Here is a 109,011-nt window from a genome sequence, read left to right on the forward strand (position 1 = left end):
CGCCGATCGTTGCGGCTCCAGCATCGCACTCCGCCACCCCATTACGGGTAACCCCCGAGCCCTCGAAACACCCTGCCGGCCGGGGCGGCCACCCGCGAGAGGCTCACGTGCGCCAGGGGAGCTCCGCCGTGATCGTCGTCGGGCCGCCCGCCGGCGAGTCCACCGCGAGGATGCCGTCGACCGCGTCGAGCCGCTCCGTGAGCCCGGCCAGCCCCCGGCCCGCCGCGGCCTCCGCGCCGCCCCGCCCGTCGTCCCGTACCTGCAGCAGCAGCCGGTCGCCCACCCGCCAGACGTCCACCCACGCGCGCCGCGCCTCCGCGTGCTTGGACACGTTCTGGAGCAGCTCGGACACGGTGAAGTACGCGATGCCCTCGATCGCCGGCACCGGCCGGGACGGGAGGTCCACGTCCACCGACACCGGCACCGCGCAGCGCGAGGCGACCGCCGACAGGGCCGCGTCCAGCCCCCGGTCGGTCAGGACCGCCGGGTGGATGCCCCGGGCCAGGTCGCGCAGCTCCTGCAGCGCGGTCTTCACCTCGCCGTGCGCCTCGTCGACCATCCGGGCCGCCGCCTTCGGGTCCTGCGCGAGCTTCTCCTTCGCGAGCCCCAGATCCATGGCGAGGGCGACCAGCCGGGCCTGCGCGCCGTCGTGCAGGTCGCGCTCGATACGGCGCAGATCGGCGGCGGCGGTGTCCACGACCACGCCACGGTCCGACTCCAGCTCGGTGACGCGCGTCGCCAGCCGCGACGGGCCCAGCAGCCCGGAGACCATCAGCCGGTCCACCGAGGCCAGCGCGCGGATGACCCAGGGCCCGGCGAGCACGAAGAGCAGCCCGACGACACTGGTGACGGCGATCTCGAAGGGGGAGTCCAGGTAGAAGGCGTGCGTCCGGTCGCCGTACAGCTGGATGCCGTCCTGACCCGCGTACATCGGGAAGACCCACTGCCACAGCGGGTACGTGAACAGGGCCCAGCCCCATACCCAGAGCGCCACCGAGACCGTGAAGGCGAAGATCGCCCACGGCATGTGCAGCAGCGCGTACAGCAGGTGCCGCCAGGACGCGCCGCTCTTGAGCGTCGCCCCCATCCACGACATCGCCCCGCCGGTACGGCCCCGGGCAGGCTCCGGCGGCGCCACGTCGATCCCGAGCAGCCCGCGCGCCCGGGCCCGCTCCATGGCGCCGAAGCCCCGGCAGAGCGCGAGGGCGCCGGCCAGGACCGGAATGCCGAGGAAGGTGACGAGGAGACCGGCGCCCGTCGCGACGAGGGCGACGGAGAGGGAGAAGTAGACGCAGCTGAGCGGCAGCCCGATCACCAGGTGGCCGAACTCGCGCCAGGTGCGGCCCTCGAACGGCGCGCGGATCGCGGCGGGGAGGCGGGAGGAGGCGGCCATCTCGGTGGTCCGTTTCTGCTCGGGATCAGGGGTCCAGGAATCGCTACGACAAGGTTTCCGCGCGGCCGCGCCCGAGACCATGAGGGAGGTCGGCCTCTCGTTCCGGGGGTTTTCCCTACCGCGGGCGGGCGGGTGACGCGGCACCGCGGTCGGGTGACGGCGCGGCACCGCGGCCCTGCGGCAAGGGACTACCGCAGGCCGGCGAGAGCGCGGCACGGCAGCCTGGCGGCAGCGCGGCACGGCAGGCCACCGACAGCGCGGCGGCCCGGGTGGCGACGGAACACCGTCGCCGCCCGGGCCGCATCACGTCTCCGCCGCGCTACGCCACCACGGGCCGCCCCCGCCACGGCAGTTCCGCCGTGATCGTCGTCGGGCCGCCCTCCGGCGAGTCGAGGACGAAGAGCCCGTCCACCGCGCCCAGCCGCTCCGCGAGCCCCGACATTCCCGTGCCGCCGTCGAGGCGGGCGCCACCGCGCCCGTCGTCCTGCACCTGGAGCAGCAGCCGGTCGTCGCGCCGCCAGACGTCCACGGAGGCGGACCGGGCCCGGGCGTGCTTGGACACGTTCTGGAGCAGCTCGGAGACGGTGAAGTAGGCGATGCCCTCGATCGCCTCGGCGGGCCGCTCGGTCAGGTCGACCGTCACCTTCACCGGGACGGTGCAGCGCGCCGCGATCGACGAGAGCGCGGCGTCCAGGCCCCGGTCCGTCAGGACCGCCGGGTGGATGCCCCGCGCGAGGTCCCGCAGCTCCTGGAGCGCGAGCTTCACCTCCCCATGGGCCTCGTCGACCATCGCGGCCGCCGCCTCCGGGTCCTCCAGCAGCTTCTCCTTCGCCAGGCCGAGGCCCATCGCGAGGGCGACGAGCCGCGCCTGCGCGCCGTCGTGCAGATCGCGCTCGATACGGCGCAGATCGGCGGCCGCGGTGTCCACGACCACCCCCCGGTCCGACTCCAGCTCGGCGATCCGCCGCTCCAGCTCGTCCGAGGGCGACAGCAGACCGCGCACCATGGCCCGGTCGGCCGTGGACAGACCGCGCGCCACGAACGGCAGCAGCGGCCACAGCACGATCAGCGAGACGAGGGTGACGGTGAACGTCACGATGCCCCAGGGCAGCCGGATGAAGCCGTACAGCATCGTCCGCCACCCCACCGGGTCCTTCAGCGCCGTCCACAGCCAGTTGAAGAAACCGTGCCGACGGGGGAGCGGGCTGGGCTCCTCCACCCGTACGCCGAGCAGTGCCCGCGCCCTCGCCCGCTCGGACCGGCCGATCCCGCGCGCCCCGGCGAGGCCGAGGGCGAGCAGCGGCAGGCCGATCACCGTGACGGCAAGGCCCACGCCGACCGCGACCGCCACCACCGTGTACACGAAACCGGCCAGGGCGGTCAGCAGATTGGTGAGCAGGAAGGAGATCTCCTTCCAGGTGTGCCGGCCGTAGGCGAGGCGGACGGGCGGCAGCGGGGTCTCGGTGTCGACGCTCATGACCCAAGCGTGCCGGTCGGGCGGCTCGGGACGCCATGGGGTTCGTAGGTGAAGGGGAGTAGGGATATCCCCACCGTTCAGTCCGTGACACACCGCTTACGGGATCTTTAGCAGGGCCTAGACTCCCGTGCGTACAGAACGTCGAAACGGGCAGGAAGCGAGGGGTGGACGTGCCGGATCCGACCGTGCGGGCGGGCATCGGACTCGCGGCGGACTACTTCGAGTCGTACTCCGTCGTCGGACTGCTCGCCGTCATCGGCGTGCTCTTCGTCGCCGTGGCGTTCGGCGCGGGCCGGCTGCTGCGGCCGGTCGTCCCGACGCCGGAGAAGCTTCTGACGTACGAGTGCGGTGTCGACCCCGTGGGCGAGGGCTGGGCCCACACCCAGGTCCGCTACTACGTGTACGCCTTCCTGTACGTGATCTTCGCCGTCGACTCGATCTTCCTCTTCCCCTGGGCGACCGTGTTCGCCGCGCCCGGGTACGGCGCGACGACGCTGGTCGAGATGTTCATCTTCCTCGGCTTCCTGGCCGTGGGCCTGCTCTACGCGTACAAGAAGGGCGTCCTGACATGGACGTGACCCCGACCCCGCTGCCCACCCCGACCCTCGGGCCGCTGGCGCGCCTGGCACCCGAGCCGATGAAGGTGGTCCTGAACTGGGGCCGCCGCTACAGCCTCTGGGTCTTCAACTTCGGCCTCGCCTGCTGTGCGATCGAGTTCATCGCCGCGTCGATGGCCCGCCACGACTTCATCCGGCTCGGCGTGATCCCGTTCGCGCCGGGGCCGCGCCAGGCCGACCTGATGATCGTCTCCGGCACGGTGACGGACAAGATGGCGCCGGCCGTGAAGCGGCTGTACGAGCAGATGCCCGAGCCCAAGTACGTCATCTCCTTCGGCGCCTGCTCGAACTGCGGCGGGCCGTACTGGGACTCGTACTCGGTCACCAAGGGCGTCGACCAGATCATCCCCGTCGACGTGTACGTCCCGGGCTGCCCCCCGCGCCCGGAGGCGCTGCTCCAGGGCATCCTCAAGCTCCAGGAGAAGATCGCGCGGGAGTCGCTGGCGGCACGCTACTCGGGCCCGTCGGTCGGCCAGCTGACCAGCGGACTCGTGGAGGCGCCGAAGCCGGGCGGTGAGGGCGAGTGAACGCGTACGACGGTCTTCCCGACGCCGTGACCGAGGTCTTCGGCGAGGAGGCGACGGCGGAGCGGGCGTACGACCTGCTGACGGTGGACGTCCCGGTCGGCTCGTGGATCGCCGCGCTGGAGATCGCGCGGGACAAGCTGGGCTGCACGTACTTCGACTGGCTGAGCGCAGTGGACGAGCCGGGTGTCGGCTTCCGGGTGTGCGCGCACGTCGTCGCGCTCGAGGGCGGCGCGGTCCGCCGCCTGCTGCTGCGCACGACCGTGCCCCACGAGTCCCCGGTGCTCGCGACGGCGGTGCCGGTCTACGCGGGCGCGGAGTGGCACGAGCGGGAGACGCACGAGATGTTCGGCGTCGCGTTCACGGACCATCCGAACCTCGTGCCCCTGCTCCTGCCGGAGAACTTCGAGGGCCACCCGCTGCGCAAGGACTTCGTCCTCGCGGCGCGCGTCGCGAAGGCGTGGCCGGGCGCGAAGGAGCCGGGGGAGTCGGACCACGGCGGCCCGAAGCGCCGCCAGATGCTGCCCCCGGGCGTCCCCGACCCCAACGACTGGGGCCCGATGAAGGGCCAACTCCCCCCGGCCCCCACCCGCCCGGCCCGCACGCCCCGCGCGGGCGCGGCGGGCGCGGGTGCCGCAGGCGCGGCCGGTGCCGCCGCGGACCGGCCGCCCCGCCGTGCCCGCACGGCCGCGGAGGCCACCCCCGAACCGGGCACCCCGCCCCCGACCACGCCCCGCCGTGCCCGCACGGCCGCGGCGGGCTCGGCGAGCCAGACAAGCGAGACCCCCTCCCCGGCGGACGCCGACACCCCGCCGACCGAACCGCCCCGCCCGCCGCGGCGCAGCCGCTCGGCGGCGGACGGCTCTGCCAGCCAGGCGGACACGCCCGCCGACGCGGGCGATGCCACCGCGAACCAGGGCCCGGGGGCTACTGGCTCCGCCACTCAGACGCCCGGGGCCGAAACCGACAGCGGTCCGGATGCCTCTGCCCCGGCCCGCCCGCCGCGGCGCAGCCGCTCGGCGGCGGACGGCTCCGCCAGCCAGGCGGGCACGCCCGTCGCGCCCGCGGCGCCGCCGCGGACCCGGAGCTCGGACGCCCCCTGGCACCACGCCAAGCCGGCGTTCGACGAGGGGGCCGCGCCGGCTCCCGAGGCCGAACCCACGCCGCAGGCGGCTCCGGCCCCGGAGACGACTCCGGCCCCCGAGGCCGAACCCACGCCGCAGGCGGCCCCCGCTCCCGAGGCGGATGCCGAGAGGCGAACCGGCGCCGGTCCCGCTGTCCCGGAAGCCACCGAGCCCGCCGCACCCACCGAACCCGCCGCACCCACCGACACCGACCCCACCCACCCCGCCGGAGGCGATCCCGCGTGAACGACGTACTTGACGTCGCCCTCCGGCTGCTCGTCGTCTTCGCCGTGTTCCTCGTGCTGCCCCTCGTCGTCGGGCAGACCGAGCACAAGGTCATGGCGCACATGCAGGGCCGCCTCGGGCCCATGTACGCCGGTGGGTTCCACGGGTGGGCCCAGCTCGTCGCCGACGGGGTCAAGTTCGCGCAGAAGGAGGACGTGGTCCCGGCCAACGCCGACCGCCGCGTCTTCCAGCTCGCCCCCGCCGTCGCCCTCCTCCCGTACCTCCTCGTCCTCGTCGCCATCCCCATCGGCCCGAGCGAAGGCGCCGTCGGCCAGGTCCTGGACGCCGGCATCTTCTTCGTGCTCGCCGTCATGGGCGTCGGCGTCCTCGGCAGCCTGATGGCCGGCTGGGCCTCGGCCAACAAGTTCTCCCTGCTCGGCGGCCTGCGCACCGCCGCCCAGCTGCTCGCCTACGAGCTCCCGATGCTCCTCACCGCCGCCTCCGTCGCGATGGCGGCCGGCACCGTCTCCCTCCCCGGCATCCTGAACGCCTTCGAGTGGTGGTGGCTGCCCTGGCAGATCGTCGGCGCCCTCGTTTTCTTCGTGGCGGGACTCGCGGAGCTCCAGCGGCCCCCGTTCGACATGCCCGTCGCCGACTCCGAGATCATCTTCGGCGCGTACACCGAGTACACCGGCCTGCGCTTCGCGCTCTTCCTGCTCGCCGAGTACGCCGGCATCGTCGTCCTCTGCGGCCTCACCACCGTCCTCTTCCTCGGCGGCTGGCACGGCCCCTTCGGCGCCGACGGCCTCGGCTGGGTCTGGACCCTCCTCAAGACCGCGATCCTCGCCTTCGTCGTCATCTGGCTGCGCGTCAGCTACCCCCGGCTCCGCGAGGACCAGCTGCAGAAGCTCGCCTGGACGACCCTCGTCCCGCTCGCCCTCGCGCAGATCGCGCTCACCGGCATCGTGAAGGTGGCGATCAACTAATGGCTCCGATCCCCGGCACCGGCCTCGCCAAGGGCCTCGCCGTCACGCTCCGCACGATGACGAAGCGCGCGCACACCGCGCAGTACCCCGACAAGCAGCCCGAACTGCCGCCCCGTACCCGCGGTGTCATCGGGCTCTTCGAGGAGAACTGCACCGTCTGCATGCTCTGCGCCCGCGAGTGCCCCGACTGGTGCATCTACATCGACTCCCACAAGGAGACCGTCCCGGCCGCCACCCCCGGTGGCCGCGAGCGCAGCCGGAACGTCCTCGACCGCTTCGCCATCGACTTCTCCCTCTGCATGTACTGCGGCATCTGCATCGAGGTCTGCCCCTTCGACGCGCTGTTCTGGTCGCCCGAGTTCGAGTACGCCGAGACCGACATCCACGAACTCACCCACGAGCGCGACAAGCTCCGCGAGTGGATGTGGACGGTCCCCGAACCGCCCGCGCTCGACCCGCGTGCCGAGGAGCCCAAGGAGATCGCCGCTGCCCGCAAGGCGGCGGAGAAGGCCGCGGCCCAGGCGGCCGCCGAAGCCCAGGCCGCCGCCGAGGCTGCCGCCGGCGAGTCCGCCCCCGAGGCTCAGGAGGGCGACGCGTGAACCTCGCCGCAGCCGCCACCCCCGGCTTCCTCTCGCCCTCCGGCGTCGAGATCGCCTTCCTCCTCGTCGGCCTCGTCACCCTCGGCGCCGCCGTCGTCACCGTCACCACCCGCCAGCTCGTGCACGCCGCGCTCTGGCTCGTCGTGGCGCTCGGCGGGCTCGCCGTGGAGTACCTGCTCCTGACCGCCGAGTTCATCGCCTGGGTCCAGGTGCTGATCTACGTCGGTTCCGTCGTCGTCCTCCTCCTCTTCGGGCTGATGCTCACCAGGGCCCCCATCGGCCGCTCCCCGGACGCCGACTCGGGCAACCGCCCCGTCGCCCTCGCGGTCGCCCTCGCCGCGGCCGCCGCCCTCGTCTGGGTGGTCGTCGACGCCTTCCGTACGACCTGGATCGACCTGGACGGACCGGCCCAGGGCTCCACCCAGGTGACCGGCGAGATGCTCTTCCGGCACTGGGTGCTGCCCTTCGAGGCGCTCTCGGTCCTGCTGCTGGCCGCGCTGGTCGGCGCGATCGTCCTGTCCCGCAAGAACGCCAAGGAGGCCCGGGACTGATGCATCTCGCCTACCCCGCCGTCCTCGCCGCCCTGCTCTTCTGCGTCGGCCTCTACGGCGTCCTCGCCCGCCGCAACGCGATCCTGGTCCTGATGTCCGTCGAGCTGATGCTCAACGCCGTCAACCTCAACCTCGTCGCGTTCGACGTCTGGCTCCGCGACACCGTGCACGCCGGCCAGGCGCTCACCCTCTTCACCATCGCCATCGCCGCGGCCGAGATCGGCATCGGTCTCGCGATCGTCCTGATGGTCTACCGCAACCGCGGCACCTCGGACGTCGACCGCCTCCGCGACACCGCCGAGACCGCGACCGAGACCGTGGCCACCGCGCCCGACGAGAAGGCCGAGGCCACCGCGTGACCACGACGACCCTCGCCGTCCTCGTCCCCCTCCTTCCCTTCCTCGGCGCCGCCGCCGGCCTGCTCCTCGGCCGGACCGCCCCCGGCTTCGTGCGCCCCCTCGCGGTCCTGCCGACGCTCGCCGCCGCCGTCCTGGCCGCGCTCGTCGCCGCCCGGCAGGGCGGCGGGAAGACCATCGAGGCCGCCACCCAGCTCACCCCCACCGGCTCGGTCCCCATCGACCTCGCCCTGCACATCGACGGCTTCGCCGCCCTCGTCGCCGTCCTCGTCGGCGTGGTCGCCACCTGCGTGCAGGTCTACTCGACCGGCTACCTGCGCGACGACCCGCGCTACCCCTCGTACGCCGCCCTCGTCTCCCTCTTCACCTCCGCGATGCTGCTCGTCGTCTACTCCGGCGACCTGATGGTGCTCCTGGTCGGCTGGGAGATCATGGGCATCTGCTCGTACTTCCTCGTCGGCCACTACTGGGAGACCCCCGAGGCGCGGGCCGCCTCCCTCAAGGCCTTCCTGGTCACCAAGCTCGGCGACGTCCCCTTCCTGTTCGGTCTGTTCGCGCTCGCCGCCGACGCGGGCACGTTCCGGATCGACGGCATCCTCGGCGCCGTCGCCACGGGCGGCCTGGACCACCCCACGCTCATCGCGCTGCTGCTCCTCGCCGGCGTGGCGGGCAAGTCCGCGCAGTTCCCGCTGCACACCTGGCTCCCCGACGCGATGGCCGGCCCCACCCCCGTCTCCGCGCTCATCCACGCGGCGACGATGGTCGCCGCCGGTATCTACTTCGTCGCCCGCCTCCTGCCCGTCTTCGCCTCGTCCGCCGCCGCGATGACCGTGCTCGCCGTGATGGCCGCCCTGACGATGGTCGGCTCGGCGCTCGCCGCGCTGGCCCAGGACGACATCAAGCGCGTCCTCGCCTACTCGACCATCGGCCAGCTCGGCTACATGGCCGGTGCCCTGGCCGTCGGCGACCGGGGCGCCGCCGTCTTCCACCTCCTCGCGCACGGCGCCTTCAAGGCCCTCCTCTTCCTCGCCGCCGGCGCCGTCATCCACGCCGCCGGTACGAACTCGCTCTCGGCCATGTCCCGGATGAGCGGCCTGACGAAGCGGATCCCCGACGCGTACTGGACGATGACCGTCGCCCTCCTCGCGCTCGCCGCCCTGCCCCCGTTCGCCGGCTTCTTCTCCAAGGAAGCCGTCCTCGTGGCCGCCGAACACACCGCCCTCGGCGACCGGACCGTCGCCCCCGCCGGGGCCGGCTGGACCGTCCTCGTCGCGGGCCTGCTCACCGCCCTCCTCACCGCCGCCTACGCGACGCGCCTCTGGCTCCTCGCCTTCCACGGCCGCGGCGCCGAGGCCCCGGACCACGGTCGCCAGCCGCTCGCCATGACCACGGTCCTCTGGGTGCTGGCCGTCCCCTCCCTCGGCTTCGGTCTGACCGTCACGTACCTGGACGACTGGTTCGACGGCCACGCCCTTACCCCGACCGTCACCACTGCCGTCCTCGGCACCGGCATCGCCGTGATCGGCGCGGCCGTCACGTACGCCGTCCGGCGCACCCTCGCCGCCAAGGTCCCCGCCCGGGAGGCCGTACCGGCGCAGGTCGCCCACCCCGACGCCGAAGCGGGCCAGGTCGAGGCCGAGGCCCTGCACCTGCCGCACCCCGCCGAGGACCCGACCGATCCCGGTCGCGCACTGCTCGGCCCCCTGCACCGCCCCGCGGCCGCCGGCTTCCACCTGGACGCCCTCTACGCCGCCGTGTTCGTCCGCCCCGTCCTGGCCGCCGCCACGCTGGTCCGCTTCCTGGACCGCGAGGTCGTCGACACCTACGTACGCGGCGCGGGCACCGGCACCCAATGGCTCGGCTGGCTCGTCCGCCGCGCCCAGACCGGCAACGTGCAGACCTATCTGAGCGCCCTGCTCGCCGGCTCCGTCGTCCTGGCGATCGCCGCCGTACTCGTCGCCGCCGGAGCGTGAGACGTGATCGATATCAGCGAATCCGTGATGCAGTTCCTTCTTGCGTTGATCGTCGCCGGCCCGCTCCTCGGTGCCGTCGCCGCTCTCCTGCCCGCCCCGCCCGGGCTGAAGGGGAAGTCGCCCGACCAGGCCGTGCTCCGCCACGGCGTGATCGTCACCGGCGCCGTCCTCCTCGCCGCGATCGTGCTCACCCTCGGCTTCGACCACGACCAGCCGTCGAGGATCCAGGCGAGCACGGACATCAAGTGGATCCCCGCACTCGACGTGCGCCTCCACCTCGGTGTCGACGGCATCTCCCTCCCCCTCCTGGTCATGACCGCGCTGCTGACCTTCCTCTGCGCGCTTCACAGCTACTTCAAGATGCCGAGCGGCCCTTCCCCCAAGGGCTTCGTGGCACTCCTCCTCGTCCTCGAGTCCGGCACCCTCGCCACCTTCGCCGTCCTCGACCTGGTCCTGTTCTTCCTGGCCTTCGAGATGGTCCTCATCCCGATGTACTTCCTGATCGCCCGCTGGGGCGGTGCGGGCAGGCAGGCCGCCGCCTGGAAGTTCATCCTCTTCACGCTGCTCGGCTCGGTCGTCATGCTGCTCGGCCTGCTCCTCGTGGGACTGAAGGCAGGCACGTTCGACATGGTGGCACTCGGCACTGACAACGGCCGTGGACTCTCCACGTCCATGCAGGTCATGGTCGTTCTCGCGATCGGCGTCGGGCTCGCGGTGAAGACCCCGATGTGGCCGCTGCACAGCTGGCTCCCCGACGCCCACACCGCCGCCCCCACGGTCGGCTCGGTCCTCCTCGCGGGCGTCCTGCTGAAGATGGGTACGTACGGGTTCGTCCGCATCCTCCTGCCGATCACCCCCGACGGCATGCGGATCCTCGCCCCCTACCTCGCGGCCTTCGCCGCCGTCGGCATCATCTACGGCTCCCTCGCCTGCCTCGCCCTGACCCGCCCCGGCATCAACGGCGACCTCAAGCGGCTCATCGCGTACTCCTCCGTCGGCCACATGGGCTTCGTGCTCCTCGGCATCGCGACCATGACCCCCACCGGTGTCAACGGCGCGCTCTTCGCCAACATCGCCCACGGCCTCATCACCGGCCTGCTGTTCTTCCTGGTCGGCGCGGTCAAGGACCGGTACGGCACCGCCGACCTCGACACCCTCGCCGGCGCCACCGGCGCCGCCCTCTACGGCCGCGCCCCGCGCCTGGGCGGGCTGCTCGCCTTCGCCGCCGTCGCCTCCCTCGGCCTGCCCGGCCTGGCCGGTTTCTGGGGCGAGATGCTCGCCCTGTTCGGCGCCTTCGAACCGGCCGAGGGCCTCAGCCGCCCCGCCTTCCTCACGTTCATGGTGATGGGCGGCATCGGCACCCTCCTCACCGCCGCGTACCTCCTGCTCGTCGTCCGCCGCGTCTGCATGGGCGGCCCCCGGCCGAGCGGGGAGAGCACGATCGCCGACGTCCAGGGGTACGAGTTCGCCGCCTGGACCCCGCTCGTCGCCCTCACCGTCCTCGCCGGACTGTGGCCCGCGGTTCTCCTCGGCCTCACCGACCCGGCCGTGCAAGCGCTCCTCGCGGGAGGAAACTCGTGATCCCCACGACCCTCGTCCAGTCCGTCGACTGGCTCGCGATCGCGCCGCCCACCCTCGCCGCGGTGGTCGCCCTCGCCGTCCTCGTCGCGGACCTCTTCCTCCCCGAGCGCCACAAGCAGCTCCTGGGCTGGACCGCGATCGCCGGACTCGTCGCCTCGATCGCCCTGCTCGTCCCGCTGCGCGCGGGCGACCGTTCGACCTTCTGCCTCACCACCGAACCCGCCGCGACCGCCGCCTGCAGCTACACCGTCGACCAGTTCACCCTGGTGATCCAGTTCCTGGTGTTCGGCGGCGCCCTGCTCACGGCCCTGCTGTCGCTCTCGGACACCCGCGACAAGCTGCCGGCGGGGGAGTACTGGTTCCTGCTCCTCTCCTCGGCCGCCGGCGCGGCCCTGCTGCCCGCCTCCCGCGACCTCGCCACCCTCGTCGTCGCCCTCGAAGTGGCCTCCCTGCCCGCCTTCGCCCTGGTCGGCATGCGCCGGGGCGACCGGCAGTCCAGCGAGGCGGCGCTGAAGTTCTTCCTCTCCTCCGTCACGGCGACCGCCGTGACGCTGCTCGGCGTGAGCTTCGTGTACGCCGCGACCGGCACCCTCCACCTCACCGAGGTCGCCCAGGGACTCGACGACGTCCCCGCGCAGCTGGAGACCCTCGCCCAGGTGGGCGTGGCGCTCACGCTCGTCGGCTTCGCCTTCAAGACGGCCGCCGTCCCCTTCCACTTCTGGGTTCCCGACACCTACATCGGCGCCCCGCTGCCCGTCGCCGGCTACCTCTCGGTGGTCGGCAAGGCCGTCGGCTTCACCGGCCTCATCCTGGTGACGGTCGTCGCGTTCCCCGCGTACGCCGACATCTGGGGGCCGGCGCTCGCCGTGCTCGCCGCGCTCACCATGACCGTCGGCAACGTGGCCGCGCTGCGCCAGGTCTCCACGCGCGCGTGGAGCGCGGTCCGGCTGCTCGCCTGGTCCTCCGTCGCCCAGGCCGGCTACCTCCTGGTCCCGATCGCCGCCGCCGCGTACTCCAGCGACGACCAGGTGGGCGCCACCCTCGCGTACGCCCTGATGTACGCCGTCGTGAACCTCGGCGCCTTCGCCGTCGCCGCCCTGGTCGCCCGTACGCACCCCGAGAACCGGATCGCCGACTACCGCGGTCTCTACGCGGCCAGCCCGCTCCTGGCGCTCACCATGGGCTTCTTCCTGCTCAACCTGGCGGGTCTGCCCCCCGGTGTCATCGGCCTCTTCGCCAAGGTCACCGTCTTCTCGGCGGCCGTCGACGCCGGCCTCGGCTGGCTGGCCGTGATCATGGGCGTGAACGTCGTGATCGGCCTCTACTACTACCTGCGGTGGACAGCACTGCTGTTCCGCGAGCCGGTGGGGGAGCGGGCTCACGCGCGCGTGCCCGCCCCGATCACCCTGGCGATCGGGCTGGCGGCCGTCGTCGGCGTCGTGCTGTCGGGCTACCCGCAGCTCGCCCTCCGCTTCGCGGCGCTCAGCCTGTTCTGACCCCCCAGGAGAGCCGCCGAACCCCGAGCTGACGCGCCGTACGGAGCGTACGGATCCTCGGGCCTCACCCGTACGGCTCACACCGGCCCCCGTGGGGGCAAGGGAACCGGAGCCTTCCGCCTGGCGTTGACCAGTACGGAAGGGTCCACTGGACGAGGTGGGCCACCACCGAGCAAAGGGTTCCCCTGCCGCACCACTTGGAGGGCGTACCGTGCACCGCCGGCACAACGGGCTGAGGACCGCCGTCCTCCTCGGAGGGCTCTCGGCCCTCATCATCGTCATCGGCAGCTTCTTCGGACGTACGGGGCTGATCGTCGCGCTCGTCGTGGCGCTCGGCACCAATGCGTACGCCTACTGGAACAGCGACAAGCTGGCCCTGCGGGCCATGCGCGCGCGCCCGGTGAGCGAGTTCGAGGCCCCCGCCCTGTACAGGATGGTGCGCGACCTCTCCACCCAGGCCCGCCAGCCGATGCCCCGGCTCTACATCTCGCCCACCCAGGCGCCCAACGCCTTCGCGACCGGCCGGAACCCGCGCAACGCGGCCGTGTGCTGCACGGAGGGGATCCTCGCGATCCTGGACGAGCGCGAGCTGCGCGGGGTCATCGGCCATGAGCTCAGCCATGTCTACAACCGGGACATCCTGATCTCCTCGGTCGCCGGGGCGCTCGCCTCCGTGATCATGTTCCTGGTCAACTTCGCCTGGCTGATCCCGGTCGGCCGCTCCAGCGACGACGACGGCCCGGGGCTGCTCGGTATGCTTCTGATCATGATCCTTGGCCCGGTCGCCGCCTCGGTCATCCAGCTCGCGATCAGCCGGTCCCGGGAGTACGAGGCGGATGCCTCGGGCGCCCAGCTCACCGGCGACCCGCTGGCCCTGGCCAGCGCCTTGCGCAAGCTCGACGCGGGTACGAAGCAGCTCCCGCTGCCGCCGGAGCCGAAGATCGAGACCGCGAGCCACATGATGATTGCGAACCCCTTCGGCGCGGGCAAAGGCGTCTCGAAGATGTTCTCGACGCACCCGCCGATGGCGGAGCGCATCGCCCGACTCGAGCAGATGGCAGGTCACCGCCCGTGAAGACAATTCTGAACATCATCTGGCTGATCCTGTGCGGCTTCTGGATGTTCCTCGGCTACATGCTGGCGGGCGTCCTGCTGTGCATCACGATCATCGGAATCCCCTTCGGGCTCGCCGCCTTCCGGATCGGCGTCTACGCCCTCTGGCCCTTCGGCCACACGGTCGTGGACCGCCGCGACGCGGGCGCGCCGTCCTGCGTGGGCAACGTGCTCTGGCTCATCCTCGCCGGCTGGTGGCTCGCGCTGGGCCACATCACGACGGGCATCGTCCTCTGCGTCACGATCATCGGCATCCCGCTGGGCATCGCGAACTTCAAGCTGATCCCAGTCTCCCTGCTCCCCCTGGGCAAGGAGATCGTCCGCACGGACGAGGCCGCCTTCCCGTACGCGACCTCCTGAGGGGCTCCCTCAGGGCCGGTGGTGTTCGCGTCGTCCCCGGCTGACCGCGTAGGCGACCGTGCCGGCCGCGAGGACGCCGAGTCCCGCCAGGACCGCGCCCGGGGGCAGCGCGAACGCCAGCGCCCCGCACCCGGCCAGGCCGAGCGCGGCGAGCGGGCGGTGCGAGCGTCCCAGCGTCCAGGCGGAGGCGTTCGCGATGGCGTAGTAGACGAGGACGCCGAAGGACGAGAAGCCGATCGCGCCCCGCACGTCCGCCGTCGCGGCGACCACGGCCACCACCGCGCCCACCGCGAGTTCCGCCCGGTGCGGCACCTGGAAGCGGGGGTGCACAGCGGCGAGCGCCGTCGGCAGGTGGCCGTCCCGGGCCATCGCCAGCGTCGTACGGGACACCCCGAGGATCAGTGAGAGCAGCGCGCCCAGCGCGGCGACCGTCGCGCCCACGGCGACGACGGGAACCAGCCACCCCGCGCCCGCCGCCCGGGCCGCGTCGGCCAGCGGCGCGGGGGAGGCCGCGAGGGCCTGGGGCCCGAGGACGGCCAGGACGCCCACCGCCACCGCCACGTACACGGCCAGGGCGATGCCGAGGGCGAGCGGCACGGCCCGCGGGATCGTCCGGGCCGGGTCGCGTACCTCCTCGCCGAGCGTGGCGATCCGCGCGTACCCCGCGAACGCGAAGAAGAGCAGCCCCGCCGCCTGCAGCACCCCGCCCGCCGTCACCTCGGCGTCGAACGCGAGCCGCCCGAAGTCGGCCTCCCCGGAACCGAACACGGCCACTACCACCGCCGCCAGGACGGCGAGCACCAGCGCCACGACCACCCGCGTCAGCAGGGCGGACTTCTGCACCCCGCCGTAGTTCACGGCCGTCAGGGCCACCACGGTCGCGACCGCCACCGCGTGTGCCTGCTCCGGCCACACGTACGCCCCGACCGTGAGCGCCATCGCCGCGCACGAGGCCGTCTTGCCGACGACGAACGCCCAGCCCGCGAGGTAGCCGAAGAACGGCCCGAGGCGTTCGCGACCGTACACATACGTGCCGCCCGAGGCCGGGTAGCGCGCGGCCAGCCGGGCCGAGGCCATCGCGTTGCAGTACGCGACGAACCCGGCGAGCCCGAGCGCCGGCAGCAACCCCGCCCCCGCCGCCCCGGCCGCCGGGCCGAGCGCGACGAAGATCCCGGCGCCCACCATCGAGCCAAGGCCGATGACGACGGCGTCGAAGACGCCGAGGGAGCGACGCAATTCGTGTGTCATGCACGGCACACTACGGGTGCGCCGACGGACCCGCCGCAACCGCTCCCGGCACCCGCGGCCCCCCGGACCTGAACGTCATGTCCGGGACCATTCGCGCTCGCGCTCGATACCCGTCTCGCGCAGCGTGATGTTCAGCCGTCCGACGAGCCCCAGCGCCGGATCGGCCGTCCCGGCAAGAACCTTGGGCACGCCGTGGTACGCGAAGCGCGACGGCCCGCCGAAGACGAAGAGATCGCCGGACGCCAACTCGACGTCCGTATACGGCTTCCCCCGGCTCTCGGTGTTCCCGAACCGGAACACGCAACGGTCCCCGAGGCTCAGCGACACCACCGGCGCCCCGGCCCGCTCGTCCTTGTCCTGGTGCAGGCCCATCGTGGCGCCGGCGTCGTAGAAGTTCACGAGGGCGGTGTCGGGGGAGAAGGGAAGCTCCTCCCCGTAGGCCTCACGCACCCCGGCCCGGCCCAACTCGCCGAGCCACTTCGGCAACGCGACGTCGACGGTGTCGAGATACCGGTACGGAACCCAGCGCCGCCCCAGGCAGAGCGTCCGCACCGACATCACCCCGCCGCCCGGCAGCACGGTGTGACGGTACGTCACGGGCCCGCGCCCCCACTCCCGGCAGGCGTCCACCAACTCCCGCTGCCGGTCGAGGGAGAGCCATCCGGGCACGTGCACGGCGCCGGGGGCGACAACGGTCCGCTCGCGCGGAAACAGCCCGTCCATCAGGCCACCTTGGCTCCTTCGAGCCCGAGCAGCCGCTCCTTGCGCTCCACGCCGGCGGCGTACCCGCGCAGACTCCCGTCCGCGCCGATCACCCGATGGCAGGGGCGCACGACGAGCAGCGGATTGCGCCCGATCGCGGTACCGACGGCGCGCACACCGGCGCCGACGGAGCCGACCTTCCGGGCGATGTCCCCGTACGAGACGGTGGCCCCGTAGGGGATCTCCTCCAGGGCCCGCCACACGCGCCGCTGGAACTCCGTACCGCCGTCCGCGAACGGGATGTCGAACCGCTCGCGCCGCCCGGCGAAGTACTCGCCCAGCTGGCCCGCGATCTGCTCGAAGGCCTCGGGCACGTGCCGCCACCCGTCCTCGACGGCGGCACCGCCCTTCTGCCCGGGCAGCGACAGCGAGACGAGCTCGACCGGACCGGCCTCCTCGCCGCCGCCCTGCCGCCCGACGAGCAGCATCCGTCCCAGGGGCCCTTCGACGTACGCGTACACCGTCATGGCGGTTCCTCTCCTCGCGCTCACTTCTCGTCCAGTGTGCGAGGCCCGCCGGCTCCAGGCTGGCGGTTTTCGGACGTGGTGATCAGCGGTAGTTCACGAACTGGATCGCGAAGTCGAAGTCCTTGCCCTTGAGCAGCGCCTGCACGGCCTGCAGGTCGTCCCGGCTCTTCGAGCTGACCCGCAGCTCGTCACCCTGGACCTGCGCCTTGACGCCCTTGGGGCCCTCGTCGCGGATGACCTTGGAGACCTTCTTGGCGTTCTCCTGGGAGATGCCCTCCTCGATCGTCGCGAAGATCTTGTACTCCTTGCCGGACAGCTGCGGCTCGCCGGCGTCCAGCGACTTCAGCGAGATCCCGCGCTTGATCAGCTTGGTCTCGAAGATGTCGAGGATCGCCTTCACGCGCTCCTCGCCGTTCGCCTGCATCAGGATCTTCTCGCCCGACCAGGAGATCGAGGCGTCGGTGCCCTTGAAGTCGTAGCGCTGCGAGATCTCCTTCGCGGCCTGGTTGAGGGCGTTGTCGACCTCCTGCCGCTCGACCTTGGAGACGATGTCGAAACTGGAGTCGGCCATGACGTGTGGCTCCTTGCGTCGAATGCGTTGCGGTTGCGTTGGCGTACGGGGCAAGCCTAGTCATCCGATCACCCCCGATCCGCTGATCAATCCGGTGGCGAAGCACCCCTGGGGATCAGGTATCGTTTACGTCGTTGCCCCGGAGCACCGCCGAAAAGCGGCTCCGAGCAGCGACATCCCATGGCGGTGTGCCCGAGTGGCCAATGGGAGCGGACTGTAAATCCGTCGGCTTAGCCTACCCAGGTTCGAATCCTGGCGCCGCCACGCGATAGAGAAGGTCCCCGGTGTTCGCACCGGGGACCTTCTTCGTTGTGCGGGGGCCTTTTCCCGTGGGTCAGTTGCCCGCCACGTCCTTGACCGCGACCGTCACCGGGACGGAGCCCGCGATCAGTTCCAGAGTCAGGCCCGCTGTCGCCGGCGTGTCCAGGAGTTCGGCCAGGACCGCCGCCACGTCGTCGCGGGGAATGGGGCCACGGCCCGTCGAGGCCTCCAGGCGGACCAGGCCCGTGCCCGCGTCGTTCGTCAGCATGCCGGGGCGCAGGATCGTCCAGTCCAGGCCCTTGCGCGCCCGTACGTCGTCGTCCGCCGCGCCCTTCGCGCGCAGGTAGGCGTCGAAGACCTCGTCGCCCTGGTGGGCGGAGTCGGCGCCCATGGAGGAGACGACGAGGTAGCGCCGTACGCCCGCCCGTTCCGCCGCCTCGGCGAAGAGGACCGCCGCCGCACGGTCCACCGTGTCCTTGCGGTCCACGCCGCTGCCCGGGCCCGCGCCCGCCGCGAAGACCGCCGCGTCCGCGCCCTGCAGGACCGCCGCGACCATCTCCGTCGTGGCCGTCTCCAGGTCCAGGACGATCGGTTCCGCGCCGGCCGCCCTCAGGTCGTCGGCCTGGCCCGGGTCTCTGATGAGCCCCGCGGGCTCGTGCCCCGCCGCCGAGAGCAGCCGCTCCAGACGCAGGGCGATCTGACCGTGTCCACCAGCGATGACAATGCGCATACTCACGACCGTACGACGGGACCAGCCGGAGGGCTTCCCGGATCCGGACGTTCCGGCCGTGCCTGGCGCGGCAGATCGAGCGCCGCCGCCGAGTCGCAGTACTCACGCACCGCGCTCGTCCGGGCCACCACCCGCCCCCGGTGCACGACGATCCGGCTGTACGCGAGGGACAGCACGCCCGCGAGGCGCTCCCCGCGCACCGCGAGCAGCTCGGCGGGGAACCCGGCCTCGACCCGTACCTCCGCGAGACCCAGCGCCGTACGCGCCGCCGCGCTCACCGCTCCGTACGCGTCCTCGACCGGCATCCCGCCCAGCGACGCCAGCAGGTACGCCGCCTCCAGCGGATCCCCGCGCCCCACAGGGTTGGAGACGTCCCGCAGCGCCCCTCCGCCGGCCGCGACCCGCACGCCCGCCGACCGCAGCAGCCGCACCGGCGCCGCACCGCGCCGCTCGGTCGCCTCGCAGCCGCCCTGCGGCAGGCAGACCACCGTCACGCCGGCCGCCGCCAGCTGGTCCGCCGCCCGGCGCGCCGCGTCCGAGGGCAGCCGGGAGAGCCCCGCGCACGGGCCGATCGTCACCCCGGGCCGCAGCCCGCCCGCCATGGCCGCGAACCGGGCGAGCCGCGCCGGGTCGTCGGAGTCGGTGTGGAGGTCGACCGGGCAGCCCTGCTCCGCCGCCACCTCCAGGACCGCCTCCACGTACCCCGCCGGGTCCGGATCGAGGTCGGGGCAGCCGCCCACCACGCTCGCGCCCATCTTCACGGCGTCCCGCAGCATCGCGAGCCCGTCCGCGCCCGCCGTGCCGGTCAGCAGCCGGGGCACCGCGACCGTCGTCAGGTCCACCAGGCCGCGCAGCGAACGCCGGGCCTGGAGCACGGCCTCCAGCGGGCCGAGGCCATGGACGTCGCCGATCCGCACGTGCGCGCGCTGCGCGGTCGCGCCGTGCCCGAGCTGGAGCAGCGCGGCCTCGGTGGCCCGCCGCTGCACCTCGTCGGGGGCGTACGAGACGGGGCCCGGGAAGTCGGCGCTGAGCGCGGTGTCGGCGTGGGCGTGCGCCTCCGCGGGGGCGGGCAGCAGCAGATAGCCGGCGAGGTCGACGCGGGCGCCGACGGCCGTGAGGCTGCCCGCCGTGCCGACGGCCTCGATCCGCCCGCCGACGAGCCGGACGTCGACGGTCCGCCCGTCGGTGAGGCGGGCGTTGGAGAGCAGGAGCGAGGTGGAGTCGGCGGTGGCAGCGGACCGGTCGTCGGGCGGCTGGGGCTGCTTGCTGTCGGCTGACATCGGCCTCCTCAAGGCTCCTCGAGCTCACGGTCAGGTTCAGCTCAAGATCAAGATCACGCAGCGTGGGGCCGAGCCTAGGGGCGGTCCGGCCGCCCTTCGAGGAGGTGGGCAATAGTCGTACTGATGAGGCCACGTGTGGCGTACGGGACGGGCGTGGCGGACGCGCGCGCGTGGCCGTCGGCGAGGGCTCCGAAACGGATTTGGGCGATCGGCGGAGGACCGTGTAATGTCTTCATCGCTCGCCCCAATAGCTCAGTCGGTAGAGCGTCTCCATGGTAAGGAGAAGGTCTACGGTTCGATTCCGTATTGGGGCTCTGGTGAGAAGGAACCCGCCTTCGGGCGGGAACCGGATCATCAAAGCGGTGTAGCTCAGTCGGTAGAGCAAGCGGCTCATAATCGCTGTGTCACCGGTTCAAGTCCGGTCACCGCTACACACGGTAGCCGATTGTGGGGTCGGTCCTTCGATCGGCTACTCTTTTATGCGTTCATCCGTCCATCCGTCCGTCAAGGAGCACTCACGTGGCTGCCACCGACGTCCGCCCGAAGATCACGCTGGCCTGCGTGGAGTGCAAGGAGCGGAACTACATCACCAAGAAGAACCGGCGTAACAACCCGGATCGCATGGAGATGAAGAAGCACTGCCCTCGCTGCAACTCGCACACGGCGCACCGCGAGACGCGCTAATCAGGCTCGTTCACGAGGCCGTCCCCGCCAGGGGGCGGCCTCGTGTCGTTTGTCGGCAACAAATCCAGGAGGTATCGAGTCCATGGCGCTCGACCAGTCCTTCGTGGGTCGGACGTATCCGCCCACCGCGCCCTACGAGGTCGGCCGCGAAAAGATCCGCGAGTTCGCCGAGGCGATCGGCGACGCGAATCCGGCCTACGTCGACCAGGAAGCGGCGAAGGCCCTCGGCCACCCCGATGTGATCGCCCCGCCGACCTTCGTGTTCGCGATCACGTTCAAGGCGGCCGGCCAGGTCGTCGAGGACCCGCAGCTGGGCCTGGACTACAGCCGGGTCGTGCACGGCGACCAGAAGTTCGTCTACACCCGGCCGGTGCGGGCGGGCGACCGGCTCTCGGTCACCACGACCATCGAGGCGATCAAGTCGATGGCGGGCAACGACATCCTGGACATCCGCGGCGAGGTGCACGACGCGACCGGCGAGCACGTCGTGACCGCCTGGACCAAGCTCGTGTCCCGCGCGCCCGAGGAGGCCTGAGCCATGACCGCGAAGATCGCTTACGACGAGGTCGAGGTCGGCACCGAGCTGCCCGCCGCCACCTTCCCGGTGACGCGCGCCACGCTGGTGCGGTACGCCGGCGCCTCCGGGGACTTCAACCCGATCCACTGGAACGAGAAGTTCGCCCGCGAGGTGGGCCTGCCGGACGTCATCGCGCACGGCATGTTCACCATGGCCGAGGCCGCCCGCGTCGTCACCGACTGGGCCGGCGACCCGGCCGCCGTCGTCGAGTACGGCGTCCGCTTCACCAAGCCCGTGGTCGTCCCGAACGACGACGAGGGCGCCCTGATCGAGGTCAGCGCCAAGGTCGCGGCGAAGCTGGACGACGGTCTGGTCCGGGTGGACCTCACCGCGATGTCGGCCGGCCAGAAGGTCCTGGGCATGTCCCGGGCCGTGGTCAGGCTCGCGTAGCGGATCGAGGGCGGCCGCCGCTTCCGGTGGCGGCCGTCCTCGCCCCGTCGCGCCGCCGGCAGGCGCGGGAGGCGGCGAAGGCGGACGCCTCGGACGCAGAGGTGTCCGGGGCCACGACGCCCGAGCGGCGGGACGCGGTCCCGGCGTGATCCCACCCTTCGTGGACGGCCCCGTCACAGCGGCGGGGCCTTCCGCGTTTCCCCTGCGGAAGCGCGCGGCCCGTACTCTTGTGCCCGTGCAGGAACTCCACGACGCCCCCCTCGCCCCCCTGACCACCTTCCGACTCGGTGGCCCCGCCGCGCGGCTCGTCACGGCCGTCACCGACGACGAGGTGATCGCCGCCGTCCGGGAGGCCGACCGCGCGGGTACCCCGCTGCTGGTCATCGGCGGCGGATCCAACCTGGTCATCGGCGACAAGGGCTTCGACGGAACCGCCCTGCGCATCGCCACCACCGGCTTCACGCTCGATGGTACGGAGCTGGAGCTGGCCGCCGGCGAGGTCTGGACGGACGCCGTCGCGCGCACCGTCGAGGCCGGGCTCGCCGGGATCGAGTGCCTGGCCGGGATCCCCGGATCGGCGGGCGCGACCCCCATCCAGAACGTGGGCGCGTACGGGCAGGACGTCTCGGCGACGATCACCGAGGTCGTCGCGTACGACCGCCGGGCCGAAGAGACCGTCAGCCTCACCAACGCCGAGTGCGCCTTCTCGTACCGCCACAGCCGCTTCAAGGCCGACCCGGAGCGCTACATCGTGCTGCGCGTGCGCTTCGAGCTGGAGGACGCGGACGGGCTCTCCGCGCCGATCAGGTACGCGGAGACCGCCCGCGCCCTCGGGGTCGAGGCGGGGGACCGGGTGCCGCTCGCGCGGGCGCGCGAGACGGTCCTGAACCTGCGTGCCGGGAAGGGCATGGTCCTGGACCCGGCCGACCACGACACCTGGTCCGCCGGCTCCTTCTTCACCAACCCGATCCTGAGCGCTGAGGAGTACGAGACCTTCCTCACGCGCGTCGCCGAGCGGCTCGGCGCGGACGTGGCCGCGCCCGCCTACCCGACGGGCGAGGACGGCCAGGTCAAGACCTCGGCCGCCTGGCTGATCGACAAGGCCGGCTTCACCAAGGGATACGGCTCCGGCCCCGCCCGTATCTCCACCAAGCACACCCTCGCGCTCACCAACCGGGGCGAGGCCACCACCGAGGACCTCCTCGCGCTCGCCCGCGAGGTCGTCGCCGGTGTGCGGGACGCCTTCGGGGTCACGCTCGTCAACGAGCCGGTGACGGTCGGCGTCAGCCTCTGACCCGCGCCTTCCGCGGGTCTCCCGGCGTCAGTACGCCACTCCGACGCCCTGCCGGACCGTCGCCCGGTCGTCGATCATCGCCAGCATGGCGTGGGCGACGTCGGCGCGGGCGAGGGAGCGGCCCCGCGGCGGGGTGCCGCCGACGACCGTGCGGTAGCGGCCGGTGACGGGCTTGTTCGTCAGCTTGGGCGGGCGTACGGACGTCCACTCCGTGGCGCTCGCCGCCACCTCGGCCTCCATCACGCGCAGGTCGTCGTACACGTCCTTCAGGACCGAGTTGATGATCGCGAGCACGGCCTTGTCCACGACGGCCTGACCGTCCGGGACGGGACCGAGCGGGGCGGCGCTGACCACGAGGAGCCGCCGGACGCCCTCCGCGTCCATCGCGGCCAGGACCGAGCGCGTGAGCTTCGCGGCGATCCCGGCGTCCGCGCGGCTGCGGGCGCCGAGGCCCGAGAGCACGGCGTCCTTGCCGACGACCGCTCCGCGCAGCGCGCCGGGGTCGGAGAGGTCGGCGCGGAAGACCTCCAGGCGGTCGCCGGTGACGGTGAGCCGAGCCGGGTCACGGACGACGGCCGTGACGTCGTGGCCGGCGTCGAGGGCCTGCCGGACGATCTCCTGGCCGACTCCGCCGGTCGCGCCGAAAACGGTGAGCTTCATGGTCCACCTCGCAGGGGGGTGAAAGGGTGGGTGAGTGTTCACTTACCCTTAGAGTGGGTGAGTACTCACTCACCCGTCAAGTGTCGTTGGAGCCTGCATGGACCCGAAGCCGACCCGCGTCCGGATCATCGACGCCGCCCACAGCCTCATGCGCACCGCAGGCCTGGCCCGCACCACGACGAAGGAGATCGCCAAGGAGGCGGGCTGCTCCGAAGCGGCGCTCTACAAGTACTTCCCGAGCAAGGAAGACCTGTTCGTGACCGTCCTCAACGAGCGGCTGCCCCAGCTCGGCGGACTCCTCGGCACCCTCGTCACCGACCCCGGAGGCCGGGGCGTCGAGGAGAACCTCACCGAGATCGCCCGCCAGGCCGCGCTCTTCTACGAGCAGACCTTCCCGATCGCCGCCTCGCTCTACGCCGAACCCAGCCTCAAGCGCCGCCACGACGACGTCATGCGCCAACTCGGCGTAGGCCCCCACCGCCCGATCGAGGGCCTCGCCGCCTACCTCCGCGCCGAACAGCAGCACGGCCGCGTCGGCCCCACCGCCGACCCGCTGACCGCCGCCTCCCTGCTCCTGGGCGCCTGCGTCCAGCGCGCCTTCGCCTGGGAGATGACCGGCGACGGCCGCCCCCCGCAGGACCTCGACACCTTCGCGCGCTCCCTCGCCCGCACGCTGATGGCAGGGATCGCCCCCTAAGAGCTACGGGGCCACCGCGCCGACCGGAGCCGTCAGCCAGTCGTCGACACCCGAGAGCAGCTTCCGCCTGACGTCCTCGGGGGCCGCCGAGGCACGGATCGACTGACGGGCCAGGTCGGCCAGCTCCGCGTCCGTGAAGGCATGGTGGCGGCGGGCGATCTCGTACTGGGCCGCCAGCCGCGAGCCGAACAGGAGCGGGTCGTCCGCGCCGAGCGCCATCGGCACGCCGGCCTCGAAGAGCGTCCGCAGCGGCACGTCCTCGTGCTTCTCGTAGACCCCCAGCGCCACGTTCGACGCCGGGCAGACCTCGCAGGTCACGCCCTTCTCCGCGAGCTTGCGCAGCACCCGGGGGTCCTCCGCCGCCCGCACCCCGTGGCCGATCCGCGCCGCCCGGAGGTCGTCCAGGCAGTCCCGTACGGAGGAGGGACCCGTCAACTCGCCGCCGTGCGGGGCCGCGAGCAGGCCACCCTCGCGCGCGATCGCGAAGGCCCGGTCGAAGTCCCGGGCCATGCCCCGGCGCTCGTCGTTGGAGAGCCCGAAGCCGACCACGCCCCGGTCCGCGTACCGCACGGCGAGCCGGGCGAGCGTACGGGCCTCCAGCGGGTGCTTCATCCGGTTCGCCGCCACCACGACCCGCATCCCGAGCCCGGTCTCCCGCGCGGCCGAGTCGACCGCGTCCAGGATGACCTCCATGGCCGGGATCAGACCGCCCAGCAGCGGGGCGTACGAGGTGGGGTCGACCTGGATCTCCAGCCAACCCGAGCCGTCCCGCACGTCCTCCTGGGCCGCCTCCCGCACCAGCCGCTGGATGTCCTCCGGCTCCCGCAGGCAGGACCGGGCGATGTCGTACAGCCGCTGGAAACGGAACCAGCCGCGCTCGTCGGTGGCCCGCAGCTTCGGCGGGGTGCCGCTGCTCAACGCCTCCGGGAGATGGACGCCGTACTTGTCGGCCAGCTCGATGAGCGTCGTCGGCCGCATCGACCCCGTGAAGTGCAGATGCAGATGGGCCTTGGGCAGCAGGTTGATGTCGCGGGAAACGTTCGGGGGGTTCGGGGGGTGTCCCCCTGAAGAGGCCAGCATTGAAGGATCTTGCCGCACCCGAATGGACGAGCACAGCCCCTTTCCCCGATCGGGACCTGGCTAGAACGTAAAAACGGACCCCCGGTTCCGGAGAACCAGGGGTCCGTGGCAACCCACTCACGGTGAGTACGTCCGGTCAGTCGCGGGCCTCGGCCAGCAGCTTCTGGATCCGGGACACGCCCTCCACCAGGTCCTCGTCACCGAGCGCGTACGAGAGCCGCAGGTAGCCGGGGGTACCGAAGGCCTCGCCCGGGACGACCGCGACCTCGGCCTCGTCCAGGATCAGCGCGGCCAGCTCGACCGAGTTCTGCGGGCGCTTGCCGCGGATCTCCTTGCCGAGCAGCGCCTTCACCGACGGGTACACGTAGAACGCGCCCTCGGGGGTCGGGCACAGGACGCCCTCGATCTCGTTGAGCATCCGCACGATGGTCTGGCGGCGCCGGTCGAAGGCGCGGCCCATCTCCTCCACCGCCTCCAGGTCGCCCGTGACGGCGGCGAGGGCGGCGGCCTGCGCGACGTTGCTCACGTTCGACGTGGCGTGCGACTGCAGGTTCGTCGCGGCCTTCACGACGTCCTTCGGGCCGATGATCCACCCCACGCGCCAGCCGGTCATCGCGTACGTCTTGGCGACGCCGTTGACCACGATGCACTTGTCGCGCAGCTCCGGCATGACCGACGGCAGGGAGACGGCCGAGGCGTTGCCGTACACCAGGTGCTCGTAGATCTCGTCCGTCAGCACCCACAGACCGTGCTCGACGGCCCAGCGGCCGATCGCCTCGGTCTCGGCCTCGGTGTACACCGCGCCGGTCGGGTTCGACGGGGAGACGAAGAGGACGACCTTGGTCCGCTCCGTGCGCGCCGCCTCCAGCTGCTCCACCGAGACGCGGTAGCCGGTGGTCTCGTCGGCGACGACCTCGACCGGGACACCGCCCGCGAGCCGGATCGACTCGGGGTACGTCGTCCAGTACGGGGCCGGGACGATGACCTCGTCGCCCGGGTCGAGGATCGCGGCGAAGGCCTCGTAGATCGCCTGCTTGCCGCCGTTGGTCACCAGGATCTGCGACGGGTCGACCTCGTAGCCGGAGTCGCGGAGCGTCTTCGCGGCGATCGCGGCCTTCAGCTCGGGCAGGCCGCCGGCCGGGGTGTAGCGGTGGTACTTCGGGTTCTTGCACGCCTCGACGGCGGCTTCGACGATGTAGTCGGGCGTCGGGAAGTCGGGCTCACCCGCGCCGAAACCGATCACCGGGCGCCCGGCGGCCTTGAGGGCCTTGGCCTTGGCGTCGACGGCGAGGGTCGCGGACTCGGAGATCGCACCGATGCGGGCGGAGACCCGGCGCTCGGTCGGAGGGGTAGCAGCGCTCATACGGCCCATGCTCCCAGACCCGCTTCCCGCCCGGCACACAGGTTTCAGGGAGCGGACAGGAACGGTCATTCCTGGTCGTAGGTGGGGTGGCCGGGACTCCTGGCTGCTTTCTGTTCGACGCAGGGCTCATGAACACGTACACTCACTGCTCGTTGGCCCTCACCGACCACGTCTCACGATGCGGTAGGTTGGGGGAGCCACAAAGGGTCGTAGCTCAATTGGTAGAGCACCGGTCTCCAAAACCGGCGGTTGGGGGTTCAAGTCCCTCCGGCCCTGCTACACACACCGCCAGGATGTGTGCGCATGTACGTACTTCTATGCACCGCCGTGCGGATCCACCCGGCACGGCACTGCCATGACCCGGGATCAGGTGAGAAGCGTGACGGACGCCGTGGGCTCCATCGACATGCCTGATGCCGAGGACGAGGCGCCGGACTCGAAGAAGAAGGCCCGCAAGGGCGGCAAGCGCGGCAAGAAGGGCCCCCTGGGCCGTCTCGCGCTCTTCTACCGCCAGATCGTCGCGGAGCTTCGCAAGGTCGTCTGGCCCACTCGCAGCCAGCTGACGACGTACACCACGGTAGTGATTGTCTTCGTTGTCATCATGATCGGCCTTGTGACCGTGATTGACTATGGCTTCCAGGAAGCAGTCAAGTACGTCTTCGGCTGACTTCTTGTTCCACCCCATCTGTAGCCAGGAAGAAGCAGCCACCGTGTCTGACCCGAACCTGAACGAGTCTGTTTCCGAGGACGAGCTCGACATCCTCGAGGCGGCCGACGAGGACCAGGCTGAGGCTGCTGACGCCGCTGCGGGCGAGGCTGCCGAAGAGGCCGCCCTGAACATCGAGGACGACGAGATCGAGGAGTCCGAGGACTCCGACGAGGACGTCGCCGATGTCGAAGGCGCCGAGGACTCCGACGACGCCGATGACTCCGAGGACGAGTCCGACGAGGACACCGACGTCGAGGCCGAGGTCGAAGAGGCCGAGGAGGAGCCCGCCGCTCCCGTCGACCCGATCCAGGCGCTGCGTGACGAACTCCGTGGCCTGCCCGGCGAGTGGTACGTGATCCACACCTACGCGGGCTACGAGAAGCGCGTGAAGGCCAACCTCGAGCAGCGTGCCGTCTCGCTGAACGTCGAGGAGTTCATCTACCAGGCCGAGGTGCCCGAGGAAGAGATCGTCCAGATCAAGAACGGCGAGCGCAAGAACGTCCGGCAGAACAAGCTGCCCGGCTATGTGCTCGTCCGCATGGATCTGACGAACGAGTCGTGGGGCGTCGTCCGCAACACTCCCGGCGTCACCGGCTTCGTGGGCAACGCCTACGACCCGTACCCGCTGACCCTGGACGAGATCGTCAAGATGCTCGCCCCCGAGGCCGAGGAGAAGGCCGCCCGTGAGGCCGCCGAGGCCGAGGGCAAGCCGGCTCCGGCCCGCAAGGTCGAGGTCCAGGTCCTCGACTTCGAGGTCGGCGACTCGGTCACCGTCACCGACGGCCCCTTCGCCACCCTCCAGGCCACGATCAACGAGATCAACGCCGACTCGAAGAAGGTCAAGGGCCTCGTCGAGATCTTCGGTCGCGAGACCCCGGTCGAGCTCAGCTTCGACCAGATCCAGAAGAACTGACCCTCACAGGTCACAGGTTTCCGACCAGGTCAGAGTGGCTCTCGTAGCCGCTCTGACCTGCTCGGTTTTTAGCCGCACGCCTATACCCGTTATCGTTGTGCGGTATGCCTCCATCCGGATGACCGGATGGCGGGCTGAACACTCTCACTAGGACCCGGAGAGAGCAATGCCTCCCAAGAAGAAGAAGGTCACGGGGCTTATCAAGCTCCAGATCAACGCCGGTGCGGCCAACCCGGCCCCGCCGGTCGGCCCCGCACTGGGCCAGCACGGCGTCAACATCATGGAGTTCTGCAAGGCCTACAACGCCGCGACCGAGTCGCAGCGTGGCATGGTCGTGCCGGTGGAGATCACGGTCTACGAGGACCGTTCCTTCACCTTCATCACCAAGACTCCGCCGGCCGCCAAGCTGATCCTCAAGGCCGCGGGTGTGGACAAGGGCTCCGGCGAGCCGCACAAGACCAAGGTCGCCAAGCTGACGGCCGCCCAGGTCCGCGAGATCGCCACGGTCAAGCTCCCCGACCTGAACGCCAACGACCTGGACGCCGCGTCGAAGATCATCGCCGGCACCGCCCGTTCCATGGGCATCACGGTCGAGGGCTGATCACCCCCTTCGTGACCACGCGGCGGTAGCCGCAAATTGTCACTGTGTGGTAGGGCCGGCGCGGCCCGCACCACGACTCCATACCTGCCACGCGGCGTAAGCCGCATGGTGTTACTGCACAGGAGCAGAAGTGAAGCGCAGCAAGGCTCTCCGCAGCGCGGACGCCAAGATCGACCGGGAGCGCAACTACGCCCCCCTCGAGGCCGTCCGTCTCGCCAAGGACACCGCCGCCACCAAGTTCGACGGCACCGTCGAGGTCGCCTTCCGCCTGGGCGTCGACCCGCGCAAGGCCGACCAGATGGTCCGTGGCACCGTGAACCTCCCGCACGGCACCGGTAAGACCGCCCGGGTCCTGGTCTTCGCGACCGGTGACCGTGCCGAGGCCGCAGTTGCCGCTGGCGCCGACATCGTCGGTTCCGACGAGCTCATCGACGAGATCTCCAAGGGCCAGCGCCTGAACGAGTTCGACGCCGTCGTCGCCACCCCGGACCTCATGGGCAAGGTCGGCCGCCTCGGCCGCGTCCTCGGCCCGCGTGGTCTCATGCCGAACCCCAAGACCGGCACCGTCACCCCCGATGTCGCCAAGGCTGTCAACGACATCAAGGGCGGCAAGATCGAGTTCCGCGTCGACAAGCACTCGAACCTGCACTTCATCATCGGCAAGGTCTCCTTCGACGAGACGAAGCTGGTCGAGAACTACGCCGCGGCTCTGGAGGAGATCCTCCGTCTGAAGCCGTCCGCCGCCAAGGGCCGCTACATCAAGAAGGCGACCCTGACGACGACGATGGGCCCCGGCATCCCGCTGGACTCCAACCGCACCCGCAACCTCCTCGTCGAGGAGGACCCGGCCGCGGTCTGAGCCCTCACGGCTCACTGAGTGGTCACCGGCCCCTCAGCCCCTCTCCGGAGGGGCTGAGGGGCCGGTTTTTTCGGTACGGAACCGTCAGTGCCGTCGGATACCGTGCAAGTGACCGTCGAACTGAAGATCAAGGGGTGGGGCTCATGGGCAGGACCGCGTGGAAGCGCGCAGGCGTCTCGCTGGTCGCCGTGGCCGTCGTGGCCGGCGTCGCGGGCTGTGAGGGCGGCGGGGGCGGCGGCGGGGGCAAGAGGGCCGCCGACGCGCCCGCGAAGCCGCAGCTCCAGACGCGCGCGGCGGTCACGAAGGTCATCCAGGCCGCGTACGAGAAGACCTCGGCCGCCAAGTCCGCGAAGATCAGGATGACCATGAAGGTGCCGGCCGGCCTGCAGACGGGCGGCGACACCGTGGAGATGACCGGCGTGCAGGGCTGGGACCCTGCCGCGATGGACATCACCATGAAGGGCTTCGCGGCCGGGGACACCGCGGGCGCCGACACGATGCGCGTGATCATGCTCGACGGCGTGATGTACATGGACGGCGGCACGAAGGCGGCCGCCGAGATGGACGGCAAGCGCTGGATGAAGTTCGACTTCATGGCCGCCGCGGAGATGTCCGGGGACAAGGAGCTCCAGAAGTCGATGACCGGCGGCCTGGAGAACATGAACCAGGACCCGGCCAAGCAGATCGCCCTGATGCTGGACTCGCCGAACCTGAAGCACCTGGGCCCGGAGAAGGTCGACGGCGTGGAGGCGCAGCACTACAAGGGCTCGCTGACCCTGGAGCAGATGCTCGCCACGAACAAGTCCCTCGACGTGCTCTCCGAGCAGGAGCGCAAGGACCTGATCGCCAACATCAAGAAGTCCGGCATCACGGGGTACGACACCGAGCTGTGGGTGAACGGCGACGGCTACCCGGTGAAGATGGACATCGGCATGAAGACGCCCCAGGGTGCGGTCGAGATCGAGGCCCACTACTCGGACTACGGCGCCAAGGCCGCCGTCCAGGCCCCGCCCGCCAAGGACACCGTCGATCTCTTCAAGATGCTGAAGGAGATCGGCGAGGCCGGTGAAGGCGGCGGTCAGGCCTGAGCCGACTGGGCCGTACGGGCGGATTTGCTCCCCGCCCGATCCGTCGCGTACTCTTCCACAGAAGCCAAAGACCGCTGGTCGTTGCCGTGCTCTCGTCAGAGGGTCCGGTGGCCGAAGGTTCGCTGAGATGCGAACGGCCCGCGTAGGTGATCGTGGAAGAGTTCCCGGATCTTTGATCCGGTCGAGCTGAGCCCCGTGCGCCTGCGCCGGGGCGTTTTCTTTTGTCAGCCCCTTCTGAGCGGTCCTCATCACCCGGAAGGAGGCCGACGCTCTATGGCAAGGCCCGACAAGGCTGCCGCGGTAGCCGAGCTCAAGGACAAGTTCCAGAGCTCGAGCGCCGTCGTGCTGACCGAGTACCGGGGTCTCACCGTGGCCCAGCTCAAGACGCTGCGCCGTTCGCTCGGTGAGAACGCCCAGTACGCCGTGGTGAAGAACACGCTGACCAAGATTGCGGCCAACGAGGCCGGGATCACCTCGCTCGACGACCAGTTCACCGGTCCGACGGGCGCTGCCTTCATCACCGGTGACCCGGTGGAGTCGGCCAAGGGTCTTCGTGACTTCGCCAAGGAAAACCCGAACCTCGTCATCAAGGGCGGTGTCCTTGACGGCAAGGCGCTGTCCGCCGACGAGATCAAGAAGCTTGCGGACCTCGAGTCCCGCGAGGTTCTGCTCAGCAAGCTGGCCGGCGCGTTCAAGGGCAAGCAGTCCCAGACTGCCTCGCTCTTCCAGGCGCTGCCGTCGAAGTTCGTCCGCACCGCGGAGGCGCTTCGCGTCAAGCTCGCCGAGCAGGGCGGTGCCGAGTAATTCGGCTCGCGCAATGATCGCCGCCCGCTAGGGCGACGGTCGCAGCGGGCCGAACGTACGCCCGCCTACATGTACATCCGGCACCTGCCGAATTAGTGGAAGGACGCCATCATGGCGAAGCTGTCCCAGGACGACCTGCTCGCGCAGTTCGAGGAGATGACCCTCATCGAGCTCTCCGAGTTCGTGAAGGCCTTCGAGGAGAAGTTCGACGTCACCGCCGCCGCGGCCGTCGCCGTTGCCGGTCCCGCCCAGGGTGGTGGCGAGGGCGCCGCCGCCGCTGAGGAGCAGGACGAGTTCGACGTCATCCTCGAGGGTGCGGGCGACAAGAAGATCCAGGTCATCAAGGTCGTGCGTGAGCTCACCTCCCTGGGCCTGAAGGAGGCCAAGGACCTCGTCGACGGCACCCCGAAGCCGGTCCTCGAGAAGGTCGCCAAGGAGGCCGCGGAGAAGGCTGCCGAGTCCCTCAAGGCCGCCGGCGCCTCCGTCACGGTCAAGTAAGACCCTGCGAGTCTCCTGACTCGCTCAGGCGCCTCTCAGGGCGCCTCGCCAAGGGCGATCACCCATCCGGGTGGTCGCCCTTCGGCGTACCCGGGGACGGGCGTGGCGAGGGTCGTGCGAGCCGCCCGGGGCGGAGTATGGTGATCTTCGCCGTGCGCCCCCGCTGACCGGGGGGCCTTGACGAACCGCACGCAGCGCGCAATTCTCAGGACGCGTCGTCACAACGATCCGTATCCGAGGCATGGATCGACGGCGGAACGGGCAGTATCGAGGTGCGCCGCACGGCGCGAGGTACCGCGGAGTTGAGAACAACGAGGGTCGCGAATTACTCGCCCTGGACATCAGTGGGCCAAGTGGCTACACTGACCCTTTGCGCTGCCTGTTAGCTGCCCCCTGCCCGTCACTAGGGGCATACTCTCACGAGAGCATTGTCGGCAGACCTGACCTGACCTGGGCTTTTGGCCATATCGGGAATCGTCTGTCCCTCTGCTTCGCTGGGGACCGGTACGCGCGTAGTGAGTCCGAGCCCTCGGAAGGACCCCCTCTTGGCCGCCTCGCGCAACGCCTCGACCAATACGAACAACGGCGCCAGCACCGCCCCGCTGCGCATCTCCTTTGCAAAGATCAAGGAGCCCCTCGAGGTTCCGAACCTCCTCGCGCTGCAGACCGAGAGCTTTGACTGGCTGCTCGGCAACGCCGCCTGGAAGGCTCGCGTCGAGGCAGCTCTCGAGTCGGGACAGGACGTCCCCAGGAAGTCGGGTCTGGAGGAGATCTTCGAGGAGATCTCCCCGATCGAGGACTTCTCCGGGTCGATGTCGCTGACCTTCCGCGACCACCGCTTCGAGCCCCCGAAGAACTCGATCGACGAGTGCAAGGACCGTGACTTCACGTACGGCGCCCCGCTCTTCGTCACCGCCGAGTTCACCAACAACGAGACCGGCGAGATCAAGTCGCAGACGGTCTTCATGGGCGACTTCCCGCTCATGACGAACAAGGGCACCTTCGTCATCAACGGCACCGAGCGTGTCGTGGTCTCGCAGCTGGTCCGTTCGCCGGGTGTCTACTTCGACTCCTCGATCGACAAGACGTCCGACAAGGACATCTTCTCCGCCAAGATCATCCCGTCCCGGGGTGCCTGGCTGGAGATGGAGATCGACAAGCGCGACATGGTCGGTGTCCGCATCGATCGCAAGCGCAAGCAGTCCGTCACCGTCCTCCTCAAGGCTCTCGGCTGGACCACCGAGCAGATCCTGCAGGAGTTCGGCGAGTACGAGTCCATGCGCGCCACCCTGGAGAAGGACCACACCCAGGGCCAGGACGACGCGCTGCTCGACATCTACCGCAAGCTCCGTCCGGGCGAGCCGCCGACCCGCGAGGCCGCTCAGACGCTGCTCGAGAACCTCTACTTCAACCCGAAGCGCTACGACCTCGCGAAGGTCGGCCGCTACAAGGTGAACAAGAAGCTCGGCGCGGACGAGCCGTTGGACGCCGGTGTCCTGACCACCGACGACATCATCGCCACGATCAAGTACCTGGTGAAGCTCCACGCGGGCGAGCAGGAGACGATCGGCGAGTCGGGCCGGGAGATCGTCGTCGAGACCGACGACATCGACCACTTCGGCAACCGTCGTCTGCGTAACGTCGGCGAGCTCATCCAGAACCAGGTCCGTACGGGTCTGGCTCGTATGGAGCGCGTCGTGCGTGAGCGCATGACCACCCAGGACGTCGAGGCGATCACGCCGCAGACCCTGATCAACATCCGGCCGGTCGTCGCCTCCATCAAGGAGTTCTTCGGCACCAGCCAGCTGTCGCAGTTCATGGACCAGAACAACCCGCTGTCGGGTCTGACGCACAAGCGTCGTCTCTCGGCGCTGGGTCCCGGTGGTCTGTCCCGTGAGCGGGCCGGCTTCGAGGTCCGAGACGTGCACCCGTCCCACTACGGACGCATGTGCCCGATCGAGACCCCCGAAGGCCCGAACATCGGTCTGATCGGTTCGCTCGCCTCGTACGGCCGCGTCAACGCGTTCGGCTTCATCGAGACGCCGTACCGCAAGGTCGTCGACGGTCAGGTCACCGACGAGGTCGACTACATCACCGCCGACGAGGAGGACCGCTTCGTCATCGCCCAGGCGAACGCGACCCTGAACGACGAGCTCCGCTTCACCGAGCCGCGCGTTCTGGTCCGCCGCCGTGGTGGCGAGGTCGACTACGTCCCGCCGACCGAGGTCGACTACATGGACGTCTCGCCGCGCCAGATGGTGTCGGTCGCGACGGCCATGATCCCCTTCCTCGAGCACGACGACGCCAACCGTGCCCTCATGGGCGCGAACATGATGCGTCAGGCGGTGCCGCTGATTAAGTCCGAGGCCCCGCTCGTCGGTACCGGCATGGAGTACCGCTGTGCCACCGACGCCGGTGACGTGCCGAAGGCCGACAAGGACGGTGTCGTCCAGGAGGTCTCGGCCGACTACATCACCGTCGCCAACGACGACGGCACGTACACCACGTACCGGATGGCCAAGTTCTCCCGCTCGAACCAGGGCACCTCGGTCAACCAGAAGGTCGTCGTCTCCGAGGGCGACCGCGTGATCGAGGGCCAGGTCCTCGCCGACGGCCCGGCCACCGAGAACGGTGAGATGGCGCTCGGCAAGAACCTGCTCGTGGCGTTCATGCCGTGGGAGGGTCACAACTACGAGGACGCGATCATCCTGTCGCAGCGCCTCGTGCAGGACGACGTCCTCTCCTCGATCCACATCGAGGAGCACGAGGTCGACGCCCGTGACACCAAGCTCGGCCCGGAGGAGATCACCCGGGACATCCCGAACGTCTCCGAGGAGGTCCTCGCCGACCTCGACGAGCGCGGCATCATCCGTATCGGTGCCGAGGTCGTCGCCGGCGACATCCTCGTCGGCAAGGTCACGCCCAAGGGTGAGACCGAGCTGACCCCGGAGGAGCGTCTGCTCCGCGCGATCTTCGGTGAGAAGGCGCGTGAGGTCCGTGACACCTCGCTGAAGGTGCCGCACGGCGAGACCGGCAAGGTCATCGGCGTCCGCGTCTTCGACCGCGAGGAGGGCGACGAGCTTCCCCCGGGCGTGAACCAGCTGGTCCGCGTCTACGTCGCCCAGAAGCGCAAGATCACCGACGGTGACAAGCTGGCCGGCCGTCACGGCAACAAGGGTGTCATCTCCAAGATCCTGCCCATCGAGGACATGCCGTTCCTCGAGGACGGAACTCCGGTCGACATCATCCTGAACCCGCTGGGTGTCCCGTCCCGAATGAACCCGGGACAGGTCCTGGAGATCCACCTCGGCTGGCTCGCCAGCCGCGGCTGGGACGTCTCCGGTCTCGCGGACGACTGGGCGCAGCGCCTGCAGGCCATCGGCGCCGACCAGGTCGCCCCGGGCACCAACGTCGCCACCCCCGTCTTCGACGGTGCGCGTGAGGACGAGCTCGCGGGCCTGCTCCAGCACACGATCCCGAACCGCGACGGCGAGCGCATGGTGCTCCCCTCCGGCAAGGCGCGTCTGTTCGACGGCCGCTCCGGCGAGCCGTTCCCGGACCCGATCTCGGTCGGGTACATGTACATCCTCAAGCTTCACCACCTGGTCGACGACAAGCTGCACGCCCGGTCGACCGGTCCGTACTCGATGATCACCCAGCAGCCGCTGGGTGGTAAGGCCCAGTTCGGTGGCCAGCGCTTCGGTGAGATGGAGGTGTGGGCGCTGGAGGCATACGGCGCTGCGTACGCCCTCCAGGAGCTGCTGACGATCAAGTCCGACGACGTGACCGGCCGCGTGAAGGTCTACGAGGCCATCGTCAAGGGCGAGAACATCCCTGAGCCCGGCATCCCCGAGTCCTTCAAGGTGCTCATCAAGGAGATGCAGTCCCTGTGCCTCAACGTGGAGGTGCTGTCCTCGGACGGCATGTCCATCGAGATGCGCGACACCGACGAGGACGTCTTCCGCGCAGCGGAGGAGCTCGGTATCGACCTGTCCCGGCGCGAGCCGAGCAGCGTCGAAGAGGTCTGACGGGAGTCCGGTACGGGGGCTCAGCGATGAGCCCCCGGCCGGCCCCAGGACCCCCGTTTCAGACCCCAAGACTTACAACCCTGAGAGGGATTGACGCATAGTGCTCGACGTCAACTTCTTCGATGAGCTCCGGATCGGTCTGGCCACCGCTGACGACATCCGTCAGTGGAGCCACGGCGAGGTCAAGAAGCCCGAGACCATCAACTACCGCACGCTCAAGCCCGAGAAGGACGGACTCTTCTGCGAGAAGATCTTCGGTCCGACCCGGGACTGGGAGTGCTACTGCGGCAAGTACAAGCGTGTCCGCTTCAAGGGCATCATCTGTGAGCGGTGTGGCGTCGAGGTCACCCGCGCCAAGGTGCGCCGTGAGCGGATGGGCCACATCGAGCTCGCCGCTCCCGTCACCCACATCTGGTACTTCAAGGGCGTCCCGTCGCGCCTGGGATACCTGCTCGACCTCGCGCCGAAGGACCTCGAGAAGGTCATCTACTTCGCCGCGTACATGATCACGTTCGTGGACGAGGAGCGCCGTACGCGCGACCTGCCGTCGCTGGAGGCCCACGTCTCCGTCGAGCGCCAGCAGATCGAGAACCGCCGCGACGCCGACCTCGAGGCCCGCGCCAAGAAGCTCGAGACCGACCTGGCCGAGCTGGAGGCCGAGGGCGCCAAGGCCGACGTGCGCCGCAAGGTGCGCGAGGGTGCCGAGCGTGAGATGAAGCAGCTGCGTGACCGTGCGCAGCGCGAGATCGACCGTCTCGACGAGGTCTGGAACCGCTTCAAGAACCTCAAGGTCCAGGACCTGGAGGGCGACGAGCTCCTCTACCGCGAGCTGCGTGACCGCTTCGGCACGTACTTCGACGGTTCGATGGGTGCCGCGGCGCTGCAGAAGCGCCTGGAGTCCTTCGACCTGGAGGAGGAGGCCGAGCGCCTCCGCGAGATCATCCGTACCGGCAAGGGCCAGAAGAAGACCCGTGCGCTCAAGCGCCTCAAGGTCGTCTCCGCGTTCCTGCAGACCGCGAACAGCCCCAAGGGCATGGTTCTCGACTGCGTGCCGGTGATCCCGCCGGACCTGCGTCCGATGGTGCAGCTGGACGGTGGCCGCTTCGCGACCTCCGACCTGAACGACCTGTACCGCCGTGTGATCAACCGCAACAACCGTCTGAAGCGTCTGCTCGACCTCGGTGCCCCCGAGATCATCGTGAACAACGAGAAGCGGATGCTCCAGGAGGCGGTCGACGCCCTCTTCGACAACGGCCGTCGTGGTCGCCCGGTCACGGGCCCCGGCAACCGTCCGCTGAAGTCCCTCAGCGACATGCTGAAGGGTAAGCAGGGTCGATTCCGTCAGAACCTGCTCGGTAAGCGTGTGGACTACTCCGCGCGTTCCGTCATCGTCGTGGGTCCGCAGCTGAAGCTGCACCAGTGTGGTCTGCCGAAGGCCATGGCGCTGGAGCTCTTCAAGCCGTTCGTGATGAAGCGCCTGGTCGACCTGAACCACGCGCAGAACATCAAGAGCGCCAAGCGGATGGTCGAGCGCGGCCGCACGGTCGTGTACGACGTCCTCGAAGAGGTCATCGCCGAGCACCCGGTTCTGCTTAACCGTGCGCCCACGCTGCACCGCCTCGGCATCCAGGCCTTCGAGCCGCAGCTGGTCGAGGGCAAGGCCATCCAGATCCACCCGCTCGTCTGCACCGCGTTCAACGCGGACTTCGACGGTGACCAGATGGCCGTCCACCTGCCGCTCTCCGCGGAGGCGCAGGCCGAGGCCCGCATCCTGATGCTGTCCTCGAACAACATCCTCAAGCCCGCCGACGGCCGTCCGGTCACGATGCCGACCCAGGACATGGTCCTCGGTCTGTTCTTCCTGACCACCGACGGTGAACTCCGTGACACCAAGGGCGAGGGCCGCGCGTTCGGCTCCACGGCCGAGGCGATCATGGCGTTCGACGCCGGCGAGCTCGCGCTGCAGTCGCAGATCGACATCCGCTTCCCGATCGGCACCGTTCCGCCGCGCGGCTGGGTTCCCCCGGTCGCCGAGGAGGGCGAGCCGGAGTGGCAGCAGGGTGACTCGTTCCGCCTGCGTACGTCGCTGGGCCGCGCGCTCTTCAACGAGCTGCTGCCCGAGGACTACCCCTTCGTCGACTACTCCGTCGGCAAGAAGCAGCTCTCCGAGATCGTCAACGACCTCGCCGAGCGCTACCCCAAGGTGATCGTGGCGGCGACGCTCGACAACCTGAAGGCGGCGGGCTTCTACTGGGCGACCCGTTCCGGCGTCACCGTGGCCATCTCCGACGTCGTCGTTCCCGAGGCGAAGAAGGAGATCGTCAAGGGCTACGAGGCGCAGGACGAGAAGGTCCAGAAGCAGTACGAGCGCGGTCTCATCACCAAGGAAGAGCGCACTCAGGAACTCATCGCGATCTGGACCAAGGCGACCAACGAGGTTGCCGAGGCCATGAACGAGAACTTCCCCAAGACGAACCCCATCTTCATGATGGTTGACTCGGGTGCCCGAGGAAACATGATGCAGATGCGGCAGATCGCCGGTATGCGTGGTCTGGTGTCGAACGCCAAGAACGAGACGATCCCGCGTCCCATCAAGGCGTCCTTCCGTGAGGGTCTCTCCGTCCTCGAGTACTTCATCTCGACGCACGGTGCCCGTAAGGGTCTGGCCGACACCGCCCTGCGTACCGCCGACTCGGGTTACCTGACCCGTCGTCTGGTGGACGTCTCGCAGGACGTGATCATCCGCGAGGAGGACTGTGGCACCGAGCGCGGTCTGAAGCTGCGGATCGCCGAGAAGGGTGCCGACGGCATCCTGCGGAAGACGGACGACGTCGAGACCTCCGTGTACGCGCGGATGCTCGCCGAGGACGTCGTCGTGGACGGCAAGGTCATCGCGCCGGCCAACGTCGACCTGGGTGACGTCCTGATCGACGCCCTCGTGGGCGCCGGTGTGGAGGAGGTCAAGACCCGCTCGGTCCTGACCTGTGAGTCCGCGGTCGGCACCTGTGCCTTCTGCTACGGCCGTTCGCTGGCCACCGGCAAGCTGGTCGACATCGGTGAGGCCGTCGGCATCATCGCCGCCCAGTCCATCGGTGAGCCCGGTACCCAGCTGACGATGCGTACCTTCCACACCGGTGGTGTGGCCGGTGACGACATCACCCAGGGTCTGCCCCGTGTCGTCGAGCTCTTCGAGGCCCGTCAGCCCAAGGGTGTCGCCCCGATCTCGGAGGCGGCCGGCCGCGTCCGTATCGAGGAGACCGAGAAGACCAAGAAGATCGTCGTCACCCCGGACGACGGCAGCGACGAGACGGCGTTCCCGATCTCGAAGCGTGCCCGTCTGCTGGTGGGCGAGGGCGACCACGTCGAGGTGGGCCAGAAGCTCACCGTGGGTGCCACCAACCCGCACGACGTGCTGCGGATCCTCGGTCAGCGCGCGGTCCAGGTCCACCTGGTCGGCGAGGTCCAGAAGGTCTACAACTCGCAGGGTGTGTCGATCCACGACAAGCACATCGAGATCATCATCCGGCAGATGCTGCGCCGCGTGACGATCATCGAGTCCGGCGACGCGGAGCTGCTGCCGGGCGAGCTCGTCGAGCGCTCGAAGTTCGAGACCGAGAACCGTCGTGTGGTCACCGAGGGCGGTCACCCCGCCTCCGGCCGTCCGCAGCTGATGGGTATCACCAAGGCCTCGCTGGCGACGGAGTCCTGGCTGTCGGCCGCCTCCTTCCAGGAGACGACCCGAGTCCTGACGGATGCGGCGATCAACGCCAAGTCCGACAGCCTCATCGGCCTCAAGGAGAACGTCATCATCGGTAAGCTCATCCCGGCCGGTACGGGTCTGTCCCGCTACCGCAACATCCGGGTCGAGCCGACCGAGGAGGCCAAGGCCGCGATGTACTCGGCCGTCGGCTACGACGACATCGACTACTCGCCGTTCGGCACCGGCTCCGGCCAGGCCGTTCCGCTGGAGGACTACGACTACGGTCCGTACAACCAGTAAGCGAGTCGCTTGATCGACCGAAGGGCGGTCACCCCGTACGTAACGGGGTGGCCGCCCTTCGGGCTTTCACCGGCTCGCGATCTCCCACAGCGCGAAGCCGAGGCCGGCGGTGGCGGTGAGGGCGGCGACCGAGGCCAGGGGCCAGCGGGCGCGTTCCAGCTCGTCGAGGCGGGCCTCGTGGTCGGCGAGCTGTCTGTCGGTCTGGTCGCTGCGCTGGACGAGCAGCGCGAGGGAGCCGTCGACCCGGGCGAACCCGGCCTCCAGCGTGCCGCGCAGCCGTTCCAGTTCCAGTGCGACCGCGACGGGGTCGTTCGGATCAGACTCGGTCATCCGCCGCCCCCGGGGTGGTGCGCAGCCAGGAGGGCAGCAGGTTCTGTACGGCCGGTACCGCCATCACCCGGGTGAGGGCGGCGGCGACGGCGAGGGCCCCGGCGACCCAGGGGAGGGTCGCCGGTACGCCGGAGGCGTCGACGATCGCGGGGAGCACGACGGCGATGCCGACGGCGGACTGCAGGACGGTTCGCGCCGTGCGCTTGGTGTTCTCGGACAGGGGCATGGGGGCTCCTCAGAGGGTGTGGGGGACTTTGAGCGCGTTCCAGGAGGTGGCGCCCGGCCAGCCGTCGGCGTCGGAGCCGCGGAAGCCGAGCTTGCGCTGCCAGGCGGCGTACGACTGGCGGTCGGCCTCGGACCAGCGCGGGCCGGGGCCGACCTGGTAGCGGCCGCAGCCCTCGGCGACCAGCCGGCGGCCCATCGCGGTGACGATGGGGGAGCTGGGGCTGGTCTTGAAGAACGCGGTGCCGGGGAAGCGCTGGTAGCGCGGGGCGGCCGGCTTCGGCGGGGGCGGGGGCTGCTTCGAGGGGGCGGTGCCGAGCCGCTTCTGGACCCGGTCGCGCATGCCCGGCATCGCGAAGCCGCGCGGGTCGCTCTTCCAGTCGGACCACTCCAGGTGGCCGATGACGGAACGGGCGCCCCAGCCGTGGGCCCGGCAGAGCGCGGCGGAGGTCCGCTCGATGGCGTCGAGCTGGGCGGCCGGCCAGGGGTCGCTGCCGTTGCCGAGGTTGATGCACTCGAAGCCGTAGAAGCGGGAGTTGCCGTCGACGGCGCCGGGGCTGCCCTGGTGCATGCGGGGGGTGGGCGGCCGGGTGCCGTAGGCCTCGGTGATCACGGCCTGGAGGACCGAGGGGTCGCCGCCGCCCGCGTGGTTGGCGCGGCCGTTGGCGACGAGATGGACGGTGCCGTCCTTGGCGATCACGCCGTGGCAGAGCGGGCCCGGCAGTCCGGAGTAGCCGTTGTAGCAGAGCTCGACGGACGAGGCGGTACCGCTGGAGACGGTGTGGTGGATCATCACGCCGACGACGGGCCCCCAGGCTCCCGCCTGGTTGCGGTGGTGGGTGCGCCAGCCGTCGTGCTCGACGACCTTGACGCCTTCGGCGCGGAGCGCGGCGACGAGCCGGTCCGCGGTGAGGGGAGTGGCCATCCGGTGTCCTCCAGACATGCGAAAACCCCGGCCGTTTCTTCGGCGCGGGGCGGGCGTACGGGTGGGGCGTGGTGGTTACGGAGTGGGCTCGGGGGTCGGGCCGGGGGCGGGCGTCCCCGGGGCGGGTTCCGGCTCGGGCTCCGGGGCGGACGGGGCCCAGGTCGCGCAGAGCGCGGCGTAGGCGGCGCGGCGGTTCTCGAAGTCGGCGAGGGCGGCGGCCACGGCGGTCTGGACGGCGGTCGGGTCGGGCGTGACCGGTTCGCCGTTCTCGCCGTTGACGACGACGGTGGCGTAGCCGCGCAGGCTGGCGTCGCCCACGCCGGTCTTGCTGGTCTGGGCGGTGACGTACACCGCCGGGTACTGGCCGGTGACCGGGTCGCGCTCCAGCGTGTTGCCGAGGGTGTTGTCGTACACGCGGACGTCGAGGGTGTGGCTGCCCTCGGTGACGACGGCGCGGCCCGCGTAGTCGATGGCCACGCCCCAGGGCTGTGCGGGGTCGATGTTCATGGTGTGCTCCTCAGCGGTCAGGTCTGGGTGCCGTAGATCAGGACGGGCTGGGCGTAGACGGTCCCGCCGCTTGCCGAGGCCTGGATCTCGATCAGCATGGTCTGGCCGAACCTGGTGTTCATGTCGCCGGGGATCAGGCCCGTGTGGTCGTAGGTCGTGCCCGCGGTGACGGTGGGGCCGAACTGCTGGCCGTCGACGAGGACCTTCACCTGGCCGGTGGCGCCGGTGGACACCGCCGTGTTCACCGACAACCGCAGCTTCGGCTGCCAGACGGGGTTGTAGGACCGGGCGACGGTGATGAACGTGGCGCTGGTGGTGGACGGCCAGTGGGCCTTGTCGACGTTCATCGGCGGCATCAGCTGCAGCCAGGGCCGGGCGAGGCCGCCGGTCATGATGTCGTCGGCGAAGATCTCGTGGCCGTAGCCGTCGAAGATCCGGAACAGCGGCCGGTTGATGGTGACGCTGCCGGTCTGTGCGGGCGGGCGGATCTCGCTGACCGCCGGCCGGGTGTTCACGGCCGTGGACAGGGCCTTGAGCCGGCGTTCCATCTGGTTGAGCCGGTCGATGATGTCCTCGGGCAGCTTGGGCATCAGGCCTCCTCAAGGTAGAGCTCGGCGGTGTCGGGGCGGCCGCGCTCGGGGGGTGAGACCTTGACGCCGATGATGCGGTAGCGGGCGTCGAGGCCCTCGGAGTACCACTCGTCCGTGATGCGGATGCGGGCGACGCGGCCGATGAGCGCCGGCGGGACGACCCCGCCGAGGTGGATGCTGATCGAGGGGATCACGACGGCGCCCTGGGCCTCGGCGAGTTCCCGCTTGGCCAGCGAGTCGAGGGTGAGCGTGTCGGTGACCTCGTTGTGGTCGGAGGACAGGTCGATCAGTGGCCAGCCGTCCGCGAGCAGATCACTGGCGACCTGCTGGGTGGAGAAGATCGGCCGGGACTCGGTCCCCGCGTTGGAGTTCGTCGACGCGCCGCGGGCCAGCGCGGTGGTGCCGCCGCGGGTCGCGTCGTACGGGAAGGAGTACGACAGGATGACGCCGGGCCGGTCGAAGAGCAGGTCGGTGGCGCCGTTGACGATCTTGGGCCAGCCGAGCCGGAGCTGCCGGACCCGCTTGCCGTCGGTCGGGTCGCGGTAGACGAGGATCTGGTGCTCGAAGCCGTTCTGCAGCGCGGCCAGTTGGTCGAGTGCCTCCAGGTAGACGGTCTCGTCGCCCTTGCGCCAGGAGGCCGTCCGAAGGACCTCGGACTCCTCCGTCCCGTAGGTGATCCCGAGGCGGCGCGGCTGCTTCCCCTCGGGCAGGGGGACGGTGGGGTCGTCCTGGGTGTCGAGCTCCTTCCACAGCCGGCGCGCGATCTCCAGCTGGTCGGTCGGAGTGGTGAAGGAGATGTCGGTACGGATGCGGCGGCGGCTCGCGTACGAGTCGAAGGTGGCGGCCTGGATGCCGAGGGTCAGCACCCCACGCCCGCTGGACTGCAGGGTGGCGGTCCACACGATGCCGCCCCACCACAGGTCGCCGCCGCGCTCCAGGTAGACCGCCGTGCGGCCCTCCCGGACCTTCTTGACGCGGTCGGCGAGCTCCTTGTTGGGGATGGGGATGGTGCCCGAGAGCGAGCCGGCCTTGCCGATGTAGTCGTCGAAGGAGACGTCCCGCAGGGGCAGGATGTCGAGGGTCTGGTCGGTGATCAGGTCGCAGAAGATCGCCCGGTAGGGCGTTTCGAGGCTCATCGGTCCCCTCAGAGCACGTAGGTGGCGTTGATGTGCAGGAACCGGCCGGCCGTCAGGACACCGCCGCCGGACCAGGTCCGCAGATAGACCGCCCCGTTCGACTGGACGACGGCGGCGCCGGAGCCGTAGGCGTCGGTGCCGACGGCTTCGAAGTTGCCCGCCGGACGCCAGCCCGCAGGGATGGTGCACAGGAGCTCGTCGGGGGTGATGTTGCCCGTGCTGCCGGCGGTGAGGTCGGCCGCCGTCCGTTCCACGGTGATGGACACCGTGCACACGCCCCGGGTCCTGCGGCCCGCGAAACCGCTCAGCTTCCAGCCGGTGGCCGCGGTCGCACCGGCCGTGGTCGTCTCCACCTCGACCGGCGGCTGATAGGTCGCCCAGGCCGTCCCGTTCCAGCGCTGGAGCGTGCCGTTGCTGTCCCGGAACTGCCCGACGTAGCTGCCGACCGACACCGTGCCGCTGGGCGCGACGCCGCCGATCTCCTTCGGGTACGCGACCCAGGCGGTGCCGTCCCAGCGCTGCAGGAAGTGGGCGTTGTCGTTGTCCTGGTACTGGCCGGGGTAACTGCCCGGTACCGCAGCGTTGTTGTAGACGGGCATGATGCCGCCGACGCCCGCGGTCGTGACCCGCAGGTCGGAGACGGTCCCCGACGTGGTCCACGGGATGCCGCCGGTACCGGCGGAGGCCGCGGCGGGGACCTTGACCGCGAACAGCGTGAGCGAGAGGGGTGGAGCGGCCGGCGCCTCCGGAACGGCCTTCGGCTCGCCCTGGATGATCTCGACCGCGGCCTCGCTCTTCTTCAGGCCGTCGAACTGGTCGTCGTAGACGCGCAGGACGACGAGGTCGATGCGCGGGTCGAGCGCGTTGCCGTCGGCGAAGGTGAGGACGGTGTCCGCGTCGAGGGTGACGTGGTACGGGCCCTGGGCGACCGGGCCCTGGATGACGGCCCGGCCGTGGAAGAGGGTGGCCGTCATCGGCCCGTTGCCGCTCATCCACAGGCCGCCGACGCGGAACTTGCCGTCGTTCGTGCCGGGCAGGATGCCGGAGCGGGCGCTGAGGGGCCCGGCGGGGGTGGTCGCACCGATGTGGGTGTGACGGGTGTCGACGCGGGTCTGTCCGGTGGGGGACAGCCAGCCGCTGCGAAGGGCCATGCTGGTTCTCCTGGGTCTCCTGGGTTCTCCTGGGTCGGGTTACGCCTGCGGGTCGACGCGGATGAAGGAGTTGTCGAACCAGGCCTTCAGGCCCACGTCGCTGGACCGGTAGTAGGCAGTGAGGGTGTAGCTCGCGCCCGCGGTCAGGTTGTAGAGGCGCTGCGTGGTCGAGGCGGAGAAGCCGTCCACGTGCTCGGTCGGCCTCGCTGCCTTCACGGACAGTTCGTCGTCCAACTCCCGCACCAGCGTGGTGCCCTGGGTGACGCGTATGCCCATCCAGCCCGTGCCCTTGATGCCCGGCGCGCCGGCGGTGGCGACGTGCAGCTCGATGCGCGAGCCGAAGGTCACCAGGACGGACCTGGAGGCCGGCGCGGTGAAGGTGAGCTTCAGCGGGTTGGTCCCCCGCTCGACCAGCGCGTCCACGTACGTCGTGGACGTGGTGTACCCCGCGTCCAGCGAGTCGATGAAGTACGGCCCCGGCACCGCCGGCGCCCAGGCCGTACCGTTCCAGCGCTGGAGCTGGCCGCCGGTGCTGTCCCGGTACTGGCCGATGTAGCTGGCCGCGGTGGTGGAGAAGGAGTTCGGGACGATGCCGCCGACCGCGGCGGGGTACGAGACCCACTTGCCGCCGTCCCAGCGCTGGAACTGACCGTCCGCGGTGTCCTGGTACTGCCCCGGGTAGGCGCCGGGGGACACCGCCCCCTCGACCGGAAGGATTCCGCCGACGGCCACGACCGGGGTACGCAGGTCCTTGAGCGCGGTGGACCACGGGATGCCGCCGTTGCCCGCGCTGGCACCGGCCGGCACGGTCACCTCGTACAGCGGGAGGCTGCGCGCCGGGGCGGGCATCGCCTTCGGCGTCTGCTCGGCCACGCCCTCGATGACCTCGATCACGGCCTCGTTGCGCTGGCCCTCGTAGAGCCGGTCGTAGATCCGCAGGACGACGAGGTCGATCCGGCCGAACAGCGGATTGCCCGGGTTGAAGGTGACGGTCGCGGCGGTCGGCAGGGTCACCGGGTAGACGCCCTGGGAGATCTCGCCCTGGATGACGGCCCGCCCCTCGGAGACGGTCGCCGACATGGCGGAGGCGTTCGTCATCCAGAAGCCGGAGAGCCGGTACTGGCCGCTGTAGGAGCCCGGCAGGATGCCGGAGCGGACCTGGACGGGGTTGAGCATGGTGGTGGCACCGGTCTGGGTGAGCCGGGTGTCCTCCCGGGTCTGACCGGTCTCGGCGACCCAGCTGCTGCGCAGGTTCATGGGGTTCTCCAATCGAGGGAAGGGGCGGCGTCAGGACGCGCGGGCGTCGGGGGTGGGGGGTGTCAGGACGCGGCGGACGTCAGGACGTGGGTGGCGTCAGGCGCGCGGGTGTCAGGACTTCAGCCACTCGGCGGTGAGGGCGCAGGCGTAGCCGGAGCCGCCGAGGGTCTTGATCGCGGCGGTGTGGCTGTGGAAGCCCGACAGCTGGACCGCGTTGCCCGCGGTGAGCCTGATCAGGCCGGAGCCGCCGACCGAGACGGCGCCGTTGCCGGCGGGGCTGAGCCAGGTCAGCCGTGACTGCCCGACGCCGCCGACGCTGACGCGGGCGCCGCGCATACCGCTCTGGCCGTCGTTGGCGAAGGTGGCGTGCGCGGCGATCCGCCACATGCCGCTGCGCGGCACGACGTACGTGTGGGTGCCGTTGAAGCTGTTGGTGTCGTCGGCCTCGACGGTCGGCAGGTTCAGCGGGGTCCAGGTGTTGGGCTGGATGGTCTGCTGCTGGGCGGACAGCCACTGGGTGGCGGCGAACAGGATCTTGCCCGCGCCCTCGGCGTACTGCCAGGCCGAGCCGTCCCAACGCTGCAGGATGCCCGAGTCGTCCCGGTACTGGCCGGCGTAGCTGCCGGTCACCTGGGTGCCGGGCGCGATGCCGCCGATCGCCTTCGGGTACCCGATCCAGGTCGTACCGTCCCAGCGCTGGAGCATGCCGCCCGCGTCGCGGTACTGCCCGACGTACGCGCCCTTGAAGCCGCTCGTGGGCATGATGCCGCCGAGCGCCACCACCGGCCAGTGCTGGGTGACGACCGCGCCGGCGGTCCAGGCGATGCCGCCGTTGCCGGCCGAGATGCCCTTGGGGACCCTGACGGTGTAGAGCGGCACGGTGCTGCCCGGACCGCTCGCCGGCGCCACGGGGTTGGCCTGCGGGACGCCCTTGACCAGGCGGATGACGGCATCGGTGGTGCCGGTCTTGTCGTACGTGTCGTCGATGACGGCCAGTTCGATCAGATCGATCCGGTCGTACTGCGGATCACCGTCCTCGATGGTGATCGTCTCCGGCGAGATCGCGCTGACCAGGTAGGCGCCCTGACGGGTGTCCTTGCCCTGGACGACCGCGCGGCCGGTGCCGATGGTGCACTGCATCGCGGCGGTCCCGGTCAGGACGAAGCCGCCCGGCACGATGCCCGGCCGGGAACGCAGCGGGGTCTCCTCGAGGGACTGACCACTGGGAGTGAGCAGGGAGGCCAGGGTGAGACGGGTGTCCTCACGCGTCTGACCGGTCGACTGCAGCCAGGCGGCCCGTACAGTCATGGTTCACCTCTTTCGGTGGAGCGGGCGGGGGCGGGTCACCACTCGGCGCTGCGCCAGCGGACGGTCATCAGGGCGTCCTCGGTGGCCTCGTCGGGCCGGAAGGACAGTTCGGTGCGCCCCGGTTCGAGCAGGAACAGCTCCTCGGGGCTGGAGTCCGCCATCGCGGTGTGCCGGCGGGAGGCGGTGCCGTTGAGCATGACCGTGCCGCCGGACGTGTCGACGACGAGCTCCTCGCCCGCCGCCAGGTCGATCGCGTACCGCAGGCGGCGCCTGCTGCCCCGTTCGGTGACGGTCGGCATGGAGCACGGGCCGCGGAAGGTGATGACCGGGTGGGTGGCGGCGGAGCCGGTGTTCTCGACGACGGCGTCGCCGGTCGACTTGGCCTCGCCCCAGTAGAGCGGCCAGGTCAGCGGCCAGGTGAGGCCGGACTCGGGCTGCGGGGCGGTGGTGGAGGCGACCTGCTCGTTGACGGCGTAGCGGCGCGGGTCGGCCGCGAGCCACTGGACCGACATCTTCGAGCTGCCCTGGGTGGCGAAGCCCTGGTCGGCGGGGACCACGCGCTGGGCGATCCGGGCGCGTACGGCGAGCAGTTCGCCGTGCAGCCGGATGGTGAGCCAGCGCTCCTCGTCGAGCAGGGCGAGGGCCTGCCGCAGGGCGCGGATGGCCTGCGGCGCCGCGTTGTACTCCGGCATCAGCACGATCGTGCCGCCGACCTTGCGCGGCTTGGCGTACCGGGAGCCCGGCCAGGCGCCGTGCGAGGTGGGGCGGTCGGCGTCGGAGGAGTCGTACTCGGGCAGGTCCTCCCAGCCGGTCAGACCGGAACGGTCGACGGCGAAGGGGGTGCCGGGGCCGATGAGGAGCCCGGCCCACTGGATCTGCCCGTCCTGGGTGATCAGTGAGCCGGGCGCGAGGTCGGCCGTGTAGGTGTTTCCGGCGTATGCGGTTGTGGTCTCGGCCATGGGGGCCGTCACCTCACTTCGGAGAGGCGGTCGGGTGGGCGGTCGTCGCGGGGGCAGTCAGCTGCGCGGTCCACGCGGGGGCGGTCAGTGGTGGGAGGCCGCGAGGAAGAGCAGGTCCTCCGCGGTCGACCGGGGTCCGGCGCCGGACTTCTCGTAGAAGTCCCGTATCCGGTGCGGCGGTCGGGGGGCTTCGGTGAGGGCGGGGACGCGGCGGTTCTCCAGCTGGGAGAGCGAGTCGATCCGGTAGTCGTCCGGCGAGCCGGGGGAGACGATGCCGCCGTCGGCGAGCATCGGGAGCTTGTCGAGTTCGACGCCGAACTTCTTGCCGGTGAGCGGGATCTCGAAGCTGAGCTTGTTGAGACCGTCGATGATCCAGTTGGCGAAGGCGATGAGGCCGTTGATCGGCCCCTTGACGACGCCGATGACGCTGCTGAGCGCGCCCTTGATCAGATCGCCGATCCCGCGCATGGCCCCGCTGACCGCGTCCTTGGCGGTGCGGAAGAAGCCGGGGATCTTGTCGGTGACGAAGGTCAGGATCGGCCGGACGGCGTTCTTGATCCCGCCCATGGTGGTGGAGGCGATTCCGCGCAGGGCGTTGGAGGCGGAGGTGACGGCGGTACGGACCTTGGAGATGCCGTTGATGGCGGAGCCGACGATCTTCAGGGCGGTGGTGAACAGGGTCAGGTACGCCTTGAAGTAGGTCCCGACCGCCTGCCCGAGCAGCTTCATGATCGGCTGGAGGAACGTCCACACCGACTGGAAGCCCTTCAGGGCCTGCTCGAAGACCTGCTTCATGATCCGCCGACCGGTCTCGCTGTTCATCGCGTACTCGATGAGCCAGGCGGCGACGGGAACGAGGATGCCGACGAGGAAGCCGAGGGGGTTGGCCCGCATGGCGACGTTGACGCCGGTCATCGCGACGGAGGCGATCGTCATGACGGTGCCGTACGTGTCCATCAGCTTCGTGACGACGTCGGTGACGGGGAGCAGCGGCGTGAGGAGGGCGAGGACGCCACCGACCGCGGGGCCGATCCTTCCCGCGGCCGTTCTCGCCCTGCCCGCCGCGGTGCCGATCTTCTTGATGCCGACGGCGCCCTTGGACCGCTGGATCCGGCGGACGGAGGTCGCGGCGCCGGACGCGTTGGTTCCCAGGGTGCGGACGGAGGTGCCGGCGGTACGCAGGCCGGTGGCGACCTGGTCGATGCCGCCGGCCGCCCGCTGGACGTCCTGCTTGAGCCGCTTCAGCGAGTCGCCCGCCTGACCGAGACCCTGCCGCAGCTTGGTCATCACCGGAGCGACACCCTGGAACGGGTTCGGCATGGCTGCGACGGCGCTCATCCGCGTGCCTTCGCCAGGTACATCAGCGCGTCCGCCGTCGACTGCGGGTCACTGCCACGGGCCGCGTGGTAGTGCTCGATGTGCAGCCCGGCGCCCGCGGCGCCGGCCAGGCCGGTGCGCGCCGACATGCGGGCGCGGCGGGCGGTGAGGGCGAGCAGCCGGTCCAGCTTGGAGAGCGGCAGGACGGCCTCGGCCTCGCCGGCCTCGGCGAGGATCGCCGGGACACCGCCGGTGCGGGGCATGACGACACCACCGGTGGCGAGCATCGGGATGGTCGGGATGTTGACGCCGAAGGTCTTGCCGCCGACCACCGGCACCCAGCCCGGGACGCTGACCTTGACCCGGTTCAGGCTGCCGATCATCCGGTTGATCAGGCCGATCACGGCGTTGATCGGGCCCGACACACCGCTCTTGATGCCGTTGAACGCCCGGGACGCGATGTCCTTGAGGCCGTTCCAGATGGACGACATCTTGTCCTTGACGGCCCGGAAGGCGTTCGGGATCGCGGACTTGATCCAGTTGACGACCGGGGTGATGACCGCCTTGATGCCGTTCCAGACGGTGCTGATCACCGTCTTGATCGCCTTCATGACCGTGGTGATGACCGTCTTCCAGATCTTCACGTAGGTCTTGATGACGGTGGCGACGGCCTTGACGACGGTCGAGATGGCCTTCTTGATGCCGTTCCAGACCGTCTTGATCAGCTGGCCGGCCTTCTTCATGATCGGCCCGATGGCCTTCATGACCGAGCCGATCACGGTCTTGATGGCGCTGAAGGCCTTCTTCATGATCGTCTGCATGGTCTTCGAGCGGGCCGCCATCTCGACGATCTTCTCGATGAGCGGCATGAAGAGTTCGAGCAGGCGGGCGAGGATGTTGCCCTTCATGGACTTGTTGAGCTTGTCCTGGCCCTTGGCGGCCTTACCGGCGCCGGACTCGTACTTGCCCAACTTCTTGCCGGCGGACTCGGCCGTCCTGCCCGCCTTCGTCATGGACTTCTCGGCCTGGTCCGAGGCCGTCTTCAAGTTCTTGAGCTGGGTGCTGGAGCTCTGGGCGCTGCTCTTGAGGTTCTTGAGCTGCCCGTTCGCCGACTTGCCGGCGTCGCCGACCTTCTTGACCGAGGTCGCGGCGCCGGATGCCTGCGTCTTGAACGTGCGCAGGGAGTCGGACGCCTTCTTCATGGAGCTGACGAGACTCATGGGTTACCTCCTTTCCGAGGGGTGATCAGTTGCCGGCGCCGGCGATGGCCGTGGCGGCACCGGCGGCGGCCGTCTTGAGGGTCTGGAACCGTTCCTGCAGGTTCTGGCCGGCGCGGTCGAGCGCCTCGGCGGCGCGGGTGGCGTTCCGGAGGTCCTGGGGGATCTTGTTGGGCGCGAAGTCCGCCATGACGCTCTTGAGGGCGCCCGTCTTGGTCGTGACCGTCTGGAGCGTCTCGGTGTTGACGTTGTCGACGGCCGTACTGACCTTCTCGACGCCCTTGGCCGCCTTGGTGAGTTCGCGGGCCGACGGCATCTTGTTGAACTTGGTCCGGAACGAGCCGGCCTTGCGGTTGAAGATCGTGATCTGCTCGTTCAGCTTCTGGAGTGCCTCGCGCGCGGCGTTGGTGGTGGCCGCGTTCGGGACGGCCGCGAGGCCGCCTCCGTTGAAGACCCGGCTTTCGCGATCCTCGACGGCCTGGCGGTTCTGGCGCGACCAGGTGCCGTTCTCGTTGGTGGCGAAGACCCTGCCGCCGAACATCTTCTCCTGCAGGGTTCGGGACCATCCGGTGAACTTGGCCGCCAGCAGGAGGCCGATGGCCGGGATGGCGAGGCCCACGAAGGCCGAGAAGAAGTAGGGCCACCAGGTGCCGACGGTCTTGCCCTCGGCGATCTTCTCGACACCGGCGGCGACGCCACCGAGGCCGGCCGCTTCGAGCCACTCCGTCAGGGGGGCCTTGACGACCTCTTCGTGGATGTCGTCGATCTTCTTGAAGAACTCCGCGGTGAAGGTCCTCTCCATCCACTGCACGGTGACGACGTACGGGGCCACCGCGATCAGGTGTTCCTTGAGCTGGGAGACGTTCGGGGGTTTCCCCGGCTGGGGCTGGGGGTCGACGAGAGCGGCCTTGAGCTCCGAGATCTTCTGAAGGACTTCCGTGTTCGTCGGGTCTGCCATGAGTTGCTCCGCTTCCGGCCGGTGACGGCCAAGCGCCGAAAAGCCCCTGCCGGAAAGGAACTTCGGCAGGGGCTCGTGCGTGGTGGGCAGCGGGGACGGTCAGGTGTCGTCGCCCCGGCGGGTCTCCCGGCGCGCCGTCGTGAGGGCGTCGTTCCAGCCGGCCGTGTACGCGAGGGTCTCGCAGCGGGAGACCTCGGCGTACAGGCTGCCCAGCAACGCTCTCTTGTCGAGGGGGACGGGTCCGTCGAGGAGCTGGCGGAGGCGGTCCTGGAGGGGGATGTGCGGTCGGGGTGCCTCGGCCTGCTGAGTCATGGACGCCTGCCTTCCGTTTGCTTGCCCGTGCGTGCGTGGCGGCGCCGCGGAGTGAGGGCGGGGGCACCACGTTATCGAACTTCTGTGCGAACGAAGTCTGGAACACCTGTTCGGTGTTTGTCGAGCCGGAAACGTCTGACGGCGTGTCTTCCGGCCTGATTCCGGGCGACGTCGGCTCCGGAACGGAGCTTGTGTTCGACCGGGGTAACCTGGATGACGCGTTCCCCGGACCCGACCGCTTCGGGGGGCGAGGGCGGCGCGGGGGCGCGCGGCGGGACGCTCTGGGGGCTGGAAGGCAGCGCTGACGCATGGATACGGATCCGGACGACAATCGGCGGGAGCGGGTCGCCGACTGGTTTGCGTCCCAGCCCGACCTGCCTCACCTCTTCGCACGCCTCTCGGAGCTCGTCCACGTCCACGGTTACACCCCCGAGGAACTCGTCCTGATCCCGCGGGCGGAGGTCGACCGGCGCGAGACGAGCGCGTTCACCTCCGGCTGGGCCGAGGCCGTGTCGGACGAACTGCCCCGCATACGCCGGGAGTACGAGAGGCGCGTCGCCGACGCCTACGCACAGGGTCAAGGTGACGCGCGTGGAATCCGCCGTCCCCAGCGGCGTACGGACGTCGGCACGGAGGGCGCCCAGGTCATCGCGTTGCCGTTCGCCCGCCTCCTCGAACCGCCACAGGCCGTCGTCGAGGCCGAGGAGCGGGTCCGCAAGGAGCGCGAACAGTTCGAACCGCGCCCCGAACGTTCCGATCGTCCCGAACCCGAACCCGAGCACCAGACGGGCTCCGAACCGGACGCGGACCTGGACGTCCTGGTGACCGCCCAGGAGAGCCGTTCGCGCCGAGGCGCCCAGTCGGTACGGAAGGTCGTCCGGGGCAAGGGCGGTCGGCCGATCGTGCCGCCGCTGGGCGTACCCGGACAGCCGGCTTCCGGCAGCGACCGCCGCGAACCCGAGCATTCCGAGCCCGCCGAATCCGGCACGCGCCCGGGCAAGGGGCGCCGGCTCTCCGACCGGGCCCGGGCCCTGGAGGACGACCTCACCTCGGAGCGAGCACGGGAAGCGCCCCCGGAGCCCGGTCCCTGAAGGGAACGAGCTCCGGGGGCCGCGGGGTCACCCGAAGAATCGGGCGAGGGCGTGGGGTGAGGGCACGTCGCCCTCCTCGGCAGGCGTGTTCCGCCCGTCGAGCTCCCCGCCCTCCTCGTCCTCGTCGTCCTTGTCGGCGCCACCGGGCCGCGGCACGGGTGTCGGCGGTTCCGGCGAGTCGTCGTCCTCGCCGGTGTTGACACTGGCGAACATCCAGTTGGCGACGGCCAGATGGTCCACCGCCGCCGCGAGCAGATGGTCGCCGATCGACCACTCGGCCGCCTCGCCGTGCAGCTCCCGCTGGACGGCGCTGTCCCGCGGCAGATGCTTGATCAGCAGCAGGACCCGCCGGCTGGAGAGCTCACCGCGGTGCCAGTCGAGCAGATCGGTGCCGTAATAGCGGAGGAAGTCCGCCTCAAGTGCCTCGGCGTGTTCGTCGACGAACTCGACGAGGCTCAGTCTTCCCCCAGGCCGAGCCCGGTCTCCTTGCCGTAGGCCTCCAGGATGGCGGCGATGTCCTGCATCGTGACGTCGTGCTGTTCGAAGCGGTTGAACTGCTCCTCACCCATCAGGAGCGCGAGCAGGCCGTCCACGTCGTTGTCGTCGAGCTTGCGCAGGGCCTTGGCGGTCGCGCGGCTCAGTTCGGTCGGAAGGGTGTAGCTCTCGCCGTCCAGCTCGAAGGACCAGGCGCGGCCGTGGGCCTCCTGTCGCTGGGCGCGGGCTGCGTTGACGTCGAAACGGGCCATGGTGATGCGTACTCCTTGTTCGAGTGGGTGAAAGAGGAGAGGGGTGGGGCGGGACGGCGGTGGGCCGCCCCGCCCCGGTGGAGCGGGATCAGACGGAAGCGCTGTACTGGCTGTCCTTCATGAGGAAGGAGGCCAGCGGCTTGCCGTTGCCGTTCGACATGGCGGTGAAGGTGATGCCCAGCTGCGACGCCGCCTTGCGGGCCAGCTTGATGTCGTCGGACGCGGTGACCTGGCCGCGCGGGATGATGAAGCGGTACGTGACCGCGGTCGTGCCACCGGCCTTGACGTCGGTGAACTCCAGGCCGAGGGCGCGCACGTCCGCGTACGGACGCTCGGCGATCTCGTACTTGTAGACGTCGGCCGCCGGGTCGGTCGCAGCCTCGACCTTGCCGCCGCCCATGAAGAACGGCAGCGTGTTCTCGTTGAACTGGAGCATGGAGAACTTCAGCGAGAGGTCACGGGCCGAGTAGATGTAGTGCACCGGGGAGACCGACTGCCACGAGTCGATGGCCTCCAGCTTGTCCTTCTTGGAGAAGGTGACGCCGTCACCGGTGGTGAAGCCGAGGTCCGTCCAGGACGCCCAGTCGGTGGCGGAGTCGGCGCCGAAGGCCGGGAGGTCGGTGCCGGCATTGGCCACGTAGAGCTTGCCGACGCCTGCGACGCGGATCTCGGCCGAGTTGTTTCCTGCCATGGTGGGTTTCTCCTTGTGTGAGGGAGGGTGAGGGCGCCGCACCGGGCTTCGGTGCCCGGGTACGGCAAAGGCCCCGCCGGATGGCGAGGCCTGGTCTGTGGGGTGAGCGTCCGTCAGGGAGCCCGGTGGGCTCAGAAGACGCTCAGGGAGAGGCGGATCACGCAGAGGTAGCGGTGGGCGCCCCGGTAGAGGTAGTCGGGCAGCCAGCGCGGTCCGTCCATCTCCTCCACGTCGTGGACGAGGTTGACGCCGATCTGCTTGCCCATCGTGGCGAGCAGCGCGCGCCGGGCCGCGTTGGCGAGGACGTGGGCCGCGCTCTTGGTCGGCCCGTACACCTCGAACTCGATCAGCGGCTTGTCGACGTGCTGGTCGCCGATCCAGGCGCCGCCGCGGCGGTTGACGAGGACGGCGCTCTGCGTGCCGTCGAAGCCGGCCGGCGCCTGGACGGCGATCGTGGCGCCGGCCAGGGCCGGGTCGGCCTTGAGGACGTCGACGACCAGCTTCTCGACGTCCGGGAACGCACTCGGGGGAGTGGTCATGACGGTTCTCCTCGGTGGAAGGGAGTCGGTGCGGGGCGGTACGGGGCGGTACGGGGGCCGTCCGGGGCGCTCGACGCGGGGAAGGGGGCGGGGGCGCGGAGCGCTCCCGGACGGCGAACGGCGAAGCTGCGGCCCGACTCGCGGGCACAGCTCCGCCGCTGCACCAACTGTGACAGAGAGCGTGCGCGCACGCAACTAGTTCGAAGAACTGCTGCGGATCGGAGGCGTCGGGAAGGCCTGGTCGCGCATTCCAGGGCGGCTTGCCCGGCGCGGTCTGCCCAGCCGGTCTGTCCGGCGCGGTCTGCCCGGCCCGGTCTGCCCGCCCGTCTGTCCGGCCGGTCTGCCCGCCCCGTCTGTCAGGCCGGTCTGCCCGCGCGGTCTGCCGGCCGGACGGCCCGGCCGTGACGGCACCTCACCGCTCCGCCGTCCCCTGGTCGGCTGGGCCCCGGTCGGGACCGAACGCACGAAGAAGCGCCCCGCGTCTCTCCCAGAGACGCGGGGCGCTTCGTCGTTCCGTGCGATGCGTTGTCCGTGCGGTGCGTATGTACGTACGGGCTAGGCGGTACGAGGGCGGCGGCGGGCCGTCCGTTCCGCGGCGAAGACGTCCTCCAGGCGGAACAGTTGGGCCCGGCCCGCCTTGCCGGCCGCTCGCAGGTGGCCCAGCTGGACCCACTTGCGGATCGTCGCCGGGGCGACCCCGGCCTCCTCGGCGGCCAAGGGGCCGGGGATCAGGGCCGGCAGGGGCACGGACTTCAGCACGGGCTCTCCTCGGTGTCCTCGGGGGTGGTGGCCGCTGTGGTGCTCGCGGTCGTGCTCGCGGTGGTGTGCATCGCCGCTTCGATCTCGTCCGCCCGGGCGCCCGACGCGTCGGCCAGCTCGCCCCACTGCTCCTCCGGCCACAGGTGCCGGTACGCCGGGTCGTCCTGGCATCCGCACACCTCGTCCGTGCAGACGCACGCCGGGTTCACGCAGAGCACCGCCCGCCGGTCCGGGAACGCCCGCAGCGAAACCGAGTCGCACCACGGGCAGCGGCCCGCCACACGGACGACCGTCTCCGTGTCGCCGAGCGTGCGCGCGCAGCGCCGTGCCATCCGGCGCAGCTCGTCGCGCACGTGCCGGGCCAGGTCCGGGTGGGCCGCCATGTCGTCGAGCAGGGCGACGACGCGCCGGAGCCGGTCGACCACCCCGGCGCGGCGCGGCCGCGGCAGGCCGAGCCGGGCGCAGACGGCCTCCTCCAGCTCCACCACGCCGTCGCTGATGTCCCGGATGGCGTCGGAGACATGGAGCCGGATCGGGGCGGCCCCGTGGCCGGGTACGGCGAGCCCGTGCCGCTGCTGGAGGAGCAGGGCCTCGCGGCGCTCCTCGCGGATGAGTTCGTCGCGGCCGGGGTGCGGCGCGACCGGCGCGGTCCCGGCGGGGGCGCGGCGACCAGGGGCCAGCTCCTCGGCGAGCTCGGGGAACTGCCGTACCAGGGAGGCGGCCCAGAGCGCGATGTCCCGCACGACCCGGTCGGTGGAGTGGGTGGCGTGGGCGGGGTGGACGGCTTGGTCAGTCACGCGGACCTCCGGAGTGTGCGGTGCCCGCCGCCGAACTCCGGCCGCCGCGGCGGGGCGCGACGGGGCGGCCGTTGCGCCAGAGGCGGCCCGCGCAGACGCCGTCGAACCAGCTCTCCGCGGGGGCCACCGCGGCCTCGCACTCGCGGCGGACGAGACAGGCGGCGCAGGCGCGCAGCGCCGGGGCGGCCTGCTGGGCGCGGCGGGCGAAGACGACGGACGGGGAGAGGCCGACGCACGCGGCGGCGGCCTGCCATGAGGACGAGTCGGGCAGGAGCAAGGTTCTTCTCCACGGTCCGGGCCACCGAGCCCCTGGGGCCGGTGCGACTCCTGGGACTCGTGAGGCCGACGAGTGCGACGGCGAGTGAGAGAGTGACACGTTGCGTGCGAGCGCGCAACAAGCTTATGGAGGCTCCTTCACCGATTCGACACGATTGCGCGCTCAAAAGCACGTAATTCTGTGCGCGCAAGCACGCTAGAGTGTGGGACCCGGAGGGTGGGGGAGTCTCAGAGGGAGCGGTACATGAGCACACAAGGGCTCGACGAGTTCGCAGGCTGGGTGGAAGGCCTGATGAGAGCGCGCGGCTACGACATCGACAGTCCGCGCGGTGGAGGGAAGTCCCGGATCGCCGACGAGGCCGGCGTGCACCGGGCCGCGGTGACGCGGCTGCTGCAGCGGCAGAGCATGCCCGACCTGGAGACCATGCGCAGGATCGCCCCCCTTCTCGGGGTCTCCGTCCGCGACATGCTGATCCGGTCCGGCCGGGTCACGCCCGACGAGCTGCCCCTGGCGGCGGACCTGCTGCCACCAGGGGACTGGCAGCCCACCATGGAGGACTTCGCCCGCTGGCTGGGCGTACCCGACGAGCGGATGGGCGTGTTCGTCAAGGTCGTCAATCAGTTCCTGGAGCCCGGCGAGGAAGAGGTCGAGCCGCGCACCACCGGAGAATCGCGCCGCGCCACCCGGGACTGACCCTCTCCGTGACGCCCGCCGGCAGGAAGCTCCCGGCGGGCCCACAGGCTCTCCGTCACGGACCACGCACCGACCGTTCCGGGATCCGTTCTCCCACGTCGGCCGGGCCCGCACGCGCGGGCATTTGTTTTGACCGGAGTCCATGCGATAGGTACGCTCAGACCTTGTGCCTGGGGTGTGCCTGGGCTCGTGTGCGTGTCCTCAACCGCACGGCGAGTTCGTCAATGGCCACCGCAATCTGCGCCTTTTCCGCCCTCGGCGGAGGTCCGCAGTATTCGACACACCCGACCGCGTGGGTCGGACAGTGTTCCAGGTTAGTTTTACGACGGCACACAGAAACCGGAGAAGTAGTGCCTACGATCCAGCAGCTGGTCCGGAAGGGCCGGCAGGACAAGGTCGAGAAGAACAAGACGCCCGCACTCGAGGGTTCCCCTCAGCGCCGCGGCGTCTGCACGCGTGTGTTCACGACCACCCCGAAGAAGCCGAACTCGGCCCTCCGTAAGGTCGCGCGTGTGCGTCTGACCTCGGGCATCGAGGTCACGGCCTACATCCCGGGTGAGGGTCACAACCTGCAGGAGCACTCCATCGTGCTCGTGCGTGGTGGCCGTGTGAAGGACCTGCCGGGTGTTCGTTACAAGATCATCCGCGGTTCCCTCGACACGCAGGGCGTCAAGAACCGTAAGCAGGCTCGCAGCCGCTACGGCGCCAAGAAGGAGAAGTAAGAATGCCTCGTAAGGGCCCCGCCCCGAAGCGCCCGGTCATCATCGACCCGGTCTACAGCTCTCCTCTTGTCACCTCGCTGATCAACAAGATCCTGCTGGACGGCAAGCGTTCCACCGCCGAGCGCATCGTCTACGGTGCCATGGAAGGCCTCCGCGAGAAGACCGGCAACGACCCGGTCATCACGCTGAAGCGCGCCCTCGAGAACGTGAAGCCGTCTCTTGAGGTCAAGTCCCGCCGTGTCGGTGGCGCCACCTACCAGGTGCCGATCGAGGTCAAGCCCGGTCGCGCCTCCACCCTCGCTCTGCGCTGGCTCGTGGGTTACTCCCGCGCCCGCCGCGAGAAGACCATGACCGAGCGCCTCATGAACGAGCTCCTCGACGCCTCCAACGGCCTCGGTGCTTCGGTCAAGAAGCGTGAGGACACGCACAAGATGGCCGAGTCCAACAAGGCCTTCGCGCACTACCGCTGGTAGTCGCAACCCACATCGAGACCGAGAGAAGACTGAGCCGATATGGCTACCACTTCGCTTGACCTTGCCAAGGTGCGCAACATCGGCATCATGGCTCACATCGACGCGGGCAAGACGACCACCACCGAGCGGATCCTGTTCTACACCGGTGTCTCGTACAAGATCGGTGAAGTCCACGACGGCGCTGCCACGATGGACTGGATGGAGCAGGAGCAGGAGCGCGGCATCACGATCACGTCCGCCGCGACGACCTGCCACTGGCCGCTCGAGGACGTCGACCACACCATCAACATCATCGACACCCCGGGCCACGTCGACTTCACCGTCGAGGTGGAGCGTTCGCTCCGCGTGCTCGACGGTGCCGTGACGGTGTTCGACGGCGTCGCCGGTGTCGAGCCCCAGTCCGAGACTGTCTGGCGTCAGGCGGACCGCTACGGCGTGCCGCGCATCTGCTTCGTCAACAAGCTCGACCGTACGGGTGCCGAGTTCCACCGCTGCGTCGACATGATCGTGGACCGCCTCGGCGCCGTCCCGATCGTCATGCAGCTCCCCATCGGTTCCGAGATGGACTTCCAGGGTGTTGTGGACCTCGTCCGCATGAAGGCTCTGGTCTGGTCCGCCGAGGCGACCAAGGGCGAGATGTACGACATCGTCGACATCCCGGCCACGCACACCGAGGCCGCTGAAGAGTGGCGCGGCAAGCTGGTCGAGACCGTCGCCGAGAACGACGAAGAGATCATGGAGCTCTTCCTCGAGGGCCAGGAGCCCACCGAGGAGCAGCTGTACGCCGCGATCCGTCGTATCACCATTGCCTCCGGCAAGGGTGGCGGCGAGAAGACGATCACCCCCGTCTTCTGTGGCACCGCGTTCAAGAACAAGGGTGTTCAGCCCCTGCTCGACGCGGTCGTGCGCTACCTCCCCTCCCCCCTGGACGTCGAGGCCATCGAGGGCCACGACGTCAAGGACGCGGAGACGGTCGTCCGTCGCAAGCCGTCCGACGAGGAGCCGCTGTCGGCCCTCGCGTTCAAGATCGCGAGCGACCCGCACCTCGGTAAGCTCACCTTCGTCCGGATCTACTCCGGTCGCCTGGAGGCCGGCACCTCGGTGCTGAACTCCGTCAAGGGCAAGAAGGAGCGCATCGGCAAGATCTACCGTATGCACGCGAACAAGCGTGAGGAGATCGACTCGGTGGGCGCCGGCGACATCGTCGCCGTCATGGGCCTGAAGCAGACCACCACCGGTGAGACGCTGTGCGACGAGAAGAACCCGGTCATCCTGGAGTCCATGGACTTCCCGGCGCCGGTCATTCAGGTCGCGATCGAGCCCAAGTCCAAGGGTGACCAGGAGAAGCTGGGTGTTGCCATCCAGCGTCTCGCGGAGGAGGACCCCTCCTTCCAGGTTCACTCGGACGAGGAGACCGGCCAGACCATCATCGGTGGTATGGGCGAGCTTCACCTCGACATCCTCGTCGACCGTATGCGTCGCGAGTTCAAGGTCGAGGCGAACGTCGGCAAGCCGCAGGTCGCGTACCGCGAGACGATCCGCAAGGCCGTCGAGCGCGTGGACTTCACCCACAAGAAGCAGACCGGTGGTACCGGTCAGTTCGCCAAGGTGCAGATCGCGATCGAGCCCATCGAGGGCGGCGACGCCTCGTACGAGTTCGTGAACAAGGTCACCGGTGGCCGCATCCCGAAGGAGTACATCCCTTCGGTCGACGCCGGTGCGCAGGAGGCCATGCAGTTCGGCATCCTGGCCGGCTACGAGATGACTGGCGTCCGCGTCATCCTTCTCGACGGTGCCTACCACGAGGTCGACTCCTCCGAGCTCGCGTTCAAGATCGCCGGTTCGCAGGCCTTCAAGGAGGCCGCGCGCAAGGCTTCCCCCGTCATCCTTGAGCCGATGATGGCCGTTGAGGTCGTCACGCCCGAGGACTACATGGGTGAAGTCATCGGTGACATCAACTCCCGCCGTGGCCAGATCCAGGCCATGGAGGAGCGCAGCGGCGCTCGCGTCGTGAAGGGCCTCGTGCCCCTCTCGGAGATGTTCGGCTACGTCGGAGACCTCCGCAGCAAGACCTCGGGTCGCGCAAGCTACTCGATGCAGTTCGACTCCTACGCCGAGGTTCCCCGGAACGTCGCCGAGGAGATCATCGCGAAGGCCAAGGGCGAGTAACTCACCCGAGTGCACGCTTTAGGCTTGACCCAGTCGCCGGGGCTCTCAACCCCGTAACCCGAGGAATCGGGCCCCGGCGCCTGGCATCCCAGCAAAGATCACCTGGCGCCGATGAGCAAGGCGTACAGAACCACTCTCCAGGAGGACCCCCGTGGCGAAGGCGAAGTTCGAGCGGACTAAGCCGCACGTCAACATCGGCACCATCGGTCACATCGACCACGGTAAGACGACCCTCACGGCCGCCATTACCAAGGTGCTGCACGACGCGTACCCGGACCTGAACGAGGCCTCGGCCTTCGACCAGATCGACAAGGCTCCTGAGGAGCGCCAGCGCGGTATCACCATCTCCATCGCGCACGTCGAGTACCAGACCGAGTCGCGTCACTACGCCCACGTCGACTGCCCCGGTCACGCGGACTACATCAAGAACATGATCACGGGTGCGGCGCAGATGGACGGCGCCATCCTCGTGGTCGCGGCCACCGACGGCCCGATGCCGCAGACCAAGGAGCACGTGCTCCTGGCCCGCCAGGTCGGCGTTCCGTACATCGTCGTCGCCCTGAACAAGGCCGACATGGTGGACGACGAGGAGATCCTGGAGCTCGTCGAGCTCGAGGTCCGTGAGCTCCTCTCCGAGTACGAGTTCCCGGGCGACGACCTGCCGGTCGTCAAGGTCTCGGCGCTCAAGGCGCTCGAGGGCGACAAGGAGTGGGGCCAGTCGGTCCTGAACCTGATGGCCGCCGTCGACGAGGCGATCCCGCAGCCCGAGCGTGACGTCGACAAGCCGTTCCTGATGCCGATCGAGGACGTCTTCACGATCACCGGTCGTGGCACCGTCGTCACCGGTCGTATCGAGCGTGGTGTCCTCAAGGTCAACGAGACCGTCGACATCGTCGGTATCAAGACCGAGAAGACCACCACCACGGTCACCGGCATCGAGATGTTCCGCAAGCTGCTCGACGAGGGCCAGGCCGGTGAGAACGTCGGTCTGCTCCTCCGTGGCATCAAGCGCGAGGACGTCGAGCGCGGCCAGGTCATCATCAAGCCCGGTTCGGTCACGCCGCACACCGAGTTCGAGGCCCAGGCCTACATCCTGTCGAAGGACGAGGGTGGCCGTCACACCCCGTTCTTCAACAACTACCGCCCGCAGTTCTACTTCCGTACCACGGACGTGACCGGCGTCGTGACCCTCCCCGAGGGCACCGAGATGGTCATGCCGGGCGACAACACCTCCATGACCGTCGAGCTGATCCAGCCCGTCGCCATGGAGGAGGGCCTGAAGTTCGCCATCCGTGAGGGTGGCCGGACCGTGGGCGCCGGCCAGGTCACCAAGATCAACAAGTAATTGTCGATCGCTTGACCTGTGCCGCTCCTGACGGAGCGTCATGAAAGGGCCCCCGGCCCGCCGTTCGCGGCGGGGCGGGGGCCCTTTTCTTCGTGGCGCCTTCCGTGGTCTGCGGCAAAGAGAATCCCCGGCCGGGATTCTCCGGCCGGGGACAGGATTCCGCGTGGCGGGCGCTACGACGTCGAGGTCGCTCCGGACCGCTTCGCCGGACGCCAGACCCACGGGTGGGCGTCCGCGCCCAGGCCGACGGCGACCGGGCCGCCCGGCAGCAGCCGCAGGGCCGCCGCGTGCACGGTCGCCGCTCCCTGCGTACGGGTCCAGAGCCGGCCGCCCTTGCGCAGCTGGATCCGGCCCCGCAGGTCGCGGCCGAGCAGGACCGTCCCCTCGGCGTCGGCCGCCGCGGCGACAGGGCCGTATCCGTCGAAGGACGCGTTTCCGCGCTGCGAGAGCAGTTCCTTGGCGGCGGGCCGGCGGTAGTACACGTCGAGGCCGGCGCGGCCCTTGGCTGGTACGGAGGCGACCGGACCGCTCGCGAGGGGGAGCGGGGCGGCCGGGGCGGAGTCGATCCAGTGCTGGACGGACTGGCGGCCGGCGCCGAGGACGTGGACGCGTCCCTGGGCGTCGACCACGGCGTCCAGGCCGTCCTGGATCTCCAGGGTGGCGGGGAGCGCCCGCCACGGGGACCAGACGCCGTCGGTGCTCCGTACCCGCGTCGACACTCCCTTGTCCGCGTTGCGCACGAAGAGGTGGACCCGGCCGTCGGGGGCGGTCACCGCCACCGGCACACCGATCCGGCGGCCCCGGTCGTCCTTGCGCTCGGGGTTGCCCAGGCCCCGCCAGGCGAGGAACGGGCCGTCGGGGGAGCGCTGCTCCAGCAGGACGACCTCCCGCTTGTTGGGTCCGCCGCGCCCGTTGAGGGCGGCGAACCGTACGCCGAACAGCAGGACCCGGCCGTCCGGCAGGGTGGTCGAGCCGAGCGCGGGCACGAGCGGCCCGCCGCCCAGGTCCTTCGGCTCGTCCCAGAGTCCGGAGCCCGGCTCCGTCTCCCGCCAGCGGACCGCGCGCAGCCCCAGCACTCCGTAGGCGTCGAGCCGCCCGTCGGGGCGGGCGACGACGGCCGGTCCGGCGCCGGGCCAGCGGTGGTGGGTGGACCGTACCCAGCCCTTGTTGTTCTTCAGGGGGCGTCCGCCGCCGACGCCGTAGTCGCCGCAGCCGGAGGGGTTGCCGCACTCCCAGGCGGGATTGCCGCCGTACTGGAAGAGATGGCCCGCCTTCTCCTTGAGGACCTGCGCGGGGAGGTTCTTGGGCCAGTGCCGGCCGTAGTACCCGCGGAAGGCGGTCGCCGTGAACGCGGGTATCTGCCCCGGGCCCTTCTGACCCTCGGCGACCCAGCGTATGAGCGCGGCCCAGGAGAAGCAGGCGACGGCGGTGTGGTCGCTGTGGTCGGAGTAGCCGGGCTGCTCGCTGTCCCGCTTGCGGGTGGCCTCGCTGCTGACCTGGACGTCCGGGTCGGGGTCGAGGGTCTGCACGACGGTCGGCCGGTAGCGGTCGAGAAGGCCGACGAGGACGTCGATGAGCTGGTCGTGGTCGTAGGTGTCGGAGCGGTCGACGGGGGAGTCGGCCGAGAGGTGCGTGCGCAGTTCGAGCGCGCGGTCCTGCCAGAGGGAGGTCAGGGCCAGGTAGTGCCGGGGGGCGTGCTCGGGCAGGTTGAGGAAGATCAGCTCGACGCGGCGGCCGCCGTGCACCAGCGTGTTGATCTCGGCCTGCCGCTCGCCGTGGAGGGTGGTGACGCCCTTCTGCCAGGGCGTGAACTTGTCGAGCCCGAGGAGCGTCGCGTACGCCTGGCGCAGGCCCTGGTGGCGCGAGGAGGAGTAGGCGGCGCGGTCGGGCGGCGTGTCGGGCATGCCCTTGATCTGGTTCCGGCCGACGTGCTCACCCGCGGTGACGTAGACGGAGACCAGGGGGACGCCGGCGTCGAGCATCCGCTGGGTGTCCGGGTTCATGAAGTACAGGTCGTCGTCCGGGTGTGCGACGAACTGCATGAGCTGCGCGCGGCGCGTGGAGGCGATCGGCACCCCGGGCGCGGGGTCCGCGGCGGGCTGGACCCGTCGGGGAGGGGCGGGCACGGAACACCCGGCGAGGGCGGCGGAACCGAGAGTGGCGGTGCCGAGGGCGACGGCAGCCGCGAGCACTCCGCGGCGCCGGAGCGGCCCGGTCCGGAGCAGCCCGGTCCGGAGCAGCTCAGTCTTGAGCAGCCCGAATGTGTCCACTGTGTACGTCCCCCCGCTGCCGCGCGTGCCTGGAATCCGCGGAAAGGCCAGGTCGAGACCTGGTTCCGCGACTGGCTAGACGGGAGGAGGGGGGTCAAGGTTGCCCACGAATTCGCTCAAATATGCGTGGGGTGACTTGTGGGTGTTGTGTACGCGGGGTCGAGCGGCGAGGTTTGTGGGGAGACACACACGGCGGTGCCGTGACAACCTCCGATCCGTACGCGTGATCAGGGGTGGGAAGCATGAGCGAGAAGGGCCCGTCGGTCTCCGACGAGGAGTGGGCCGCGTTCGTCGAGGCGGCGAAGAGGGACGGGGTCGGTACGGGCCCCGTGCCGAAGGTGAAGTCCAAGCCCCGTCGAGGTAGTTGGCCGTCGCGCGAGGACGCCCGGCGGGCGCGGGTGGAGCAGCCGCAGCCCGAGGGCTGGCGCACCGGACCGGCCTGGCAGGAGATGAACGGGCGTGGCAGGCGCAGGCGGCAGGTGAAGGGGGTCGTGGGGTTCGCCGTGGCCGCCGCCGTCCTGGTCGTCGCCCTCCGCCCGCAGCTGGTCACCGACCACCTGCCCGAGGGGCTCGGGGGGTCGGGGGAGACCACGCCGCTGGCGGCCGAGAGCGCGCGCCCGACGGCGGCGCCGCCCGAGGAGGCGTACCCGGCGGGGCCGACACTGCGCGAGCCGTTTCGCGGCTCCCCGGCGCTGCGGTGGGCCGACGGGGCCGCCGGCATCGAGACGCCGCAGGCCAGGGCCGTCGACTGGATGACGAAGGACGAGGTCGCGGCCGCGCTGAGGACGGCGAAGGACTTCCTCGTCGCGGCCAACCTCGACCCGGCCGTGGTCAACGGCGGCAGGCCGACGGAGGCGCTGGCGCTTCTCGACCCGCGCCAGCCGGACGTCCGCTCCCGCCTGGAGAAGGGCCTGGCCCGGGCCACCGAGAAGAACGACCCCACCGTGATGTTCAGCCGATTCAGCTCGGGGGAGGCGAAGTTGGTGGGGTCGGTGGTGAAGACGCGGGGGCGGATGACGCTGGAGGTGGGCACGGGCGCGTTCGCGGACCATGTGCTGATCCGTACCGACTACACCTTCGTCTACCCCGTGGTGAAGGTGCGGCCGGGCGCCGACGAGGTCGCGCGGACGGTCGTCCGCCGCGCGATCACCTTCGCGCTGCCCGACCCCGACAAGTACCTGGTGACCAAGGGCAAGTTGTCGGTGAGCCAGATGCGTTCGACCGTCGGCAACGACGACTGCGACGGCCCGGAGGACGGTTACTTCCACCCGATGTTCGCCGAGGACCTCACGGCGTCGCCCGGCGAGGAGCCCTCGGGCCCGGAGACGGACCCGTACGACCGCAGCAAGGAACTCGCCGACCTGCCGCAGGAGTGCGGACGGCTCACGCGCAGCTGAGGCCCCGGCTCACCGTCGCCGTCGGCGCCTGGGGCCGGGTCTCTCATGTCCGCCAGTCGGCGTCGACCTCGCCCGTTCCCAGGGCCACCTTCGCCCGTACGCGCATCGGGCCGTCCGCGCGGCGGGACAGCAGGGCCAGGTCCCTGACGCGGGCCGTCATCGAGCCGAGGAGCGCCTCGGAGGTGATGACGAGATCGTGGGGGTCGGTGCTGCGGCCGAGGGAGAGGTGGGGGGTGAAACCCCTCGCGCGGTCTCCGCACAGCGGGAAGCGGGACTCCAGGGCCTCGCGCAGCCTGGCCCAGGGCTGCTCCCCGGCCGCGCACGGGTCGAGCCAGACCGTGGCGTCCTCGCGGTGGCCGAACCAGTGGACGCCCTCCAGGCGGGCCCGGAACGGGGGCGTCTCGCTCATCGCCGCCGCCACCAGCGGCACCGCCCGGTCGAAGTCGGCCTCCGGGACGAAGCCGAAGAGGACGTTGACGTGCGGCGGCCAGCGGTGGATCTGGCGGTCGTGCGCGCGGCGGATGTGCTGGATCGCCGGCCAGAGCTCGCGCGGCGGGAGCCAGGCGACGGCGGTGCGGTGCGTCGGGGGCACGGCCAGGACCTCCGTGGGCGGCGCGAGGGGCTCCACCGCCGCGACGGTCTCGTCGAGCCGGTCCGTGCCGGTCGCCCGGTCCCAGACCAGCTCGCCGTCGGCCTCGAAGAAGAGCACCCGGTGCCAGGGGATCTCCCCGTCCGGTACGAAGTCGGGCAACGCCATCCGCTGCGGCTCGGCCGCGCCGCGCTCGGCGATCCCCATCACGAACCGTTCCGGGTCGAAGCGGGGATCCCACAGCACCCGGTGGTAGATCTCGTCACTGGTGTGCACACCACGCACCTGCCCGGCCACGGCGCCGCTACGCGCGGGTCCAGGCTCGCGGTCCCCGCGCCCGGCCGGGAAGCCGGGCGCCGCATAGAACCGCGTCCGCGCCCCTGCGTGTACCCGTACGTGACCTGGGGTACAGTCTTCCGCCCCGATTGGCGGCCGGATGCCCACGTATGGCAGACTGTCGGGGTTGCTCGGTTGAGTGCCGATGCTGCGCGCCTCCCGTCGGGAGGACCTGAAGCGAGTCCCACAGTACTCGTCGACCCCTCGGGTCGGACGTACGGGAATCTTCGGGGAAGCGTCAGCGGGGTGCCGGCCAGGCACTCGGGTGGTGTTTCGCCCCCGACTCGCGGTTCTGGGAACCGCACCCCCTTGGTTGGGAGATCCCTAGGGATTTCTGCGTAGAGGGAGTGCGACACGCCCGACCGCGTGGGTCGGAGGCGGAGGTCATGAGAACCCCCGGGTCCAGAGCGTTAACCAAGACAAAGGACTACTGAGTAGCCATGGCGGGACAGAAGATCCGCATCCGGCTCAAGGCCTACGACCACGAGGTCATCGACTCCTCGGCGAAGAAGATCGTCGAGACGGTGACTCGCACTGGTGCGTCGGTCGCGGGCCCGGTGCCGCTGCCCACTGAGAAGAACGTGTACTGCGTCATCAAGTCGCCGCACAAGTACAAGGACTCGCGCGAGCACTTCGAGATGCGCACGCACAAGCGCCTCATCGACATCCTCGACCCCACGCCGAAGACGGTTGACTCGCTCATGCGTCTCGACCTCCCGGCGGGCGTCGACATCGAGATCAAGCTCTGAGGTGACGCGCGAGATGGCTAAGAACATCAAGGGCATCCTGGGCGAGAAGCTCGGCATGACGCAGGTCTGGGACGAGAACAACCGGGTTGTCCCGGTGACCGTCGTCAAGGCCGGCCCCAATGTCGTGACCCAGGTGCGTACGAACGACATCGACGGCTACGAGTCGGTCCAGATCGCCTTCGGCGAGATCGACCCGCGCAAGGTGAACAAGCCCCTCAAGGGCCACTTCGCCAAGGCCGACGTCACCCCGCGCCGTCACCTTGTGGAGCTCCGCACCGCTGACGCCTCCGAGTACACGCTCGGCCAGGAAATCACCGCCGAGGTCTTCGAGGCCGGTGTGAAGGTCGACGTCACCGGTAAGAGCAAGGGCAAGGGCTTCGCCGGTGTCATGAAGCGCCACAACTTCCGTGGTGGCAAGGCTTCGCACGGTGCCCACCGCGTGCACCGCAAGCCCGGTTCGATCGGTGGCTGCGCCACCCCGGGCCGCGTCTTCAAGGGCATGCGCATGGCCGGCCGTATGGGCAACGAGCGCGTGACCACCCAGAACCTGACCGTTCACGCCGTTGACGCGGAGAAGGGCCTGCTCCTGATCAAGGGTGCGGTTCCTGGTCCGAACGGCGGCCTCGTCCTGGTCCGCACCGCGGCCAAGGGGGCCTGAGGATATGAGCACCATTGACATTCTGTCGCCCTCCGGCGACAAGACCGGGACCGTCGAGCTCCCGGCCGAGATCTTCGAGGCCAAGATCAGCATCCCGCTGATCCACCAGGTCGTCGTCGCGCAGCTGGCCGCCGCCCGTCAGGGCACGCACAAGGTCAAGACGCGTGGCGAGGTCCGTGGTGGTGGCAAGAAGCCTTACCGCCAGAAGGGCACCGGCCGCGCCCGTCAGGGTTCGACCCGCGCCCCGCAGTTCGCCGGTGGTGGCGTCGTGCACGGTCCCGTGCCGCGTGACTACTCGCAGCGCACCCCCAAGAAGATGAAGGCCGCCGCTCTCCGCGGTGCCCTCACCGACCGGGCGAACCACTCCCGCATCCACGTCGTCTCCGGCGTGGTCGAGGGTGACATCTCCACCAAGGCCGCCAAGACGCTGTTCGGCAAGATCTCGGAGCGCAAGAACCTGCTCCTGGTCGTCGAGCGCTCCGACGAGGCCGCGTGGCTGTCCGCCCGCAACCTGCCCCAGGTGCACATCCTGGAGCCGGGCCAGCTGAACACGTACGACGTGATGCGATCCGACGACGTGGTCTTCACCCAGGCCGCCCTCGAGTCCTTCGTGTCTGGCCCCAAGGCCGCTGACAACGAAGGGAGCGAGGCCTGATGTCCGAGGCCACGATCACCAGCAAGACCTTCACGGACCCGCGTGACATCCTCGTCAAGCCGGTTGTTTCCGAGAAGAGCTACGCGCTGCTCGACGAGAACAAGTACACGTTCATCGTTGCGCCCGGCGCCAACAAGACCCAGATCAAGCAGGCCGTCGAGGCGGTCTTCTCGGTCAAGGTCACCGGGGTCAACACGATCAACCGTCAGGGCAAGCGCAAGCGCACCCGCACCGGTTTCGGCAAGCGCGCCAACACCAAGCGCGCCATCGTGACCCTTGCCGAGGGCAACCGTATCGACATCTTCGGCGGCCCGACCGCCTGACGGCGGTCGAGTCGTCCGGAATCGGACGAGGACTGAGAAATGGGAATCCGCAAGTACAAGCCGACTACGCCGGGCCGTCGTGGCTCCTCCGTAGCCGACTTCGTCGAGATCACGCGGTCCACGCCGGAGAAGTCGCTGGTCCGCCCGCTGCACAGCAAGGGTGGCCGTAACAACACCGGTCGTGTGACCGTCCGTCACCAGGGCGGTGGCCACAAGCGCGCCTACCGCGTGATCGACTTCCGTCGTCACGACAAGGACGGCGTGCCGGCCAAGGTCGCTCACATCGAGTACGACCCGAACCGCACCGCTCGCATCGCGCTGCTCCACTACGCGGACGGCGAGAAGCGCTACATCATCGCCCCGCGTGGTCTCGCGCAGGGTGACCGGGTGGAGAACGGCCCTGGCGCCGACATCAAGCCCGGCAACAACCTGGCCCTCCGCAACATCCCGGTCGGTACCACGATCCACGCGATCGAGCTCCGTCCCGGCGGTGGCGCCAAGTTCGCCCGTTCCGCGGGTGCCTCCGTGCAGCTGCTGGCGAAGGAGGGCACGATGGCCCACCTTCGTATGCCGTCCGGCGAGATCCGTCTCGTCGACGCCCGCTGCCGCGCCACCATTGGTGAGGTCGGCAACGCCGAGCAGTCGAACATCAACTGGGGCAAGGCCGGCCGCAAGCGCTGGCTGGGCGTTCGCCCGACCGTTCGCGGTGTGGCGATGAACCCGGTCGACCACCCGCACGGTGGTGGTGAGGGCAAGACCTCCGGTGGTCGCCACCCGGTCTCCCCGTGGGGTCAGAAGGAGGGTCGTACTCGCTCGCCGAAGAAGGCTTCGAGCAAGTACATCGTCCGCCGCCGCAAGACGAACAAGAAGCGCTAGGAGCGGGTTTAGATGCCGCGCAGTCTCAAGAAGGGGCCCTTCGTCGACGACCACCTCGTAAAGAAGGTGGACGCCCAGAACGAAGCCGGCACCAAGAACGTCATCAAGACCTGGTCCCGTCGCTCGATGATCATCCCGGCCATGCTCGGCCACACGATCGCGGTGCACAACGGCAAGACCCACATTCCGGTGTTTGTCACCGAGTCGATGGTCGGCCACAAGCTCGGCGAGTTCTCGCCGACGCGCACCTTCCGGGGTCACGTCAAGGACGACCGGAAGTCGAAGCGCCGCTAGTAGCGGGGTGGAATGACCATGACAGACACTGGAAGGACAACCATGGAAGCCAGGGCCCAGGCGCGGTACATCCGCGTTACGCCCATGAAGGCCCGCCGCGTGGTGGACCTTATCCGTGGCATGGATGCCACGGAGGCTCAGGCGGTCCTGCGTTTCGCCCCGCAGGCCGCGAGCGTGCCGGTCGGCAAGGTGCTGGACAGCGCCATTGCCAACGCCGCGCACAACTACGACCACAGTGACGCCTCTTCGCTGTACATCAGCGAGGCGTTCGTGGATGAGGGCCCGACCCTGAAGCGGTTCCGTCCGCGTGCCCAGGGCCGTGCCTACCGGATCCGTAAGCGGACCAGCCACATCACCGTGGTCGTCAGCAGCAAGGAAGGAACCCGGTAATGGGCCAGAAGGTTAACCCGCATGGGTTCCGGCTCGGCATCACCACGGACTTCAAGTCCCGCTGGTACGCCGACAAGCTGTACAAGGACTACGTCAAGGAAGACGTCGCCATCCGTCGGATGATGACGTCCGGCATGGAGCGCGCCGGCATCTCGAAGGTTGAGATCGAGCGCACCCGTGACCGCGTGCGGGTGGACATCCACACCGCGCGTCCCGGCATCGTCATCGGCCGCCGTGGCGCCGAGGCCGACCGCATCCGCGGCGACCTCGAGAAGCTCACGGGCAAGCAGGTCCAGCTGAACATCCTCGAGGTCAAGAACCCCGAGATGGACGCTCAGCTGGTTGCTCAGGCCGTTGCCGAGCAGCTCTCCTCCCGCGTCTCCTTCCGTCGCGCCATGCGTAAGAGCATGCAGGGCACGATGAAGGCCGGCGCCAAGGGCATCAAGATCCAGTGCGGCGGTCGCCTCGGCGGCGCCGAGATGTCCCGCTCGGAGTTCTACCGCGAGGGCCGCGTGCCCCTGCACACGCTCCGCGCGAACGTCGACTACGGCTTCTTCGAGGCCAAGACGACCTTCGGCCGCATCGGCGTGAAGGTCTGGATCTACAAGGGCGACGTCAAGAACATCGCCGAGGTCCGCGCCGAGAACGCCGCTGCCCGCGCCGGCAACCGTCCGGCCCGCGGTGGCGCTGAGCGCCCCGCCGGCCGTGGTGGCCGCGGTGGCGAGCGTGGCGGTCGCGGTCGTAAGCCGCAGCAGTCGGCTCCCGCCGCCGAGGCCCCCAAGGCCGAGGCTGCTGCCGCTGCTCCGGCTGAGAGCACCGGAACGGAGGCCTGACCGAAATGCTGATCCCCCGTAGGGTCAAGCACCGCAAGCAGCACCACCCGAAGCGCAGCGGTATGTCCAAGGGTGGTACGCAGGTTGCGTTCGGCGAGTACGGCATTCAGGCCCTCACTCCGGCGTACGTGACCAACCGCCAGATCGAGGCGGCCCGTATCGCGATGACCCGCCACATCAAGCGTGGCGGCAAGGTCTGGATCAACATCTACCCGGACCGCCCGCTGACCAAGAAGCCTGCCGAGACCCGCATGGGTTCCGGTAAGGGTTCGCCGGAGTGGTGGATCGCGAACGTCAAGCCCGGTCGGGTGATGTTCGAGCTGTCCTACCCGAACGAGAAGATCGCGCGCGAGGCCCTGACCCGTGCGGCCCACAAGCTGCCGATGAAGTGCAAGATCGTTAAGCGCGAAGCAGGTGAGCTGTGATGACCGCCGGTACCAAGGCGTCCGAGCTGCGCGAGCTGGGCAACGAGGAGCTTGTCGCCAAGCTTCGTGAGGCCAAGGAAGAGCTGTTCAACCTCCGCTTCCAGGCGGCGACGGGCCAGCTCGAGAACCACGGGCGGCTCAAGTCCGTCCGCAAGGACATCGCGCGGATCTACACCCTGATGCGTGAGCGCGAGCTGGGCATCGAGACGGTGGAGAGCGCCTGATGAGCGAGAACAACGTGACTGAGAAGACCGAGCGCAACGCCCGCAAGGTGCGTGAGGGCATCGTCGTCAGCGACAAGATGGACAAGACCGTCGTCGTCGCCGTCGAGGACCGCGTCAAGCACGCCCTGTACGGCAAGGTCATCCGCCGTACGAACAAGCTCAAGGCTCACGACGAGCAGAACGCTGCCGGCATCGGCGACCGCGTCCTCCTGATGGAGACCCGGAAGCAGTCCGCCACGAAGCACTGGCGCATCGTCGAGATCCTCGAGAAGGCCAAGTAATCACTTGAAGGGGTAACCCTTCGAGTTCGTTCCGCCAGGCTCGGCAGGGGTTGAGCGATCAACCCCTGCCGGGAACCGGCAGACAATCAGGAGATAGACGTGATCCAGCAGGAGTCGCGACTGCGTGTCGCCGACAACACTGGTGCCAAGGAGATCCTTTGCATCCGTGTTCTCGGTGGCTCCGGTCGCCGCTACGCGGGCATCGGTGACGTCATCGTCGCCACCGTCAAGGACGCGATCCCCGGTGGCAACGTGAAGAAGGGTGACGTCGTCAAGGCGGTCATCGTTCGCACCGTCAAGGAGCGCCGCCGCCAGGACGGCTCGTACATCCGCTTCGACGAGAACGCCGCTGTCATTCTCAAGAACGACGGCGACCCTCGCGGCACCCGTATCTTCGGCCCGGTGGGCCGTGAGCTGCGCGAGAAGAAGTTCATGAAGATCATCTCGCTCGCGCCGGAGGTGCTGTAAGCATGAAGATCAAGAAGGGCGACCTGGTCCAGGTCATCACCGGTAAGGACAAGGGCAAGCAGGGCAAGGTCATCACGGCCTTCCCCCGCGAGAACCGCGTCCTCGTCGAGGGTGTCAACCGGGTCAAGAAGCACACCAAGGCCGGCCCCTCGCAGGCCGGTGGCATCGTCACGACCGAGGCGCCGGTCCACGTCTCCAACGTCCAGCTGGTCGTTGAGAAGGACGGCAAGAAGGTCGTCACGCGCGTCGGTTACCGCTTCGACGACGAGGGCAACAAGATCCGCGTTGCCAAGCGGACGGGTGAGGACATCTGATGGCTACCACCACCACTCCGCGTCTCAAGACGAAGTACCGCGAGGAGATCGCGGGCAAGCTGCGTGAGGAGTTCTCGTACGAGAACGTCATGCAGATCCCCGGCCTCGTCAAGGTCGTGGTCAACATGGGTGTGGGCGACGCCGCCCGCGACTCCAAGCTGATCGAGGGCGCCATCCGCGACCTCACCACGATCACCGGTCAGAAGCCGGCTGTCACCAAGGCTCGCAAGTCCATCGCGCAGTTCAAGCTGCGTGAGGGTCAGCCGATCGGTGCGCACGTCACCCTCCGTGGCGACCGCATGTGGGAGTTCCTGGACCGCACCCTGTCGCTCGCGCTTCCGCGCATCCGCGACTTCCGTGGTCTGTCCCCCAAGCAGTTCGACGGGCGTGGCAACTACACCTTCGGTCTCACGGAGCAGGTCATGTTCCACGAGATCGACCAGGACAAGATCGACCGTGTCCGGGGTATGGACATCACCGTGGTCACCACGGCGACCAACGACGACGAGGGCCGTGCCCTTCTGCGTCACCTCGGCTTCCCGTTCAAGGAGGCGTAAGCGAGATGGCGAAGAAGGCTCTCATCGCGAAGGCTGCCCGCAAGCCCAAGTTCGGTGTGCGTGCGTACACCCGCTGCCAGCGCTGCGGTCGCCCTCACTCCGTGTACCGCAAGTTCGGCCTGTGCCGCGTCTGCCTTCGTGAGATGGCTCACCGTGGCGAGCTGCCGGGCGTGACCAAGAGCTCCTGGTAGTCCCTGCTTTTCAGGGATGACCGGAGTCTCTCGGTAAGCAAAGGGTTGGCGGAGGCCCACCCCTCCATGGCTTAGGCTAGGAGGGTTGGGCGTCCGCCGCCCGTACGACTTACTACGCCGTAGGTCCCCGCGCCGCACCCGTCCCGCCCCTGTGTGGGGAGAGGGATGGCGCATACAGGAAACCCCGGCGAGAGAGGCCGAAGGCCAATTCATGACCATGACTGATCCGATCGCAGACATGCTCACGCGTCTGCGTAACGCGAACTCGGCGTACCACGACACCGTGACGATGCCGCACAGCAAGATCAAGTCTCACATCGCGGAAATCCTCCAGCAGGAGGGCTTCATCACGGGCTGGAAGGTCGAGGACGCCGAGGTCGGCAAGAACCTCGTCCTCGAGCTCAAGTTCGGTCCGAACCGTGAGCGCTCCATCGCGGGCATCAAGCGGATCTCGAAGCCGGGCCTCCGGGTTTACGCGAAGTCCACCAACCTGCCGAAGGTCCTCGGCGGCCTGGGCGTGGCGATCATCTCCACGTCCCACGGTCTCCTGACCGGCCAGCAGGCAGGCAAGAAGGGCGTAGGTGGGGAAGTCCTCGCCTACGTCTGGTAGTCGGGAACGGAGGAATAGCTAATGTCGCGTATTGGCAAGCTGCCTATCCAGGTTCCCGCCGGCGTGGACGTCACCATCGATGGCCGCACGGTCACGGTGAAGGGTTCCAAGGGCACCCTGAGCCACACCGTCGCCGCGCCGATCGAGATCGTGAAGGGTGAGGACGGCGTTCTCAACGTCACCCGCCCCAACGACGAGCGTCAGAACAAGGCCCTTCACGGCCTGTCCCGCACGCTGGTGGCCAACATGATCACCGGTGTGACCCAGGGTTACGTGAAGGCGCTCGAGATCAGCGGTGTCGGTTACCGCGTGGCCGCGAAGGGCTCCAACCTGGAGTTCCAGCTCGGTTACAGCCACCCGATCCTGATCGAGGCGCCCGAGGGCATCTCGTTCAAGGTCGAGTCGCCGACCAAGTTCTCGGTCGAGGGCATCGACAAGCAGAAGGTCGGCGAGGTCGCGGCGAACATCCGCAAGCTGCGGAAGCCCGACCCGTACAAGGCCAAGGGCGTCAAGTACGCCGGCGAGGTCATCCGCCGCAAGGTCGGAAAGGCTGGTAAGTAAGCCATGGCATACGGTGTGAAGATCGCCAAGGGCGACGCTTACAAGCGTGCCGCCAAGGCGCGCCGCCACATCCGCATCCGCAAGAACGTGTCGGGTACGGCGGAGCGTCCGCGCCTCGTCGTGACGCGTTCCAACCGCGGTATCACCGCTCAGGTCATCGACGACCTCAAGGGTCACACCCTTGCGTCCGCGTCGAACCTGGACGCGTCGATCCGTGGCGGCGAGGGTGACAAGTCCGCGCAGGCCAAGCAGGTCGGCGCTCTCGTTGCCGAGCGCGCCAAGGCCGCCGGCGTCGAGGCTGTCGTGTTCGACCGTGGTGGCAACAGGTACGCCGGGCGCATTGCCGCTCTGGCTGACGCCGCCCGCGAAGCCGGGCTGAAGTTCTAAGCCCCGGTTCCGGGACTAACGGACGTAACAGAGAGAGGTAATCCAATGGCTGGACCCCAGCGCCGCGGAAGCGGTGCCGGTGGCGGCGAGCGGCGGGACCGGAAGGGCCGCGACGGTGGCGCTGCCGCCGAGAAGACCGCGTACGTTGAGCGCGTTGTCGCGATCAACCGCGTCGCCAAGGTTGTCAAGGGTGGTCGTCGCTTCAGCTTCACCGCGCTGGTCGTGGTGGGCGACGGTGACGGCACCGTAGGTGTCGGTTACGGCAAGGCCAAGGAAGTTCCCGCGGCCATCGCCAAGGGTGTCGAGGAAGCCAAGAAGAACTTCTTCAAGGTTCCCCGCATCCAGGGCACCATCCCGCACCCGATCCAGGGTGAGAAGGCCGCGGGCGTCGTCCTGCTCAAGCCGGCTTCCCCCGGTACCGGTGTTATCGCCGGTGGCCCGGTGCGTGCCGTGCTCGAGTGCGCCGGCGTTCACGACATCCTGTCGAAGTCGCTCGGCTCCGACAACGCGATCAACATCGTGCACGCGACCGTGGAGGCCCTGAAGGGCCTGCAGCGTCCCGAGGAGATCGCGGCTCGCCGTGGTCTGCCGCTCGAGGACGTCGCCCCCGCGGCTCTGCTTCGTGCGCGTGCGGGAGCGGGTGCGTAATGGCTCGCCTCAAGATCACGCAGACGAAGTCGTACATCGGCAGCAAGCAGAACCACCGCGACACTCTGCGTTCGCTCGGGCTCAAGCGCCTGAACGACGTGGTCGTCAAGGAGGACCGCCCCGAGTTCCGCGGAATGGTGCACACCGTCCGCCACCTCGTGACGGTCGAGGAGGTCGACTGACATGGCGGAGAACAACCCGCTGAAGGTCCACAACCTCCGTCCCGCCCCGGGCGCCAAGACCGCCAAGACCCGTGTGGGTCGTGGTGAGGCGTCGAAGGGTAAGACGGCCGGTCGTGGTACGAAGGGCACCAAGGCCCGTTACCAGGTTCCGGAGCGCTTCGAGGGTGGGCAGATGCCCCTCCACATGCGTCTCCCGAAGCTCAAGGGCTTCAAGAACCCGTTCCGCACCGAGTACCAGGTCGTGAACCTGGACAAGCTGGCCGCGCTCTACCCGCAGGGTGGCGAGGTCACGGTGGCCGATCTGGTCGCCAAGGGTGCGGTTCGTAAGAACCAGCTCGTCAAGGTGCTGGGCGCCGGCGAGGTCTCCGTGGCGCTGCAGGTGACGGTTGACGCCGTCTCCGGCTCCGCCAAGGAGAAGATCGCCGCTGCCGGCGGCACCGTCACCGAGCTCGTCTGAGTCTCGGCCTGACAGCACTGAGCCTGGCCGGTTCCCCTCGGGGAGCCGGCCAGGCTTTTTGCGTGCGGTCGGCGTTGACCTGCGCAGTTGCCGTTCGAGGGGTCGCCCGTCCGGGTGCCGCCACTCGTGCACCCGATCGAGCCGTCGGGCCCTCTGAGGGCACGTCCACGCCTGTGCGGGACTCCCACGAGGGGCGGAGGCGGTCAGTACGGCGCCGACGGGCCTCGGAGACGTTTCCCGCTGGCTGTACGGCCGGGTATGGTAGCGGCTGTTAGCTTCCCCGGCAGTCTGCGCTTCTGGCGTGCGGCTGCCGTGTTCTGTAATCGCTCACATTCAAACCGTCACCCTCACGCGCGTAACGCGGGGGTCGCAGGAGGCACCGTGCTCACCGCGTTCGCCCGGGCGTTCAAGACGCCCGACCTGCGCAAGAAGCTGCTCTTCACACTCGGCATCATCGTGCTGTACCGGCTCGGGGCACACATCCCCGTCCCCGGTGTCAGTTACCAGGCCGTCCAGCAGTGTGTGGACCAGGCGAGCCAGGGCAACAACTCCCTGTTCGGCCTGGTGAACATGTTCTCCGGCGGGGCGCTGCTGCAGATCACCATCTTCGCGCTCGGCATCATGCCGTACATCACGGCGAGCATCATCCTGCAGCTGCTGACCGTGGTGATCCCCCGCCTCGAGGCCCTCAAGAAGGAGGGACAGTCCGGCACCGCCAAGATCACGCAGTACACGCGTTATCTGACGATCGCCCTCGCTGTCCTCCAGGGCACCGGCCTGGTCGCCACGGCCAAGAGCGGTGCGCTGTTCAGCGGCTGCACGGTGGCCAACCAGGTCGTTCCGGACCCGTCGATCTTCACCATCGCCACCATGGTCATCACGATGACCGCCGGTACGGCCGTCGTCATGTGGCTCGGCGAGCTCATCACCGACCGCGGCATCGGCAACGGCATGTCGATCCTGATGTTCATCTCGATCGCCGCCGGCTTCCCGGGCGCGCTGTGGAAGATCAAGGTCGAGGGTGACCTGGCCGACGGCTGGATCGAGTTCGGCACCGTGATCCTCGTCGGATTCGCGATGGTCGGTCTCGTCGTCTTCGTCGAGCAGGCTCAGCGCCGCATCCCCGTGCAGTACGCGAAGCGGATGATCGGCCGCAGGTCCTACGGCGGAACGTCCACTTATATCCCTCTCAAGGTGAACCAGGCAGGTGTGATTCCTGTCATCTTCGCCTCGTCGCTGCTCTACATCCCGGCCTTGATCGCCCAGTTCTCGAACTCCACCGCAGGGTGGAAAACCTGGATCGAAGCCCACTTCGTCAAGGGTGACCACCCCTACTACATCGCTACGTACTTCCTCCTGATCGTGTTCTTCGCCTTCTTCTATGTGGCGATCTCGTTCAACCCCGAGGAAGTCGCGGACAACATGAAGAAGTATGGTGGCTTCATCCCGGGTATCCGGGCTGGTCGACCTACTGCCGAGTACCTGAGCTACGTGCTCAACAGGATCACTTGGCCGGGCTCGCTGTATCTGGGTCTGATCGCTCTTGTGCCGACGATGGCGTTGGCAGGCTTCGGCGGTGCCAATGCCAACTTCCCCTTCGGTGGGACGAGCATCCTCATCATCGTGGGTGTGGGGCTGGAGACCGTGAAGCAGATCGAGAGCCAGCTCCAGCAGCGCAATTACGAAGGGTTCCTCCGCTGATGCGAATCGTCCTCGTCGGACCGCCCGGGGCCGGCAAGGGTACGCAGGCTGCGTTCCTTGCCAAGAACCTGGACATTCCGCACATCTCCACGGGTGACCTGTTCCGTGCCAACATCTCGCAGGGCACGGAGCTGGGCATGAAGGCCAAGGCGTTCATGGACGCCGGTGACCTCGTGCCCGACGAGGTCACCATCGGGATGGCCAAGGACCGCATGGAGCAGGCCGACGCCGCCAACGGCTTCCTGCTCGACGGTTTCCCGCGGAACGTGGCCCAGGCCGAGGCGCTGGATGTGGTCCTCAAGGCCGAGGACATGCAGCTGGACGCGGTCCTGGACCTGGAGGTCCCCGAGGACGAGGTCGTGAAGCGGATCGCGGGTCGCCGCATCTGCCGCAACGACAGCGCGCACGTCTTCCACGTGACGTACAACGCTCCGAAGACCGAGGGCGTCTGTGACGTCTGCGGCGGCGAGCTCTTCCAGCGCGACGACGACTCCGAGGAGACCGTCCGCCGGCGCCTGGAGGTCTACCACACGCAGACCGAGCCGATCATCGACTACTACCGGGCGCAGAACCTGGTCGTGACGATCTCCGCGCTCGGCAAGGTGGACGAGGTCACCGCGAAGGCGATGGCCGCGCTCAAGAAGTAACCCCTGGTTCGTTCGATACGGCCGCGGTGCCCCTGGGGGCGCCGCGGCCGTATCGTTGTTCTGTCCTGTGTTCGCCGTAAGGAAGGCCCCCGTCACGATGGTGCAGATCAAGACCCCCGAGCAGATCGCGAAGATGCGCGAGGCGGGGCTGGTCGTCGCCGCCATCCACGCGGCCACGCGCGAGGCGGCCGTGCCGGGCGCCACGACGAAGGACCTGGACGAGGTCGCGCGCAAGGTGATCGCGGACCACGGCGCGAAGTCGAACTTCCTCGGGTACGGCGGCTTCCCCGCGACGATCTGCACCTCGGTGAACGAGGTCGTCGTCCACGGCATCCCCGACGAGAAGACCGTCCTGAAGGACGGCGACATCATCTCCATCGACGCCGGCGCGATCGTCGACGGCTGGCACGGCGACGCCGCGTACACGGCGTTCGTCGGCACGGGCCACGCGCCGGAGCTGATCGAGCTCTCCCGGGTGACCGAGGAGTCGATGTGGGCCGGCATCGCCGCGATGAAGAACGGCAACCGGCTGGTCGACATCTCGCGGGCGATCGAGACCTACATCCGCCGCCAGCCGAAGCCGGGCGGCGGCAAGTACGGCATCGTCGAGGACTACGGCGGCCACGGCATCGGCACCGAGATGCACATGGACCCGCACCTGCTGAACTACGTCTCCCGCAAGCGCGGCAAGGGCCCGAAGCTGGTGCCCGGCTTCTGCCTGGCGATCGAGCCGATGGTCTCCCTCGGCACCCCGCACACGGAGGTCCTCGCCGACGAGTGGACGGTCGTCTCCACGGACGGCACCTGGTCCTCCCACTGGGAGCACTCGGTCGCCCTGACGGAGGAGGGCCCCCTGGTCCTGACGGCCGTCGACGGCGGCAAGGCGAAGCTGGCGGAGCTGGGCGTCGTGGCGGCGCCGGACCCCCTGGCCTAGAGCTTGTATCTGCGGCGTGGCTCCTTGCGTAAGGATCTTTCCGGGTGGGCAAACTTTCCGGATTCGTCTTTTCCGAGGGCCTGACGTAGACTGATGCGTCGGCTCTCGTGTACCCGTGTGCCCGCACACGGAGCGAGAGTCGATCAAGGTAGCCGATTCGAAAGGCGAAGCGTGGCCAAGAAGCAAGGTGCCATCGAAATCGAGGGCACCGTGATCGAGTCCCTCCCGAACGCCATGTTCAAGGTGGAGCTCCAGAACGGTCACAAGGTCCTCGCGCACATCTCCGGCAAGATGCGGATGCACTACATCCGAATCCTTCCGGACGACCGGGTCGTCGTGGAGCTCTCTCCGTACGACCTGACGCGTGGCCGGATCGTCTACCGGTACAAGTAGATCTTGCCCGCACCCCGGCTCCGCCGCGGGTGGTGGCACTGACCCGGAGAACCTCACATCCCATGAAGGTCAAGCCGAGCGTCAAGAAGATCTGCGACAAGTGCAAGGTGATCCGCCGTCACGGCCGGGTCATGGTCATCTGCGACAACCTGCGCCACAAGCAGCGCCAGGGCTGACGCACGCCGACCGACCTGCACCCGCAGTTCTTCGCGCGACGCAAGCAATACGTACATACGCAGAGCCCGCCCAGCCCGCAAGGGTCGGCGGCACCTCCGGCGGGGGCCGGGGACCTCATTCGTACCTCATACGGCGAACGGGGAGCGGCTCTGTGGCAGACCCCCGAACACACAGGAGCCATTGAATGGCACGCGTTTCCGGTGTTGACATCCCGCGCGAAAAGCGCGTGGAGATCGCACTCACCTACGTCTTCGGTATCGGGCGTACCCGGTCCAAGGAGATCCTCGCCTCGACCGGCGTGAACCCGAACACCCGCGTTCGTGACCTGGCCGAAGAGGACCTGGTCAAGATCCGCGAGTACGTGGACGCCAACCTCCAGACCGAGGGCGACCTCCGCCGCGAGATCCAGGGCGACATCCGCCGCAAGATCGAGATCCAGTGCTACCAGGGCATCCGCCACCGCCGTGGCCTGCCCGTGCACGGACAGCGCACCAGCACGAACGCCCGTACCCGCAAGGGCCCGCGTCGCGCCATCGCCGGTAAGAAGAAGCCGGGCAAGAAGTAGTCCTCAGCGGACGCTTGACCAAGCGGTCTTCGCTGTAGGACCGACCACCTCCCGTAGGAGTTATAGATGCCCCCCAAGGGTCGTCAGGGCGCTGCCAAGAAGGTGCGCCGCAAGGAAAAGAAGAACGTCGCTCACGGCCACGCGCACATCAAGAGCACGTTCAACAACACGATCGTCTCGATCACGGACCCCTCGGGCAACGTGATCTCCTGGGCCTCCGCCGGCCACGTCGGCTTCAAGGGCTCGCGCAAGTCCACCCCGTTCGCCGCGCAGATGGCCGCCGAGTCGGCCGCTCGCCGCGCGCAGGAGCACGGCATGCGCAAGGTCGACGTCTTCGTCAAGGGTCCCGGCTCCGGCCGTGAGACCGCGATCCGCTCCCTCCAGGCCACCGGCCTCGAGGTCGGCTCGATCCAGGACGTCACCCCCACGCCGCACAACGGCTGCCGTCCGCCGAAGCGTCGTCGCGTCTGACGCACGCCTCGGGCACGGGCGGTGTCTGCTGGGGGTCCGGGGTTCGTCCCCCGGGAATTCGCAGCACGGCTGCCGTCCGCCGAAGCGTCGTCGCGTCTGACGCTCTGCGTCTGACGTACGACCGGCAACGGTTGTTTTGAGGGATGGGCGGTACGGCTCTTCGGAGGCGTGCCGCCCGTACCCTTGGTAGTACCTCTGTCGGACGTCAAATAGTGGGCGTCCACAACCGAAGGATTCACACCATGCTGATCGCTCAGCGTCCCTCGCTGACCGAAGAGGTCGTCGACGAATTCCGCTCGCGGTTCGTCATCGAGCCCCTGGAGCCGGGCTTCGGCTACACGCTCGGCAACAGCCTCCGCCGTACGCTCCTCTCCTCGATCCCGGGTGCGGCGGTCACGTCCATCCGTATCGACGGTGTCCTGCACGAGTTCACCACCGTGCCGGGCGTCAAGGAGGACGTCACCGACCTCATCCTGAACATCAAGCAGCTGGTCGTCTCCTCGGAGCACGACGAGCCGGTCGTGATGTACCTGCGCAAGCAGGGCCCCGGCCTGGTCACCGCTGCTGACATCGCCCCGCCGGCCGGTGTCGAGGTGCACAACCCCGACCTGGTGCTCGCCACGCTGAACGGCAAGGGCAAGCTGGAGATGGAGCTGACCGTCGAGCGCGGTCGCGGCTACGTCTCCGCCGTGCAGAACAAGCAGGTGGGCCAGGAGATCGGCCGTATCCCGGTCGACTCCATCTACTCCCCGGTGCTCAAGGTCACGTACAAGGTCGAGGCGACCCGTGTCGAGCAGCGCACCGACTTCGACAAGCTGATCGTCGACGTCGAGACCAAGCAGGCCATGCGGCCGCGCGACGCCATGGCGTCCGCCGGTAAGACGCTGGTCGAGCTGTTCGGTCTGGCGCGCGAGCTCAACATCGACGCCGAGGGCATCGACATGGGTCCGTCCCCGACGGACGCCGCCCTCGCCGCCGACCTGGCGCTGCCGATCGAGGAGCTCGAGCTCACCGTTCGTTCGTACAACTGCCTCAAGCGTGAGGGCATCCACTCCGTGGGTGAGCTCGTGGCGCGCTCCGAGGCCGACCTGCTCGACATCCGCAACTTCGGTGCGAAGTCGATCGACGAGGTCAAGGCGAAGCTGGCCGGCATGGGCCTGGCCCTGAAGGACAGCCCGCCCGGATTCGACCCGACCGCCGCCGCCGACGCCTTCGGCGCCGACGACGACGCGGACGCCGGGTTCGTCGAGACCGAGCAGTACTAGGAGCTCGGGCCTCACGGTCCGTACTCGGGTGCGGGTGCGCTGTGGCTTGTCGCGCAGTTCCCCGCGCCCCTTCCAGGCCCCTTCGGGGGCCTGGATCTCCGACAGGTAACCGCCTGCTCGGACACTGACATCGGTACCTCATACGGCCGGTGCAGATCACAAGGAGAAACACCATGCCGCGTCCCGCCAAGGGTGCCCGCCTCGGTGGCAGTGCCGCTCACGAGCGTCTGCTGCTCGCCAACCTGGCGAAGTCCCTCTTCGAGCACGGCCGCATCACCACGACCGAGGCCAAGGCCCGCCGCCTGCGTCCGGTCGCCGAGCGCCTGATCACCAAGGCGAAGAAGGGCGACATCCACAACCGTCGCCTGGTGCTGCAGACGATCACGGACAAGGGCGTCGTCCACACGCTCTTCACCGAGATCGCCCCGCGCTACTCCGAGCGCCCGGGTGGCTACACCCGTATCACCAAGATCGGCAACCGTCGTGGCGACAACGCCCCGATGGCTGTGATCGAGCTGGTCGAGGGCGAGATCGCCAAGAAGGCGACCGTCGCCGAGGCCGAGGCCGCCACCAAGCGCGCCGTCAAGGAGGCCGACGAGGCCGCCAAGGTCGAGGACACCAAGGCCGACGACGCCGCTGAGGCGCCGGCCGAGGAGTCGAAGGACGCGTAAGCGTTCTGACGATCTCGTGGGCGGGCCCGCACCCTCAGGGGTGCGGGCCCGTTCCCGTGTCCTGCGAGGCTTGAGAGGATTTATCGCGTGAGTGACGACGTGCAGCCCGGGTTCGTACGGATCCGGCTCGACCTTTCCTACGACGGCAAGGACTTCTCCGGGTGGGCCAAGCAGGCCCGCGGGCAGCGGACCGTGCAGGGCGACATCGAGGACGCCCTGAAGACGGTGACGCGCTCCAAGGAGACGTACGAGCTGACCGTCGCCGGACGCACGGACGCCGGTGTGCACGCCCGTGGCCAGGTCGCGCACGTCGACCTGCCCGTGGAGCTGTGGGCCGAGCACCAGGACAAGCTGCTGCGGAGGCTCGCCGGGCGGCTCGCGCACGACGTGCGCATCTGGCGGCTCACCGAGGCCCCCAGCGGCTTCAACGCGCGTTTCTCGGCCATCTGGCGCCGCTACGCCTACCGCGTCACCGACAACCCCGGCGGGGTCGACCCGCTGCTGCGCGGCCACGTCCTCTGGCACGACTGGGCGCTCGACATGGACGCCATGAACGCGGCCGCCGAGCGGCTCGTGGGCGAGCACGACTTCGCCGCGTACTGCAAGAAGCGCGACGGCGCCACGACCATCCGTACGCTCCAGGAGCTGCGCTGGGAGCGGCGGCCCGGCGGCGTCCTCGAAGCGACCGTGAAGGCCGACGCCTTCTGCCACAACATGGTCCGCTCGCTGGTCGGCGCGCTGCTCTTCGTCGGCGACGGCCACCGCCCGGTGGACTGGCCCGCGAAGGTCCTGGCGGCGGGCGTACGGGACTCGGCGGTGCACGTCGTACGCCCGCACGGCCTGACCCTCGAAGAGGTCGGCTACCCGGCCGACGAGCTCCTGGCCGCCCGGAACCGGGAGGCCAGGAACAAGCGGTCACTGCCCGGGAGCGCCGGCTGCTGCTGAGGCCTGGGACTTGCCGCGGGCGTAGATCTGGTTGAAGGCGAAGGTGCCCAGGTCGTCACTGGCCTGGAAGACGGCCTTGTCGGACGTCGTCACCTTCTTGCCGTTGATGAACCCGGACTGGGTGAAGTACGCGTACCGGCCGATCGAGTTCGCCCGGCGCAGGCAGACCGTGGCGCGGCAGAAGTCCTTCACGCCCGAGCCGGCGAGCGGGGCGATGCCGCCGGTGGCCTGGTTCTTCGCCTTCAGCGCCGCCGCCTCGTTCGGGAACACGGCCACGCCGACGGTCAGGGCGACCCCGTCCTTCACGTACGTGGCGCGGATCACGCGGTCGCAGCCGTTCTTCGTCAGGACCGCGCCGAGTCCGTCCTGCGCGACGCTCGCGCAGTTCGTCGTGGAGGACGTGGCGCCCTTGGTGTAGGCGCGGCCGTTCATCGTCAGCTTCTTGCCCGGGAAGAGCCCCTCGGGGCTCAGCGGCGCCTTGTCCTTCTTCTCGTCCGAGATGAAGTCCTTGGGGTTGGGCGGGGGCGGCGGCGCGACGGAGGAGAACGACGGGCCCGGGGTGGGGGCGTCGGTGGGGGCCGCGGAGCCGGTGGGGGTGACCGTGCCGTTCTTGCCCGTGGTGGTGGACTGGTTGCTCTTCACGATCGCGGTGGCGACGACCGCTCCGACGGCGAGGGCCGCGACCACGCCACCGCCGATCAGGAGCCAGCGCTTACGGCGTCGGCCCGCGGCGGAGGCGTCGGCGAGGGCGCCCCAGTCGGGTGTCCCGTCCGCCGTCGCCCCGGGGAAGGGGCCGGGCTGCTGCCCGTACGGCGGGCCCTGCGGCTGGCTCTGTTGCCCGTACCCCTGTCCGTACCCCTGCCCCTGGCCGTACTGCTGCTGTCCCGGCTGCTGCGGCTCCTGTGGCCACTGCGGTCCCCCAAAGCTCATGCCGCGCATCCTAAACCGGTTGGGACCATGCGGTGCGGGCGGCGACAATGCACCTCATGGGACATGTCGAGGCCGCGCATCTGGAGTACTACCTTCCCGACGGGAGGGTCCTGCTCGCGGACGCCTCCTTCCGGGTCGGGGAGGGCGCGGTCGTCGCCCTGGTCGGGGCCAACGGCGCCGGGAAGACCACGCTGCTCCGGATGATCTCCGGCGAGCTGCAGCCGCACGGCGGCTCCGTCACCGTAAGCGGCGGGCTCGGCGTGATGCCCCAGTTCGTCGGTTCGGTCCGGGACGACCGTACGGTCCGTGACCTGCTCGTCTCGGTCGCCCAGCCGCGCATCCGGGAGGCCGCGAAGGCGGTCGACGCGGCCGAGCACCTGATCATGACGGTCGACGACGAGGCCGCGCAGATGGCGTACGCGCAGGCGCTCAGCGACTGGGCCGAGGTCCAGGGGTACGAGGCCGAGACCGTCTGGGACATGTGCACGACGGCCGCGCTGGGCGTCCCGTACGAGAAGGCGCAGTTCCGTGAGGTCCGCACGCTCAGCGGCGGCGAGCAGAAGCGGCTTGTCCTGGAGTCGCTGCTGCGCGGCACGGACGAGGTGCTGCTCCTCGACGAGCCGGACAACTATCTCGACGTCCCCGGCAAGCGGTGGCTGGAGGAGCGGCTGCGGGAGACCCGTAAGACCGTGCTCTTCATCTCCCACGACCGGGAGCTGCTCGCCCGGGCCGCGCAGAAGATCATCGCGGTCGAGCCGGGCCCGGCCGGGTCGGACGTCTGGGTGCACGGCGGCGGCTTCGAGACCTTCCACGACGCACGGCGGGAGCGGTTCGCCCGCTTCGAGGAGCTGAAGCGGCGCTGGGAGGAGAAGCACGCCCAGCTGAAGAAGCTGGTGGTCAACCTGCGGCAGGCTGCGGCGGTCAGCCACGAGATGGCGTCCCGGTACGCGGCGGCGCAGACCCGGCTGAAGAAGTTCGAGGAGGCCGGCCCGCCGCCGGAGCCGCCGCGCGAGCAGGACATCAGGATGCGGCTGCGCGGCGGGCGCACCGGAGTGCGTGCCGTGACCTGCGAGAACCTTGAGCTGACCGGCCTGATGAAGCCGTTCTCCCTGGAGATCTTCTACGGGGAGCGGGTCGCCGTTCTCGGCTCGAACGGGTCGGGCAAGTCGCACTTCCTGCGGCTGCTCGCCGGGGATCCGTCGGTGGCGCACACGGGCGAGTGGAAGCTGGGCGCGCGGGTCGTCGCCGGTCACTTCGCGCAGACCCACGCGCACCCGGAGCTCCAGGGGCGCTCCCTGGTGGACATCCTCTGGTCGGAGCACGCCAAGGACCGGGGCGGGGCGATGTCGGTCCTGCGGCGGTACGAGCTGGAGGGGCAGGGGGACCAGGCGTTCGAGAAGCTGTCGGGCGGGCAGCAGGCGCGGTTCCAGATCCTGCTGCTTGAGCTGTCGGGGACGACGGCGCTGCTCCTCGACGAGCCGACCGACAACCTGGACCTGGAGTCCGCGGAGGCCCTGCAGGACGGCCTGGAGTCGTACGAGGGCACGGTGCTGGCCGTCACGCACGACCGGTGGTTCGCGAAGACCTTCGACCGGTTCCTGGTCTTCGGCTCGGACGGGGTCGTACGGGAGACGACGGAGCCCGTGTGGGACGAGCGACGGGTGGAGCGGGCGCGGTAGCGAGAGCGGGGTCGACGGAGCCCGTCCGGGACGAGTGGTGGGTGGAGCGGGCGCGCTGGGTCGGCGCGTTTTGACCCGTCCGGGGTGGCGCGGGTACTGTTGCCGTTTGTTATGCGTATTGGCTTCGTCGTTCTCACGCGAAGGGCCCTTACGCAGGTTCCCTGGAGCAGTTACCAGTGGCTCGCATACGGGCGGTGACCCGGCAGTGCAGGCCCCAGCTGCATGATCGCTTCAGGTGTGTCTGGACTCCATCCACTGAAGAAGCGAAGGCTACGAAGTGCGTACGTACAGCCCCAAGCCCGGCGATGTCACTCGCCAGTGGCACATCATCGACGCGCAGGACATTGTCCTGGGCCGTCTGGCGACGACGGCTGCGAACCTCCTCCGAGGTAAGCACAAGCCCGTCTACGCCCCCCACATGGACATGGGCGACTTCGTCATCATCATCAACGCTGACAAGGTCCACCTGTCCGGCAACAAGAAGACCCAGAAGCTGGCCTACCGCCACTCCGGCTTCCCGGGTGGTCTGCGCTCCGTCCGTTACGACGAGCTGCTGGCCAAGAACCCCGAGAAGGCCGTCGAGAAGGCCATCAAGGGCATGATCCCCAAGAACACCCTGGGCCGTCAGATGCTCTCGAAGCTGAAGGTCTACGCGGGCGAGAACCACCCGCACGCTGCCCAGCAGCCGGTCCCGTTCGAGATCACCCAGGTCGCGCAGTAGTTCCGGCCACACCCCCTAAGAACGAAAGAAATCTGAGGAGAATCGTGGCCGAGACCACTGTTGAGAACCCCATCGAGGGCGAGGAGACCTACGCCGAGGTCACCACCTTCGAGTCCGAGGTCCCCGTCGAGGGTGAGTACACCTCGGAGTCCCTGGCGTCGCGCTTCGGTGACCCGCAGCCGGCTGCCGGCCTGGGCCGTCGCAAGAACGCCATCGCCCGCGTCCGGATCGTTCCGGGCACCGGCAAGTGGAAGATCAACGGTCGCACCCTTGAGGACTACTTCCCCAACAAGGTGCACCAGCAGGAAGTCAACGAGCCCTTCAAGGTGCTCGAGCTCGACAACCGCTACGACGTCATCGCCCGCATCTCGGGTGGCGGCGTCTCCGGCCAGGCCGGCGCCCTGCGCCTCGGTGTGGCCCGTGCGCTGAACGAGGCGGACGTGGAGAACAACCGCGGTCCGCTGAAGAAGGCCGGCTTCCTCTCCCGCGACGACCGTGCGGTCGAGCGCAAGAAGGCCGGTCTCAAGAAGGCCCGTAAGGCCCCGCAGTACAGCAAGCGCTAATCGCCTGCTCGGTCTGCTTTGCACGTACGCCCCGGCGGCACTGCCCGTGCTGCCGGGGCGTACGTCTTTTCCTCCCCCTGAGCCCTTATCGACAGCTCTGATGTGAAAACGGGCATCAGGCGCTCAGGGGATCGCACTTTTCGGAGCAGTTTCGGAGGACAGCTGTGGGACGACTCTTCGGCACGGATGGTGTGCGCGGTGTGGCGAACGCGGATCTGACGGCGGAGCTCGCGCTCGGCCTGTCGGTCGCGGCGGCGCACGTGCTCGCCGAGGCGGGGACCTTCGAGGGCCATCGGCCGACCGCGGTGGTCGGGCGTGACCCCCGTGCGTCGGGAGAGTTCCTGGAGGCCGCCGTCGTGGCGGGCCTCGCGAGCGCGGGTGTCGACGTCCTGCGCGTCGGCGTCCTGCCCACCCCCGCCGTGGCCTACCTCACCGGAGCGCTCGGCGCCGACCTCGGCGTCATGCTCTCGGCCAGCCACAACGCGATGCCCGACAACGGCATCAAGTTCTTCGCCCGCGGTGGCCACAAGCTCGCCGACGAGCTGGAGGACCGGATCGAGTCCGTCTACGAGGAGCACCGCACCGGCGCCCCGTGGCAGCGGCCGACCGGCGCCGGCGTCGGCCGGGTCCGTGACTACGACGAGGGCTTCGACAAGTACGTCGCCCACCTCATCGCCGTCCTGCCGAACCGGCTCGACGGGCTCAAGGTCGTCCTGGACGAGGCGCACGGCGCGGCCTCCCGCGTCTCGCCCGAGGCGTTCGCCCGGGCCGGCGCCGAGGTGATCACGATCGGTGCGGACCCCGACGGCCTCAACATCAACGACGGCTGCGGCTCCACCCACCTGGAACTCCTCAAGGCCGCCGTCGTCGAGCACGGCGCCGACCTCGGCATCGCCCACGACGGTGACGCCGACCGCTGCCTCGCCGTGGACGCGTCCGGCGAGGAGGTCGACGGCGACCAGATCCTCGCGGTCCTGGCGCTCGCCATGCGCGAGGCCGGGACGCTGCGCGGCGACACCGTTGTCGCCACCGTGATGTCCAACCTCGGCTTCAAGCTCGCCATGGAGCGCGAGGGGCTGCGGCTGGTGCAGACGGCGGTCGGCGACCGGTACGTCCTGGAGTCCATGAAGGAGCACGGCTTCGCGCTGGGCGGCGAGCAGTCCGGGCACGTCATCGTGCTCGACCACGCCACCACCGGCGACGGCACCCTCACCGGTCTGATGCTGGCGGCGCGTGTCGCGGCGACCGGCAAGTCCCTCGCGGAGCTGGCCGGTGTGATGGAGCGGCTGCCGCAGGTCCTCATCAACGTGCCCGACGTCGACAAGTCCCGGGTCACGACCTCCGCCGAACTGGCGACCGCCGTCGGCGACGCCGAGCGCGAGCTGGGCACCACCGGTCGTGTACTGCTCCGCTCCTCGGGCACCGAGCCGCTCGTCCGGGTCATGGTCGAGGCCGCCGACATCGAGCAGGCCCGGGCCGTGGCCGGCCGCCTGGCCGACGTGGTGAAGTCCGCGCTCGGCTAGGCGGGTCGAGGCTCATGTCTGCTTGGACCGTCTGACGGTCACTTGCGTCGTGGCGTACCCGGAGGGCGGGTCATCCGTCCCTCCTGGGTGCGCCACAGCATTTTCCAGCCGATGAGGGTGATGACCCCGGCGAGGATGATCCCGAGCAGGTTCAGCAGCAACTGCTCGGTGGAGCCCCACATCTGGTCCAACTCGCCGTAGCTGAGCGCCACGGCCGCGTTCGCCGCCGCCGGGACCGTCGTCACCGAGATCGCCACGCCGACGAGCGTCCCCGACTTCGCGGAGGTCAGGGAGAGGACTCCGGCCGCGCCCGCGAGCAGCGCCACGACGAACGAGAACGGGTCCGGCTGCCAGATGAAGCTGGTGTTCGGGCGGGGGTTGTTGAGCATCCCCTCGTGGAACTGGCCGATGCCGTCCATCAGCAGGCTGAACAGGGTCGTCGCAGCGATCGCCGCCACGAAGCCGACGAGCAGGGCGATCAGCGAGCGCAGCGCCAGCCTCCGGCGCCGCTGCACCAGTCCCGTACAGATCCCGGCGAGCGGGCCGAACTCCGGGCCGACGGCCATCGCGCCCACGATCAGGATCGCGTTGTCGAGGACCACGCCGCAGGCCGCGATCATCGTCGCGAGGGAGAGGAACAGCAGGTAGGTGATGGTGAGGGTGGACTCCTCGTGCGTCGCCTCGGCCAACTGCTCCCAGATCACCGCGTCCGCGGCCTCGCCCGGCGCCTCCTTCTCCGCGTCGTCGGCGCGCTCGGAGAGCGACAGGTCGATGTTCTCGACGGCGATCGACCCGTCCTTGTCGATGCTCAACTCGCGTAGCCCGTGCAGGAGTTCGTCACCGGCCTCGCGGGCTACGTCGCACATCACGACATCACCCTCGGGCTCGCGGGCGACGCCCTTGAGCACCGCGACATGCGTGGTGCCCACGGTTTTGTCGATCAGGTCGAGCACGGCGTCCGTGCGGTCGGACGGGGTGATGATCCGCAGATGCAGCATGGCCGCACCCTAACGGGGATCCAGGAGGCCCCGGGGGATCAGAGCTTACGCAGGGACAGTCGCTGCACCTTGTGGTCCGGGCCCTTGCGCACCACGAGCGTGGCCCGGCCGCGCGTCGGCGCCACGTTCTCCAGCAGGTTCACCTTGTTGATGGTCCGCCACATCGTGCGGGCGTACTCCAGGGCCTCCTCCTCGGAGACCTGGGTGTACTTCTGGAAGTACGAGAACGGGTTCTGGAACGCGGTCTCGCGCAGGCGGCGGAAGCGGTTCAGATACCAGCGCTCGATGTCCTCGGGCCGGGCGTCGACGTACACGGAGAAGTCGAAGTAGTCGGCCAGACCGACCCGCGTCCGGCCGTCCTTGCCGGGCAGGGCGGGCTGGAGGACGTTGAGCCCCTCCACGATCAGGATGTCGGGGCGGCGGACCACGAGCCGCTCGCCCGGCACGATGTCGTAGATGAGGTGGGAGTAGACCGGGGCGGTGACCTCGTCCTTGCCGGCCTTGATGTCGGCGACGAACCGGGTCAGGGCACGGCGGTCGTACGACTCCGGGAAACCCTTCCGCGACATCAGGCCGCGCGCCTTCAGCTCCTCCATCGGATAGAGGAAGCCGTCGGTGGTGACCAGCTCCACACGCGGGTGCTCCGGCCAGCGGGCCAGCAGCGCCTGGAGGAGACGGGCCACGGTGGACTTGCCGACGGCGACGGAGCCGGCGACCCCTATGACGAAGGGTGTGCCACGCTGCTCGCCCCGCTCGCCGAGAAAGGTGTTGAGCGCGCCCCGCAGCCCGCTGGTGGCCTGGACGTACAGGTTCAGCAGCCGCGAGAGCGGCAGGTAGACGTCCCGGACCTCGTCCAGGTCGATGACGTCGCCGAGCCCCCGCAGCCGCTCGACCTCCTCGGCCGTGAGCGGCAACGGCGTCTTGTCCCGCAGCGCGCTCCACTCGTCCCGGGTGAGGTCGACGTAGGGCGTGGCCTCGGGAGGCCGACGCTGGCTTCGTGGCGGCGAAGTGATCACCCCGCCATTGTCGGGGCTGTGGGGCGGTTGTGGGTCGTGGGGTCGGTCACGTGGCGGAGGGCCGGGTCGTCCTGCCCGGCCCTCCTCTAGGGTGATCGGCACGCAGTTGCCCGCGTGGGCCGTGTACTTCACGCGGGGGGATGTGCCGCCCGAGGGCGGCGCGACGGATCAGAAGGACACAAGAACATGCGTACGTTCAAGGGAACCGCCACCGTCGCTGTCGGCGCCGTCTCGCTGGCGCTGCTGCTCACCGCCTGCGGTGGCGGCGGGAAGGGCGACGACAAGGGCACCCCGACGGCCTCCGGGTCCGCGTCCGCCTCCGCCACGCCGGACGCGAAGGCGCTGTCGGTGGGGGAGCTGGAGAAGCTGATCGTCGAGCAGGCCGACCTCAAGGGGTACCAGGTTCAGAAGGCCAAGGCCGCCGACATCGTGAAGTCGGGGGACATCGCCACCGACAAGGCCGGCTGCAAGCCGCTCGCCGAGGCGATGTCGTACATCGCGACGGGTGACCCGGCCGCGAGCGTGCTGCGCAAGGCGATCGAGGTGCCGACGGCGAAGGGCGCGACCGGGTCGCCGGAGGATGCGCTCGGCATGCTCGCCAACCCGGTCACGGGCATCACGCTCGGCTCGTACGACGGCGGGGGCGCGCAGGCCGCGCTGGCCTCGCTGAAGACGGCCGGCACGGAGTGCGCGGGTGGCTTCACGGTCACCGTCGGCGGCGAGACGACGAAGGTCACCAAGGTCGCCCCGGAGACCGTCACCGCCGGTGAGGAGGCGCTCGCCTTCACCGTCACCGCCGACATGGAGGGCAAGCCCTGGGTCAGCAAGGTCGTCGCCTTCACCAAGGGCAACACGCTGGCGTCGTTCTCCGTCATCAGCCTCGCGGGCAAGGTCGAGGGTCTGCCGAAGACCGTCATCGACGCGCAGGCCGCCAAGCTGGGCTGAGTCCGGCCCTCCGCCCGCTTTCGGTCGTAGGCTGCCGCCATGTGCGGAATCGTGGGATACGTCGGCGGGCAGTCGGCGCTTGATGTGGTGATCGCGGGCCTCAAGCGGCTCGAGTACCGGGGCTACGACTCGGCCGGCGTCGCGGTGCTCTCCGACGGGGGAATGGCCGCGGCGAAGAAGGCGGGCAAGCTCGTCAACCTGGAGAAGGAGCTGGTGGACCGGCCGCTGTCGAGCGGTTCCACCGGCATCGGACACACCCGCTGGGCCACCCACGGCGGGCCGACCGACACCAACGCGCACCCGCATCTCGACAACGCGGGGCGCGTGGCCGTCGTCCACAACGGGATCATCGAGAACTTCGCCGCTCTCAGAGCCGAGTTGGAGGAGCGTGGGCACGACCTCGCGTCCGAGACGGACACCGAGGTCGTGTCGCATCTGCTCGCCGAGGAGTTCTCCTCCTGCGGGGACCTGGCCGAGGCCATGCGGCTGGTCTGCCGGCGGCTCGACGGCGCGTTCACCCTCGTCGCCGTGCACGCGGACGAGCCGGACGTCGTCGTCGGGGCCCGCCGGAACTCGCCGCTCGTGGTGGGCGTGGGGGAGGGCGAGTTCTTCCTCGCCTCCGATGTCGCCGCCTTCATCGCGCACACCCGTTCCGCCATCGAGCTGGGCCAGGACCAGGTCGTGAAGCTGTCCCGGGAGGGCGTCGAGGTCACCGACTTCGGCGGCGCCCCCGCCGACGTACGGGCGTACCACGTGGACTGGGACGCCTCGGCCGCCGAGAAGGGCGGCTACGACTACTTCATGCTCAAGGAGATCGCCGAACAGCCGAAGGCCGTCGCCGACACGCTGCTCGGCCGCATCGACGCGGAGGGCCGGCTCCGGCTCGACGAGGTGCGCATCCCCGACGCGGTGCTGCGCGAGGCCGACAAGATCGTGATCATCGCGTGCGGTACGGCCTTCCACGCCGGGATGATCGCGAAGTACGCCATCGAGCACTGGACCCGGATCCCGTGCGAGGTGGAGCTCGCGAGCGAGTTCCGGTACCGCGATCCGATCCTCGGGCAGCGGACCCTCGTCATCGCGATCTCCCAGTCCGGCGAGACGATGGACACCCTGATGGCGCTGCGGCACGCGCGCGAGCAGGGCGCGAAGGTGCTGGCCGTGTGCAATACGAACGGGTCGACCATTCCGCGGGAGTCCGACGCCGTTCTCTACACCCACGCCGGGCCCGAGGTCGCGGTCGCGTCCACGAAGGCCTTTCTGACGCAGCTGGTGGCCTGCTACCTGCTGGCGCTGTACCTCGGTCAGGTGCGGGGGACGAAGTGGGGCGACGAGATCCACGCCGTCGTCCGTGAGCTCTCCCGGATCGCCGACGAGGTCGAGCGGGTCCTGGAGACGATGGAGCCGGTACGGGCCCTCGCCCGCTCGCTCGCCGACAAGGACACCGTGCTCTTCCTCGGCCGGCACGTCGGCTACCCCGTGGCCCTGGAAGGCGCGCTGAAGCTGAAGGAACTCGCGTACATGCACGCCGAGGGCTTCGCGGCGGGCGAGCTGAAGCACGGGCCGATCGCGCTCATCGAGGAGGACCTGCCGGTGGTCGTCGTCGTGCCGTCGCCGCGGGGGCGGTCGGTCCTGCACGACAAGATCGTCTCCAACATCCAGGAGATCCGGGCGCGGGGGGCCCGGACGATCGTGATCGCGGAGGAGGGCGACGAGACGGTCGTCCCGTACGCCGATCACCTGATCCGCATCCCGGCAACGCCTACGCTTCTTCAGCCGCTGGTCTCCACCGTGCCGCTGCAGGTCTTCGCCTGCGAACTCGCGACGGCGCGGGGCAACGAGGTGGACCAGCCGCGGAACCTGGCGAAATCTGTGACCGTGGAGTGAGCGAATGATCATCGGGGTGGGGATCGACGTGGCCGAGGTGGACCGCTTCGCGGCCTCCGTGGAGCGGACGCCCGGGCTGCTCCAGCGGCTCTTCGTCGAGGGCGAGCTGCTGCTCCCGAGCGGCGAGCGGCGCGGCCCGGCGTCCCTGGCGGTCCGTTTCGCCGCGAAGGAGGCGGTGGCCAAGGCCCTGGGCGCGCCGGCGGGCCTGCACTGGACGGACGCGGAGGTCTACGTCGAGGCGAGCGGCCAGCCGCGGCTGCGGGTACGGGGGACGGTGGCGGCGCGGGCGGCCGAGTTGGGCGTCCGGCACTGGCATGTCTCGCTGAGTCATGACGCGGGGGTGGCTTCGGCGGTGGTGATCGCGGAGGGGTGACGGGGGCCCTGGGCGCGGTGGTGGCCGGGGAGGGGGCGTGATGGGGGCCTGGGCCGGTGGTGGCTGGGGAGGGCGTGATGGGGGTCCGGGCCGGTGGTGGCCGGGGAGGGCGTGGACGGGGGTCCTGGGCGCGGTGGTGGCCGGGGGCTTGGCGGGGGCCCTGGGCGCGGTGGTGACGGGGAGGGCGTTACGGGGGCCGGGCGGGGTGCATGGAGGTGCGGGTCGGCGCCGGAGCCGTGGGTGACGGGGCGTCCGGCGGTCGAGCCTCCTTCACGGGCGGGGGCTTGGGGCGTGCGGCAGACTGCGGGCATGCGTACCGCTTACCGCGTGGAGACCGTACGGGCCGCCGAGGCCGAGCTCATGGCAGCGCTGCCCGAGGGGGCGCTCATGCAACGGGCCGCGGCCGGGCTCGCCGCCGCGTGCCTCTCGCTGCTCGGCCGGGGCCATGTGTACGGGGCGAGGGTCGTCCTGCTCGTCGGCAGCGGGGACAACGGGGGCGACGCCCTCTACGCGGGGGTGCGGCTCGCGCGGCGCGGGGCGGGGGTGACGGCCGTACTGCTCGGCGAGCGGGCCCACGAGCGGGGGCTCGCCGCGCTGCTCCGCGCCGGGGGGCGGGTGGCGGACGACCCCTTCGAGGCGCTCGCCGTCGCCGACCTCGTCCTCGACGGGATCACCGGCATCGGCGGGCACGGGGGCTTGCGGCCGGACGCGGTCCCGGTCGCGCGGGCGGCGCGCGGCTCGGACGCGGTGGTGGTCGCCGTCGACCTGCCGAGCGGCGTGGACGCGGACACGGGGCGGGTCGCGGGGGAGGCGCTGCGGGCGGACGCGACGGTGACCTTCGGGGCGTACAAGCCGGGGTTGTTGATCGACCCGGCGCGCGAGTACGCGGGGGCGCTGCGGCTCGTGGACATCGGTCTCGGCGAGGTCCTGCCGTCGGTGCCGGACGTCGAGGCGTTGCAACACGAGGACGTGGCGCGGCTGTTGCCCGTGCCGGGGGCGGAGAGCGACAAGTACCGGCGGGGCGTGGTCGGCGTCGTGGCCGGCTCCGCGCGCTACCCGGGCGCGGCGGTGCTCGCGGTGACGGGCGCGCTGCGGGGCGGGGCGGGGGCGGTGCGGTACGTGGGGCCGGCGGGGGATGCGGTGATCGCGCGCCATCCGGAGACGCTGGTGCACGTGGGGCCGCCGGGGAAGGCGGGGCGGGTGCAGGCGTGGGTGGTCGGGCCGGGCCTGGGTGACGAGCGGTCGGCCGTCGCGGAGGTCCTCGCCTCGGACGTACCGGTCCTGGTGGACGCGGACGGGTTGCGGGACCTGGACCCGACGGCGGTACGGGAGCGCACGGCGCCGACCCTGCTCACGCCGCACGCGGGCGAGGCGGCGGCGCTGCTCGGTGTCTCGCGGGAGTCGGTGGAGGCGGAGCGGCTGGCGGCGGTACGGGAGTTGGCGGGGCGCTTCGGGGTGACGGTGCTGTTGAAGGGGTCGACGACGCTGGTGGCGGGGGGTTGGGGGCCGGAGTCGGGTGCGGGGTCCGGTTCGGGGTCGGTGTCGGTGGCGGAGCCGGTGCGGGTGAATCCGACGGGCTCGTCGTGGCTGGCGACAGCGGGGAGCGGGGACGTGCTGTCCGGGCTCGCGGGCTCGCTGCTGGCGGCGGGGTTGGGGGCGCGGGACGCGGCCTCGGCCGCCGCGTACCTCCACGGCCTGGCGGCCCGGCGGGCGTCGGGCGGCGCGCCGATCACGGCGGGCGACGTGGCGGAGGCGCTGCCGGCGGCGTGGCGCGACGTGGTGAGCGGGTAGGCCCCCACCCCACCCCTTCCCGAAACCCTGCCGGGGGCTCGGCAGCTTCGCGCCGCGAGCGGTTCCGTCCGCCAGGGCGCTGCGTCTTCCCGCCGTACGCCGACGGTGACGCCCAGTCTGGTGGGCGCGGGCGTCTGCACCTCTGCCGGGTCCGCCCGGCGCCTTGCGCCGCAAGGCTGTGGCCGCACTGCGTGCGGTCGACCCCCGGTCGGGCGAACCCGTTGGACCACGCGTGGGATTGGGCGGGCGGGGTGTGGTGCGGGTGGGTTGGCTGAGTGGGTGATCAGATGGACCGCGCCCTCCCGTGCCCTGACGTTGCTGCTCGTCGCCGCAACCGCCCTCCCGCTGACGCCGACCGCCTCGGCCTCCGCCCCCGCCGGACCCGCCGCCGCCGAACGCGCCCCTGCCGGACCTGGTGTCGCCGACCTCGCGCCGCCCGCCCGCGCCCCCGCCGAACGCGCTGAGCCAGCGTCCCGCGGCCCCGTCCCCGCCGAACGCGTCCCTGCCGGACCCACCGCCGAACGCGCCGAGCCAGCGCCCCGCGCCCCCGCCGAACGCGCTCCCGGCCCCGATGCCCGCGCCGACCCCGTACCCTCCACCCTCACCGACCCCGCACCCTCCACCCTCACCGACCCCGTACCCTCCACCCTCACCGACCCCGCACCCTCCACCCTCACCGCCCCCGCGCCCCCCACCCCCACCACCCCCACCCCCGCCCCCGCCCCCAGCGAACCCCCCTCCGCCGAGCCCCTCGTGCCCGGGGTCGTAGGGGCCGGGGTGGCCGAGTATCCGATGGATACGCCCGATCAGGTGTTGCCGCCCGTGCCGCAGGACGGGGAGGGGGTGGTGGTGCCCGTGCCCGAGCCGGAGAGGGACGTCGACGAGCTGGTGGAGTACGTGCCGCGGAGTGCGATCGGTGCTGCCTGTACCGCGCTTGCCGGGCCCCACCAGCGGCGCGTCGAGAAGCTGCTGAAGCTCAAGGTCGACGGGAAGCAGTCCACCGCCGACTGCAAGGCCATCCGCGCCTTCCAGGTCAAGGAGAAGATCAAGCCCGCCAACGGCTACGCCGGCCCCGTCACCTGGGCCCGTGCCGAGTTGCTCGCCGCGCGCAAGAACCCCAACGCCGCCGGGAAGTGCCCGGTCAAGTCGTACACCGTCGCCTGCGTCGACCTCGATCGTGAGCTCATGTGGGTGCAGAAGGGGAGCAAGGTGGTCTTCGGGGTGGTCAACGTGCGCAGTGGGCGGCCCGGGTACCGGACCCGTACCGGCTGGAAGAAGGTCTACTGGCGCCACAAGGACCACTGGTCGTCCCTCTACAACACACCCATGCCCTACTCCCAGTTCTTCGACGGCGGCCGGGCCTTCCACGCCGTCTACGGTCAGCTCGCCACGCCCACCGGCAGCCGCGGCTGCGTCAATCTGAGCCACGCCAACGCCAAGAGACTCTGGGACGTGTTGCGCAAGGGTGACCGGGTCTACATCTGGGGAAAGCGGCCCGAACGCTGACACCTGAGAGACTGGGCGCGATGACTGAGACACCGCCGCCCCGCAGAGCCCGCGCCGAGATCGACCTCGGTGCGCTGCGTGCGAACGTCCGCACGCTGCGTGCCCGCGTCGGGCCCCACGTCCAGCTGATGGCCGTGGTCAAGGCCGACGCGTACGGCCACGGCGCCGTCCGCTGTGCCCGCGCCGCGCTCGAAGCGGGCGCCGACTGGCTCGGCACCGCCACCCCGCACGAGGCGCTCGCGCTGCGCGCGGCCGGGATCACGGACGCGCGGATTCTGTGCTGGCTCTGGACCCCCGGCGACCCCTGGGCCGAGGGCATCGAGGCCGGCCTCGACATGACCGTCAGCGGGATGTGGGCCCTGGACGAGGTCGTCGCAGCCGCCCGGCTGACCGGGCGCACCGCCCGCGTCCAGCTCAAGGCCGACACCGGGCTCGGGCGCAACGGGTGTCAGCCCGCCGACTGGCCCGCACTGGTCGGCGAGGCCCTCAAGGCCCAGAAGGCCGGGCTCGTCACCGTCACCGGACTCTGGTCGCACTTCGCCTGCGCCGACGAGCCCGGCCACCCCTCCATCGCCTCCCAGCTCGACGTCTTCCGCTCGATGCTCGACTACGCGGAGAAGGCCGGCGTCGAGCCCGAGGTCCGGCACATCGCCAACTCCCCGGCCACCCTCACCCTGCCGGAGACCCACTTCGACCTGGTCCGGCCCGGCATCGCCATGTACGGAGTCTCGCCCGCTCCCGAGATCGGGACCCCCGCGGATTTCGGGCTGCGGCCTGTCATGTCCCTTGTCGGCAGCGTCGCGCTCGTCAAGGAGGTGCCCGGCGGGCACGGGGTCAGTTACGGACACCATTACGTCACCGAGGGCGAGACCACCCTCGGCCTGATCCCGCTCGGGTACGCCGACGGCATCCCGCGCCACGCCTCCGGCCGCGGCCCCGTCCTGGTCGGCGACCGGATCCGGCGGGTGGCCGGACGTGTCGCCATGGACCAGTTCGTGGTCGACCTCGGCGGCGACACCGTCGAGCCCGGCGCCGAGGCGCTGCTCTTCGGGCCCGGCGACCGGGGCGAGCCGACCGCCCAGGACTGGGCCGACGCCGCCGACACCATCGCGTACGAGATCGTCACACGCATCGGCGCGCGCGTTCCGCGCGTCTATGTGGACGGGAGCACCCGAACCGACCGGACCTGAGGAGGGGCAGTGAGCGAGGCCAGCACCGACAACTGGCGGCGTGCCGGGCTCGCCGGTGCCGCGATAGGCGTCCTGGCCGCCGGGGCGGCGGCCGGGGTGGCCATCGAGCGGCTGACCGTCGGGCGCGGCATGCGGCAGAAGGCGCGGCTCGCCCTCGACGCCTCCGCGCCTTACGGCTCCCTGCGCGGTGCGCCCGGCAAGGCGCCCGCCGACGACGGCACCGCCCTCTACTACGAGGTCGACGAGGTGGAGTCGGACGCGCCCGCGCCCAGGCGCCGCCGGCTCTTCGGGCGCAAGGCGCCCGCGCCCGTCACCGTCGTCTTCAGCCACGGCTACTGCCTCGGCCAGGACTCCTGGCACTTCCAGCGGGCGGCGCTGCGCGGCCTCGTCCGTACCGTCTACTGGGACCAGCGCAGCCACGGACGTTCCGAGCGGGGCCTCGCCCAGTCCGGCCCCGACGGCCTGCCCGTCTCCATCGACCAGCTGGGCCGTGACCTCAAGGCCGTCATCGACGCTACCGCGCCCGACGGGCCCCTGGTCCTGGTCGGGCACTCGATGGGCGGCATGACGATCATGGCCCTTGCCGACCGCTACCCCGAGCTGATCCGCGAGCGGGTCGTCGGTGTCGCCTTCGTCGGTACGTCGGCGGGGAAGCTGGGCGAGGTCAACTACGGGCTGCCCACGGCCGGGGTCAACGCGGTGCGGCGGATCCTGCCGGGGGTCCTGAAGGCCCTCGGCGCGCAGGCGGAGCTGGTCGAGCGGGGCCGCAGGGCCACGGCCGACCTGTTCGCCGGCCTGATCAAGAAGTACTCGTTCTCGTCCCGGGACGTGGACCCGGCCGTCGCCCGCTTCGCGGAGCGGATGATCGAGGCCACCCCGATCGACGTGGTGGCGGAGTTCTACCCGGCCTTCGCCGAGCACGACAAGGCGGCCGCCCTCGCGGTCTTCCGTGAGGTGCCCGTCCTCGCCCTCGCCGGCGACCGTGACCTGGTCACCCCCAGCTCGCACACGGAGGCGATCGCCGATCTGCTGCCGGACGCGGAGCTCGTCATCGTGCCCGACGCCGGGCACCTGGTGATGCTGGAGCACCCGGAGGCCGTGACGGACCGGCTCGCCGACCTGCTCGCGAAGGTGGGCGCGGTGCCCGCGACAGCGGCGACCAAAGCCGGGGCCGGTAACAGCTAGGTTGGGCCGTATGGAAGAACCGCACTCCACTGCCACCCTCGACATCGACTCCCCGGAGCAGATGCAGGAGATCGGTCGCCGGCTCGCCAAGCTGGTCCGGCCCGGCGACCTCGTCATGCTCACCGGCGAGCTCGGCGCCGGGAAGACGACGCTCACCCGCGGCCTCGGAGAGGGCCTCGGCGTGCGCGGCGCCGTCACCTCCCCGACCTTCGTCATCGCCCGCGTCCACCCGTCCCTGGTCGGCGGCCCGGCGCTGGTCCACGTCGACGCGTACCGCCTCGGCGGCGGCCTCGAAGAGATGGAGGACCTCGACCTCGACGTCTCGCTGCCCGATTCGGTGGTCGTCGTGGAGTGGGGCGACGGCAAGGTCGAGGACCTCACGGACGACCGGCTGCACGTCCTGATCCACCGGGTCGTCGGAGACACGGACGACGACCGGCGCACGGTCGTGCTGCGCGGGATCGGCGCGCGGTGGGCCACCGAGAACCTCGCCCTGAGCTGAACGTACGTAGATTCCGACAAGGTGTCGGGAAGATGTTGCGTCGGCCGTACGAGCCGTGGTGACATGGATGCACGAGCTGGTTAGGTGTACCTAACCTACGGGAGGCATGCATGGCGACGCCGGAGCGCGAGCCCACGGAAGCGCGGACGCGGATGTCGATGAGCGAGCTGCTGGCGTCCTGTGCGGCGGCGGAGGCGGTGTCGACACCCCCGCGTGCGACCGAGCCCGCACCGGAATCGGAATCCGACGCGGGCGAGACCGGGCACACGATCGAGCGCGAGGCGGCGTAACCCGTACGGGTTACGCCGGAGCGCCCAGGCGGGCCGTAGGCCCCAGGCCCTTACGGGACGACGACGACCTTCGCGCCGATCGACGCGAACGTCCACATCGCGTCACCGTCCGCGCGCTTCATCCGGATGCCGCCCGTCTTCCGCGACGGGTCCGGCGTCGGCAGCGTGCCGTCGACCGCCGCGCTGAAGCCGATCGCGACGTCCTGCTCGGTCGTGAACCGCACCACGTGCTCGATCTGCACGCCGTCCGAGCCGGTGACCGAGCCCGAGCGGGACGTCACCTTGTACGCCCCCGGCGCCGGGTGGACCGTGCTCGGCATGACCGAGAACGAGTGCGTGGCCTGGTTCTTCGTGTCCACCAGCCATACCCGGCGCTCCGCGAGCGCGTACACGACACGCGCCCCGGTGCCGGAGTCCGCCGGTACGGCGAGCGGGTCCTTGACGGGCTTCTTGGGGCCACCGGTCGCCGCCGCCGAAGGCGCCGTGCTCGGGGCCTTCGGCTTGGCCGAGACGTCCGCCGGAGCGTTCGCCGACGCCTGGTAGGCGAGGAAGGCGACCGCGGCGATCGCCGCCGCCGTGAGCCCGGCCACGAATCCCGAGCTGCTCCGTGCCACCGCTCTGCCCACCTTTCGTACGTACGTATCGATCGTGACGTTAGCAGCCGCCGGGGACAGCGACGGGGCGCCGTGCGGACCCGCCAGGAGCCGTAGGCTGTTTGCGTGCTCTTGCTCGCCATGGATACCGCCACACCCGCCGTCACCGTCGCCCTGCACGACGGCGACTCCGTCGTCGCCGAGACGCGGCAGATCGACGCCCGCCGCCACGGGGAGCTGCTGCTGCCCGCCGTCGACCGGGTCCTCAAAGAGGCCGGGCTGAAGCTCGACGCGGTCACCGGCCTCGTCGTCGGCGTCGGGCCCGGGCCGTACACCGGTCTGCGCGTCGGGCTCGTCACGGCAGCCACCTTCGCGTCCGCCCTCGGCGTGCCCGTGCACGGTCTGTGCACCCTGGACGGGCTCGCGTACGCCTCCGGGATCGAGGAGCCGTTCGTCGTCGCGACGGACGCGCGCCGCAAGGAGGTCTACTGGGCGCGGTACGAGAACTTCCGTACGCGCGTCACCGACGCGGCCGTCGACCGGCCCGCCGAGATCGCCGAGCAGGTCGCCGGGCTCCCCGTCGTCGGCGCGGGCGCCGGCCTCTACCCGGAGGTCTTCCCGGACGCCCGCGACCCCGAGCACCAGTCGGCGGGCGCGCTGGCCGCCCTGGCGGCCGAACGATTGGCGGAGGGTGCCGAGTTCCTCGACCCGCTGCCGATGTACCTGCGCCGCCCCGACGCCCAGGTGCCGAAGAACTACAAGGTGGTCACGCCCAAGTGACCGCCGGAGCGCCCGCGACCGCCGCCGCGACCGACGAGGCCGTGCTGCGCGAGATGCGCTGGTGGGACATCGAGCCGGTGCTCGTGCTCGAACACGAGCTGTTCCCCGAGGACGCCTGGTCCGAGGGGATGTTCTGGTCCGAGCTGGCCCACGCCCGGGGCCCGCGCGCCACCCGCCGGTACGTCGTCGCGGAGGCCGGGGGCAAGCTCGTCGGCTACGCCGGGCTCGCCGCCGCCGGAGGCCTCGGCGACGTGCAGACGATCGCCGTCGCCCGCGAGCAGTGGGGCACCGGGCTCGGCGCGCGGCTGCTCACCGACCTCCTCCAGCACGCCACCGCGTTCGAGTGCGACGAGGTGCTCCTCGAGGTACGGGTGGACAACACCCGGGCCCAGAAGCTGTACGAGCGCTTCGGCTTCGAGCCGATCGGCTTCCGGCGCGGCTACTACCAGCCGGGCAACGTCGACGCGCTCGTGATGCGTCTGACCGTCCAAGCAACCGAGACCGAAACTGAAACTGAGACTGATTCCGATGGCTGCTGACGAACCGCTCGTACTCGGCATCGAGACCTCCTGCGACGAGACGGGGGTCGGCATCGTCCGGGGGACGACGCTGCTCGCCGACGCCGTCGCCTCCAGCGTCGACACCCACGCCCGCTTCGGCGGCGTCGTGCCCGAGATCGCCTCCCGCGCGCACCTGGAGGCGATGGTCCCGACCATCGAGCGCGCCCTGAAGGACGCCGGGGTCTCCGCCCGGGACCTCGACGGCATCGCCGTGACCGCGGGGCCCGGCCTCGCCGGAGCGCTGTTGGTCGGCGTCTCGGCGGCGAAGGCGTACGCGTACGCGCTCGGCAAGCCGCTGTACGGCGTGAACCACCTGGCCTCGCACATCTGCGTCGACCAGCTGGAGCACGGCCCGCTGCCCGAGCCCACGATGGCGCTGCTCGTCTCCGGCGGACACTCCTCGCTGCTCCTCGCCCCGGACATCACCGCCGACGTCCGGCCGATGGGCGCGACCATCGACGACGCGGCGGGCGAGGCCTTCGACAAGATCGCCCGCGTGCTCGACCTCGGCTTCCCCGGCGGCCCGGTCATCGACCGGCTCGCCCGGGAGGGCGACCCGAACGCGATCGCCTTCCCGCGCGGCCTGTCCGGCTCGAAGGACCCCGCGTACGACTTCTCCTTCTCCGGCCTGAAGACGTCGGTCGCCCGCTGGATCGAGGCGAAGCGGGCGGCGGGCGAGGAGGTGCCGGTACGGGACGTGGCGGCGTCGTTCCAGGAGGCCGTCGTCGACGTGCTCACCCGGAAGGCCGTACGGGCCTGCAAGGACGAGGGCGTCGACCACCTGATGATCGGCGGCGGCGTCGCGGCCAACTCGCGGCTGCGGGCGCTGGCCCAGGAGCGGTGCGAGCGGGCCGGGATCCGGCTGCGGGTGCCCCGGCCGGGGCTGTGCACCGACAACGGCGCGATGGTGGCCGCGCTGGGAGCCGAGATGGTCGCCCGCAACCGGCCGGCCTCCGACTGGGAGCTGTCCGCGGACTCGTCGCTGCCGGTGACGGACCCGCACGTGCCGGGCGCCGAGGGCCACGACCACGACCACGACCACGGTCACTCCCACGACCACGTGCACGAGATCAGCAAGGAGAACCTGTACTCGTGACCCTCGTGACCCTGATGTGGGAGGCGCGCGCGGTCCAGGGCCGCGGCGCCGAACTCCTGGAGTGGGCGCGGGCACAGGTTCTCCCGTACGAGCCGCTGCGGCGCGAGACCTTCCGCGCGCCGCAGGACCGCGTGCTCGTCCTGACCTGGTGGGAGACGGACACGTTCGACGCCGAACTGCCCGAGGTGCCGGAGCCGGCGGCGGATCTGCTCACCCGTCCGGTGCACCGTTGGCGTTTCGAGTCCGTGGACTGAGGCAACCGCCGGTCGTCTTGTCGCATCATCCTCATCGTGACTCTCGGTGTGGGCAAGAAGATCGTGACCTGGGCGGCGCTGACCGCCGCCGCACTCCTCGTCTCGGGATGCGGCGGCCTGGCGGGAGCGGACCCCGCCACCGCTCCCACCGGACCGTCGCCCTCCAAGGCGCCCGCCGAGGCCAAGGGCCCCGACCGGGCCGCCCAGGCCTCCGCCGCGTACCGGAAGTGGGGCCTGGAGCCCTTCGCCGCGCCGCCCGCCCCGCCGAAGACCAAGCCGGTGACGCGGAAGCCCGGTGAGCCCGTACCCGTCATCAGCGAGATCCCCACCCAGGACAAGGTCGTCTTCATCACGATCGACGACGGGGCCGAGAAGGACCCCGAGTTCGTGAAGATGATGGAGGAGCTGAAGATCCCGGTGACGATGTTCCTCACCGACGCCGCGATCCGCGGCGACTACGGCTACTTCAAGCCCCTCACGGCCCTCGGCAACGGCGTCGCGAACCACACCCTCACCCACCCCAACCTCCGCACGCTCGGCGCGGCCGCCCAGCGCCAGGAGATCTGCGGCCAGCAGACGAAGCTGGCGAAGGAGTACGGGACGACCCCACGGCTCTTCCGCCCGCCCTACGGCAACTGGAACGAGGACACCCGCGCGGCGGCGGGCACGTGCGGCGTGGACGCGATCGTGCTGTGGCGCGAGTCGATGCAGATCAAGAACATGCAGTACCAGCGCGGCGACAAGAAGCTGCACCCCGGCGACATCATCCTGGCCCACTTCCGGGGCCCGGCCGAGCTCAAGGGCACGTCGATGACCCGGATGACGGCCAACATGCTCCGCCACATCCAGAAGCAGGGCTTCACCGTGGCCCGTCTGGAGGACTACGTCTAGAAAGTTTTCGCCGCCTCGTGTCGATGCGGGGCGGGCCCGTTCGACGTATGTGTGAAAGGCGGGGAACGGCCCCGCCCGCCACGCAAGGAGAACAGCCATGCCCCGCTACATGACGCTGATCCGCATCGAAGAAGGTGCCTTCGAGATGGAGGACGCCGACCCCGGCTTCGACGAGCGCGTCACCCAGCTGTTCGAGGAGATCACCAAGGCCGGCGTGATGCTGGAGACGGCCGGGCTCAAGCCGACCAAGGAGGGCAAGCGGGTCGTCTGGGAGGGCGGGAAGATCTCCTTCACCGACGGCCCGTTCACCGAGACCAAGGAGGTCGTCGGCGGCTACTCGATCACCCAGTGCAAGGACATGGCCGAGGCCGTCGAGTGGTCGAAGCGGTTCCTGGAGGTGCACCCGCCGCAGTGGAAGGTGGCCTGCGAGGTGCGGGAGATCGAAGAGATGTGACGCGGCCGGGGCGGGTGGTGTCATGGTGGATCCATGACCGCACCCGCCCCCGGCGCCGTCGAGACCGTCTTCCGGATGGAGTCTCCGCGGATCATCGCCGCCGTCGCGCGGATCGTCCGTGACGTCGGCATCGCCGAGGAGATCGCCCAGGACGCCTTCGTCGCCGCCCTGGAACAGTGGCCGAGAACGGGCGTCCCCGACCGGCCCGCGGCGTGGCTGACGGCCGCCGCGAAGAACCGCGCCGTCGATCTCGTACGACGCCGCGAGACGTACGCGCGCAAGCTGGCCGAGGTCGGGCGGGACGCCCCGGAGGCCTCGTACGACCCGGAGCCGTCCGGGCCCGGCGACATCGACGACGACCTGCTCCGGCTGATCTTCACCGCGTGCCACCCGGTGCTGTCCGCCGAGGCGCGGACCGCGCTGACCCTGCGGCTGGTCGGCGGGCTGCGCACGGACGAGATCGCCCGCGCCTTCCTCGTGCCGGAGGCGACGGTCGCGCAGCGGATCGTCCGCGCGAAGCGGGCGCTGGCGAAGGCGGGCGTGGAGTTCGAGGTGCCGTACGGAGAGGAGCGGGCCGCCCGGCTCGGCTCGGTCCTGGACGTCATCTACCTGATCTTCAACGAGGGGTACGCGGCGACGGCGGGCGACGACCTGCTGCGCCCTGCGCTGTGCGAGGACGCGGTGCGGCTGGCCCGGGTGCTCGCGGGGCTGATGCCGAAGGAGGGCGAAGTACACGGTCTGGCGGCCCTGTTGGAGATCCAGGCCTCCCGGACGGCGGCCCGGACCGGCCCGGACGGGCGGCCGGTCCTGATCGCCGACCAGAACCGGAGCCGCTGGGACCGGCGGCTGATCCGCCGTGGCTTCGAGGCGCTGGGGCGGGCGGGCGAGGGCGGTACGTACGGTCCGTACGCCCTCCAGGCCGCCATCGCCGCCTGCCACGCGAAGGCAGCGACGTACGAGGAGACGGACTGGCGGACGATCGCCGCGCTGTACGGGCGGCTCGCGGCCGTCGCGCCTTCCCCGGTCGTCGAGTTGAACCGCGCGGTCGCCGTGTCGATGGCCCAGGGCCCGGAGGCCGGCCTCGCCCTCGTCGACGCCCTGGCCGGGGAACCGGCCCTGACCGGCTACCACTTGCTGCCGAGCGTCCGAGGGGACCTGCTGGAGAAGCTCGGGCGGACGGCCGAGGCCCGGACGGAGTTCGAGCGGGCGGCCGCCCTGACCCGTAACGAACGGGAGCGTGAACTGCTGCGCGGGCGGGCCGAAGGGGCGGGGGGAGCCGAAGGGGCGCGTGGCGTGCGTGGGGTGGTTGGGGCGGAAGGCACGCGTGGGGCAGCTGGGGCTCACGGGCCGGGGGCGTCGGGGGAGTCGGGGTCTCGGTAGTCTCGGGCGCATGTCGCCACGCGCACCGCTGCCTCCACCCCCACCGCCCGCCGAGATACGGAGCTGGCCCGACCGCGAGGCCCGACTGGCCGACCGGGCGCGGGCGATGACCGAGCTGAACCGCCGACTGCTGGGCGGCGCGCGACTGTCGGTCTTTCTGGTGTGGGTGGCGACCCTTCAGCTGGGCTGGGGACTCTGCGGCGCCGGGTTCATCATGCTGGACGAGGCCCTCGACCCGTTCTCGGGCCTGTTCGCCTGCTTCTTCGTGGCCCTCGGGCTCGGTGCCGTCGTCCCCGCCGTCTTCTTCCTCGCCCGGGGCGTCCGCCGGGACCGCGAGGCGCGCGAGCGGCTGGTGCTGTGGGCCGCGCTGGACGGCGACCGCGCGACCGACGCGCGGCTGCGCGAGCCCGTCCTCAGCGTGGTCTGGCTGCTGGTCTCCTTCGTGCTGTGCGCCGTCGGCCTCTGGCTCTCCCTGGCCGCTCCCGCCGAGGTGACCGGCCCGGGGCGCGGCGGCTACGGCACCGTGGCGTACTTCATGGGCGCGGCGCTCGGCCTGTGGATCAGCGGCCTGACCGGCGTCGTGAAGGCGGTCGGGCACTTCCGGCTGGCCGTCCGGCTCGTGGCGTAGGGCGCGCATCCGCGCAGGTCCGGCCGCGCAGGCCGGCCCCCGCAGCGCAGGCCGCCGCGCAGCCCTCCCCCCAGGTCCGCCCGCGGCGCAGGCCCTCCCGCAGGTCCGCCGCACAGCCCGGCCGCTGGGCCCCCGCCCGTCCCGCCCGCGCCGTGGGCGGCCTGAAGGCCGCTAGCTCGTCGGTCGGCCGATCAGCATCGTCGGGGCGCCCGCGACGCGGGTCAGGAAGACCGTGGCCGCGTTCGGGCCCTTCGGCTTGACCCGGCGGCGGATCTCCTCCGGTTCGACCGCCGAGCCGCGCTTCTTCACCGTCAGCGTGCCGACCTCCCGCTCGCGCAGCAGGGCCTTCAACTTCTTGAGGTTGAAGGGGAGTTCGTCGGTGATCTCGTACGCCGTGGCGAA

124 protein-coding genes and 4 tRNA genes (1 of these 128 only partly in view) are annotated in these 109,011 nt (G+C 70.1%); 89 read left to right on the top strand and 39 right to left on the bottom strand.

From position 1 onward, the window contains the following. Nucleotides 1-103: 103 nt before the first annotated feature. Both ACWF79_RS04090 and ACWF79_RS04095 read right to left on the bottom strand, forming a co-directional pair. Nucleotides 104-1,393: a sensor histidine kinase gene (locus tag ACWF79_RS04090; RefSeq protein ID WP_453726477.1), complete on the bottom strand. Its 1,290-nt coding sequence runs from the start codon at nt 1,391-1,393 to the stop codon at nt 104-106. Nucleotides 1,394-1,712: 319 nt separating this feature from the next. Further along, nucleotides 1,713-2,870: a sensor histidine kinase gene (locus tag ACWF79_RS04095; RefSeq protein WP_453726478.1), complete on the bottom strand. Its 1,158-nt coding sequence runs from the start codon at nt 2,868-2,870 to the stop codon at nt 1,713-1,715. A gap of 170 nt (nt 2,871-3,040) precedes the next feature. Between ACWF79_RS04095 and ACWF79_RS04100 the strand changes: the two genes are divergently transcribed. The 12 genes from ACWF79_RS04100 to ACWF79_RS04155 all read left to right on the top strand — a co-directional run bounded on the left by ACWF79_RS04100 (nt 3,041) and on the right by ACWF79_RS04155 (nt 14,375). Continuing rightward, entirely contained in the window at nt 3,041-3,448 is a 408-nt protein-coding gene (locus ACWF79_RS04100; RefSeq protein WP_453726479.1) for an NADH-quinone oxidoreductase subunit A, read from the top strand. Beyond that, on the top strand, nt 3,439-4,014 hold the full coding sequence (locus ACWF79_RS04105; RefSeq protein ID WP_453726480.1) for an NADH-quinone oxidoreductase subunit B: 576 nt from the start codon (nt 3,439-3,441) through the stop codon (nt 4,012-4,014). The genes ACWF79_RS04100 and ACWF79_RS04105 overlap by 10 nt, the downstream gene beginning before the upstream one ends. Next, nucleotides 4,011-5,381: an NADH-quinone oxidoreductase subunit C gene (locus ACWF79_RS04110; RefSeq protein WP_453726481.1), complete on the top strand. Its 1,371-nt coding sequence runs from the start codon at nt 4,011-4,013 to the stop codon at nt 5,379-5,381. Before ACWF79_RS04105 ends, ACWF79_RS04110 begins: the two co-directional genes overlap by 4 nt. Beyond that, a complete protein-coding gene (locus ACWF79_RS04115) occupies nt 5,378-6,346 on the top strand; it encodes a complex I subunit 1/NuoH family protein (RefSeq protein ID WP_453726482.1) in 969 nt (322 codons plus the stop codon). The genes ACWF79_RS04110 and ACWF79_RS04115 overlap by 4 nt, the downstream gene beginning before the upstream one ends. Beyond that, nucleotides 6,346-6,945: a NuoI/complex I 23 kDa subunit family protein gene (locus ACWF79_RS04120; protein WP_453726483.1), complete on the top strand. Its 600-nt coding sequence runs from the start codon at nt 6,346-6,348 to the stop codon at nt 6,943-6,945. The genes ACWF79_RS04115 and ACWF79_RS04120 overlap by 1 nt, the downstream gene beginning before the upstream one ends. Next, nucleotides 6,942-7,496, top strand: coding sequence for an NADH-quinone oxidoreductase subunit J family protein (locus tag ACWF79_RS04125; RefSeq protein WP_453726484.1), 555 nt, complete (start codon nt 6,942-6,944; stop codon nt 7,494-7,496). Before ACWF79_RS04120 ends, ACWF79_RS04125 begins: the two co-directional genes overlap by 4 nt. Further along, the gene (gene nuoK / locus ACWF79_RS04130) at nt 7,496-7,855 is read left to right on the top strand and encodes an NADH-quinone oxidoreductase subunit NuoK (protein ID WP_453726485.1); all 360 of its coding nucleotides are present in this window, start codon (nt 7,496-7,498) and stop codon (nt 7,853-7,855) included. Before ACWF79_RS04125 ends, nuoK begins: the two co-directional genes overlap by 1 nt. Continuing rightward, nucleotides 7,852-9,825 (top strand): NADH-quinone oxidoreductase subunit 5 family protein, encoded by a 1,974-nt coding sequence (locus ACWF79_RS04135; protein ID WP_453726486.1) that lies wholly within the window; start codon nt 7,852-7,854, stop codon nt 9,823-9,825. Before nuoK ends, ACWF79_RS04135 begins: the two co-directional genes overlap by 4 nt. A 27-nt stretch (nt 9,826-9,852) precedes the next feature. Next, nucleotides 9,853-11,406: a complex I subunit 4 family protein gene (locus ACWF79_RS04140; protein WP_453726595.1), complete on the top strand. Its 1,554-nt coding sequence runs from the start codon at nt 9,853-9,855 to the stop codon at nt 11,404-11,406. After that, nucleotides 11,406-12,902, top strand: coding sequence for an NADH-quinone oxidoreductase subunit N (locus tag ACWF79_RS04145; RefSeq protein ID WP_453726596.1), 1,497 nt, complete (start codon nt 11,406-11,408; stop codon nt 12,900-12,902). The genes ACWF79_RS04140 and ACWF79_RS04145 overlap by 1 nt, the downstream gene beginning before the upstream one ends. 211 nt (nt 12,903-13,113) lie before the next feature. Next, nucleotides 13,114-13,977, top strand: coding sequence for a zinc metalloprotease HtpX (gene htpX / locus ACWF79_RS04150; RefSeq protein WP_453726487.1), 864 nt, complete (start codon nt 13,114-13,116; stop codon nt 13,975-13,977). After that, on the top strand, nt 13,974-14,375 hold the full coding sequence (locus tag ACWF79_RS04155; protein WP_453726488.1) for a YccF domain-containing protein: 402 nt from the start codon (nt 13,974-13,976) through the stop codon (nt 14,373-14,375). Before htpX ends, ACWF79_RS04155 begins: the two co-directional genes overlap by 4 nt. Before the next feature lie 9 nt (nt 14,376-14,384). Here the strand turns inward: ACWF79_RS04155 and ACWF79_RS04160 are convergent, their stop codons facing one another. From ACWF79_RS04160 to ACWF79_RS04175, 4 genes are all read right to left on the bottom strand, one after another. After that, on the bottom strand, nt 14,385-15,623 hold the full coding sequence (locus ACWF79_RS04160) for an APC family permease (protein ID WP_453726489.1): 1,239 nt from the start codon (nt 15,621-15,623) through the stop codon (nt 14,385-14,387). Between the two features lie 75 nt (nt 15,624-15,698). After that, complete coding sequence (locus ACWF79_RS04165) at nt 15,699-16,346, bottom strand: alpha-ketoglutarate-dependent dioxygenase AlkB family protein (protein WP_453726490.1); 648 nt, start codon at nt 16,344-16,346, stop codon at nt 15,699-15,701. Continuing rightward, nucleotides 16,346-16,852 carry a methylated-DNA--[protein]-cysteine S-methyltransferase gene (locus ACWF79_RS04170; RefSeq protein WP_453726491.1) on the bottom strand — a complete coding sequence of 169 codons (507 nt, stop codon included), beginning with the start codon at nt 16,850-16,852 and terminating at the stop codon, nt 16,346-16,348. The genes ACWF79_RS04165 and ACWF79_RS04170 overlap by 1 nt, the downstream gene beginning before the upstream one ends. Nucleotides 16,853-16,934: 82 nt before the next feature. Continuing rightward, nucleotides 16,935-17,423 (bottom strand): YajQ family cyclic di-GMP-binding protein, encoded by a 489-nt coding sequence (locus tag ACWF79_RS04175; protein WP_389169189.1) that lies wholly within the window; start codon nt 17,421-17,423, stop codon nt 16,935-16,937. A gap of 182 nt (nt 17,424-17,605) precedes the next feature. On the opposite strand from ACWF79_RS04175, the gene ACWF79_RS04180 reads away from it, so the two are divergent. Beyond that, nucleotides 17,606-17,687: transfer RNA gene (locus ACWF79_RS04180), tRNA-Tyr, on the top strand. Between the two features lie 70 nt (nt 17,688-17,757). Here the strand turns inward: ACWF79_RS04180 and ACWF79_RS04185 are convergent. Together ACWF79_RS04185 and ACWF79_RS04190 are read right to left on the bottom strand one after the other, a co-directional pair. Further along, nucleotides 17,758-18,414, bottom strand: coding sequence for an NAD(P)H-binding protein (locus ACWF79_RS04185; RefSeq protein WP_453726492.1), 657 nt, complete (start codon nt 18,412-18,414; stop codon nt 17,758-17,760). A gap of 2 nt (nt 18,415-18,416) precedes the next feature. After that, nucleotides 18,417-19,694, bottom strand: coding sequence for an amidohydrolase family protein (locus tag ACWF79_RS04190; RefSeq protein ID WP_453726493.1), 1,278 nt, complete (start codon nt 19,692-19,694; stop codon nt 18,417-18,419). A 241-nt stretch (nt 19,695-19,935) separates the two neighbouring features. On the opposite strand from ACWF79_RS04190, the gene ACWF79_RS04195 reads away from it, so the two are divergent. From ACWF79_RS04195 to ACWF79_RS04220, 6 genes are all read left to right on the top strand, one after another. Continuing rightward, nucleotides 19,936-20,008 (top strand) — tRNA-Thr (locus tag ACWF79_RS04195). 44 nt (nt 20,009-20,052) lie between these two features. Further along, a tRNA-Met gene (locus tag ACWF79_RS04200) sits at nt 20,053-20,125 on the top strand. Between the two features lie 88 nt (nt 20,126-20,213). Then, the gene (gene rpmG / locus ACWF79_RS04205; protein ID WP_007265873.1) at nt 20,214-20,378 is read left to right on the top strand and encodes a 50S ribosomal protein L33; all 165 of its coding nucleotides are present in this window, start codon (nt 20,214-20,216) and stop codon (nt 20,376-20,378) included. An 82-nt stretch (nt 20,379-20,460) separates the two neighbouring features. Further along, nucleotides 20,461-20,913, top strand: coding sequence for an FAS1-like dehydratase domain-containing protein (locus ACWF79_RS04210; protein ID WP_453726494.1), 453 nt, complete (start codon nt 20,461-20,463; stop codon nt 20,911-20,913). A 3-nt stretch (nt 20,914-20,916) separates the two neighbouring features. After that, entirely contained in the window at nt 20,917-21,345 is a 429-nt protein-coding gene (locus ACWF79_RS04215; protein ID WP_453726495.1) for a MaoC family dehydratase, read from the top strand. 202 nt (nt 21,346-21,547) lie between these two features. Then, a complete protein-coding gene (locus tag ACWF79_RS04220) occupies nt 21,548-22,639 on the top strand; it encodes a UDP-N-acetylmuramate dehydrogenase (RefSeq protein WP_453726597.1) in 1,092 nt (363 codons plus the stop codon). A 27-nt stretch (nt 22,640-22,666) separates the two neighbouring features. On the opposite strand, the gene ACWF79_RS04225 is transcribed toward ACWF79_RS04220, so the two are convergent. Continuing rightward, nucleotides 22,667-23,299, bottom strand: coding sequence for an NAD(P)-dependent oxidoreductase (locus ACWF79_RS04225; protein WP_453726496.1), 633 nt, complete (start codon nt 23,297-23,299; stop codon nt 22,667-22,669). A gap of 97 nt (nt 23,300-23,396) precedes the next feature. Between ACWF79_RS04225 and ACWF79_RS04230 the strand changes: the two genes are divergently transcribed. Next, the gene (locus ACWF79_RS04230) at nt 23,397-23,996 is read left to right on the top strand and encodes a TetR/AcrR family transcriptional regulator (protein ID WP_453726497.1); all 600 of its coding nucleotides are present in this window, start codon (nt 23,397-23,399) and stop codon (nt 23,994-23,996) included. Nucleotides 23,997-23,999: 3 nt separating this feature from the next. Here the strand turns inward: ACWF79_RS04230 and ACWF79_RS04235 are convergent, their stop codons facing one another. Together ACWF79_RS04235 and ACWF79_RS04240 are read right to left on the bottom strand one after the other, a co-directional pair. Continuing rightward, complete coding sequence (locus tag ACWF79_RS04235) at nt 24,000-25,076, bottom strand: adenosine deaminase (RefSeq protein WP_453726498.1); 1,077 nt, start codon at nt 25,074-25,076, stop codon at nt 24,000-24,002. A gap of 136 nt (nt 25,077-25,212) precedes the next feature. Beyond that, the gene (locus ACWF79_RS04240) at nt 25,213-26,439 is read right to left on the bottom strand and encodes a pyridoxal phosphate-dependent aminotransferase (RefSeq protein ID WP_453726499.1); all 1,227 of its coding nucleotides are present in this window, start codon (nt 26,437-26,439) and stop codon (nt 25,213-25,215) included. 203 nt (nt 26,440-26,642) lie between these two features. On the opposite strand from ACWF79_RS04240, the gene ACWF79_RS04245 reads away from it, so the two are divergent. From ACWF79_RS04245 to ACWF79_RS04290, 10 genes are all read left to right on the top strand, one after another. Continuing rightward, nucleotides 26,643-26,715, top strand: a tRNA-Trp gene (locus tag ACWF79_RS04245). 103 nt (nt 26,716-26,818) lie between these two features. Then, a complete protein-coding gene (secE, locus tag ACWF79_RS04250; RefSeq protein WP_137993978.1) occupies nt 26,819-27,106 on the top strand; it encodes a preprotein translocase subunit SecE in 288 nt (95 codons plus the stop codon). Between the two features lie 43 nt (nt 27,107-27,149). After that, nucleotides 27,150-28,061 carry a transcription termination/antitermination protein NusG gene (gene nusG / locus ACWF79_RS04255; protein ID WP_453726500.1) on the top strand — a complete coding sequence of 304 codons (912 nt, stop codon included), beginning with the start codon at nt 27,150-27,152 and terminating at the stop codon, nt 28,059-28,061. A 166-nt stretch (nt 28,062-28,227) separates the two neighbouring features. Continuing rightward, on the top strand, nt 28,228-28,662 hold the full coding sequence (gene rplK / locus ACWF79_RS04260; RefSeq protein ID WP_030318720.1) for a 50S ribosomal protein L11: 435 nt from the start codon (nt 28,228-28,230) through the stop codon (nt 28,660-28,662). A 130-nt stretch (nt 28,663-28,792) separates the two neighbouring features. After that, nucleotides 28,793-29,521 carry a 50S ribosomal protein L1 gene (gene rplA, locus ACWF79_RS04265; protein ID WP_361967819.1) on the top strand — a complete coding sequence of 243 codons (729 nt, stop codon included), beginning with the start codon at nt 28,793-28,795 and terminating at the stop codon, nt 29,519-29,521. 143 nt (nt 29,522-29,664) lie between these two features. Beyond that, complete coding sequence (locus ACWF79_RS04270) at nt 29,665-30,609, top strand: hypothetical protein (protein WP_453726501.1); 945 nt, start codon at nt 29,665-29,667, stop codon at nt 30,607-30,609. Between the two features lie 273 nt (nt 30,610-30,882). Beyond that, nucleotides 30,883-31,413 carry a 50S ribosomal protein L10 gene (gene rplJ, locus ACWF79_RS04275; protein ID WP_453726502.1) on the top strand — a complete coding sequence of 177 codons (531 nt, stop codon included), beginning with the start codon at nt 30,883-30,885 and terminating at the stop codon, nt 31,411-31,413. 111 nt (nt 31,414-31,524) lie between these two features. After that, nucleotides 31,525-31,911 carry a 50S ribosomal protein L7/L12 gene (rplL, locus tag ACWF79_RS04280; RefSeq protein WP_453726503.1) on the top strand — a complete coding sequence of 129 codons (387 nt, stop codon included), beginning with the start codon at nt 31,525-31,527 and terminating at the stop codon, nt 31,909-31,911. Between the two features lie 545 nt (nt 31,912-32,456). Then, nucleotides 32,457-35,939 (top strand): DNA-directed RNA polymerase subunit beta, encoded by a 3,483-nt coding sequence (rpoB, locus tag ACWF79_RS04285; RefSeq protein ID WP_260229434.1) that lies wholly within the window; start codon nt 32,457-32,459, stop codon nt 35,937-35,939. Between the two features lie 100 nt (nt 35,940-36,039). Next, on the top strand, nt 36,040-39,939 hold the full coding sequence (locus tag ACWF79_RS04290; RefSeq protein ID WP_453726504.1) for a DNA-directed RNA polymerase subunit beta': 3,900 nt from the start codon (nt 36,040-36,042) through the stop codon (nt 39,937-39,939). A 66-nt stretch (nt 39,940-40,005) separates the two neighbouring features. Here the strand turns inward: ACWF79_RS04290 and ACWF79_RS04295 are convergent, their stop codons facing one another. From ACWF79_RS04295 to ACWF79_RS04360, 14 genes are all read right to left on the bottom strand, one after another. After that, a complete protein-coding gene (locus ACWF79_RS04295; RefSeq protein WP_453726505.1) occupies nt 40,006-40,269 on the bottom strand; it encodes a hypothetical protein in 264 nt (87 codons plus the stop codon). Beyond that, complete coding sequence (locus ACWF79_RS04300; protein WP_453726506.1) at nt 40,256-40,495, bottom strand: hypothetical protein; 240 nt, start codon at nt 40,493-40,495, stop codon at nt 40,256-40,258. The genes ACWF79_RS04295 and ACWF79_RS04300 overlap by 14 nt, the downstream gene beginning before the upstream one ends. Nucleotides 40,496-40,504: 9 nt before the next feature. Then, complete coding sequence (locus ACWF79_RS04305; RefSeq protein ID WP_453726507.1) at nt 40,505-41,416, bottom strand: peptidoglycan-binding protein; 912 nt, start codon at nt 41,414-41,416, stop codon at nt 40,505-40,507. Nucleotides 41,417-41,491: 75 nt separating this feature from the next. Then, complete coding sequence (locus tag ACWF79_RS04310) at nt 41,492-41,923, bottom strand: ATP-binding protein (protein ID WP_453726508.1); 432 nt, start codon at nt 41,921-41,923, stop codon at nt 41,492-41,494. A gap of 17 nt (nt 41,924-41,940) precedes the next feature. Next, complete coding sequence (locus tag ACWF79_RS04315) at nt 41,941-42,513, bottom strand: hypothetical protein (protein WP_453726509.1); 573 nt, start codon at nt 42,511-42,513, stop codon at nt 41,941-41,943. Next, on the bottom strand, nt 42,513-43,649 hold the full coding sequence (locus ACWF79_RS04320) for a hypothetical protein (RefSeq protein WP_453726510.1): 1,137 nt from the start codon (nt 43,647-43,649) through the stop codon (nt 42,513-42,515). The genes ACWF79_RS04315 and ACWF79_RS04320 overlap by 1 nt, the downstream gene beginning before the upstream one ends. Before the next feature lie 8 nt (nt 43,650-43,657). Continuing rightward, nucleotides 43,658-44,800 (bottom strand): hypothetical protein, encoded by a 1,143-nt coding sequence (locus tag ACWF79_RS04325; protein ID WP_453726511.1) that lies wholly within the window; start codon nt 44,798-44,800, stop codon nt 43,658-43,660. A 39-nt stretch (nt 44,801-44,839) separates the two neighbouring features. Continuing rightward, nucleotides 44,840-46,057 (bottom strand): hypothetical protein, encoded by a 1,218-nt coding sequence (locus ACWF79_RS04330; RefSeq protein ID WP_453726512.1) that lies wholly within the window; start codon nt 46,055-46,057, stop codon nt 44,840-44,842. 111 nt (nt 46,058-46,168) lie between these two features. Then, nucleotides 46,169-47,365, bottom strand: a complete 1,197-nt coding sequence (locus ACWF79_RS04335) for a hypothetical protein (protein ID WP_453726513.1) — start codon at nt 47,363-47,365, stop codon at nt 46,169-46,171. A gap of 35 nt (nt 47,366-47,400) precedes the next feature. Further along, nucleotides 47,401-48,324, bottom strand: a complete 924-nt coding sequence (locus ACWF79_RS04340; protein WP_453726514.1) for a phage distal tail protein — start codon at nt 48,322-48,324, stop codon at nt 47,401-47,403. 84 nt (nt 48,325-48,408) lie between these two features. Beyond that, nucleotides 48,409-49,662: a tape-measure protein gene (locus ACWF79_RS04345; RefSeq protein WP_453726515.1), complete on the bottom strand. Its 1,254-nt coding sequence runs from the start codon at nt 49,660-49,662 to the stop codon at nt 48,409-48,411. After that, a complete protein-coding gene (locus tag ACWF79_RS04350) occupies nt 49,659-50,861 on the bottom strand; it encodes a phage tail protein (RefSeq protein WP_453726516.1) in 1,203 nt (400 codons plus the stop codon). The genes ACWF79_RS04345 and ACWF79_RS04350 overlap by 4 nt, the downstream gene beginning before the upstream one ends. Nucleotides 50,862-50,886: 25 nt before the next feature. Continuing rightward, nucleotides 50,887-51,816 (bottom strand): hypothetical protein, encoded by a 930-nt coding sequence (locus ACWF79_RS04355; protein WP_453726517.1) that lies wholly within the window; start codon nt 51,814-51,816, stop codon nt 50,887-50,889. 99 nt (nt 51,817-51,915) lie between these two features. Then, on the bottom strand, nt 51,916-52,128 hold the full coding sequence (locus tag ACWF79_RS04360; RefSeq protein WP_453726518.1) for a hypothetical protein: 213 nt from the start codon (nt 52,126-52,128) through the stop codon (nt 51,916-51,918). Nucleotides 52,129-52,436: 308 nt separating this feature from the next. On the opposite strand from ACWF79_RS04360, the gene ACWF79_RS04365 reads away from it, so the two are divergent. Further along, nucleotides 52,437-53,219 carry a hypothetical protein gene (locus ACWF79_RS04365; RefSeq protein WP_453726519.1) on the top strand — a complete coding sequence of 261 codons (783 nt, stop codon included), beginning with the start codon at nt 52,437-52,439 and terminating at the stop codon, nt 53,217-53,219. Nucleotides 53,220-53,246: 27 nt separating this feature from the next. Here the strand turns inward: ACWF79_RS04365 and ACWF79_RS04370 are convergent, their stop codons facing one another. The 7 genes from ACWF79_RS04370 to ACWF79_RS04400 form a co-directional block, all read right to left on the bottom strand. Next, complete coding sequence (locus tag ACWF79_RS04370; RefSeq protein ID WP_453726598.1) at nt 53,247-53,603, bottom strand: hypothetical protein; 357 nt, start codon at nt 53,601-53,603, stop codon at nt 53,247-53,249. A 71-nt stretch (nt 53,604-53,674) separates the two neighbouring features. Then, a complete protein-coding gene (locus ACWF79_RS04375) occupies nt 53,675-53,965 on the bottom strand; it encodes a hypothetical protein (protein ID WP_453726520.1) in 291 nt (96 codons plus the stop codon). Nucleotides 53,966-54,053: 88 nt separating this feature from the next. Beyond that, the gene (locus tag ACWF79_RS04380) at nt 54,054-54,656 is read right to left on the bottom strand and encodes a phage tail tube protein (protein ID WP_453726521.1); all 603 of its coding nucleotides are present in this window, start codon (nt 54,654-54,656) and stop codon (nt 54,054-54,056) included. Nucleotides 54,657-54,787: 131 nt separating this feature from the next. Beyond that, entirely contained in the window at nt 54,788-55,195 is a 408-nt protein-coding gene (locus tag ACWF79_RS04385) for a hypothetical protein (protein WP_453726522.1), read from the bottom strand. 555 nt (nt 55,196-55,750) lie between these two features. Continuing rightward, a complete protein-coding gene (locus tag ACWF79_RS04390; protein WP_453726523.1) occupies nt 55,751-55,954 on the bottom strand; it encodes a hypothetical protein in 204 nt (67 codons plus the stop codon). After that, entirely contained in the window at nt 55,948-56,751 is an 804-nt protein-coding gene (locus ACWF79_RS04395; RefSeq protein ID WP_453726524.1) for a hypothetical protein, read from the bottom strand. The genes ACWF79_RS04390 and ACWF79_RS04395 overlap by 7 nt, the downstream gene beginning before the upstream one ends. Then, nucleotides 56,744-57,028, bottom strand: a complete 285-nt coding sequence (locus tag ACWF79_RS04400; protein ID WP_453726525.1) for a WhiB family transcriptional regulator — start codon at nt 57,026-57,028, stop codon at nt 56,744-56,746. Before ACWF79_RS04400 ends, ACWF79_RS04395 begins: the two co-directional genes overlap by 8 nt. 243 nt (nt 57,029-57,271) lie before the next feature. Between ACWF79_RS04400 and ACWF79_RS04405 the strand changes: the two genes are divergently transcribed. The 5 genes from ACWF79_RS04405 to tuf all read left to right on the top strand — a co-directional run bounded on the left by ACWF79_RS04405 (nt 57,272) and on the right by tuf (nt 62,430). Further along, on the top strand, nt 57,272-57,721 hold the full coding sequence (locus ACWF79_RS04405) for a helix-turn-helix domain-containing protein (protein ID WP_453726526.1): 450 nt from the start codon (nt 57,272-57,274) through the stop codon (nt 57,719-57,721). 350 nt (nt 57,722-58,071) lie between these two features. Continuing rightward, a complete protein-coding gene (gene rpsL, locus ACWF79_RS04410) occupies nt 58,072-58,443 on the top strand; it encodes a 30S ribosomal protein S12 (RefSeq protein ID WP_003948652.1) in 372 nt (123 codons plus the stop codon). A gap of 2 nt (nt 58,444-58,445) precedes the next feature. Beyond that, nucleotides 58,446-58,916, top strand: coding sequence for a 30S ribosomal protein S7 (rpsG, locus tag ACWF79_RS04415; RefSeq protein WP_003966970.1), 471 nt, complete (start codon nt 58,446-58,448; stop codon nt 58,914-58,916). 39 nt (nt 58,917-58,955) lie between these two features. Next, nucleotides 58,956-61,085 carry an elongation factor G gene (gene fusA / locus ACWF79_RS04420; RefSeq protein WP_453726527.1) on the top strand — a complete coding sequence of 710 codons (2,130 nt, stop codon included), beginning with the start codon at nt 58,956-58,958 and terminating at the stop codon, nt 61,083-61,085. Between the two features lie 151 nt (nt 61,086-61,236). Next, nucleotides 61,237-62,430: an elongation factor Tu gene (gene tuf, locus ACWF79_RS04425; protein ID WP_215069822.1), complete on the top strand. Its 1,194-nt coding sequence runs from the start codon at nt 61,237-61,239 to the stop codon at nt 62,428-62,430. A 173-nt stretch (nt 62,431-62,603) separates the two neighbouring features. Here tuf and ACWF79_RS04430 read toward each other — a convergent pair whose 3' ends face one another. Then, nucleotides 62,604-64,655, bottom strand: coding sequence for a PIG-L family deacetylase (locus ACWF79_RS04430; protein ID WP_453726599.1), 2,052 nt, complete (start codon nt 64,653-64,655; stop codon nt 62,604-62,606). Between the two features lie 287 nt (nt 64,656-64,942). On the opposite strand from ACWF79_RS04430, the gene ACWF79_RS04435 reads away from it, so the two are divergent. Beyond that, complete coding sequence (locus ACWF79_RS04435; RefSeq protein WP_453726528.1) at nt 64,943-66,097, top strand: hypothetical protein; 1,155 nt, start codon at nt 64,943-64,945, stop codon at nt 66,095-66,097. Nucleotides 66,098-66,140: 43 nt separating this feature from the next. Here the strand turns inward: ACWF79_RS04435 and ACWF79_RS04440 are convergent, their stop codons facing one another. After that, nucleotides 66,141-66,962 (bottom strand): RNA repair domain-containing protein, encoded by an 822-nt coding sequence (locus tag ACWF79_RS04440; protein WP_453726529.1) that lies wholly within the window; start codon nt 66,960-66,962, stop codon nt 66,141-66,143. Nucleotides 66,963-67,462: 500 nt separating this feature from the next. Between ACWF79_RS04440 and rpsJ the strand changes: the two genes are divergently transcribed. The 31 genes from rpsJ to truA all read left to right on the top strand — a co-directional run bounded on the left by rpsJ (nt 67,463) and on the right by truA (nt 84,874). Beyond that, entirely contained in the window at nt 67,463-67,771 is a 309-nt protein-coding gene (rpsJ, locus tag ACWF79_RS04445) for a 30S ribosomal protein S10 (RefSeq protein ID WP_003948644.1), read from the top strand. Between the two features lie 13 nt (nt 67,772-67,784). Beyond that, on the top strand, nt 67,785-68,429 hold the full coding sequence (rplC, locus tag ACWF79_RS04450) for a 50S ribosomal protein L3 (protein ID WP_361965481.1): 645 nt from the start codon (nt 67,785-67,787) through the stop codon (nt 68,427-68,429). Nucleotides 68,430-68,433: 4 nt separating this feature from the next. Then, entirely contained in the window at nt 68,434-69,084 is a 651-nt protein-coding gene (gene rplD / locus ACWF79_RS04455; protein WP_453726530.1) for a 50S ribosomal protein L4, read from the top strand. After that, the gene (gene rplW / locus ACWF79_RS04460; RefSeq protein ID WP_352188385.1) at nt 69,084-69,407 is read left to right on the top strand and encodes a 50S ribosomal protein L23; all 324 of its coding nucleotides are present in this window, start codon (nt 69,084-69,086) and stop codon (nt 69,405-69,407) included. Before rplD ends, rplW begins: the two co-directional genes overlap by 1 nt. Before the next feature lie 39 nt (nt 69,408-69,446). Then, complete coding sequence (gene rplB, locus ACWF79_RS04465) at nt 69,447-70,283, top strand: 50S ribosomal protein L2 (protein WP_401426981.1); 837 nt, start codon at nt 69,447-69,449, stop codon at nt 70,281-70,283. Nucleotides 70,284-70,295: 12 nt separating this feature from the next. Beyond that, nucleotides 70,296-70,577, top strand: a complete 282-nt coding sequence (gene rpsS, locus ACWF79_RS04470) for a 30S ribosomal protein S19 (protein ID WP_019888752.1) — start codon at nt 70,296-70,298, stop codon at nt 70,575-70,577. A gap of 42 nt (nt 70,578-70,619) precedes the next feature. Beyond that, the gene (rplV, locus tag ACWF79_RS04475; protein ID WP_041662774.1) at nt 70,620-70,967 is read left to right on the top strand and encodes a 50S ribosomal protein L22; all 348 of its coding nucleotides are present in this window, start codon (nt 70,620-70,622) and stop codon (nt 70,965-70,967) included. Continuing rightward, nucleotides 70,967-71,800 (top strand): 30S ribosomal protein S3, encoded by an 834-nt coding sequence (gene rpsC / locus ACWF79_RS04480; protein WP_356886096.1) that lies wholly within the window; start codon nt 70,967-70,969, stop codon nt 71,798-71,800. The genes rplV and rpsC overlap by 1 nt, the downstream gene beginning before the upstream one ends. 5 nt (nt 71,801-71,805) lie before the next feature. Continuing rightward, complete coding sequence (gene rplP / locus ACWF79_RS04485; RefSeq protein ID WP_015035580.1) at nt 71,806-72,225, top strand: 50S ribosomal protein L16; 420 nt, start codon at nt 71,806-71,808, stop codon at nt 72,223-72,225. Further along, entirely contained in the window at nt 72,225-72,449 is a 225-nt protein-coding gene (gene rpmC / locus ACWF79_RS04490) for a 50S ribosomal protein L29 (RefSeq protein WP_028797851.1), read from the top strand. The genes rplP and rpmC overlap by 1 nt, the downstream gene beginning before the upstream one ends. After that, nucleotides 72,449-72,730 (top strand): 30S ribosomal protein S17, encoded by a 282-nt coding sequence (gene rpsQ, locus ACWF79_RS04495; RefSeq protein WP_453726531.1) that lies wholly within the window; start codon nt 72,449-72,451, stop codon nt 72,728-72,730. The genes rpmC and rpsQ overlap by 1 nt, the downstream gene beginning before the upstream one ends. A 99-nt stretch (nt 72,731-72,829) precedes the next feature. Next, complete coding sequence (gene rplN, locus ACWF79_RS04500; RefSeq protein WP_003956455.1) at nt 72,830-73,198, top strand: 50S ribosomal protein L14; 369 nt, start codon at nt 72,830-72,832, stop codon at nt 73,196-73,198. A gap of 2 nt (nt 73,199-73,200) precedes the next feature. Further along, entirely contained in the window at nt 73,201-73,512 is a 312-nt protein-coding gene (rplX, locus tag ACWF79_RS04505) for a 50S ribosomal protein L24 (RefSeq protein WP_015035583.1), read from the top strand. After that, the gene (rplE, locus tag ACWF79_RS04510) at nt 73,512-74,069 is read left to right on the top strand and encodes a 50S ribosomal protein L5 (protein WP_453726532.1); all 558 of its coding nucleotides are present in this window, start codon (nt 73,512-73,514) and stop codon (nt 74,067-74,069) included. The genes rplX and rplE overlap by 1 nt, the downstream gene beginning before the upstream one ends. Before the next feature lie 5 nt (nt 74,070-74,074). Next, nucleotides 74,075-74,260: a type Z 30S ribosomal protein S14 gene (locus tag ACWF79_RS04515; RefSeq protein WP_003956452.1), complete on the top strand. Its 186-nt coding sequence runs from the start codon at nt 74,075-74,077 to the stop codon at nt 74,258-74,260. Nucleotides 74,261-74,471: 211 nt separating this feature from the next. Continuing rightward, complete coding sequence (gene rpsH, locus ACWF79_RS04520) at nt 74,472-74,870, top strand: 30S ribosomal protein S8 (protein WP_030209003.1); 399 nt, start codon at nt 74,472-74,474, stop codon at nt 74,868-74,870. A 21-nt stretch (nt 74,871-74,891) separates the two neighbouring features. Next, complete coding sequence (rplF, locus tag ACWF79_RS04525) at nt 74,892-75,431, top strand: 50S ribosomal protein L6 (protein ID WP_356886092.1); 540 nt, start codon at nt 74,892-74,894, stop codon at nt 75,429-75,431. Nucleotides 75,432-75,434: 3 nt separating this feature from the next. Then, nucleotides 75,435-75,818, top strand: coding sequence for a 50S ribosomal protein L18 (gene rplR / locus ACWF79_RS04530; RefSeq protein ID WP_015035587.1), 384 nt, complete (start codon nt 75,435-75,437; stop codon nt 75,816-75,818). A 45-nt stretch (nt 75,819-75,863) separates the two neighbouring features. Further along, nucleotides 75,864-76,466, top strand: a complete 603-nt coding sequence (gene rpsE / locus ACWF79_RS04535; protein WP_015035588.1) for a 30S ribosomal protein S5 — start codon at nt 75,864-75,866, stop codon at nt 76,464-76,466. Next, complete coding sequence (gene rpmD / locus ACWF79_RS04540) at nt 76,466-76,648, top strand: 50S ribosomal protein L30 (protein WP_005313525.1); 183 nt, start codon at nt 76,466-76,468, stop codon at nt 76,646-76,648. The genes rpsE and rpmD overlap by 1 nt, the downstream gene beginning before the upstream one ends. Nucleotide 76,649: 1 nt before the next feature. Next, nucleotides 76,650-77,105: a 50S ribosomal protein L15 gene (rplO, locus tag ACWF79_RS04545; protein ID WP_361445400.1), complete on the top strand. Its 456-nt coding sequence runs from the start codon at nt 76,650-76,652 to the stop codon at nt 77,103-77,105. A gap of 381 nt (nt 77,106-77,486) precedes the next feature. Then, entirely contained in the window at nt 77,487-78,806 is a 1,320-nt protein-coding gene (gene secY, locus ACWF79_RS04550) for a preprotein translocase subunit SecY (RefSeq protein ID WP_361965461.1), read from the top strand. Beyond that, complete coding sequence (locus ACWF79_RS04555) at nt 78,806-79,453, top strand: adenylate kinase (RefSeq protein WP_453726533.1); 648 nt, start codon at nt 78,806-78,808, stop codon at nt 79,451-79,453. Before secY ends, ACWF79_RS04555 begins: the two co-directional genes overlap by 1 nt. A gap of 97 nt (nt 79,454-79,550) precedes the next feature. Then, nucleotides 79,551-80,387, top strand: coding sequence for a type I methionyl aminopeptidase (map, locus tag ACWF79_RS04560; RefSeq protein ID WP_453726534.1), 837 nt, complete (start codon nt 79,551-79,553; stop codon nt 80,385-80,387). A 171-nt stretch (nt 80,388-80,558) separates the two neighbouring features. Continuing rightward, on the top strand, nt 80,559-80,780 hold the full coding sequence (gene infA / locus ACWF79_RS04565; protein WP_003956442.1) for a translation initiation factor IF-1: 222 nt from the start codon (nt 80,559-80,561) through the stop codon (nt 80,778-80,780). A gap of 62 nt (nt 80,781-80,842) precedes the next feature. Next, entirely contained in the window at nt 80,843-80,956 is a 114-nt protein-coding gene (rpmJ, locus tag ACWF79_RS04570; protein ID WP_003956441.1) for a 50S ribosomal protein L36, read from the top strand. A gap of 185 nt (nt 80,957-81,141) precedes the next feature. Beyond that, nucleotides 81,142-81,522 carry a 30S ribosomal protein S13 gene (gene rpsM, locus ACWF79_RS04575; RefSeq protein ID WP_005313488.1) on the top strand — a complete coding sequence of 127 codons (381 nt, stop codon included), beginning with the start codon at nt 81,142-81,144 and terminating at the stop codon, nt 81,520-81,522. Nucleotides 81,523-81,588: 66 nt separating this feature from the next. Further along, complete coding sequence (gene rpsK / locus ACWF79_RS04580; protein WP_003956432.1) at nt 81,589-81,993, top strand: 30S ribosomal protein S11; 405 nt, start codon at nt 81,589-81,591, stop codon at nt 81,991-81,993. Nucleotides 81,994-82,235: 242 nt separating this feature from the next. Beyond that, nucleotides 82,236-83,258, top strand: coding sequence for a DNA-directed RNA polymerase subunit alpha (locus tag ACWF79_RS04585; protein WP_003966937.1), 1,023 nt, complete (start codon nt 82,236-82,238; stop codon nt 83,256-83,258). 173 nt (nt 83,259-83,431) lie between these two features. Continuing rightward, nucleotides 83,432-83,929 (top strand): 50S ribosomal protein L17, encoded by a 498-nt coding sequence (rplQ, locus tag ACWF79_RS04590; protein ID WP_453726535.1) that lies wholly within the window; start codon nt 83,432-83,434, stop codon nt 83,927-83,929. Between the two features lie 87 nt (nt 83,930-84,016). Next, nucleotides 84,017-84,874: a tRNA pseudouridine(38-40) synthase TruA gene (truA, locus tag ACWF79_RS04595; RefSeq protein ID WP_453726536.1), complete on the top strand. Its 858-nt coding sequence runs from the start codon at nt 84,017-84,019 to the stop codon at nt 84,872-84,874. Here truA and ACWF79_RS04600 read toward each other — a convergent pair. Beyond that, nucleotides 84,845-85,804: a hypothetical protein gene (locus tag ACWF79_RS04600; RefSeq protein WP_453726537.1), complete on the bottom strand. Its 960-nt coding sequence runs from the start codon at nt 85,802-85,804 to the stop codon at nt 84,845-84,847. The genes truA and ACWF79_RS04600 overlap by 30 nt on opposite strands. A 56-nt stretch (nt 85,805-85,860) precedes the next feature. Here ACWF79_RS04600 and ACWF79_RS04605 point away from each other — a divergent pair, with 56 nt between their 5' ends. The 4 genes from ACWF79_RS04605 to glmM all read left to right on the top strand — a co-directional run bounded on the left by ACWF79_RS04605 (nt 85,861) and on the right by glmM (nt 90,290). Further along, nucleotides 85,861-87,483, top strand: a complete 1,623-nt coding sequence (locus tag ACWF79_RS04605; RefSeq protein WP_453726538.1) for an ABC-F family ATP-binding cassette domain-containing protein — start codon at nt 85,861-85,863, stop codon at nt 87,481-87,483. Between the two features lie 277 nt (nt 87,484-87,760). Further along, nucleotides 87,761-88,204, top strand: a complete 444-nt coding sequence (gene rplM, locus ACWF79_RS04610) for a 50S ribosomal protein L13 (protein ID WP_148005774.1) — start codon at nt 87,761-87,763, stop codon at nt 88,202-88,204. A 44-nt stretch (nt 88,205-88,248) separates the two neighbouring features. Beyond that, nucleotides 88,249-88,767: a 30S ribosomal protein S9 gene (rpsI, locus tag ACWF79_RS04615; RefSeq protein WP_352188402.1), complete on the top strand. Its 519-nt coding sequence runs from the start codon at nt 88,249-88,251 to the stop codon at nt 88,765-88,767. A 164-nt stretch (nt 88,768-88,931) separates the two neighbouring features. Beyond that, nucleotides 88,932-90,290 carry a phosphoglucosamine mutase gene (gene glmM / locus ACWF79_RS04620; RefSeq protein WP_453726539.1) on the top strand — a complete coding sequence of 453 codons (1,359 nt, stop codon included), beginning with the start codon at nt 88,932-88,934 and terminating at the stop codon, nt 90,288-90,290. Nucleotides 90,291-90,328: 38 nt separating this feature from the next. Here the strand turns inward: glmM and ACWF79_RS04625 are convergent, their stop codons facing one another. Further along, the gene (locus ACWF79_RS04625) at nt 90,329-91,288 is read right to left on the bottom strand and encodes a DUF389 domain-containing protein (RefSeq protein ID WP_453726540.1); all 960 of its coding nucleotides are present in this window, start codon (nt 91,286-91,288) and stop codon (nt 90,329-90,331) included. 38 nt (nt 91,289-91,326) lie between these two features. After that, nucleotides 91,327-92,304: a type I pantothenate kinase gene (gene coaA, locus ACWF79_RS04630; protein WP_453726541.1), complete on the bottom strand. Its 978-nt coding sequence runs from the start codon at nt 92,302-92,304 to the stop codon at nt 91,327-91,329. A 186-nt stretch (nt 92,305-92,490) separates the two neighbouring features. On the opposite strand from coaA, the gene ACWF79_RS04635 reads away from it, so the two are divergent. From ACWF79_RS04635 to ACWF79_RS04675, 9 genes are all read left to right on the top strand, one after another. Further along, nucleotides 92,491-93,249, top strand: coding sequence for a hypothetical protein (locus ACWF79_RS04635; protein ID WP_453726542.1), 759 nt, complete (start codon nt 92,491-92,493; stop codon nt 93,247-93,249). A 39-nt stretch (nt 93,250-93,288) separates the two neighbouring features. After that, the gene (gene glmS, locus ACWF79_RS04640; RefSeq protein WP_453726543.1) at nt 93,289-95,136 is read left to right on the top strand and encodes a glutamine--fructose-6-phosphate transaminase (isomerizing); all 1,848 of its coding nucleotides are present in this window, start codon (nt 93,289-93,291) and stop codon (nt 95,134-95,136) included. A gap of 4 nt (nt 95,137-95,140) precedes the next feature. Beyond that, nucleotides 95,141-95,509 (top strand): holo-ACP synthase, encoded by a 369-nt coding sequence (locus tag ACWF79_RS04645; RefSeq protein WP_361667599.1) that lies wholly within the window; start codon nt 95,141-95,143, stop codon nt 95,507-95,509. A 309-nt stretch (nt 95,510-95,818) separates the two neighbouring features. After that, on the top strand, nt 95,819-97,300 hold the full coding sequence (locus ACWF79_RS04650; RefSeq protein WP_453726544.1) for an NAD(P)H-hydrate dehydratase: 1,482 nt from the start codon (nt 95,819-95,821) through the stop codon (nt 97,298-97,300). A 279-nt stretch (nt 97,301-97,579) separates the two neighbouring features. Beyond that, complete coding sequence (locus tag ACWF79_RS04655) at nt 97,580-98,806, top strand: L,D-transpeptidase family protein (protein ID WP_453726545.1); 1,227 nt, start codon at nt 97,580-97,582, stop codon at nt 98,804-98,806. Nucleotides 98,807-98,826: 20 nt separating this feature from the next. Further along, entirely contained in the window at nt 98,827-99,996 is a 1,170-nt protein-coding gene (gene alr, locus ACWF79_RS04660; RefSeq protein ID WP_453726546.1) for an alanine racemase, read from the top strand. A gap of 9 nt (nt 99,997-100,005) precedes the next feature. Next, entirely contained in the window at nt 100,006-101,181 is a 1,176-nt protein-coding gene (locus ACWF79_RS04665) for an alpha/beta fold hydrolase (RefSeq protein WP_453726547.1), read from the top strand. A 10-nt stretch (nt 101,182-101,191) separates the two neighbouring features. Continuing rightward, nucleotides 101,192-101,683, top strand: a complete 492-nt coding sequence (gene tsaE, locus ACWF79_RS04670) for a tRNA (adenosine(37)-N6)-threonylcarbamoyltransferase complex ATPase subunit type 1 TsaE (RefSeq protein ID WP_453726548.1) — start codon at nt 101,192-101,194, stop codon at nt 101,681-101,683. 110 nt (nt 101,684-101,793) lie between these two features. Then, a complete protein-coding gene (locus tag ACWF79_RS04675) occupies nt 101,794-101,973 on the top strand; it encodes a hypothetical protein (RefSeq protein WP_453726549.1) in 180 nt (59 codons plus the stop codon). 50 nt (nt 101,974-102,023) lie between these two features. Here the strand turns inward: ACWF79_RS04675 and ACWF79_RS04680 are convergent, their stop codons facing one another. Beyond that, nucleotides 102,024-102,587, bottom strand: a complete 564-nt coding sequence (locus ACWF79_RS04680; RefSeq protein WP_453726550.1) for a hypothetical protein — start codon at nt 102,585-102,587, stop codon at nt 102,024-102,026. Between the two features lie 105 nt (nt 102,588-102,692). On the opposite strand from ACWF79_RS04680, the gene tsaB reads away from it, so the two are divergent. The 8 genes from tsaB to ACWF79_RS04720 all read left to right on the top strand — a co-directional run bounded on the left by tsaB (nt 102,693) and on the right by ACWF79_RS04720 (nt 108,609). After that, nucleotides 102,693-103,346 carry a tRNA (adenosine(37)-N6)-threonylcarbamoyltransferase complex dimerization subunit type 1 TsaB gene (gene tsaB, locus ACWF79_RS04685; RefSeq protein WP_453726551.1) on the top strand — a complete coding sequence of 218 codons (654 nt, stop codon included), beginning with the start codon at nt 102,693-102,695 and terminating at the stop codon, nt 103,344-103,346. A 53-nt stretch (nt 103,347-103,399) separates the two neighbouring features. After that, nucleotides 103,400-103,885 carry a ribosomal protein S18-alanine N-acetyltransferase gene (rimI, locus tag ACWF79_RS04690; protein WP_453726600.1) on the top strand — a complete coding sequence of 162 codons (486 nt, stop codon included), beginning with the start codon at nt 103,400-103,402 and terminating at the stop codon, nt 103,883-103,885. Continuing rightward, on the top strand, nt 103,875-105,002 hold the full coding sequence (gene tsaD / locus ACWF79_RS04695) for a tRNA (adenosine(37)-N6)-threonylcarbamoyltransferase complex transferase subunit TsaD (RefSeq protein ID WP_453726552.1): 1,128 nt from the start codon (nt 103,875-103,877) through the stop codon (nt 105,000-105,002). Before rimI ends, tsaD begins: the two co-directional genes overlap by 11 nt. Further along, nucleotides 104,999-105,256: a hypothetical protein gene (locus ACWF79_RS04700; protein WP_453726553.1), complete on the top strand. Its 258-nt coding sequence runs from the start codon at nt 104,999-105,001 to the stop codon at nt 105,254-105,256. The genes tsaD and ACWF79_RS04700 overlap by 4 nt, the downstream gene beginning before the upstream one ends. A 36-nt stretch (nt 105,257-105,292) precedes the next feature. After that, nucleotides 105,293-106,147: a polysaccharide deacetylase family protein gene (locus ACWF79_RS04705; RefSeq protein WP_453726554.1), complete on the top strand. Its 855-nt coding sequence runs from the start codon at nt 105,293-105,295 to the stop codon at nt 106,145-106,147. 97 nt (nt 106,148-106,244) lie between these two features. Continuing rightward, entirely contained in the window at nt 106,245-106,601 is a 357-nt protein-coding gene (locus tag ACWF79_RS04710) for a YciI family protein (RefSeq protein WP_453726555.1), read from the top strand. Between the two features lie 33 nt (nt 106,602-106,634). Then, nucleotides 106,635-107,981, top strand: coding sequence for an RNA polymerase sigma factor (locus ACWF79_RS04715; protein ID WP_453726556.1), 1,347 nt, complete (start codon nt 106,635-106,637; stop codon nt 107,979-107,981). A 10-nt stretch (nt 107,982-107,991) separates the two neighbouring features. Further along, nucleotides 107,992-108,609, top strand: a complete 618-nt coding sequence (locus ACWF79_RS04720; protein WP_453726557.1) for a hypothetical protein — start codon at nt 107,992-107,994, stop codon at nt 108,607-108,609. Nucleotides 108,610-108,780: 171 nt separating this feature from the next. Here ACWF79_RS04720 and ACWF79_RS04725 read toward each other — a convergent pair whose 3' ends face one another. Next, nucleotides 108,781-109,011: the 3' end of a THUMP-like domain-containing protein gene (locus ACWF79_RS04725; protein WP_453726601.1), read on the bottom strand. The gene runs 951 nt beyond the window's last position; only the last 231 of its 1,182 coding nucleotides appear in the window; its start codon lies beyond the right edge, outside the window; its stop codon occupies nt 108,781-108,783.

This window comes from Streptomyces sp. NPDC054975 (genome assembly GCF_053609105.1).

What these genes read in the sequence shown, in the direction of transcription:
- ACWF79_RS04090 (WP_453726477.1), bottom strand. Translation starts at nt 1,393, where the DNA reads ATGGCCGCCTCCTCCCGCCTCCCCGCCGCGATCCGCGCGCCGTTCGAG.
- ACWF79_RS04095 (WP_453726478.1), bottom strand. Translation starts at nt 2,870, where the DNA reads ATGAGCGTCGACACCGAGACCCCGCTGCCGCCCGTCCGCCTCGCCTAC.
- ACWF79_RS04105 (WP_453726480.1), top strand. Translation starts at nt 3,439, where the DNA reads ATGGACGTGACCCCGACCCCGCTGCCCACCCCGACCCTCGGGCCGCTG.
- ACWF79_RS04120 (WP_453726483.1), top strand. Translation starts at nt 6,346, where the DNA reads ATGGCTCCGATCCCCGGCACCGGCCTCGCCAAGGGCCTCGCCGTCACG.
- nuoK (WP_453726485.1), top strand. Translation starts at nt 7,496, where the DNA reads ATGCATCTCGCCTACCCCGCCGTCCTCGCCGCCCTGCTCTTCTGCGTC.
- ACWF79_RS04140 (WP_453726595.1), top strand. Translation starts at nt 9,853, where the DNA reads ATGCAGTTCCTTCTTGCGTTGATCGTCGCCGGCCCGCTCCTCGGTGCC.
- ACWF79_RS04160 (WP_453726489.1), bottom strand. Translation starts at nt 15,623, where the DNA reads ATGACACACGAATTGCGTCGCTCCCTCGGCGTCTTCGACGCCGTCGTC.
- ACWF79_RS04165 (WP_453726490.1), bottom strand. Translation starts at nt 16,346, where the DNA reads ATGGACGGGCTGTTTCCGCGCGAGCGGACCGTTGTCGCCCCCGGCGCC.
- ACWF79_RS04170 (WP_453726491.1), bottom strand. Translation starts at nt 16,852, where the DNA reads ATGACGGTGTACGCGTACGTCGAAGGGCCCCTGGGACGGATGCTGCTC.
- ACWF79_RS04175 (WP_389169189.1), bottom strand. Translation starts at nt 17,423, where the DNA reads ATGGCCGACTCCAGTTTCGACATCGTCTCCAAGGTCGAGCGGCAGGAG.
- ACWF79_RS04185 (WP_453726492.1), bottom strand. Translation starts at nt 18,414, where the DNA reads ATGCGCATTGTCATCGCTGGTGGACACGGTCAGATCGCCCTGCGTCTG.
- ACWF79_RS04190 (WP_453726493.1), bottom strand. Translation starts at nt 19,694, where the DNA reads ATGTCAGCCGACAGCAAGCAGCCCCAGCCGCCCGACGACCGGTCCGCT.
- ACWF79_RS04210 (WP_453726494.1), top strand. Translation starts at nt 20,461, where the DNA reads ATGGCGCTCGACCAGTCCTTCGTGGGTCGGACGTATCCGCCCACCGCG.
- ACWF79_RS04215 (WP_453726495.1), top strand. Translation starts at nt 20,917, where the DNA reads ATGACCGCGAAGATCGCTTACGACGAGGTCGAGGTCGGCACCGAGCTG.
- ACWF79_RS04225 (WP_453726496.1), bottom strand. Translation starts at nt 23,299, where the DNA reads ATGAAGCTCACCGTTTTCGGCGCGACCGGCGGAGTCGGCCAGGAGATC.
- ACWF79_RS04230 (WP_453726497.1), top strand. Translation starts at nt 23,397, where the DNA reads ATGGACCCGAAGCCGACCCGCGTCCGGATCATCGACGCCGCCCACAGC.
- ACWF79_RS04235 (WP_453726498.1), bottom strand. Translation starts at nt 25,076, where the DNA reads ATGCTGGCCTCTTCAGGGGGACACCCCCCGAACCCCCCGAACGTTTCC.
- ACWF79_RS04240 (WP_453726499.1), bottom strand. Translation starts at nt 26,439, where the DNA reads ATGAGCGCTGCTACCCCTCCGACCGAGCGCCGGGTCTCCGCCCGCATC.
- rplK (WP_030318720.1), top strand. Translation starts at nt 28,228, where the DNA reads ATGCCTCCCAAGAAGAAGAAGGTCACGGGGCTTATCAAGCTCCAGATC.
- ACWF79_RS04270 (WP_453726501.1), top strand. Translation starts at nt 29,665, where the DNA reads ATGGGCAGGACCGCGTGGAAGCGCGCAGGCGTCTCGCTGGTCGCCGTG.
- rplJ (WP_453726502.1), top strand. Translation starts at nt 30,883, where the DNA reads ATGGCAAGGCCCGACAAGGCTGCCGCGGTAGCCGAGCTCAAGGACAAG.
- rplL (WP_453726503.1), top strand. Translation starts at nt 31,525, where the DNA reads ATGGCGAAGCTGTCCCAGGACGACCTGCTCGCGCAGTTCGAGGAGATG.
- ACWF79_RS04295 (WP_453726505.1), bottom strand. Translation starts at nt 40,269, where the DNA reads ATGACCGAGTCTGATCCGAACGACCCCGTCGCGGTCGCACTGGAACTG.
- ACWF79_RS04300 (WP_453726506.1), bottom strand. Translation starts at nt 40,495, where the DNA reads ATGCCCCTGTCCGAGAACACCAAGCGCACGGCGCGAACCGTCCTGCAG.
- ACWF79_RS04305 (WP_453726507.1), bottom strand. Translation starts at nt 41,416, where the DNA reads ATGGCCACTCCCCTCACCGCGGACCGGCTCGTCGCCGCGCTCCGCGCC.
- ACWF79_RS04310 (WP_453726508.1), bottom strand. Translation starts at nt 41,923, where the DNA reads ATGAACATCGACCCCGCACAGCCCTGGGGCGTGGCCATCGACTACGCG.
- ACWF79_RS04315 (WP_453726509.1), bottom strand. Translation starts at nt 42,513, where the DNA reads ATGCCCAAGCTGCCCGAGGACATCATCGACCGGCTCAACCAGATGGAA.
- ACWF79_RS04320 (WP_453726510.1), bottom strand. Translation starts at nt 43,649, where the DNA reads ATGAGCCTCGAAACGCCCTACCGGGCGATCTTCTGCGACCTGATCACC.
- ACWF79_RS04325 (WP_453726511.1), bottom strand. Translation starts at nt 44,800, where the DNA reads ATGGCCCTTCGCAGCGGCTGGCTGTCCCCCACCGGACAGACCCGCGTC.
- ACWF79_RS04330 (WP_453726512.1), bottom strand. Translation starts at nt 46,057, where the DNA reads ATGAACCTGCGCAGCAGCTGGGTCGCCGAGACCGGTCAGACCCGGGAG.
- ACWF79_RS04335 (WP_453726513.1), bottom strand. Translation starts at nt 47,365, where the DNA reads ATGACTGTACGGGCCGCCTGGCTGCAGTCGACCGGTCAGACGCGTGAG.
- ACWF79_RS04340 (WP_453726514.1), bottom strand. Translation starts at nt 48,324, where the DNA reads ATGGCCGAGACCACAACCGCATACGCCGGAAACACCTACACGGCCGAC.
- ACWF79_RS04345 (WP_453726515.1), bottom strand. Translation starts at nt 49,662, where the DNA reads ATGAGCGCCGTCGCAGCCATGCCGAACCCGTTCCAGGGTGTCGCTCCG.
- ACWF79_RS04350 (WP_453726516.1), bottom strand. Translation starts at nt 50,861, where the DNA reads ATGAGTCTCGTCAGCTCCATGAAGAAGGCGTCCGACTCCCTGCGCACG.
- ACWF79_RS04355 (WP_453726517.1), bottom strand. Translation starts at nt 51,816, where the DNA reads ATGGCAGACCCGACGAACACGGAAGTCCTTCAGAAGATCTCGGAGCTC.
- ACWF79_RS04360 (WP_453726518.1), bottom strand. Translation starts at nt 52,128, where the DNA reads ATGACTCAGCAGGCCGAGGCACCCCGACCGCACATCCCCCTCCAGGAC.
- ACWF79_RS04365 (WP_453726519.1), top strand. Translation starts at nt 52,437, where the DNA reads ATGGATACGGATCCGGACGACAATCGGCGGGAGCGGGTCGCCGACTGG.
- ACWF79_RS04375 (WP_453726520.1), bottom strand. Translation starts at nt 53,965, where the DNA reads ATGGCCCGTTTCGACGTCAACGCAGCCCGCGCCCAGCGACAGGAGGCC.
- ACWF79_RS04380 (WP_453726521.1), bottom strand. Translation starts at nt 54,656, where the DNA reads ATGGCAGGAAACAACTCGGCCGAGATCCGCGTCGCAGGCGTCGGCAAG.
- ACWF79_RS04385 (WP_453726522.1), bottom strand. Translation starts at nt 55,195, where the DNA reads ATGACCACTCCCCCGAGTGCGTTCCCGGACGTCGAGAAGCTGGTCGTC.
- ACWF79_RS04405 (WP_453726526.1), top strand. Translation starts at nt 57,272, where the DNA reads ATGAGCACACAAGGGCTCGACGAGTTCGCAGGCTGGGTGGAAGGCCTG.
- rpsG (WP_003966970.1), top strand. Translation starts at nt 58,446, where the DNA reads ATGCCTCGTAAGGGCCCCGCCCCGAAGCGCCCGGTCATCATCGACCCG.
- fusA (WP_453726527.1), top strand. Translation starts at nt 58,956, where the DNA reads ATGGCTACCACTTCGCTTGACCTTGCCAAGGTGCGCAACATCGGCATC.
- ACWF79_RS04435 (WP_453726528.1), top strand. Translation starts at nt 64,943, where the DNA reads ATGAGCGAGAAGGGCCCGTCGGTCTCCGACGAGGAGTGGGCCGCGTTC.
- rpsJ (WP_003948644.1), top strand. Translation starts at nt 67,463, where the DNA reads ATGGCGGGACAGAAGATCCGCATCCGGCTCAAGGCCTACGACCACGAG.
- rplC (WP_361965481.1), top strand. Translation starts at nt 67,785, where the DNA reads ATGGCTAAGAACATCAAGGGCATCCTGGGCGAGAAGCTCGGCATGACG.
- rplD (WP_453726530.1), top strand. Translation starts at nt 68,434, where the DNA reads ATGAGCACCATTGACATTCTGTCGCCCTCCGGCGACAAGACCGGGACC.
- rplW (WP_352188385.1), top strand. Translation starts at nt 69,084, where the DNA reads ATGTCCGAGGCCACGATCACCAGCAAGACCTTCACGGACCCGCGTGAC.
- rplB (WP_401426981.1), top strand. Translation starts at nt 69,447, where the DNA reads ATGGGAATCCGCAAGTACAAGCCGACTACGCCGGGCCGTCGTGGCTCC.
- rpsS (WP_019888752.1), top strand. Translation starts at nt 70,296, where the DNA reads ATGCCGCGCAGTCTCAAGAAGGGGCCCTTCGTCGACGACCACCTCGTA.
- rplV (WP_041662774.1), top strand. Translation starts at nt 70,620, where the DNA reads ATGGAAGCCAGGGCCCAGGCGCGGTACATCCGCGTTACGCCCATGAAG.
- rpsC (WP_356886096.1), top strand. Translation starts at nt 70,967, where the DNA reads ATGGGCCAGAAGGTTAACCCGCATGGGTTCCGGCTCGGCATCACCACG.
- rplP (WP_015035580.1), top strand. Translation starts at nt 71,806, where the DNA reads ATGCTGATCCCCCGTAGGGTCAAGCACCGCAAGCAGCACCACCCGAAG.
- rpmC (WP_028797851.1), top strand. Translation starts at nt 72,225, where the DNA reads ATGACCGCCGGTACCAAGGCGTCCGAGCTGCGCGAGCTGGGCAACGAG.
- rpsQ (WP_453726531.1), top strand. Translation starts at nt 72,449, where the DNA reads ATGAGCGAGAACAACGTGACTGAGAAGACCGAGCGCAACGCCCGCAAG.
- rplX (WP_015035583.1), top strand. Translation starts at nt 73,201, where the DNA reads ATGAAGATCAAGAAGGGCGACCTGGTCCAGGTCATCACCGGTAAGGAC.
- rplE (WP_453726532.1), top strand. Translation starts at nt 73,512, where the DNA reads ATGGCTACCACCACCACTCCGCGTCTCAAGACGAAGTACCGCGAGGAG.
- ACWF79_RS04515 (WP_003956452.1), top strand. Translation starts at nt 74,075, where the DNA reads ATGGCGAAGAAGGCTCTCATCGCGAAGGCTGCCCGCAAGCCCAAGTTC.
- rpsH (WP_030209003.1), top strand. Translation starts at nt 74,472, where the DNA reads ATGACCATGACTGATCCGATCGCAGACATGCTCACGCGTCTGCGTAAC.
- rplF (WP_356886092.1), top strand. Translation starts at nt 74,892, where the DNA reads ATGTCGCGTATTGGCAAGCTGCCTATCCAGGTTCCCGCCGGCGTGGAC.
- rplR (WP_015035587.1), top strand. Translation starts at nt 75,435, where the DNA reads ATGGCATACGGTGTGAAGATCGCCAAGGGCGACGCTTACAAGCGTGCC.
- rpsE (WP_015035588.1), top strand. Translation starts at nt 75,864, where the DNA reads ATGGCTGGACCCCAGCGCCGCGGAAGCGGTGCCGGTGGCGGCGAGCGG.
- rpmD (WP_005313525.1), top strand. Translation starts at nt 76,466, where the DNA reads ATGGCTCGCCTCAAGATCACGCAGACGAAGTCGTACATCGGCAGCAAG.
- rplO (WP_361445400.1), top strand. Translation starts at nt 76,650, where the DNA reads ATGGCGGAGAACAACCCGCTGAAGGTCCACAACCTCCGTCCCGCCCCG.
- ACWF79_RS04555 (WP_453726533.1), top strand. Translation starts at nt 78,806, where the DNA reads ATGCGAATCGTCCTCGTCGGACCGCCCGGGGCCGGCAAGGGTACGCAG.
- map (WP_453726534.1), top strand. Translation starts at nt 79,551, where the DNA reads ATGGTGCAGATCAAGACCCCCGAGCAGATCGCGAAGATGCGCGAGGCG.
- rpmJ (WP_003956441.1), top strand. Translation starts at nt 80,843, where the DNA reads ATGAAGGTCAAGCCGAGCGTCAAGAAGATCTGCGACAAGTGCAAGGTG.
- rpsM (WP_005313488.1), top strand. Translation starts at nt 81,142, where the DNA reads ATGGCACGCGTTTCCGGTGTTGACATCCCGCGCGAAAAGCGCGTGGAG.
- rpsK (WP_003956432.1), top strand. Translation starts at nt 81,589, where the DNA reads ATGCCCCCCAAGGGTCGTCAGGGCGCTGCCAAGAAGGTGCGCCGCAAG.
- ACWF79_RS04585 (WP_003966937.1), top strand. Translation starts at nt 82,236, where the DNA reads ATGCTGATCGCTCAGCGTCCCTCGCTGACCGAAGAGGTCGTCGACGAA.
- rplQ (WP_453726535.1), top strand. Translation starts at nt 83,432, where the DNA reads ATGCCGCGTCCCGCCAAGGGTGCCCGCCTCGGTGGCAGTGCCGCTCAC.
- ACWF79_RS04600 (WP_453726537.1), bottom strand. Translation starts at nt 85,804, where the DNA reads ATGAGCTTTGGGGGACCGCAGTGGCCACAGGAGCCGCAGCAGCCGGGA.
- ACWF79_RS04605 (WP_453726538.1), top strand. Translation starts at nt 85,861, where the DNA reads ATGGGACATGTCGAGGCCGCGCATCTGGAGTACTACCTTCCCGACGGG.
- ACWF79_RS04625 (WP_453726540.1), bottom strand. Translation starts at nt 91,288, where the DNA reads ATGCTGCATCTGCGGATCATCACCCCGTCCGACCGCACGGACGCCGTG.
- ACWF79_RS04635 (WP_453726542.1), top strand. Translation starts at nt 92,491, where the DNA reads ATGCGTACGTTCAAGGGAACCGCCACCGTCGCTGTCGGCGCCGTCTCG.
- glmS (WP_453726543.1), top strand. Translation starts at nt 93,289, where the DNA reads ATGTGCGGAATCGTGGGATACGTCGGCGGGCAGTCGGCGCTTGATGTG.
- ACWF79_RS04645 (WP_361667599.1), top strand. Translation starts at nt 95,141, where the DNA reads ATGATCATCGGGGTGGGGATCGACGTGGCCGAGGTGGACCGCTTCGCG.
- ACWF79_RS04650 (WP_453726544.1), top strand. Translation starts at nt 95,819, where the DNA reads ATGCGTACCGCTTACCGCGTGGAGACCGTACGGGCCGCCGAGGCCGAG.
- alr (WP_453726546.1), top strand. Translation starts at nt 98,827, where the DNA reads ATGACTGAGACACCGCCGCCCCGCAGAGCCCGCGCCGAGATCGACCTC.
- tsaE (WP_453726548.1), top strand. Translation starts at nt 101,192, where the DNA reads ATGGAAGAACCGCACTCCACTGCCACCCTCGACATCGACTCCCCGGAG.
- ACWF79_RS04675 (WP_453726549.1), top strand. Translation starts at nt 101,794, where the DNA reads ATGGCGACGCCGGAGCGCGAGCCCACGGAAGCGCGGACGCGGATGTCG.
- rimI (WP_453726600.1), top strand. Translation starts at nt 103,400, where the DNA reads ATGCGCTGGTGGGACATCGAGCCGGTGCTCGTGCTCGAACACGAGCTG.
- tsaD (WP_453726552.1), top strand. Translation starts at nt 103,875, where the DNA reads ATGGCTGCTGACGAACCGCTCGTACTCGGCATCGAGACCTCCTGCGAC.
- ACWF79_RS04710 (WP_453726555.1), top strand. Translation starts at nt 106,245, where the DNA reads ATGCCCCGCTACATGACGCTGATCCGCATCGAAGAAGGTGCCTTCGAG.
- ACWF79_RS04715 (WP_453726556.1), top strand. Translation starts at nt 106,635, where the DNA reads ATGACCGCACCCGCCCCCGGCGCCGTCGAGACCGTCTTCCGGATGGAG.
- ACWF79_RS04720 (WP_453726557.1), top strand. Translation starts at nt 107,992, where the DNA reads ATGTCGCCACGCGCACCGCTGCCTCCACCCCCACCGCCCGCCGAGATA.